The sequence below is a fragment of the Kribbella sp. NPDC050820 genome, assembly GCF_040653975.1.
GTDB lineage: Bacteria > Actinomycetota > Actinomycetes > Propionibacteriales > Kribbellaceae > Kribbella.
Genome location: NZ_JBFAHB010000032.1, coordinates 1 through 95,648 on the forward strand (window position 1 = coordinate 1; position 95,648 = coordinate 95,648).

Annotated in this window: 88 protein-coding genes, 1 tRNA gene and 1 pseudogene; 44 read left to right on the forward strand and 46 right to left on the reverse strand. The window is 68.5% G+C overall.

Features of this window, described 5'->3' with window-relative positions:
- Positions 1–235: 235 nt before the first annotated feature.
- The 3 genes and pseudogenes from AB0H36_RS25275 to AB0H36_RS25285 form a co-directional block, all read right to left on the reverse strand.
- Positions 236–2,310 (reverse strand): annotated as a pseudogene (locus AB0H36_RS25275) (NPCBM/NEW2 domain-containing protein).
- 32 nt (positions 2,311–2,342) lie between these two features.
- Positions 2,343–4,325 (reverse strand): alpha-galactosidase, encoded by a 1,983-nt coding sequence (locus AB0H36_RS25280; protein WP_360528075.1) that lies wholly within the window; start codon positions 4,323–4,325, stop codon positions 2,343–2,345.
- Entirely contained in the window at positions 4,322–5,143 is an 822-nt protein-coding gene (locus tag AB0H36_RS25285) for a carbohydrate ABC transporter permease (protein ID WP_360528078.1), read from the reverse strand. Before AB0H36_RS25285 ends, AB0H36_RS25280 begins: the two co-directional genes overlap by 4 nt.
- Before the next feature lie 119 nt (positions 5,144–5,262).
- Here AB0H36_RS25285 and AB0H36_RS25290 point away from each other — a divergent pair, with 119 nt between their 5' ends.
- Positions 5,263–6,444, forward strand: coding sequence for a transposase (locus tag AB0H36_RS25290; protein ID WP_360528335.1), 1,182 nt, complete (start codon positions 5,263–5,265; stop codon positions 6,442–6,444).
- 36 nt (positions 6,445–6,480) lie between these two features.
- On the opposite strand, the gene AB0H36_RS25295 is transcribed toward AB0H36_RS25290, so the two are convergent.
- Entirely contained in the window at positions 6,481–7,431 is a 951-nt protein-coding gene (locus tag AB0H36_RS25295) for a sugar ABC transporter permease (RefSeq protein ID WP_360528081.1), read from the reverse strand.
- Positions 7,428–8,711 (reverse strand): extracellular solute-binding protein, encoded by a 1,284-nt coding sequence (locus AB0H36_RS25300; protein ID WP_360528084.1) that lies wholly within the window; start codon positions 8,709–8,711, stop codon positions 7,428–7,430. The genes AB0H36_RS25295 and AB0H36_RS25300 overlap by 4 nt, the downstream gene beginning before the upstream one ends.
- A gap of 215 nt (positions 8,712–8,926) precedes the next feature.
- Here AB0H36_RS25300 and AB0H36_RS25305 point away from each other — a divergent pair, with 215 nt between their 5' ends.
- From AB0H36_RS25305 to AB0H36_RS25320, 4 genes are read left to right on the forward strand one after another with little or no spacing between them, the layout of a single operon-like run.
- Complete coding sequence (locus AB0H36_RS25305; protein WP_360528088.1) at positions 8,927–9,637, forward strand: SDR family NAD(P)-dependent oxidoreductase; 711 nt, start codon at positions 8,927–8,929, stop codon at positions 9,635–9,637.
- Positions 9,634–10,383: a FadR/GntR family transcriptional regulator gene (locus AB0H36_RS25310; RefSeq protein WP_360528091.1), complete on the forward strand. Its 750-nt coding sequence runs from the start codon at positions 9,634–9,636 to the stop codon at positions 10,381–10,383. The genes AB0H36_RS25305 and AB0H36_RS25310 overlap by 4 nt, the downstream gene beginning before the upstream one ends.
- Entirely contained in the window at positions 10,380–11,525 is a 1,146-nt protein-coding gene (gene dgoD / locus AB0H36_RS25315; protein WP_360528094.1) for a galactonate dehydratase, read from the forward strand. Before AB0H36_RS25310 ends, dgoD begins: the two co-directional genes overlap by 4 nt.
- A complete protein-coding gene (locus AB0H36_RS25320; RefSeq protein ID WP_360528097.1) occupies positions 11,519–12,298 on the forward strand; it encodes a hypothetical protein in 780 nt (259 codons plus the stop codon). Before dgoD ends, AB0H36_RS25320 begins: the two co-directional genes overlap by 7 nt.
- A 5-nt stretch (positions 12,299–12,303) precedes the next feature.
- On the opposite strand, the gene AB0H36_RS25325 is transcribed toward AB0H36_RS25320, so the two are convergent.
- Positions 12,304–14,145 (reverse strand): sialidase family protein, encoded by a 1,842-nt coding sequence (locus AB0H36_RS25325; RefSeq protein WP_360528100.1) that lies wholly within the window; start codon positions 14,143–14,145, stop codon positions 12,304–12,306.
- Positions 14,146–14,287: 142 nt separating this feature from the next.
- On the opposite strand from AB0H36_RS25325, the gene AB0H36_RS25330 reads away from it, so the two are divergent.
- The 3 genes from AB0H36_RS25330 (at position 14,288) to AB0H36_RS25340 (ending at position 17,037) form a co-directional block, all read left to right on the forward strand.
- A complete protein-coding gene (locus AB0H36_RS25330; RefSeq protein ID WP_360528103.1) occupies positions 14,288–14,917 on the forward strand; it encodes a bifunctional 4-hydroxy-2-oxoglutarate aldolase/2-dehydro-3-deoxy-phosphogluconate aldolase in 630 nt (209 codons plus the stop codon).
- 328 nt (positions 14,918–15,245) lie between these two features.
- Entirely contained in the window at positions 15,246–16,181 is a 936-nt protein-coding gene (locus tag AB0H36_RS25335; protein WP_360528106.1) for a sugar kinase, read from the forward strand.
- A 46-nt stretch (positions 16,182–16,227) separates the two neighbouring features.
- Positions 16,228–17,037 (forward strand): MerR family transcriptional regulator, encoded by an 810-nt coding sequence (locus AB0H36_RS25340; RefSeq protein ID WP_360528109.1) that lies wholly within the window; start codon positions 16,228–16,230, stop codon positions 17,035–17,037.
- 23 nt (positions 17,038–17,060) lie between these two features.
- On the opposite strand, the gene AB0H36_RS25345 is transcribed toward AB0H36_RS25340, so the two are convergent.
- Positions 17,061–17,423 carry an antibiotic biosynthesis monooxygenase gene (locus AB0H36_RS25345; RefSeq protein WP_360528112.1) on the reverse strand — a complete coding sequence of 121 codons (363 nt, stop codon included), beginning with the start codon at positions 17,421–17,423 and terminating at the stop codon, positions 17,061–17,063.
- Positions 17,424–17,574: 151 nt separating this feature from the next.
- On the opposite strand from AB0H36_RS25345, the gene AB0H36_RS25350 reads away from it, so the two are divergent.
- Positions 17,575–17,781 (forward strand): hypothetical protein, encoded by a 207-nt coding sequence (locus AB0H36_RS25350; RefSeq protein ID WP_360528115.1) that lies wholly within the window; start codon positions 17,575–17,577, stop codon positions 17,779–17,781.
- Between the two features lie 38 nt (positions 17,782–17,819).
- Here the strand turns inward: AB0H36_RS25350 and AB0H36_RS25355 are convergent, their stop codons facing one another.
- From AB0H36_RS25355 to AB0H36_RS25370, 4 genes are all read right to left on the reverse strand, one after another.
- Positions 17,820–18,002: a hypothetical protein gene (locus AB0H36_RS25355; protein ID WP_360528118.1), complete on the reverse strand. Its 183-nt coding sequence runs from the start codon at positions 18,000–18,002 to the stop codon at positions 17,820–17,822.
- Positions 18,003–18,200: 198 nt separating this feature from the next.
- Entirely contained in the window at positions 18,201–19,664 is a 1,464-nt protein-coding gene (locus AB0H36_RS25360) for an ATP-binding protein (protein WP_360528121.1), read from the reverse strand.
- Entirely contained in the window at positions 19,664–21,325 is a 1,662-nt protein-coding gene (locus AB0H36_RS25365) for an FAD-dependent oxidoreductase (protein ID WP_360528124.1), read from the reverse strand. The genes AB0H36_RS25360 and AB0H36_RS25365 overlap by 1 nt, the downstream gene beginning before the upstream one ends.
- A 94-nt stretch (positions 21,326–21,419) precedes the next feature.
- Positions 21,420–23,180, reverse strand: a complete 1,761-nt coding sequence (locus AB0H36_RS25370; RefSeq protein ID WP_360528127.1) for a glycosyl hydrolase family 18 protein — start codon at positions 23,178–23,180, stop codon at positions 21,420–21,422.
- A 708-nt stretch (positions 23,181–23,888) separates the two neighbouring features.
- Here AB0H36_RS25370 and AB0H36_RS25375 point away from each other — a divergent pair.
- The 3 genes from AB0H36_RS25375 to ligD are packed head-to-tail and all read left to right on the forward strand — an operon-like array spanning position 23,889 to position 27,210.
- A complete protein-coding gene (locus AB0H36_RS25375) occupies positions 23,889–25,070 on the forward strand; it encodes a helix-turn-helix transcriptional regulator (RefSeq protein ID WP_360528130.1) in 1,182 nt (393 codons plus the stop codon).
- A gap of 10 nt (positions 25,071–25,080) precedes the next feature.
- On the forward strand, positions 25,081–26,190 hold the full coding sequence (locus tag AB0H36_RS25380; RefSeq protein ID WP_360528134.1) for a branched-chain amino acid aminotransferase: 1,110 nt from the start codon (positions 25,081–25,083) through the stop codon (positions 26,188–26,190).
- A gap of 39 nt (positions 26,191–26,229) precedes the next feature.
- Complete coding sequence (gene ligD, locus AB0H36_RS25385; RefSeq protein ID WP_360528137.1) at positions 26,230–27,210, forward strand: non-homologous end-joining DNA ligase; 981 nt, start codon at positions 26,230–26,232, stop codon at positions 27,208–27,210.
- Here ligD and AB0H36_RS25390 read toward each other — a convergent pair.
- Positions 27,207–27,809, reverse strand: a complete 603-nt coding sequence (locus AB0H36_RS25390; protein ID WP_360528140.1) for a TetR/AcrR family transcriptional regulator — start codon at positions 27,807–27,809, stop codon at positions 27,207–27,209. The genes ligD and AB0H36_RS25390 overlap by 4 nt on opposite strands.
- An 85-nt stretch (positions 27,810–27,894) precedes the next feature.
- On the opposite strand from AB0H36_RS25390, the gene AB0H36_RS25395 reads away from it, so the two are divergent.
- Positions 27,895–29,235 carry an FAD-dependent monooxygenase gene (locus AB0H36_RS25395; protein ID WP_360528143.1) on the forward strand — a complete coding sequence of 447 codons (1,341 nt, stop codon included), beginning with the start codon at positions 27,895–27,897 and terminating at the stop codon, positions 29,233–29,235.
- 9 nt (positions 29,236–29,244) lie between these two features.
- Positions 29,245–29,877: a nucleoside/nucleotide kinase family protein gene (locus tag AB0H36_RS25400; protein WP_360528146.1), complete on the forward strand. Its 633-nt coding sequence runs from the start codon at positions 29,245–29,247 to the stop codon at positions 29,875–29,877.
- Here AB0H36_RS25400 and AB0H36_RS25405 read toward each other — a convergent pair.
- On the reverse strand, positions 29,865–30,605 hold the full coding sequence (locus AB0H36_RS25405; RefSeq protein ID WP_360528149.1) for a TetR/AcrR family transcriptional regulator: 741 nt from the start codon (positions 30,603–30,605) through the stop codon (positions 29,865–29,867). The two genes, AB0H36_RS25400 and AB0H36_RS25405, sit on opposite strands and share 13 nt — an antisense overlap.
- 87 nt (positions 30,606–30,692) lie before the next feature.
- Here AB0H36_RS25405 and AB0H36_RS25410 point away from each other — a divergent pair, with 87 nt between their 5' ends.
- Both AB0H36_RS25410 and AB0H36_RS25415 read left to right on the forward strand, forming a co-directional pair.
- The gene (locus AB0H36_RS25410; protein ID WP_360528152.1) at positions 30,693–31,637 is read left to right on the forward strand and encodes an ATP-binding cassette domain-containing protein; all 945 of its coding nucleotides are present in this window, start codon (positions 30,693–30,695) and stop codon (positions 31,635–31,637) included.
- Between the two features lie 12 nt (positions 31,638–31,649).
- On the forward strand, positions 31,650–32,423 hold the full coding sequence (locus AB0H36_RS25415) for an ABC transporter permease (RefSeq protein WP_360528156.1): 774 nt from the start codon (positions 31,650–31,652) through the stop codon (positions 32,421–32,423).
- A gap of 203 nt (positions 32,424–32,626) precedes the next feature.
- Here AB0H36_RS25415 and AB0H36_RS25420 read toward each other — a convergent pair whose 3' ends face one another.
- Positions 32,627–33,787, reverse strand: a complete 1,161-nt coding sequence (locus tag AB0H36_RS25420) for a cytochrome P450 (RefSeq protein ID WP_360528159.1) — start codon at positions 33,785–33,787, stop codon at positions 32,627–32,629.
- Positions 33,788–33,884: 97 nt separating this feature from the next.
- Between AB0H36_RS25420 and AB0H36_RS25425 the strand changes: the two genes are divergently transcribed.
- From AB0H36_RS25425 to AB0H36_RS25435, 3 genes are all read left to right on the forward strand, one after another.
- Complete coding sequence (locus AB0H36_RS25425) at positions 33,885–34,106, forward strand: hypothetical protein (protein WP_360528162.1); 222 nt, start codon at positions 33,885–33,887, stop codon at positions 34,104–34,106.
- A 221-nt stretch (positions 34,107–34,327) separates the two neighbouring features.
- Entirely contained in the window at positions 34,328–35,539 is a 1,212-nt protein-coding gene (locus tag AB0H36_RS25430) for a histidine kinase (protein ID WP_360528165.1), read from the forward strand.
- The gene (locus tag AB0H36_RS25435) at positions 35,524–36,171 is read left to right on the forward strand and encodes a response regulator transcription factor (RefSeq protein ID WP_360528168.1); all 648 of its coding nucleotides are present in this window, start codon (positions 35,524–35,526) and stop codon (positions 36,169–36,171) included. Before AB0H36_RS25430 ends, AB0H36_RS25435 begins: the two co-directional genes overlap by 16 nt.
- On the opposite strand, the gene AB0H36_RS25440 is transcribed toward AB0H36_RS25435, so the two are convergent.
- Genes AB0H36_RS25440 through AB0H36_RS25470 form a run of 7 tightly spaced genes read right to left on the reverse strand, consistent with a single transcriptional unit; the run spans position 36,158 to position 43,109 of the window.
- The gene (locus tag AB0H36_RS25440) at positions 36,158–36,970 is read right to left on the reverse strand and encodes a PHB depolymerase family esterase (RefSeq protein ID WP_360528171.1); all 813 of its coding nucleotides are present in this window, start codon (positions 36,968–36,970) and stop codon (positions 36,158–36,160) included. The genes AB0H36_RS25435 and AB0H36_RS25440 overlap by 14 nt on opposite strands.
- Positions 36,967–37,794 carry an ABC transporter ATP-binding protein gene (locus AB0H36_RS25445; RefSeq protein WP_360528174.1) on the reverse strand — a complete coding sequence of 276 codons (828 nt, stop codon included), beginning with the start codon at positions 37,792–37,794 and terminating at the stop codon, positions 36,967–36,969. The genes AB0H36_RS25440 and AB0H36_RS25445 overlap by 4 nt, the downstream gene beginning before the upstream one ends.
- Positions 37,791–38,582: an ABC transporter ATP-binding protein gene (locus AB0H36_RS25450; RefSeq protein ID WP_360528177.1), complete on the reverse strand. Its 792-nt coding sequence runs from the start codon at positions 38,580–38,582 to the stop codon at positions 37,791–37,793. Before AB0H36_RS25450 ends, AB0H36_RS25445 begins: the two co-directional genes overlap by 4 nt.
- Positions 38,579–39,427 (reverse strand): ABC transporter permease, encoded by an 849-nt coding sequence (locus AB0H36_RS25455; RefSeq protein ID WP_360528180.1) that lies wholly within the window; start codon positions 39,425–39,427, stop codon positions 38,579–38,581. Before AB0H36_RS25455 ends, AB0H36_RS25450 begins: the two co-directional genes overlap by 4 nt.
- Positions 39,424–40,377, reverse strand: coding sequence for an ABC transporter permease (locus AB0H36_RS25460; RefSeq protein WP_360528183.1), 954 nt, complete (start codon positions 40,375–40,377; stop codon positions 39,424–39,426). Before AB0H36_RS25460 ends, AB0H36_RS25455 begins: the two co-directional genes overlap by 4 nt.
- 12 nt (positions 40,378–40,389) lie before the next feature.
- Positions 40,390–42,012, reverse strand: coding sequence for an ABC transporter substrate-binding protein (locus AB0H36_RS25465; protein ID WP_360528186.1), 1,623 nt, complete (start codon positions 42,010–42,012; stop codon positions 40,390–40,392).
- An 8-nt stretch (positions 42,013–42,020) separates the two neighbouring features.
- Positions 42,021–43,109 (reverse strand): C45 family peptidase, encoded by a 1,089-nt coding sequence (locus tag AB0H36_RS25470; protein WP_360528189.1) that lies wholly within the window; start codon positions 43,107–43,109, stop codon positions 42,021–42,023.
- Between the two features lie 82 nt (positions 43,110–43,191).
- On the opposite strand from AB0H36_RS25470, the gene AB0H36_RS25475 reads away from it, so the two are divergent.
- From AB0H36_RS25475 to AB0H36_RS25485, 3 genes are read left to right on the forward strand one after another with little or no spacing between them, the layout of a single operon-like run.
- Positions 43,192–44,082: a MurR/RpiR family transcriptional regulator gene (locus AB0H36_RS25475; RefSeq protein WP_360528193.1), complete on the forward strand. Its 891-nt coding sequence runs from the start codon at positions 43,192–43,194 to the stop codon at positions 44,080–44,082.
- Positions 44,082–45,068, forward strand: a complete 987-nt coding sequence (locus AB0H36_RS25480) for a proline racemase family protein (protein WP_360528196.1) — start codon at positions 44,082–44,084, stop codon at positions 45,066–45,068. The genes AB0H36_RS25475 and AB0H36_RS25480 overlap by 1 nt, the downstream gene beginning before the upstream one ends.
- A 17-nt stretch (positions 45,069–45,085) precedes the next feature.
- Positions 45,086–45,409 (forward strand): putative quinol monooxygenase, encoded by a 324-nt coding sequence (locus tag AB0H36_RS25485; RefSeq protein WP_360528199.1) that lies wholly within the window; start codon positions 45,086–45,088, stop codon positions 45,407–45,409.
- Here AB0H36_RS25485 and AB0H36_RS25490 read toward each other — a convergent pair.
- The 4 genes from AB0H36_RS25490 to AB0H36_RS25505 all read right to left on the reverse strand — a co-directional run bounded on the left by AB0H36_RS25490 (position 45,402) and on the right by AB0H36_RS25505 (position 48,875).
- Positions 45,402–45,824, reverse strand: coding sequence for an SgcJ/EcaC family oxidoreductase (locus tag AB0H36_RS25490; protein ID WP_360528202.1), 423 nt, complete (start codon positions 45,822–45,824; stop codon positions 45,402–45,404). The genes AB0H36_RS25485 and AB0H36_RS25490 overlap by 8 nt on opposite strands.
- Positions 45,825–45,841: 17 nt before the next feature.
- Positions 45,842–46,921 carry an NAD(P)-binding domain-containing protein gene (locus AB0H36_RS25495; protein ID WP_360528205.1) on the reverse strand — a complete coding sequence of 360 codons (1,080 nt, stop codon included), beginning with the start codon at positions 46,919–46,921 and terminating at the stop codon, positions 45,842–45,844.
- Positions 46,922–47,011: 90 nt separating this feature from the next.
- A complete protein-coding gene (locus AB0H36_RS25500; protein WP_360528208.1) occupies positions 47,012–48,574 on the reverse strand; it encodes a response regulator transcription factor in 1,563 nt (520 codons plus the stop codon).
- Positions 48,575–48,584: 10 nt separating this feature from the next.
- Complete coding sequence (locus AB0H36_RS25505) at positions 48,585–48,875, reverse strand: hypothetical protein (RefSeq protein ID WP_360528211.1); 291 nt, start codon at positions 48,873–48,875, stop codon at positions 48,585–48,587.
- Between the two features lie 88 nt (positions 48,876–48,963).
- Here AB0H36_RS25505 and AB0H36_RS25510 point away from each other — a divergent pair, with 88 nt between their 5' ends.
- The 5 genes from AB0H36_RS25510 to AB0H36_RS25530 all read left to right on the forward strand — a co-directional run bounded on the left by AB0H36_RS25510 (position 48,964) and on the right by AB0H36_RS25530 (position 56,338).
- Positions 48,964–49,683: an endonuclease/exonuclease/phosphatase family protein gene (locus AB0H36_RS25510; RefSeq protein ID WP_360528214.1), complete on the forward strand. Its 720-nt coding sequence runs from the start codon at positions 48,964–48,966 to the stop codon at positions 49,681–49,683.
- Positions 49,684–49,790: 107 nt separating this feature from the next.
- Positions 49,791–51,218 (forward strand): DUF3375 domain-containing protein, encoded by a 1,428-nt coding sequence (locus AB0H36_RS25515; RefSeq protein ID WP_360528217.1) that lies wholly within the window; start codon positions 49,791–49,793, stop codon positions 51,216–51,218.
- Positions 51,215–51,805, forward strand: a complete 591-nt coding sequence (locus AB0H36_RS25520; protein ID WP_360528220.1) for a DUF4194 domain-containing protein — start codon at positions 51,215–51,217, stop codon at positions 51,803–51,805. The genes AB0H36_RS25515 and AB0H36_RS25520 overlap by 4 nt, the downstream gene beginning before the upstream one ends.
- Complete coding sequence (locus AB0H36_RS25525) at positions 51,798–55,196, forward strand: ATP-binding protein (RefSeq protein ID WP_360528223.1); 3,399 nt, start codon at positions 51,798–51,800, stop codon at positions 55,194–55,196. The genes AB0H36_RS25520 and AB0H36_RS25525 overlap by 8 nt, the downstream gene beginning before the upstream one ends.
- Positions 55,193–56,338, forward strand: a complete 1,146-nt coding sequence (locus tag AB0H36_RS25530) for a Wadjet anti-phage system protein JetD domain-containing protein (RefSeq protein ID WP_360528226.1) — start codon at positions 55,193–55,195, stop codon at positions 56,336–56,338. Before AB0H36_RS25525 ends, AB0H36_RS25530 begins: the two co-directional genes overlap by 4 nt.
- Before the next feature lie 138 nt (positions 56,339–56,476).
- On the opposite strand, the gene AB0H36_RS25535 is transcribed toward AB0H36_RS25530, so the two are convergent.
- Positions 56,477–56,550, reverse strand: a tRNA-Met gene (locus AB0H36_RS25535).
- Between the two features lie 115 nt (positions 56,551–56,665).
- Here AB0H36_RS25535 and AB0H36_RS25540 point away from each other — a divergent pair.
- Both AB0H36_RS25540 and AB0H36_RS25545 read left to right on the forward strand, forming a co-directional pair.
- Entirely contained in the window at positions 56,666–57,628 is a 963-nt protein-coding gene (locus tag AB0H36_RS25540) for a GNAT family N-acetyltransferase (RefSeq protein ID WP_360528229.1), read from the forward strand.
- Positions 57,629–57,745: 117 nt separating this feature from the next.
- Complete coding sequence (locus AB0H36_RS25545; RefSeq protein ID WP_360528232.1) at positions 57,746–58,318, forward strand: hypothetical protein; 573 nt, start codon at positions 57,746–57,748, stop codon at positions 58,316–58,318.
- A 100-nt stretch (positions 58,319–58,418) separates the two neighbouring features.
- Here AB0H36_RS25545 and AB0H36_RS25550 read toward each other — a convergent pair whose 3' ends face one another.
- From AB0H36_RS25550 to AB0H36_RS25570, 5 genes are read right to left on the reverse strand one after another with little or no spacing between them, the layout of a single operon-like run.
- The gene (locus AB0H36_RS25550) at positions 58,419–61,406 is read right to left on the reverse strand and encodes a UPF0182 family protein (RefSeq protein ID WP_360528235.1); all 2,988 of its coding nucleotides are present in this window, start codon (positions 61,404–61,406) and stop codon (positions 58,419–58,421) included.
- Positions 61,403–62,020: a PPA1309 family protein gene (locus AB0H36_RS25555; protein WP_360528238.1), complete on the reverse strand. Its 618-nt coding sequence runs from the start codon at positions 62,018–62,020 to the stop codon at positions 61,403–61,405. Before AB0H36_RS25555 ends, AB0H36_RS25550 begins: the two co-directional genes overlap by 4 nt.
- Before the next feature lie 43 nt (positions 62,021–62,063).
- Positions 62,064–63,101 (reverse strand): PDZ domain-containing protein, encoded by a 1,038-nt coding sequence (locus AB0H36_RS25560; RefSeq protein WP_360528241.1) that lies wholly within the window; start codon positions 63,099–63,101, stop codon positions 62,064–62,066.
- Entirely contained in the window at positions 63,098–63,478 is a 381-nt protein-coding gene (locus AB0H36_RS25565; protein WP_360528244.1) for a hypothetical protein, read from the reverse strand. The genes AB0H36_RS25560 and AB0H36_RS25565 overlap by 4 nt, the downstream gene beginning before the upstream one ends.
- A gap of 30 nt (positions 63,479–63,508) precedes the next feature.
- Positions 63,509–63,934 (reverse strand): molybdenum cofactor biosynthesis protein MoaE, encoded by a 426-nt coding sequence (locus tag AB0H36_RS25570; protein ID WP_360528247.1) that lies wholly within the window; start codon positions 63,932–63,934, stop codon positions 63,509–63,511.
- A gap of 247 nt (positions 63,935–64,181) precedes the next feature.
- Here AB0H36_RS25570 and AB0H36_RS25575 point away from each other — a divergent pair, with 247 nt between their 5' ends.
- Complete coding sequence (locus AB0H36_RS25575; RefSeq protein WP_360528250.1) at positions 64,182–65,462, forward strand: zinc-dependent metalloprotease; 1,281 nt, start codon at positions 64,182–64,184, stop codon at positions 65,460–65,462.
- A gap of 372 nt (positions 65,463–65,834) precedes the next feature.
- Positions 65,835–66,377 carry an NUDIX domain-containing protein gene (locus AB0H36_RS25580; RefSeq protein ID WP_360528253.1) on the forward strand — a complete coding sequence of 181 codons (543 nt, stop codon included), beginning with the start codon at positions 65,835–65,837 and terminating at the stop codon, positions 66,375–66,377.
- 1,429 nt (positions 66,378–67,806) lie between these two features.
- On the opposite strand, the gene AB0H36_RS25585 is transcribed toward AB0H36_RS25580, so the two are convergent.
- The 5 genes from AB0H36_RS25585 to AB0H36_RS25605 all read right to left on the reverse strand — a co-directional run bounded on the left by AB0H36_RS25585 (position 67,807) and on the right by AB0H36_RS25605 (position 70,954).
- Complete coding sequence (locus AB0H36_RS25585; RefSeq protein WP_360528256.1) at positions 67,807–68,484, reverse strand: hypothetical protein; 678 nt, start codon at positions 68,482–68,484, stop codon at positions 67,807–67,809.
- Positions 68,481–68,855 (reverse strand): helix-turn-helix domain-containing protein, encoded by a 375-nt coding sequence (locus tag AB0H36_RS25590; RefSeq protein WP_360528258.1) that lies wholly within the window; start codon positions 68,853–68,855, stop codon positions 68,481–68,483. The genes AB0H36_RS25585 and AB0H36_RS25590 overlap by 4 nt, the downstream gene beginning before the upstream one ends.
- Positions 68,856–68,942: 87 nt before the next feature.
- Positions 68,943–69,608: a response regulator transcription factor gene (locus tag AB0H36_RS25595; protein ID WP_360528260.1), complete on the reverse strand. Its 666-nt coding sequence runs from the start codon at positions 69,606–69,608 to the stop codon at positions 68,943–68,945.
- 163 nt (positions 69,609–69,771) lie between these two features.
- On the reverse strand, positions 69,772–70,191 hold the full coding sequence (locus AB0H36_RS25600) for a response regulator transcription factor (RefSeq protein WP_360528263.1): 420 nt from the start codon (positions 70,189–70,191) through the stop codon (positions 69,772–69,774).
- 64 nt (positions 70,192–70,255) lie between these two features.
- Complete coding sequence (locus AB0H36_RS25605) at positions 70,256–70,954, reverse strand: A24 family peptidase (RefSeq protein ID WP_360528266.1); 699 nt, start codon at positions 70,952–70,954, stop codon at positions 70,256–70,258.
- A gap of 272 nt (positions 70,955–71,226) precedes the next feature.
- Here AB0H36_RS25605 and AB0H36_RS25610 point away from each other — a divergent pair, with 272 nt between their 5' ends.
- The 9 genes from AB0H36_RS25610 to AB0H36_RS25650 all read left to right on the forward strand — a co-directional run bounded on the left by AB0H36_RS25610 (position 71,227) and on the right by AB0H36_RS25650 (position 79,405).
- Positions 71,227–71,412, forward strand: a complete 186-nt coding sequence (locus tag AB0H36_RS25610; protein ID WP_360528269.1) for a Flp family type IVb pilin — start codon at positions 71,227–71,229, stop codon at positions 71,410–71,412.
- An 80-nt stretch (positions 71,413–71,492) separates the two neighbouring features.
- The gene (locus AB0H36_RS25615) at positions 71,493–71,663 is read left to right on the forward strand and encodes a hypothetical protein (protein ID WP_360528272.1); all 171 of its coding nucleotides are present in this window, start codon (positions 71,493–71,495) and stop codon (positions 71,661–71,663) included.
- Between the two features lie 17 nt (positions 71,664–71,680).
- Entirely contained in the window at positions 71,681–72,085 is a 405-nt protein-coding gene (locus AB0H36_RS25620; RefSeq protein WP_360528275.1) for a TadE family protein, read from the forward strand.
- Complete coding sequence (locus AB0H36_RS25625; protein WP_360528278.1) at positions 72,073–73,185, forward strand: pilus assembly protein TadG-related protein; 1,113 nt, start codon at positions 72,073–72,075, stop codon at positions 73,183–73,185. Before AB0H36_RS25620 ends, AB0H36_RS25625 begins: the two co-directional genes overlap by 13 nt.
- A 25-nt stretch (positions 73,186–73,210) precedes the next feature.
- On the forward strand, positions 73,211–74,023 hold the full coding sequence (gene cpaB, locus AB0H36_RS25630) for a Flp pilus assembly protein CpaB (protein WP_360528281.1): 813 nt from the start codon (positions 73,211–73,213) through the stop codon (positions 74,021–74,023).
- Positions 74,024–74,033: 10 nt separating this feature from the next.
- Complete coding sequence (locus AB0H36_RS25635) at positions 74,034–75,176, forward strand: P-loop NTPase (protein ID WP_360528284.1); 1,143 nt, start codon at positions 74,034–74,036, stop codon at positions 75,174–75,176.
- Entirely contained in the window at positions 75,176–76,552 is a 1,377-nt protein-coding gene (locus tag AB0H36_RS25640; protein ID WP_360528287.1) for a CpaF family protein, read from the forward strand. The genes AB0H36_RS25635 and AB0H36_RS25640 overlap by 1 nt, the downstream gene beginning before the upstream one ends.
- A complete protein-coding gene (locus tag AB0H36_RS25645) occupies positions 76,549–78,489 on the forward strand; it encodes a VWA domain-containing protein (protein WP_360528290.1) in 1,941 nt (646 codons plus the stop codon). Before AB0H36_RS25640 ends, AB0H36_RS25645 begins: the two co-directional genes overlap by 4 nt.
- A 1-nt stretch (position 78,490) precedes the next feature.
- Entirely contained in the window at positions 78,491–79,405 is a 915-nt protein-coding gene (locus tag AB0H36_RS25650) for a type II secretion system F family protein (protein ID WP_360528293.1), read from the forward strand.
- A gap of 3 nt (positions 79,406–79,408) precedes the next feature.
- On the opposite strand, the gene AB0H36_RS25655 is transcribed toward AB0H36_RS25650, so the two are convergent.
- The 4 genes from AB0H36_RS25655 to AB0H36_RS25670 form a co-directional block, all read right to left on the reverse strand.
- Positions 79,409–81,175, reverse strand: a complete 1,767-nt coding sequence (locus AB0H36_RS25655; RefSeq protein ID WP_360528296.1) for a helix-turn-helix domain-containing protein — start codon at positions 81,173–81,175, stop codon at positions 79,409–79,411.
- A gap of 17 nt (positions 81,176–81,192) precedes the next feature.
- On the reverse strand, positions 81,193–82,494 hold the full coding sequence (locus tag AB0H36_RS25660) for an MFS transporter (protein ID WP_360528299.1): 1,302 nt from the start codon (positions 82,492–82,494) through the stop codon (positions 81,193–81,195).
- A 16-nt stretch (positions 82,495–82,510) separates the two neighbouring features.
- Positions 82,511–83,242: a 3-hydroxybutyrate dehydrogenase gene (locus AB0H36_RS25665; protein ID WP_360528302.1), complete on the reverse strand. Its 732-nt coding sequence runs from the start codon at positions 83,240–83,242 to the stop codon at positions 82,511–82,513.
- A gap of 73 nt (positions 83,243–83,315) precedes the next feature.
- The gene (locus tag AB0H36_RS25670; protein WP_360528305.1) at positions 83,316–83,789 is read right to left on the reverse strand and encodes a hypothetical protein; all 474 of its coding nucleotides are present in this window, start codon (positions 83,787–83,789) and stop codon (positions 83,316–83,318) included.
- Between the two features lie 162 nt (positions 83,790–83,951).
- On the opposite strand from AB0H36_RS25670, the gene AB0H36_RS25675 reads away from it, so the two are divergent.
- Complete coding sequence (locus AB0H36_RS25675; RefSeq protein ID WP_360528308.1) at positions 83,952–86,213, forward strand: FdhF/YdeP family oxidoreductase; 2,262 nt, start codon at positions 83,952–83,954, stop codon at positions 86,211–86,213.
- Here the strand turns inward: AB0H36_RS25675 and AB0H36_RS25680 are convergent.
- Entirely contained in the window at positions 86,188–87,351 is a 1,164-nt protein-coding gene (locus tag AB0H36_RS25680; RefSeq protein ID WP_360528311.1) for an MFS transporter, read from the reverse strand. The genes AB0H36_RS25675 and AB0H36_RS25680 overlap by 26 nt on opposite strands.
- 113 nt (positions 87,352–87,464) lie before the next feature.
- Here AB0H36_RS25680 and AB0H36_RS25685 point away from each other — a divergent pair, with 113 nt between their 5' ends.
- Entirely contained in the window at positions 87,465–88,004 is a 540-nt protein-coding gene (locus tag AB0H36_RS25685) for a CGNR zinc finger domain-containing protein (RefSeq protein WP_360528314.1), read from the forward strand.
- Here AB0H36_RS25685 and AB0H36_RS25690 read toward each other — a convergent pair.
- The 3 genes from AB0H36_RS25690 to AB0H36_RS25700 all read right to left on the reverse strand — a co-directional run bounded on the left by AB0H36_RS25690 (position 87,967) and on the right by AB0H36_RS25700 (position 91,679).
- The gene (locus AB0H36_RS25690; RefSeq protein ID WP_360528317.1) at positions 87,967–88,653 is read right to left on the reverse strand and encodes a uridine kinase; all 687 of its coding nucleotides are present in this window, start codon (positions 88,651–88,653) and stop codon (positions 87,967–87,969) included. The two genes, AB0H36_RS25685 and AB0H36_RS25690, sit on opposite strands and share 38 nt — an antisense overlap.
- Before the next feature lie 70 nt (positions 88,654–88,723).
- Positions 88,724–90,913, reverse strand: a complete 2,190-nt coding sequence (locus AB0H36_RS25695; protein ID WP_360528320.1) for an MMPL family transporter — start codon at positions 90,911–90,913, stop codon at positions 88,724–88,726.
- A gap of 229 nt (positions 90,914–91,142) precedes the next feature.
- The gene (locus AB0H36_RS25700) at positions 91,143–91,679 is read right to left on the reverse strand and encodes a YgjP-like metallopeptidase domain-containing protein (RefSeq protein WP_360528323.1); all 537 of its coding nucleotides are present in this window, start codon (positions 91,677–91,679) and stop codon (positions 91,143–91,145) included.
- A 523-nt stretch (positions 91,680–92,202) separates the two neighbouring features.
- Here AB0H36_RS25700 and AB0H36_RS25705 point away from each other — a divergent pair.
- Together AB0H36_RS25705 and AB0H36_RS25710 are read left to right on the forward strand one after the other, a co-directional pair.
- The gene (locus AB0H36_RS25705; RefSeq protein WP_012922897.1) at positions 92,203–92,361 is read left to right on the forward strand and encodes a DUF5679 domain-containing protein; all 159 of its coding nucleotides are present in this window, start codon (positions 92,203–92,205) and stop codon (positions 92,359–92,361) included.
- Positions 92,362–92,491: 130 nt separating this feature from the next.
- Positions 92,492–93,805, forward strand: coding sequence for an AarF/ABC1/UbiB kinase family protein (locus tag AB0H36_RS25710; protein WP_360528326.1), 1,314 nt, complete (start codon positions 92,492–92,494; stop codon positions 93,803–93,805).
- Here the strand turns inward: AB0H36_RS25710 and AB0H36_RS25715 are convergent.
- Together AB0H36_RS25715 and AB0H36_RS25720 are read right to left on the reverse strand one after the other, a co-directional pair.
- Positions 93,802–95,256, reverse strand: coding sequence for an MFS transporter (locus tag AB0H36_RS25715; RefSeq protein WP_360528329.1), 1,455 nt, complete (start codon positions 95,254–95,256; stop codon positions 93,802–93,804). The genes AB0H36_RS25710 and AB0H36_RS25715 overlap by 4 nt on opposite strands.
- A gap of 86 nt (positions 95,257–95,342) precedes the next feature.
- A complete protein-coding gene (locus AB0H36_RS25720) occupies positions 95,343–95,510 on the reverse strand; it encodes a hypothetical protein (protein ID WP_360528332.1) in 168 nt (55 codons plus the stop codon).
- Between the last annotated feature and the right edge of the window lie 138 nt (positions 95,511–95,648).

Sequence of the window (95,648 nt, forward strand, 5' to 3'; positions counted from 1 at the left end):
GCCGACCCGACGGCGCTCAACCGCACCACCGTCGACCCGGCACTACCTGTCGAAATGCATGCCCTCCCGTCTCGCCGCCACCGCAGACTCACCCACGGCCCAGCCAGACCAGCACACCCGCCATACCAACCACACATCAGTCACAAGAGCCGGATAACCCCTCGCGTTGTCCCATCTCCCCTCGTATACGGAGGGAGAAGGGACAAGCTCAGGGGTTATCCCCTCGAATGCGGGCCTAGCAGGTTGCCGTTGGGTCGGCCCAGTCGGCTCGGTCGTTGTAGCCGCCGTCGCCGGCGTCGCCGACGAAGAGGTCGAGGACGCGTACGCCGGTCAGGTCGACGTCGATCGACTTCGGTTGTCGCGGTCCACGACCCCGCTGTCGTACAGCACCTTCCCGTCACCGATCACCTGGAACGTCGCCGTACCACCCTCCGGCCCGACGTTGCGTACGGCGTCGTCGATCCCGACCACTCCGGTCAGCCGCGTGCACGCCTTGCCCAGGTAGTACCGCACGGTCGACGGCGACGCCACCCCGATCCCGGTCGCGTACGTCGTGCCGACCAGCTTGATCGGGTTGCCACCACCGACACTCTCGTCGATCGTCGGCGACATCCAGCCGCTGGTCGCGCTGATCCAGTCGTGGTGCGAGAGCGCGACCGTACCGTCCGGCGGTTCCGGCGCGACGATCACCGGCGACACGGTTGTCTGCCGCTGGACGCCGTACCCGAGGGTCTCGTACGACGTCGTCGCTGTGAGACTCGCGGACCCGGCCGGGGCGCCGGCGGGAAGCTTCACAGTGAAGGCGAACGTCGCCTGCTGACCGCTGGCGAGCAGGCCCGGGGACTTGGTCAACGCCTTCACCGTCCACCCGGTGCCACCGGCAACCTTCACGGCCGGCTTGAACACTGGCAGCACGCCGTCGTTGCGGACGGCAACCTGAACTGTCAGCTCGTCGCCACCGGCAACCACCGGCGCAACTCCCTCGGGCTGTGCGTCGGTCCCGACCTTGGTCACCTGCGGAATCCCGGCGGTCACGTGCGGGATGGCCGGCAGACCCGTGGCGGGCTGCACGCGGAAGAGCGCCGTACCGTGGGCCGGAACCGCCGCGCTGATCGTGCCCGCGCTCTCGGTCACCGCGTTGGTCCACGCGTTCTTCAGCGTGAACCGGTCCCCGCTCAGGCCGACCGCGCCTGCCGTCGTGGTGATCGTCTTCGCGGAGTCGCCACGGTTCAGCAGCACGACCGCCCGGCTGCCGTCCGCGAGTCGCTTGACCCACGTCTCCGTCGTACCCGCGGCACCGACACGGACCGCCTGAACCGCGGCCTTGTCCTGGTTGATCGCGATCACGTCGGGGTCGGTCAGGGTGGCGATCGAGGTCGCACTCAGCTTGCGTACGTCGCTGCCGATGACGAGCGGCGCCGCGGCCACGGCCCACAGCGTGAACTGACTGCGGAACTCCTCGTCCGTCATGCCGAGCTCAGGTCCGAGGTAGTCGGGGTCGCTGAACGCACCCGGCCTGACCACCTCGGGGTGCCGCGCGTTGGCGTCGTAGTTGCGCAGCACGTCCTTGAACTTGATGTCACCGAGGAACCCGACGTCGGTGTACGTCCGCCACGACTGCGCGATCCCGGGCGCGTACGTCCACGAGTTGATCGACTGCTGGGACTCCGGGTAGTTGCCCCAGTCCGGCGACGTCACCGGGTTGCACAGGTTGAAGATCATCGGCCGGTTGCTGGCGTTGTTCCGCAACGCCTGGGCGAACTCGGTGAACACCGTCTTCGGGTCCAGGTCGGCCGCGATCCCGCAAAGGTAGTCGACCTTCACCGCGTCGAACCCCCAGGCCGCGAACTGGTCCGCGTCGCGCTGGTAGTAACCACCGCTGCCGAGACCACACTTGCCCGGGATGTACGGACCGGCGTCGGTGTAGATACCGGCCTTGAGTCCCAAGCTGTGGATGTAGTCGACGAGCGGCTCGAGCCCGTTCGGGAACTTGGCCGGGTTCGGCTGCAGGTCGCCGGCCGCACTCCGCGGTACGTCGGCCTGCCAGCCCCCGTCCAGCCAGACGATGTCGTAGCCGGCCTTCGCGAGCCCTCGGCTCACCATCGAGTCGGCCACCGACTTGACCGAGTCCTCGGTGAAGTCGCCGGCGAGACCGTAGTACGTGTTCCAGCCCATGTACGGCGTGGGGCTGGGCACGTCGGCCTGGGGCTGCGCCGCGGTCACGCCGGTCGCACTGGCCGAGGTTGTCGTGGTGGTGACGAGCGAGGCGCTCACCAGGGCCGCCGCAAGCAATGCGGATAGTCGCTTCATCTGTTGTCCTTTGCTGCCGTTGAGCGGAACGGTCAGTCGAGTGCTTCGACGACCAGGCAGTTCGAGTCGGCCGAGCCGTCCCAGCGGACGCCGGCCTGCAGCAGGTAGCTGCCCGGGTGGACCTCGTCTCCCACCCGGTAGTTCGTCGCGGGGTCCAGCTGGACGAGCGGCACGCGGCGCGGCCTGGTCGGCAACGTCCCGCGCACGTTGCCGTCACCCGTCTCCCACAGAAACACCACCGACCGGTCGGCGCCGACGTACTGCAGGCCGGCGCCGAGCTGATAAACGGTGCCGTTGGCAACCACGTCGCGGATCGACTTGTACTGCGCGATGTGGTGCCGTGCCGTCTCGAGCTGGTCGTCGTTCCACCGGGACAGGTCAGCGCCGATCCCTAGCACGCCGGACATCGCCACGTGGAACCGGAAGTCCAGCGACCGCTCGCGGCCGTCATGGGTGCCGACGGCATCGGTCACCCACGAGCTCATCAGGTGCGGCGCGTACCCGGTGAGGAATCCCCGCTGGATCCTGAGCCGATCCAGCGGGGCGGTGTTGTCACTCGGCCAGAGCGTATCGACCCGGGCGGCCATCCCGAGGTCGACGCGGGCGCCGCCACCGGCGCAGCCCTCGACGTACACCTGCGGATGCTCGGCGCGGAGCCGGTCGAGGATCGCGTACAGGTTGGCGACGACGCGGCCATCGAGGTCGCGACGCTGGTCGCCGGCGTCGAGACGCGGGCGGTTCGCGTCCCACTTCAGGTAGCTGATGTCGTACGTCGACAACAGGTGGTGCAGCGTGCCCGAGATGAACTCGCGAACGTCGTCCCGGCTCAGGTCGAGCAGGAGCTGGTTGCGGACCTGGAGTGGCTCGCGGCCCTCGGTGCGCAGGATCCACTCCGGATGTTCGGCGGCCAGCTGCGATCCCGGGCTGACCGACTCCGGCTCGATCCACAGTCCGAAGTCGAGTCCGAGGTCCTTCAGCTGTGTGATGAACGCGTCGAGCCCATCAGGGAACTTGGCCGGATCGACCTCCCAGCCGCCGAGCCCATGCTTGTCGTCGGTCCGCCCGGTGAACCAGCCGTCGTCGACGACGAACGTCTCCACACCGATCGCGGCCGCCCGTCGCGCCAGTTCGAGCTGGTGCTCCGCGCGGACGTCGAACTCGGTGGCGAACCACGAGTTGTAGAGGACCTTCGGCGTACGGCGACGGGAGAAGGAGCGCTGGTAGTCGTGAAAGACGCGGGCGAGGCCGTCTGGTCCTTCGGAGCTGTACGCCCCGACGGCCTTCGGCGACTCCCACGACTCCCCAGGGCCGAGCCTCAGCCCGAGCGTGGAGGGTGCACGACCAGCCCGGATCCGGGTCTGCCCCGTGGTGTCCACCTCGGCCGACATCTCCCACGACCCGGTCCACGCGAGCTGCACGCCGTACCCGTCGACCGACAGAAACGGCGAGTAGGAGTGCCCGGTGATCCCCTGCTGACTCCCGATGCTGAACCGCCCGCGGTCGAGGTCGACCTCAGCCTGCTGGAACTCGCTGTTCCACTCTCCCCACAAGTACCTGACGGGCCCCCGCGCAGGAATCACAAACCCGGCCGACCCATGCCGGTACAACGTGAGCCCGTCCGCACCATCGTTGTGCACCGAAACCCACCGCTCCACCACATCCCCCACCATCCGGTAGTGCAGCACCAGCCACACCGACCGAACCTCATCCTTGAACTCCAGTTGCAATTCCCCGCCTTCACGCACACCGGCGAAGGTTGGGCGGAGCTCGTCGGAGCCGTCGGGGCCGGCGACGATCAGGTCTACGGGGGCGCCGTAGCGGACTCCGCGGGTGGCGTACTCGAGGGGTTGGATGTCGGCTCGGGGGAGGAAGTGCTCGGTGCCTTCGGGGGCGAGAGTGGAGGGGCCTTCGGCAACGGCGTGCGGGCCCCAGGCAACCAGTTCGGCCCACCCGTCGTGGTCGGGGACGCCGACGACGTACGACGTGCTCGGGCCGCGCAGCGTCCAGGTCCTCACTTGACGGCTCCGATCGCGAGGCCGCCGACGAAGTGCTTCTGGAAGCGGAGGAAGACCGCGACCGTCGGGATCGCGGCGATCACGGTGCCGGCCGCGATCACGTTCCAGGACGAGACGAACAAGCCCTGCAGACCGAGCAACGCCGGCGTGACCGGCATCTTCTCGCCGGACCGGATCACCGTGATCGACCAGAGCAGGTCGTTGAAGATCCAGGTGAACGACAGCGCGCCGAGCGCCGCCAGCGCCGGCCGGGTCAGCGGCAGGATCACGCTCGAGTAGATCTTCCCCGGCCCGGCCCCGTCGATCGTCGCCGCCTCCTGGATCTCCCGCGGCAGGTCCCGCATGAACCCGTGCAGCACGAACGTGTAGAACCCGAGCCCGAACCCGACATGGACGGCGATCAGCGCGATCAGCGTGTCGTAGTACCCGATCAGCTCCACGAACCGCGAGATCGGGATCAGCAGGATCTGCGGCGGCAGCAGGTTGCCCATCAGCATCAGCAGCAGCACCGTCCGCCGGAACGGGATGCTGTACCGCGCCAGCCCGTACGCCGCGATCGACGCCAGCCCCAGGCTCAGGAGCACCGCCGGGATCGTGACCAGCAGGCTGTTGATCAGGGCCCGGAACTCGTCCGCGTCCTCCCACGCCGACTTGTACGTCGAGAACGTGAACGAGTGCGGCAGCGAGCCCAGCCCGTTCGCGGCGACGTCGTCGAAGCTGCGGAACGAGATAACGATCACCCACAGGATCGGCGCAACCCACAGGAACGAGATCAACCCCATCGCCAGGTGGTACCCGGACGTCTTGAGGCGGTTCACCTGAGGTGCCGCGGGGATGCTCCGTGATGCAGAACCGAAACCGCCCGCGACTCCCTCCCTTCGTGCATCGGGGACTGTCGGTCCCGGCTGATTGAGTGGGTGGCATGTCCAGGTTCCGCATGTACCCATCTGGCGCGCAGGAGCCTGCGCTGCTGCGGCAGTGCAGGCATGCCCGATACATGTGGAACTTGGCGCTCGAGCAATGGTCGATGTGGACCCCCGACAAGGCGCCGGCGGCGAGGTTTGTGGAGCAGGCACGGCAACTGACCGAGGCGAGGGCCGAGTTCGGTTGGCTGCGGGCCGGGTCGCAGACCGTGCAACAGCAGGCGTTGCGGGACTTCGCGCAGGCCGTCAAGAACTTCTATGCCAGGACCCATCGGCGTCCGACCTGGCGCAAAGCCGGGCTGCACGAAGGGTTTCGCATCGTCGGTTCCCAGGCCGCCCGGATCGAGAAGCTGAGCCGGAAGTGGGCGCGGGTGCTGGTGCCCAAGGTCGGCTGGGTGCGGTTCCGCCTGTCCCGCGCGATCCCCGACGCGAAGTCGTACCGGGTCACCCGCGACCGGGCCGGCCGCTGGCACCTCGCCTTCGCTGTCGTGCCGGCGCCGATCCCGGCGCCCGGCACGGGTGAGGTCGTCGGCGTGGACCGCGGCATCACCGTCTCGGCCGCGCTGTCGACCGGCGACCGCCTGACCTGTCCGAGCCTGTCGGACCGCGAGCGCGAACGGCTCAGACACCTGCAGCAACGCCTGGCCCGGTGCCGCCGCGGCTCCAACCGGCGCCTCCGGGTGAGGGCCGCGATCGCGAGGCTGTACTCCCGTGCCCGCGACCGCCGCAAGGACTGGGTCGAGAAGATCAGCACCGACCTCGCCCGTCGCTTCGACGTCATCCGGGTTGAGGACTTGCGGATCGCGCAGATGACACACCGTCCAAGGCCGAAACCCGACCCAGACCGGCGAGGCGGCTACCTGCCGAATCGCCGGCGCGCCAAGGCCGGACTCAACCGGGGCATCCTGGCCAACGGCTGGGGACTGCTCGTCCAGCGGCTGGAGCACAAAGCAGCGGGACGGGTCGAGAAGATCAACCCTGCGTACACGTCGCGGACCTGCAGCGTCTGCGGGCACTGCGCACCGGAGAACCGCGAGAGCCAAGCGGTGTTCCGGTGCGTGGCCTGCGGGCATCGGGCCAACGCGGACGTGAACGCGGCAGTCAACATCGCGGCCGGACGGGCCGTCAGCGCACGCCGAGAGACGCCCGTACGGGTCTCGCCGAAGCGTGAACCTCAACACGCTACCTCCGTGTAGTAGTTGGAATCCTCGATCAGCAGGTCGAGGAGGACGTCAGGACTCCTCCCGGAAGGCGCGGATCAGGTAGCCGAGGATGACGGCGAGGGCGAGCAGGAAGATGACCACGGCCAGCGCGGACGCGTAGCCGAGCTGGGTGGACTGGAACGCAGTCGAGTACATGTAGGTGCTGAGCAGCTCCGACGAGTGGTACGGACCGCCCCTCGTCATCGACCAGACGATGTCGAAGGATCGCAGCGAGTCGATCACGATCACCGACAGGACGACGGAGTTCACGCCCTTCAACTGCGGGATCGTCACGTAGCGGGTCCGCTGCCAGGCCGAGGCGCCGTCGACCTTCGCGGCTTCGTAGAGCGCGGGGTCGACCGCCTTGAGGCCGGCCAGGTACAGCACCATCACGTAGCCGATCTGGCGCCAGAGCGCCGGCACGATGACGGCGTACAGAGCGGTGTCGGGGTCGGCGAGCCACGGGCGGATGAAGTCACCGAGCCCGATCGTGCGCAGGATCGTGTCGACGAGCCCGTCGGGCTGGTAAAAGACGCGCCAGATCAGCGCGGTGACGACGAGCGAGAAGACGACCGGGGTGAACAGCGCGGCCCGGTAGATGCCGACACCGCGTCGCTCCCGCTGCAGCAGCAACGCCATCCCGAACCCGCCGACCACGCTCAGCCCGCCGAACAGCACGAGCCAGATCGCGGTGTTCTTCAACGCCGTCCGGAAGATCGGGTCCGACGGCATGTCGGCGAAGTTCCCGAACCCCACGAACGTCGGCGCCGACAACCCATCCCAGCTCGTCAGCGCCAGCCAGAACCCTTGCAGCGCGGGCCAGAACACCCACACCGCCTCGACCGCAAACGGCACGAACACGAACACCAGGATCAACGGCGACACCCGCCGCGGCCCGGAGCGTTTGGTACGGCGGGACGCGCCCCCGCCGGCCCGTGGTGCGGACCGGCCGGGAGCCGTCTCGGTCAGAGTGGAAGTCACGCCTGGAAGACCTTCTGGGCGGCGGCTTGCCAGTCCTTCAGGATCTGGTCGATCTGGTCGGGCTTGTCGAGGAACTTGGTGAGGGCGGCGTCGGCGGTCGGCTGCAGCGCGTCGCTGGAGTCGCGGTTGAAGAACTGCGTCAGCTCGGCGGCGCTCTCGATCATCGCCTTGCCCTTCGCCACCAGCGGCGTGTCGGCGGCCTTCCCGTCCGGGTTCGCCGGGATCGCCGTACCGGAGGAGTTCTGCACGTAGATCTCCTGCGCCTCGGCCGTCGCCAGCCACGTCATGAACTTCTTCACGCCCTCGGGGTCCTTCGCCTTCTTCGACGCGAAGTACCCGTCCGTCGGCGCTTCCTCGGCGACCGGTACGGCGGGATCGATGATCGGGAACTGGAAGAAGTCGATGTCGTCCAGCGCGTCCTTCGGCGCCGAGTCGGCGAAGAACGTGCCGATCAGGAACATCCCGGTCTTGCCGGCCAGCAGCGCCGACGTCGCCTCCTGGAACGGGAACGACTTGCCCTTCGGGTCGAAGTACGGCAGCGCCTCGCGCCACTTGGTGAAGACCGCCTTCACCTTCGGGTCGTCGAACCGCTCCTGCCCGGCCAGCAGCTGGCGGTGGAACGGCGCCCCGTTGATCCGGATGTTCAGGTAGTCGAACCAGGCCGACGCGACCCACGGCGTGTCCCCGAGCCCGATGCCGATCGGCGGGACGCCCTTGCCCTGGATCGTCTTGCAGACCTGCAGGAACTCCTCCCAGGTCTTCGGCGGCGTCACGCCCCACTTGGCGAAGTTCGACTTCCGGTAGAACATGCCCCACCAGTAGTAGCTGGTCGGCACGAAGATCTTCTGCCCGTTGCTGCTGGTGGACAGCGTCTGCATCGACTTCGGGTAGTTCTGCAGGCCGTCCCACACGCTGGTGACGTCGAGCAGCAGGTCCTTCTTCGCGTACGAGTCCGCGACCGAACCGGCGTACCAGGTGTAGACGTCCGGCGGGCTCGCCGAGGTCAGGTACGTCGGCAGCTGGGTCCGGAAGATCTCCGACGCGACCGTGTTCAGCTTGACCTGGGACCCGCCGGATTTGTTGTACGCAGCAACGAGCTTCTCCATCGCGGCCTTCGCCTGCTCGCTGGAGAGGTTCGACTGCAGCGAGAGCTCACCAGTGGCCGCGCTGCCGCTGCCCGGACTGCTCGTCGAGGTCGCGCACCCGGGCACCAGGGCAGCCGCCCCGAGCAGTCCGAGTCCCTTGAGGAAAGTCCGCCGATCTGCTGCCAGACCCGTCATGCCAACTCCTGGAATCGTCCCGACGGCCATCTGAGCGATGTGCCAGTCGAGTGAGTGGTGTGTTGCGGACGATCTTGCGGCGAGCGCCCCCGGGTGTCAATATTAATTCGTAAATTACGAGCAAATCGCTTGACGGGACAGCGGCGTCACGGTCAACTGGTGCCTCGTTCATCGTTGGAGGCCTGGCGGGATCGCCGGCTGTTGAGGAGGCGCGGGTGCGGTTGACGGGGCGGGTGATCGTGGTGACCGGGGCCGCGTCCGGGATCGGCGCGGCCTGTGTCGAGCGGCTGCTGGCCGACGGCGCGTCGGTCGTGCAGGTCGACGTGCAGCCGTGCAAGGAGGTGCCGGGCCGCGCGATCGCCGTACTGGGTGATGTGTCGTCGCCGGACACGTGGGCCGAGGTTCGGTCCCGTGGCCGCGACGAGCTCGGGCCGATCGACGGACTCGTCAGCAACGCGGTCTTCGTCGACGTTCGCCCGGCGCACGAGCTCACTGCCGAGTCCTGGCAACGACAGCTGGACGTGAACCTCACCGCCGCGTTCCTCGGCTTCCGCACCCTGTACGACGACCTGACCTCCGTCGTGCTGGTGTCGTCGGTGCACGCGCTGGTCGGCCTGCCGGGACACCCTGCCTACGCGGCAAGCAAGGGCGCCCTGGTTGCGCTCGGACGCCAGCTCGCGGTCGAGTACGGCGGCTCCATCCGGGTGAACACTGTGCTGCCCGGCCCGATCGAGACAGCGATGTGGGACCGCGTCGATGCCGAGGGCCGCGAGCAGAGCGCGAAGGCCACGGCGGTCGGCCGGCTCGGGCAGCCGGACGAGGTGGCACAGGTCGTGGCGTTCCTGTTGTCGGAGGAAGCGTCGTACGTGACGGCTGCCAGCCTGGTGGTCGACGGTGGTTGGTCCGCGGTGAAGGACTCGGCATGAGGGAGAGCGGTGTGACGGGGATTCAGCGCGGCGTGACGCGGGGACTGCACGGGCAGATCGTGGAGGTGATGGCGCAGCGCATCCTGTCCGGGCAGATCCCGGAGGGCGCGACCATCAACGTGCCCGAGCTGCAGGCCGACCTCGGCGTCAGCTTGACCGCGGTCCGCGAGGCGTTGAAGGTGCTGACCGCCAAGGGGCTGGTCGACGCGCGGCAGAAGCGCGGCACGTTCGTCCGCCCGCGGTCGGACTGGAACCTGCTGGACGCGGACATGATCCGCTGGCACTTCGACGACGACGTCCGGCCGGAGCTCCTCGAGGAGCTGCACGAGGTGCGCGGCATCGTCGAGCCGGCCGCCGCCCGGCTGGCCGCGCTGCGTGCGGAGTCGACGCACCTGGAGGCGTTGGACGCGGCGCTCGAGGAGATGGCCTCGGCGAAGGACGACCTCGCGGCGGTCGCGGCGGACCTCAAGTTCCACCGGGCGTTGCTGGCGGCGACGGGGAACGAGCTGCTGACCAAGATGGAAGTGATCATGGAGACAGGGCTCGCCGATCGCGACCGGCTCGTGCACAAGGTGAAGCCGTCGGATGATCCGCTGCCCAGTCACCAGCGCGTGGTGGACGCCGTCCGCTCCGGCGACCCTGGTGCCGCGGAGGCAGCCATGCGCGAACTGCTGGCGAAGGCGGCGGAGGACTTGACCGAGGTCCGTGGATCGTCGTCGGCCCGGGGCCGGGGACGCCGCTCGTGAAGATCGAGAGGATCGAGACCTTCCTGGTCCCGCCGCGGTGGTTGTTCTGCCGGATCGAGACGAGCGACGGCGTCGTCGGCTGGGGTGAACCCGTGGTCGAGGGCCGCGCCGAGGTCGTCCGGACCGCGATCGAGACGCTGTCGGAGTACCTGATCGGCCAGGACCCGTTGCAGATCGAGCGGCACTGGCAGGTGCTGTCGAAGGGCGGCTTCTACCGCGGCGGCCCCGTCCTGAGCAGCGCGGTCGCCGGGCTCGACCACGCGCTCTGGGACATCGCCGGCAAGGTGTACGGCGCTCCTGTCGCCGCACTGCTCGGTGGACGGGTGCGGGACCGGGTCCGCGTCTACGCCTGGGTCGGCGGGGACGAGCCGGCCGCCGTGGCCGACCAGGTCGCGGAACAGGTCGAGGCGGGGATGACCGCGGTCAAGATGAACGGCAGCGGCCTGATCCAGCCGTCGCCTTCTGTTGCCGAGATCAAGGACATCGTGGCTCGGTTGAGTGCGGCCCGGGAAGCTCTCGGCGACACGCGCGACGTGGCCATCGACCTGCACGGCCGGGTCGGCGTGGCCGGTGCGCGGCGGATCCTGCACGCTGTCGAGGACCTGCAGCCGTTCTTCGTCGAGGAGCCGGTGCTGCCTGAGCACATGGTGCATCTGTCCGAAGTGGTCAGTGCGTCGACCGTGCCACTCGCGTTGGGTGAACGGCTCTACCACCGCTCCGACTTCGTGGCACCGCTCAACGCGGGCGTCGCCGTGGTTCAACCCGACGTGTCACATGCCGGCGGGATCTCGGAGCTGCGCCGCATCGCGGTGCTGGCCGACACGCATGGCGCGATGCTGGCGCCGCATTGCCCGCTCGGCCCGATCTCGCTGGCCGCGAGTCTGCAGGTCGCGTTCGCGACGCCGAACTTCCTCATCCAGGAGCAGAGCCGGGGCATCCACTACAACCTCGCGAGCGACCTCACGTCGTACGTGACGGACCCGACGCCGTACACCTGGGTCAACGGGCACGCCGAGTGGAATCCCCTGCCTGGCTTGGGAATCACGGTCGACGAGGCCGCGGTCCGAGCCGCCGACCAGACCGGTCACGCTTGGCGCAACCCCGTCTGGACGCACCCCGACGGCTCGTTCGCCGAATGGTAGTCATCGATGCGGAGGACGGCGGCCGCTGGAAGTCACTGCAGCTGGCAGGCCGGGAATGGCTCTGGCAGGGTCCCGGCCTCCTGAGCGGACCCCGCACGAACCACACCGCCTTCACCGACGCGGGCGGGCTCGACGAGTGCTTCCCCACTGTCCGCGGCACCCCGGACCACGGCGGTCTCTGGAACCAACCCTGGGACTTCGAGGTCACGTTTGGCGATGCCACCCTGACCCGGACCTTCGCGTCCGACACCGACTCAGTGACCGCTGATTACCACCTGCAGGCACCGCCGGGCTACCGCTTCACGTGGGCGGCACACGCACTCCTGGACTGCGCAGTCGGCGCATCGGTGCAGGCGCCCGGCGGCACGCCCTGCAGGCTCTACCCCGAAGCCGCTCCCTATCTCCCGACGCCCTGGCCCGCGGACGCGCCCTGGCTCGACACGACCTGGCCGACGCCGCTCGATCTCAACACCTACGGCCCGTCCGACGGGACCGCGGTCGGCGCGATCCTCGTCGACTGTCCCACGGTCTCCGTCCTCGATCGTGGCGCCCTCCTGCAGCTCGAGTTGAGTTGCCCCGGGGAACCAGTGTCGACGGCGTTGTGGCGTAACCAGGCCGGATTCCCCGACGAGGCGCCGTACCGGAGCCTGGGTGTGGAACCGATGCTCGGGCGGGTGTTCGACCTTGCGGAGGCCGGTCCGGAGGACGCGGCCGTCGTACCGCCGAGTGGCAAGCTGGCCTGGCGGTTGACGGTCTCCGCCAGGCCAGTGTGATGGCGCTACCCGAGCGGCAGATCGAGTACGACGTTTGCGACCGCGGTGCTGTTCGTCATGCGGATGCTGTTGATCTCTGTCGCGGTCAGTGCCCGCTTGTAGATCCGGACCTCGTCCATCGAGCCGTCGAAGTGATGCGCTCCGTCGAGCCGTTGGCCGACGTACATCTTGAACGGCCGCGCCGGGCTGACCGAGCCGGCCGGCGCCGTAACGCTGGCGGCTTGTACTCCGTCGACCCAGATCGACAGCGTGCCCACCTTGCGCTGCAGGGCGACGTGGTGCCAGGCGTTGTTGTTGTAGGCGCTGGTCGTGGCGACGGACGCGGTGTTGCCGTTGGTGGTGATCAGTCCGCGGATGCGGCTGTCCGCGGGCTCGGCCCGCAGCCAGAACTGCGAGAACTCGTTGATGCCGTAAGCCCAGAAGATGGCCTGGTTCGCCGTACTCGCGCCGTACTTGATCCACGCCATCGCGGTGAAGTCACCGCCGCCGACCGCGAGCGACTCCGCGAACGGCAACTGGATCGCGTCGTCGACGCCGTCGAGGTCGCGCGCCTGCCCGAACTTGCCGGTGACCGAGATCGTCCCGCCGCGCAGGTAGCTGTGGTTGCCGAGCCCGGAGACGTCCGGTGTCGTCGTGCCGAGGGGCGCGTCCGGGTGGCCGATGTCGTTCTCGGTGAACCGGGCGAACCGGACCTGGTCGCGCGCGTCGACCGTGCCGCCTTCATACAGCAGCCCGATCTCACCGGTGTCCAGGATCGCCATGTCGGAGTACCCGGACCAGTCGCTGGTGATCCTGGTGCCTTCGGCCACGGACTGCCAGGTCTTGCCTTCGTCGAAGCTGGACCGGATCGTCATGTACCGCCGCCGCTCCGGATCGGCCGGCCCGGCGAACAGGATGCGGTTGTACTTGTCACCGCGATCCACGGCCCGCAACCGCTGCAGCGACGTCTGCACCACTGGAGTGGTCAGGCCGGCGATAGTCGCGTACGGCGCGACGTACGTCTGCCCGCCGTCGTTGCTCACCGCAGACATCCGGCTGGCCCCGGCAGCACCGGCGTTGTTGCGGGCAATTGCGTAGACGCCACCGTCCACCTTCTCGACGACGCTGATCTCCTGCGGTACGGCGCCATCGGACCGCAGGTCGGTCGCCCCCTTGTGCCAGGTCTCGCCACTGTCGTCGCTGTACACCAACTGCCCGGCCGCACGACCGCTGCCGTTGTCGTAGTTGGTCCCGGCCACCAACCGCCCGGCATGCGCACCACGCGTCAGTTGGATGCCGTGCACCGGCCCGGTGGCGTACCAGCCCCAGGCCGGGTCGTCGATCTGGTCGCCGATGTTGCGGGCCGTGCTCCAGGTCCGGCCGTCGTCATCACTGGTCTGCACGTACGGCGTCCGCGGCCGGCTCGTCGTACCGGGGTCCATCGTGCTCAGCAGGACGATCCGGCCGGTCTCGTAGTCGACGATCGGCGCCGGGTTGCCGCGGGTCGCCACCGCGTTCGGGTCGGAGTCAGTGCCGGAGAGCACGGTCTGCGTCGCCGACCAGGTCCGGCCGTCGTCGTCGGACCGGCGCATCACCAGGTCGATCTCCTGCGAGTCCGCACACCAGGCTCGCCGGGCCTCGGCGAAGGCGAGCAGCGTGCCGGCTTTGGTCTTCACGATCGCGGGGATCCGGTAGCAGCCGTACCCCGCGTCTCCCTTGTTGAAGAGGACGGTCTGGGTGATTGCCATCGTGCCTTGGGCGATCGCCGTCAGGGCTTGGGTGGTCTCGTCGGGCGGTGGGCTCGCGGCTGCCGGAAGCGCGGGGACCAGCAGGGCGAGCGCGGCGAGGAGTGGAAGTCGGGTGGGCATGGGCGGATGCCTCCAAAACTGAAAGTAAACAACGGGGCGGTTGTTCACCTCGTAATTTATCCACTTCCGCGCGTCCAAAACCGATGACATGGGACGTCCTATGTCTGGACCGATCCAATAGCGTGGACCCCGAGGAGGAACCATGGATCTGCTTGCCGAGCTCCGGCGCCGCAAGGTGCTGGCCATCATCCGCACCGACGACCCCGACCGCGCCCTGGAGTGCATCCACACCCTGGTCGAGGCGGGGATCACCGCCCTCGAGGTATCCCTGACCACACCCGGCGGGGTCGAGGCGATCGCTAAGGCGCGCTCGACGTACGACCCGTCGATCCTGATCGGCGCGGGCACCGTCATCACACCCTCCCAGGCCGACGAGGTCGCCGCCGCCGGCGCCGGGTTCGCGGTCACGCCCGCGATCACCCGCGGCGCGCACCGCAGCGTCGAACTCGGTCTTCCCCTGCTCTGCGGCGCCCTCACCCCCACCGAGGTCGTCGCCGCCCTCGACCTCGGCGCCACCGCGGTCAAGATCTTCCCCGCCAAGGTCTACGGCCCCAGCTACTTCCGCGAGCTGCGCGCCCCACTCCCCGACGCCCCGCTGATCGCAGTCGGCGGCGTCGACGCCGAATCCGCCCCCGAGTACCTGGCCGCCGGGGCCCTGGCAGTCGGCGTAGCCTCCCCCCTCCTAGGCAACGCCGCCACCGGCGGCCCCCAATCCGAACTAGCCACCCGAGCCAAATCCTTCCTAACCGCCGTAACCCCACCCACCCCTTAAACCCACCGACCCACCACCCGCACCCCGCGCAACCCCCAACCCGCACAGGCAACCCCCAATCCGCCCGGACAACCCCCAGCCCGCCCGGACAACCCCCAACCCGAAGGGTTAACCCCGCGAACCGGGGGTTGCCACAGCAAAATCCCAGGGGGCAACCCCCAAACCGTATAGGCAACCCCCACCCCGCCCCGACAACCCCCAACCCGAAGGGTTAACCCCGCGAACCGGGGGTTGCCACGGCAAAATCCCAGGGGGCAACCCCCGGGTTCGGTGGGCAACCTCCGCGCCGATCGCTTTCTATGCCGACCGCTTTCTCTGGAGTAGACCGATGACTGATCTCCTGACCATCGGCGAGACGATGGTTTCGTTGCGGACTGCTCGTCCGATGCGGCTCGGCGGTGATGCGCACCTGTCGATCGCCGGGTCGGAGAGCAACGTCGCGATCGGGTTGTCGCGGCTCGGGCACCAGGCCGCCTGGCTGGGTGCCGTGGGCAACGACGAGCCCGGTCGGCTGATCCAGCGCACACTGCGGGCCGAGGGTGTGGACACGCGGTGGCTCCGGTTCTCGGACGAGTCTTTCACCGGGTTCATCGCGTTCGACCAGCCGTCGCACGACATCACCCGGGTCAGCTACCACCGCCGCGGCTCGGCCGGTTCCACGCTGACCATTACGGAGTGCGTCGCCGCGTTGGAAGCGTCCACGCCTCGGCTCCTGCATGTCACCGGCATCACGCCTGCCCTGTCCGAGGCCACGCGGGCTGCGACGCTGGACGTCGTACGTGCTGCTGCGGAGTCCGACGTACGCGTGTCGCTGGACGTCAACTACCGCGCTCGCCTGTGGTCACGCACCGACGCGGCGACTGCGCTGCGTGAGCTACTTCCCTTCGTACACACGGTTTTCGCGTCCGACGACGAGCTCGACATCCTCACCGACGCCGCCGAACCAGTTCGCGCCCTGCTGGACACCGGCATCACCGAGATTGTCGTGACCGCCGGTGGCAAGGGCGCCTGGACGCACACCGCCGACAGCACGATCCACCGTGCGGCCCTCCCTGTCACCGTCGTCGACAGCATCGGCGCCGGCGACGCGTTCGTCTCCGGCTACCTCTCCGGAACCCTCGACAGCCTCTCCCCCGAACACCGCCTCGACCGCGCCACCACGTCCGGCGCCTTCTGCGTCACCGCGACCGGCGACTGGGAGTCCCTCCCCACTCGCGACGACCTGAGCCTGCTCTCGCACACCCAAGGCACCGCACTCCGCTGACCTTGCAGTTGACACTGTGTCAAGGCAGAGAGTCGGGGGTGTCATGGTGAACATCGGAGAATTCGCTCGCCTCGGCGGAGTATCGACGCGCATGCTGCGGCACTACGACGCCATCGGCGTACTCAAGCCTGCGTACGTCGATCCGCACAGCGGCCGACGCTCGTACGACGTCGCGCAGCTGGCGACCCTGAATCGTCTGGTCGCCCTCAAAGGGCTCGGGTTCAGCCTCGACGAGGTCGGCCGGCTGCTCGGTGAAGGCGTGGACCCCGCGGAGATGAAGGGGATGCTGCGGCTACGGCAGGCCGAGTTCGAACGCCGGATGCGGCACGACCGGCACGTCCTCGACCGAGTGACAGCGAGACTCCGACTGATCGAGCAGGAGAACCGCATGAACGCGACGATCGAAATCAAACAAGCCGACGCACTGACGATCGCGTCCCTCTCCGCGACCGCAGCCGATGCAAGCCCACAGAGCACCGGCCACGTACTGCGGGATCTGTTCGGCCAGGTGATCGAGCGGATGGAGGCCGTGTATGCCGACCGGACCACGCCCGTGGCTCGTTTCGTCTCGACGGACGGCGGCCCAACGGTCGAGGTCATCGCCGGGTACGCCGTACCCGCTGACTCGGTTCCCGGCCTCGAGACCCGCTCACTGCCGGCCGTCGAGGTGGCCTCAACCATCCACGAGGGCCCGATATCCGGAATCGCCACCGCCTACCAGGCTCTAGCCCACTGGGCCGAGTCCAACGACCACCACAACCTCCTCCAATCCCCCCGCTGGCGCCACCACTTCCTCGAAGCCAACGGCGAAGACGAATCCCACTGGCTAACCGAACTCCAACTAGAACTTCCCTAACCAACCAACTGCATGCTGTGCGGTCAGCGCTCGTCGATGATCTGGGCGTTGGTGGCGGTGGGTGGGGCGGAGACCAGGGACCAGGCGGCTATTGCTTCCGGTGACTGGGCCAGTGGGAAGGCGGCTGCCATCGCCGGGAACGACTCCCACCGCCATGTGTCGGTGTAGGTCCCGTCCTCGAGCCGGACAAGCTGCGTCGAGGTCAGCCCGGGGTGCGCGTCCCGGATCACCCCGATCACCTTCGCTCGTCGCTCGAGAAACTCATCCAGCTTGTCGGGATCAACCGCGTACGTGTGGATCCGCACAACTCCCACACCCGCCTCTGCGTCTGGGGTGGCGGGTGCGGCGGTGGTTTGCGGGGCGGCTGGGTGTTGTGTCGTGTGCATGGTGTTCTCCTGGTGATCTCGGTGTATGTCGGGTTGACGGATCGCGGTGGGGAGATGTGACAGGGGGCTGTCCGCGGGTGCGGGGGCTGAGTGGATGTGTCTGTTGCTGGGCACTGGGAGTTGGACAGCAGTCAGGAATGGAGAGACAGCTATGACCAGTCCCAGTGGGCCCTACGAGGGGTTGACTCCGGTGACGCATGAGGATCCGGCTGAGGTCACTGATACCGAGGTGAACGAGGCTCTCGAGCGTGGTGACGTCGACGTACGTGGGCAGGAGATCCGCCACGACGATGGCGCGCAGCCGGACTCCGACCGCAACGACACTCCTCAACCCCCGACCGAGGAAAGCCAAGCCTGACGAGCATCCGCAGGTCGCGCTCGATCAACTGGTGCCGATCAGGTGTCGTCCGGGTCCTCGACCGGGAAGAGGATGGGGCTGAGCAGGTAAGCGGGAGCGTTCCGGTGTGCTTGCGCCGGGATGAGCTGGAGCAGCTGATCGAGCGCATGCGTCAAGCGATCCTGCTGGTGCTGGCGAACGACGCGGGACACCGCATCGGGTGGGTGGACGGTTCCTGGCACGCTGAGTCTTCCGCGGTACGACGGCTCGTCGCCAGGTGAACGTCGTGCTCCGGTCCGGTCGTGCTGCTCGGGTGGAGGTGGTTCGCTTGCTCGAGGCGGGACGAGTGGACCGTGATGGCGGGCTTCACGCTGTACGACGAGTACGTGCCACACGCCGTCGACGCCGGACGGATTCTAGAGGAGCGAAGAACCGCCGGGCTAGGTGAGGAGGTCGGGGTCGGTTTCTAGCTCTTTTTCGGGATCCAGGGGGAGGACGATCTTGAAGCGGGTGTTGCCGGGCTGGGACTCGACGCGGAGGTCGCCGTGGTGTTTCTTGACCACGATGCGCCAGGAGATGTCGAGGCCTAGGCCGGTGCCTTCGCCGATCGGCTTGGTGGTGAAGAACGGCTCGAAGATGCGGTTGCGGATCTCCCGCGGGATGCCCGGGCCGGTGTCGCCGATCTCGACGACCGCGTAGGCGCCGTCCCTCTTCGTCCGGATCGTCAGGGTGCCCGACCCGCCCATCGCGCTGACCGCGTTGTCGATGATGTTGGTCCACACCTGGTTGAGCTCGGCGGCGTACGCCGGGATCGGCGGCAGCTCCGGATCGAAGTCCTTCACCACCTCGTACCCCTGCAGCTTCCCCGACATCATCACCAGCGTCGACTTCAGCAACTCACGCAGGTCGACGATCTGGTACGGCGCTCTGTCGATCTGCGAGTACTGCTTCGCGGCGCCAACGAGGGTCGAGATCCTGGTGACGGAGTCGTCGATCTCGTTCATCAGCGACTCGGTGTCGATCGTGTACATCAGCCACCGCACGGCACCCTCGAGGTACTTCGGCCCGACCGCGGCCAGCACCTCCTCCATCCACGGCACGTCGAGACCCGCCGCGGCCAGCACCGGCGCGACATCCCAGCTGGCCTGAACGTCGTGGTCGTCCAGCCAGTCGGTCAGCGAGTCCTCGGCGTCGGACAGCTCCATCGGGGAGATGTCCTTGTCCTTGGTCTTGTCCAGCCGCTCGACCGCCGCCTCCTGCAGCTCGACGATCTGGTGCAGCTTGGTCGCATCCAAGGTGCCGTCGGCAAGCATCGCCAGCTTGGACCGCATGCCGGCGACCCGCTGCCGCAGCGTCGCCGCGGCCCGGACCGCCGCCGCGGCCGGGTTGTTGAGCTCGTGCGTGAGGCCGGCCGACAACGAGCCGAGGGCGAGCAGCCGCTCGCGCTCCCCCAGCGTCTCGTTGGTCCGGCGCATGCCCATGATGAAGCCCTCGATCAGGTGCACCGCCATCGGGAACCAGGTGTTCATCATCGTCGCCATGGTCTCGGCGCCGATCACGTAGAACTCCGACGGCTCGGTCACCCGCATCGTCGCCGTGTAGGTCTTGTGGTCGGTGGCGCCGAAGAAGGCATTGAAGGCACCGGCGTAGACCCCGCGCTGGCGGGTCCGGTTGATCTCGACCTCTTCACCGTGGGACAGCTTGCAGAGCCGCAGCTCACCGGACAGCAGCACGTAGCAGCAGGTGGCCGGGTCTCCCTCGCTGAACACGATCCCGTCCTGCACCGACTCGACGTACCCGGCGTCGGAGAGCCACTGCAACTGCTCGTCGGTCAGCGACTCGAACAGGAAGAGCGTGCGCAACTCGTCCGGGGTCAGCCGGCGCGGCTCGGTCTCGACAGTCATCAGAGCATCTCCAGGTATCGGTGCACCAGTGTCACGGCCATCGCTCCGTCGCCGACCGCGGAGGCGACCCGCTTCACCGACTCGGCCCGCACATCCCCGGCGGCGAACACGCCCGGCATGCTCGTCTCCAGGTGGTACGGCTCCCGCTCCAGCGCCCAGCCCGGCGGCTTGCCGTGCAGGTCCGGCCCGGTGAGCACGAAACCGCGCTCGTCGCGGAGCAGGTCACCCGGCAGCCAGTCCGTCCGTGGGGCCGCGCCGATGAACACGAACATCCACTCCGTGTCCACTTCGCGCGACTCACCGGTCACACTGTTCCGCAGGGTTGCCCGTTCGAGGTGGTCGGAGCCCTTGCAGTCGACCACCTGCGTACAGGTGTGGACCTCGATGTTGTCGATCTCGTCGATCTGATTGATCAGGTACGACGACATCGTCGCCGTCAGCGATGGTCCTCTCACCAGCATATGCACGCGTTTGGCGTGTTTCGAGAAGTACACCGCGGCCTGGCCGGCGGAGTTCGCCCCGCCGATGATGTAGACCTCCTGGCCGGCGCAGCTGGGACCCTCGGTCGTCGCGGAGCCGTAGTAGATGCCCCGGCCGCACAGGTCGTCCACGCCGGGGGCGTCCAGCGTCCGGTACGAGACGCCGGTCGCCAGGATCACCGAGTGCGACGAGATCTCGCTGCCGTCCGAGAACCTCAGCTTGCGCGCGGACCCGAGGGTCTCCAGGCCGACCACCTGCCGTGCCGTCAGTAGCTCGGCGCCGAACCGCACCGCCTGACGACGGGCCCGGTCGGTCAACTGTGCACCCGAAACACCGTCGGGAAAGCCCAGGTAGTTCTCGATCCGGCTCGACTGACCCGCCTGGCCGCCGGTCGCCAACTGCTCGACCAGCACCGTCCGCAGCCCCTCGCTGGCGCCGTACACGGCCGCGCCGAGACCCGCCGGACCGCCACCGACGACGACGAGGTCGTAGAACTCCGAGGCCGGCGCGGTCGACAGCCCCACCTTGGTGGCCAGGTCGGACTCGCTCGGCGCCACCATGACCGTGCCGTCCGGCGTGATGATCACCGGGAGCGTCGATCCGTCCACCCCGGCTGCCTCCAGCAGCCGCTTGCTCTCGTCCTCGTCCACGCCGTACCACCGGTACGGCACGGCGTTGCGGGCGAGGAAGTCGCGGGCCGCGAACGACGGCGCCGACCAGCGGTGGCCGATCACCCGGGTCTCGTCGGTGGACGGCTCCGGGGTCGACTTCCACAGGTCGAGCATCGCGTCGACCACCGGGTAGAGCTTCTCCTCCGGCGGGTTCCACGGTTTCAGCAGGTAGTGGTCGAGGTCGACCACGTTGATCGCCTGGATGGCCGCGTCGGTGTCGGCGTACGCAGTGAGCAGCACGCGGCGCGCGAGCGGAAACAGATCCATCGCGGCCTCGAGGAACTCGATCCCGGACATCTGCGGCATCCGGTAGTCGGCCAGCAGCAGCGCCACCGGCTCGCCCCGGAGCTTGAGCTCGCGCAGGGCGTCCAGCGCCTGCCCGGGGTTCTCCGCCCGCACGATGCGGTGGTCCTCGCCGTACCGACGGCGGAGGTCACGGGCGATCGACCGGGAAACGCCGGGGTCGTCGTCCACGGTGAGGATCACCGGGCGGGTCGTTGACGCTGTCATGCCTCCTTCATACCAGCGCCGGACCAACAAGCGGGAAGGGTAATTCCCGCACACCTTTGCTGAGGTTTCCCACAGTCCGGGCCTGCGGGAAACCTCAGGGCAGCGCGGCGAGGTACGGCGCGTGACTGTTCTTGAACTCCCAGCCGTAGTACCGGTCCCAGTTGATCGACCACGTCATCAGCCCGCGGAAGGCCGGCGAGGCCCCGCCACGGAGGCTGTAGCCGCCGCAGTTCTGGCCCTTGACCAGGCAGTCGAGCGCTTGGTGCACGGCTGCCGGGGCGGTGTAGCCGTTGCCTGCGCTGACCGCTGCCGGCAGTCCGAAGGCGATCTGGTCCTGCCGGAGTCCTGGGAACGTCTGACCGGTGTTCGCGACCGGGAAACCGGCCTTGATCATGTCGGTCATTGCGATGTGGAAGTCCGCGCCGCCCATGGTGTGGTACTGGTTGTCCAGCCCCATCACAGGACCGGAGTTGTAGTCCTGGACGTGCAGCACGGTCAGCGCGTCGCGCAGCGCATGGATGACCGGCAGGTAGGACCCGGTCCGGTTGTCGCCGCCGCCCGCACCGCCGTAGAACTGGTACCCGACCTGCACGAAGAACGTCTCCGGCGCCATCGTCAGCACGAAGTTCGCGCTGTACTTCGCCTTGAGCGACTTCAGCGCCGAAATCAGGTTGACGATCACCGGTGTGGTCGGGTTGCGGAAGTCGGTGTCGCCCGCGTTCAGGTACAGCGAGTGTCCTTCGAAGTCGATGTCCAGCCCGTCGAGGCCGTAGCGGTCGATGATCGCGCTGACCGAACTGACGAACGCATCCCGGGCCGCAGCCGTGGTCAGCTGCACCTGCCCGTTGGCGCCGCCGATCGAGATCAGCACCTTCTTCCCGGCCGCCTGCTTGGCCCGGATCGCGCTGACGAACTCCGCCTCGCTCTCCACGTTCGGGCACTCCGCGACCGGGCAGCGGTTGAACCGGATGTCTCCGGACGTCACCGACGTCGGCTCACCGAAGGCCAGGTTGATGATGTTCCACTCCGCCGGCACGTCGGCCATCCGCACGTACCCCGACCCGTTGGCGAAGCTCGCGTGCAGGTAACCGATCAGCGCGTGCTTGGGCAACCCCGTGCTCGTGCAGCCTCCCGTCGTACCTGTCACTGCTGCGGACTTGGCCGACTCACCAGTGCCGTTGTACGCCGCAACCGAGTAGGTGTGACTCGTGCACGTCCCGAGTCCGCTGACGGTCGCCGTCGTACCAGTGACGGTCTGGACGACGTTGGAGCCTTCGTACACCCGGTAGCCCGTGACGGTGCCACTGGAAGCGCCCCAACTCAGCGAGATGCTGCTGTTCGTCGTACCGGTGACGGAAGGCGACCCGGGAACGCCAGGACCGGACGGGTTGCCACCAGGACCATCGAGGCTGATGTCATCCGCCTGGTACGCCGGTTGCCCGTACCAGCCATGCACATACACCTGCACCGACGTCTGACTTGCCCCAGTCGTGAACGAAACGCTCAGCTGCGTGTAGCTCGAAGCAGCCGGCGTCCAGGTCGACGCGCCGCCTGTGACGCCCAGATAGACGTACGACCCACGCACCCAGCCCGACAACGTGTACGCCGTACTGGGCTGCAATGACACGGTCTGGCTGCACTGTGCGTAGTCCGAACTCGACACCGCCCCGTTGAGCGCATAGCCGCCGCTTCGCACCGGGCTGCTGACGACAGACCCGCCAGAGCACGTCCACCCGCTCAGTGACCCGGTCTCGAAGCCCGGATTGGTCAGGACGTTCGCCGCCTGCGCAGTCTGTGTCCCACCGACGAGCAGCAGAACCAGACCGAGCACGACAGCAAGGCACCGTGAACGCATGAGCGGACCTCCCGGGGCGGTTGGAGTTCATTAAGTAGAGACGCTCCTTAACTTCCAGGTCAATGCGCCACCGCTGTCGGCTTCCCGACGCTGTCGGGACCCGCACACTGAACCGAGTTAGCGGAGGCCGGGCAGCGATCAGCTTTCACGGACACAGTCCAGGGCACGGCCACGGCTGGCCGCAGCGAGCGCAGCAGCCGTCTGGTGTAGGGGCCGGCAGCCAGAGTGGGCTGACCTGTACGGCGCTCGGCGTCGGACGACTGGCGACAGGCCCGGCCCGGCTGGGCACCGGCTGTGGGGTGCTCGGGAACCAATGGACCTGGGTGCGGCCGCCGTTGCCGTGGGCGGCCAGGAGGGCTTCGATGCCGCCGTCCCAGGTGGAGGTGTTGGGCCAGCGGCCGCGCCATCTCAGGGCCACGGTTCCGTCGGACCACTGGACGCCTTCGGCGAGGGTGCCTGTGGCGCGGATGCCGGAGGCGTGGACGTGGCGGACCAGTCGGAAGAGGCGAGGGGGCCGCTGCGTCGTGTTCACTCCTGCACTCTTGCCCAGCGGCTGCTGTTCACAACAGGTGTGGGCTGTGGGCTGTGTGAACAGCCCACAGCCCACATGTCCTTGCCTACAAGGGTTCTGGCAGCTTTTTGTCGGCGTGGGCTTGTACTGTCTTGGCACGCACCACATGAGCTCGAAGTGCAAACGGGGGTGGTCCTGTGGCTGAGGCAGCGTTCGGCGCGCAGTTGAGGCAGTGCAGGCAGGCAGTCGGCTTGAGTCTGCGCCAACTGGCCGGCCGGGTCGGCTACGACCACAGCTACCTGTCGCAGGTGGAGCGCGGACAGCGCCCCGGCTCTGCCGACTTGGCACGGCTCTGTGATCGCGAGCTCGGCACTGGGAGCCGGCTGATCGCTGCGTTCGAGCAGGGCCGGGCCCGGCCGCAGCCGGCCGAGTCGCTGGTGGCAGCGGATCCGCTGCAGGCGGCTTGGCACGAGCTCGTGCTGTCCTTCGGCATCGTTGATCCGGCTGCCGAGGCCGGGGACTTCCGCGGTGTTCCGCCTGGATGTCTGCTGCCGGAGTTGATCATGGATCTCCGCGCGCTGCCGGCGAGCATGCCGACCCAGGTCGCGCGACTGACTGCGCTCATCGCGCTGACGCTGACCGGGCTCGGGCAGACACACGCGGCCAAGCGCTGGTGGCTGACAGCCCGAGCCGCTGCGGACAGCTATGCCGAGCCATCCGTCCGCAGTTCGGTGCGTGCGCTGGAGGCAGTCAGCGGGCTCGCGGAGCGGCGACCACTGCCTCAACTGCTCGACCTCGCCGAAGAGGCCCTGACTCTCGGGCGGCAGACACCGGGCTGCGTCTTGCAGGCGCATGCGGCGCGAGCGCAGGTGCTCGCCGAGCTGGGGCGCGGCGCCGAGGCACACCGCGCTCTTCAGGAGCTCCTGAGTGTTGCGGACGTGGTGCCGGCGACCGGGGCGACGGACGCTTGGCCGGCTGACTGGGCGTCATACCAAGTGCGTTGGGCCGAGGGGCGGATCTGCGCCCGCCTCGGGTATGGCGGCGCCGGTTGTGTGCTGCTGGGACGAGCATTGGAGGAGTGCCCGGAAACGTGGCTCGGCGAACGTGCCGGAGTGGAGCTCGGGCTGGCCGAGTGTCTTGCTGTGGACGGCGAGGTCGCCGCGAGTGTGGCGCTGGCGCTGCGGGTGTTGGTGGAGTTGCCGGACGAGTGGCACACCTATTACTTGTACGACACTGCTCAGCGCGTGCTGGACGTCGTACGCGAGCAGGAGCCCGGGCTGGCGGCGGCGTGGGATCTGCAGGAGGTGCTGAGGCGGCAGGTGTACCTCGATGGCCGCAGAGTGGGCACTGGGTCGAGCGCACTCCAGTGGCAGGGGTAACGTGCCGGAGGTGAGTGAGACCTGGGACTTTGCGGTTGAGGTGCGACACGATCCGGCCAGCGCGGACGCACGCACTGCAGTGCTGGCAAAGCCGGCGTTCGGGCAGACGTTCACGGACCACATGGTGGTGGCCAACTGGACGGTCGACCGTGGCTGGCATGACCAGAAGGTGACCGCGTACGCACCGCTCACCGTGAGCCCGGCTGCCGCCGTACTGCACTACTCGCAGGAGATCTTCGAAGGGCTCAAGGCCTATCGGCACCCGGACGGATCGGTGTGGGCGTTCCGGCCGGACCGCAACGCCGCTCGGTTCACTACGAGCGCAGCGCGGCTGGCGCTGCCGCAGGTGCCAGAGGACGAGTTCGTCTCGGCGCTGCGGGCGCTGGTGACCGTCGACGAGCCGTGGGTTCCCGCGGCCGACAGCGGCGAGACCAGTCTGTACCTGCGGCCCTACATGATCGCCACCGAGGCGGCGCTGAGCGTGCGACCGGCCCGTGAGGTGCTGTTCGGCGTCATCGCCTCGCCGGCCGGCCCGTACTTCGACACCGGCCCCAAGCCGGTGTCGATCTGGCTGACGACCTCCACGATCCGTGCGACGCCAGGCGGCACCGGCGCCGCCAAGTGCGGCGGGAACTACGCCGCCAGCCTGGCCGGGCTGGCCGAAGCGGTCGCGAACAACTGCGAGCAGGTCGCCTTCGTCGATGCCGTCGAGCACAAGTGGCTCGAGGAGATCGGCAGCATGAACATGTTCTTCGTCTACGCCGACGGCCGCATCGTGACGCCCGAGTTGTCCGGCTCGATCCTCGAAGGCGTCACCCGGGCCTCGGTGCTCGAGCTCGCCGCCGACCTCGGGCACAAGGTCGAGGAGCGCCAGGTGTCCGCGGACGAGTGGAAGGACGGCGTCCGCAGCGGCGAGATCACCGAGGTCTTTGCCTCCGGCACCGCTGCCGTGATCACCCCGATCGGCCGGCTGGCCTGGCCCGACGGCGATCTCACCATCGGCGACCACTCGGTGGATCACGGCGTCGGCCCGGTCACCCGGTCGATCCGCTCCGCCCTGCTCGACCTCCAGTACGGCCGAGTCCCCGACGAGCGTGGCTGGCTGACCCGGCTGGCGTAGTTGCTGCCGGTTGTCCCCCGCGGCGGTTAGGTTGGCCACATGGCTGAGTCCAAGGCGGGGAAGTCGAAGACTCCGGCGGTCGAGCTGGAGGTGGGCGAGCGCATGGTGCGGATCTCCAATCCGGACCGGGTGTACTTCCCGGCGCGCGGGGAGACGAAGCTGGATCTGGTCAAGTACTACCTGTCCGTCGGCGACGGGATCGTGCGGGCGCTGAAGGAGCGGCCGTGCATGCTGCACCGGTTCCCTGAGGGCGTATCCGGCGAGAAGGTGCACCAGAAGCGCTTGCCGCACGGGGCGCCGCCGTGGATGGAGACCGTGCGGGTGAAATTCCCGCGCTACAACCGTACGGCGGACGAGCTGTGCGTCACCGAGGTCGCGCACGTGGCGTGGGCGGTGCAGATGTCGACGGTCGAGTTCCACCCGTGGAACTCCCGTCGCGCCGACACCGAGAAGCCGGACGAGTGGCGGATCGACCTCGACCCGATGCCGGAGTGCCCGTTCGACCGGGTCCGCCAGGTGGCGCACGTCGTACACGAGGTTCTGGACGACCTCGGGGTCGTGGGTTATCCGAAGACATCTGGTGGATCCGGCATCCACATCTACGTTCGGGTGACGCCGGAGCACGGGTTCTCCGACGTACGGCGGGCCGCGTTGGCGTTCGCGCGGGAGGTCGAGCGGCGGGCGCCGGACGACGTGACGACGACGTGGTGGCGGAAGGATCGCGATCCGAAGAAGCTCTTCGTCGACTACAACCAGAACGCACGGGACCACACGATCGCGAGTGCGTACTCGGTCCGCGGGAACCCGGAAGGGACCGTGTCGACGCCGATCCGGTGGGACGAGATCGACGACGTGGACCCGAAGGCGTTCACGATCGAGACGGTGCCGGCCCGGTTCGCCGAGCTCGGCGACCTGCACGAGACGATCGACGACACCGCCTACTCCCTCGACACACTCCTGCAATGGGCGGACCGCGACGAGCGCGAAGGGGCCGAAGAGCCACCCCCGCCCGAGGACTAACCAGTCAGTCCGTGGTGCAGCAGGTTGGTCAGAGTGTCGATGGCGGCCTCGTCGGAGATCGTCCGGCCGTCCGACGGATTCACGACGAGCCAGGTGTAGGCGAAGCCTTCCATCAGGGCGTTCATTGCCGAGATCGCGACCAGGGGATCGGCCGGCGGGTTGGGCAGGTGGGAGAAGTGCTCGATCATGTGCTGGTCGTCGTCGGCCATGATCCGCTGTAGCCGACGGCCCAGCTCCGGGTCGACCATCGAGGCCTGTTTCACCGCGACCATCTCCGGCAGGTGAGCGCGGTAGAACCGCCAGAACGCCGCGACGTGCCAGCGGATCGACGAGATCTTGCTGAAGTCCGGATCGTGATCGGAGTCGTCGAGGACGGCGTCATCAGCCGAAGCGAGCATGTCCTTCAGGAGTGCCTCGAGAAGCTCTTCCTTGCCGGCGAAGTGGTTGTAGAAGGATCCCGTCGCCCGGCCTGCGGCCGCGGTGATGTCGGTGATCTTCGTGTTCAGGTACCCGCGCTCGGCGAACACCTCCCGGGCCGCCTGCTTCAGCGCCGCCTCGGTCCCGGCCGCCCGTTCGCGGCGGTTCACCGTGTCCGTCACCAGAACCTCCTTGACACCGAACCCTAGCCAAGTTCATAGTGAATCTGGATTCACTGAATCATGATTCACCCAAAGGAGACAAGAGATGACTGTTCTGGTGGCAGGCGCCGGCCCGACCGGGCTCACCCTGGCGATCGACCTGGCCCGGCGCGGGATCGCCGTACGCCTGATCGACAAGGCGACGGAGTACTTCAACGGCTCGCGGGGCGACGGGCTCCAGCCACGGACCCTGGAGGTCTTCGACGACCTCGGCGTCATCGACGAGGTACTGAGCCAAGGCCGGTCGCTACCGCTGATGCGCGTGTACCTCGACGGGACACTGGCCGATGAGCGCCGGATGGCCCCGATCCTCGAGCCGACCCCGGACGTCCCGTACCCGAACGCGTGGATGCTCGGCCAGTCCCGCACCGAGCAGATCCTCCGCGACAAACTCCAGGAGTACGGCGTCCACGTCGAGCTCGGCACCGCGATCGTCGGGTTCACCCAGTACGACGACAGCGTGCGAGCCGAACTGTCGACCGGCGAGACGGTCAACACGCAGTACCTGGTCGGCGCGGACGGCGGCCGGAGCTTCGTCCGCAAGCACCTCGGGATCGCGTTCGAGGGGACGACGGACGAGTCGATCCGGATGCTGCTCGGCGACGTCGCCGCGGACGGGCTCGACCACCAGTTCGGCTACTGGTTCGCGAAGCGGGACAATCCGATGGCCGGGATCGCGCTGACCCCGCTGGCCGGCGGCGACCAGTTCCAGTTCGGCGCACCGCTGGACCACGACGAGGCCGACCCGACGATCGAGACGCTGCAGCAACGAGTCGACGAGTACGCCGGTCCGGGCGTGGCGAAGCTCCGCGACCTGACGTGGTCGACGGTGTGGCGACCGAACGTTCGGCTGGCCGCGAGGTTCCGGGTCGGACGCGTATTCATCGCCGGCGACGCCGCCCACGTCCACCCGCCGACCGGCGGCCAGGGCCTGAACACGGGCGTCCAGGACGCGTACAACCTCGGCTGGAAGCTGGCCGACGGACGGGAAGAGGTGCTGGCGTCGTACGAGAACGAACGGCGTCGCAACGCGCTGCGAGTGCTCGGGATCAGCGAGGAGCTGCTACAGAAGCACGTCGACGGTGACGAGAGCGCGATGGAACGCGGCGAGAACACCCGCCAGCTCGACGTCTCCTACCGCGACCCGGCCGACACCCGCCCGATCGCCCCCGGCGACCGCGCTCCCGACGCACCTCTGGTGGATGCCCAGGGCAACAAGCTCCGCCTCTTCGACCTCTTCCGGGGCCCACACGAAACCCGGCTCCGCTTCACCTCCACCGGTGTCCAGGTCGGAGCAGCAAGCTACACATCACCCGAAGCGTTCGCCCACTACCACGCCAAGGACGGCGACGAGTTCCTGATCCGCCCGGACGGCTACCTCGCCTAGGATCGTCGGGTGCAGACTCTCGACCCGGCCGCCGCGTATGAGCGCGCTGTCGGTCTGGCCACGCAGGGGCAGCGGGCGATTCTTGGGATCACCGGGGCGCCGGCGGCCGGGAAGTCGACGTACGCCGAGCAGCTGACGGCGAAGCTGGTCGCCGACGGGCACAAGGTCGCGCTCGTGCCCATGGACGGGTATCACTTGGCGCAGTCCGTGCTGGAGGAGCTCGGGCTCGCCGAGGTGAAGGGCGCGCCGCACACCTTCGACGGGGCCGGGTTCGTCGCCATGCTCACCAGACTGAAGCAGTCCCCGGACGAGCAGCTCTGGGCGCCGCGGTTCGACCGTGGAATCGAGGACTCGATCGCCGCGAGCATCGGTGTCGCGCCGGAGGTCACGTTGGTCGTGACGGAAGGCAACTACCTGCTGCTCGACGAGATGCCGTGGGCAACCATCCGGACGCTGCTCGACCAGTGCTGGTACGTCGAGGTGCCTGAGCAACTGCGGCACGACCGGCTCGAAGCCCGCCACCGCGCGTTCGGCCGCTCCCCCGAAGAAGCCCACGCCCGCACCTACGGAACCGACGAGCGCAACGCCCGCCGGATCGCGGCCACCGCGCACTCCGCGGATGCGATCGTTCAGCTGCCCTGACAGACCCGCTCGATGAAGCGCTCCACGCCGTCCAGGTAGAGCTGCAGACCGAAGTCGAAGTCCTCGTCCGACTCTTCGTCGAAGGCGCCTACGGTGTCGAAGACGCCGGCGTCCAGGACCCGGGCCAGTGCTGGTAGCTGGCGGGAATCGACGACCCGAGCCAGGACCGCGCCGTACGTGCTGAAGGCGGACGGGTTGTCGGCGAACCCGGCGGCCAGGTCGAGAGACAACCGGATCTCGCCGTGCACGTAGGTCATCAGGCCCATCACGACGCCGACCTTGGCCTCTTCGGGCAGGCCGGTGTCCTGGAGCGCGCCGAGCGCGGCGTCGAACCAGGCGAGGTTGTTCGGCCCGGCGGGCGGGCCGGAGATCGGCAGCTTCGAGTACCACCGGTGCTTGCGGATCGCGACCATCACGCCTTCCGCCCAGAACGTCAGAGCGGTCCGCCAGTCGATCCCTTCCGGCATTGGCTCGGGGCGTTCGAGCGCGGCGTCCGACATCAGCACCAGGAGCTCGTCCTTGCTCTTCACGTGCCGATAGAGCGCCATCGTCGAGTTGCCGAGCCGCTCGGCGACCCGCGCCATCGAGACCGCGGCCAGCCCCTCGGCGTCGGCGAGCTCGATCGCCGACCGGGTGATGTCCTCGACGGTCAGGGACGGCTTCGGCCCCCGCCGACTGCCCTCCCGCAACCGCCACATCAGGGCCACGTCGGACGGCAACTCACTCATTTCCACCGCCTCAGTCTAGGGGTTGCGCGGGCATATAGCGTACCTGCTACGCTATTTAGCGTACTCGATACGCAGTAGGAGGGGACGATGATCGTCGAGGCAACCGGGCTCCGGAAGTCGTACGGCGCGACCGAGGTGCTGACCGGGGTCGACCTGCACGTCCGGGAGGGATCGGTGCTCGCCCTGCTCGGGCCGAACGGCGCCGGCAAGACCACGACCGTGCGGATCCTGACCACGCTGACCAGGCCGGACGCCGGCCACGCCACCATCGCCGGGTACGACGTCCTGCGCGAGCCGGCCCAGGTCCGCGGCGTGATCAGCCTGACCGGGCAGTACGCCGCGGTCGACGAGAACCAGACCGGCCGGGAGAACCTGGTGATGGTCGGCCGGCTGATGCATCTCGGCCGGCCGGCCGCGCGACGCCGTACCGCGGAACTGCTCGAGCGGTTCGGGCTGACCGACGCGATGGACCGGCGGGTGAAGACGTACTCCGGCGGGATGCGGCGGCGACTCGACCTGGCGATGAGCCTGATCGCGCAGCCGCGGGTGATCTTCCTGGACGAGCCGACCACCGGGCTCGACCCGGCCAGCCGGTCGACGATGTGGGACGCGATCGGGGAGTTGGTCCGCGAGGGGACCACGATCCTGCTGACCACGCAGTACCTGGAGGAGGCGGACCGGCTGGCCGACCGGATCGTGCTGCTCGACAAGGGCCGGATCGTCGCCACCGGCACCGCCGACGCGCTCAAGGCGCAGCTCGGCGGCGAGCGGATCGAGCTCCGCTTCGCGGACGACGTGCAGTTGCTGAAGGCAACCGGGCTGCTCCGGGCCGAGGCGCCGGACGGCGCCGGTGACTGGAGTGGGACCGATGGCGTGCTGGTTGATCAGTTGGTGGTGAGCCTGCCGTCGGACGGTTCGGCGGCGCACCTGCACCACGTGCTGGACGTGTTGCGGGACAACGGGGTGCAGCCGGAGCGAGTGTCGTCGCACCGGCCGACGCTGGACGACGTGTTCCTGGCCCTGACGGCGTGAGGAGGGGTTGAGATGTCACATCAAGGAGCCGCGGCCGCGGTGTCCGACGTGGTCACGATGATCGACCGCTCGGTGCGGCTGATGCGGCGCAACGTGGACACGCTGTTCGTGTCGATCCTGCTGCCGATGCTGATGATGGCGCTGTTCGTCTACGTGTTCGGCGGCGCGATCAACACCGGCACGGAGTACATCAACTACGTGGTCCCGGGGATCCTGCTGCTGACCACCGGGTACGGCGCGTCCAACACGGCGATGGCGGTCGCCGACGACATGACCAGCGGGATGATCGACCGACTGCGGTCGCTACCTATCCGCAGCTTCGCCGTGCTGACCGGGCATGTGACTGCGAGTATCGCACGTAACTCCGTGTCAACGGCGATCGTCATCCTCGCCTCATTGGCTATGGGTTTCCGGCCGGTTGCCGGCCTCGGCGACTGGCTGGCCGCGATCGGGCTTCTGCTGCTGTACGTCCTCGCGCTCTCCTGGCTCGCGGCCGGTCTCGGCGTGATCGCGAAGTCGGTCGAGTCGGCCAGCACGCTGAGCTTCTTCATGCTGTTCCTGCCGTACCTGAGCAGTGCGTTCGTGCAGCCCGAGACGATGCCGTCGTGGCTGCGGCCGATCAGCGAGCACCAGCCGATCACGCCGGTGATCGAGACCGTGCGCGGCTTCCTGATCGGGACCCCGATGGGGAACAACGGCTGGATCGCACTGGCCTGGTGTACCGGTCTGCTCCTGTTCTCGGTAACACTCGCGACGTGGTTGTACAAGCGCCGCGTAGGCCGTTGACCGCAGGTTTCGGGCCGTTCGGCGAAATCGCCCGGTGCGACGTGCCGGTTTGGTTCGAACATGACCCCGCGACCGGGATACGGTTCAAGTCCCCCCCAACGTGTGGTGGTCCCACTCCCCCCGGGACCCACACGGACAAGCGCCCCGGTCACTGATCGGGGCGCTCTGTTTTCCCTGCAGGACAAGGGATTCCGGACTGGACCTCAACTGCAGGCGACGGGCAGAGCTCGGAGCCCGCGGGTGCGGATCGAGTCGCGCCACACCAGGTCCTCCGGCGCGGCGGCGAGGCTCAGGTCCGGGGTGTGATCGAGCAGCGCTTCGAGCGCGATCGTGGTTTCGAGCCGTGCGAGCGGAGCACCCAGGCAGTGGTGGATGCCGTGGCCCAGCGCGAGGTGGCCGCGAGTACTGCGGTCGAGGTCGACGTGGTCCGGGTCGGGGAAACGGTCCGGGTCGCGGTTGGCCGAGGAGAGACCGAGGAGGACGGTCTCGCCGGCCGGGATCACCACCCCGCCGATCTCCACGTCCTCGACCGGGAAGCGCCGGATCGCGAGGGGCGCCGGACCGTCGTAGCGCATCAGCTCGTCGACCGCTGCGGGCAGCAGCGAGCGATCCGACTGCAGCCGCTCCCACAACGGTCGATCCGTGAGCAGCGCGAGGGTCGCGTTGCCGATCAGGTGGACGACGTTCTCGTAGCCGGCGAACAGGATCAGGAAGACCAGTGACGTCAGTTCGTCGTCGCTGAGCCGGTCGCCGTGGTCCCGGGCCGCGATCAGGTCGGTGATCAGGTCGTCGCCGGGCACCGCTCGCTTGCCGGCGATCAGACCTGCGAAGAAGGTCAGCATCGCCCCGATCGCGTTCCGCGCGTCTTCCGGGCGCGGTGGCGCGAGCATGGCGTCGGTCCAGGCGCGGAAGTCGGTCCGGACGCCTTCCGGTACGCCGAGCAGCTCGCAGATCACGGTGATCGGCAGCGGAGCGGCGTACTCGGCGACCAGGTCGGCCTGTCCCCGGCGGACCACGGGCTCGAGCAGGGCGTCCGCCGTACGGCGGATCGGTTCGGCGAGCGCTTCGACGCGGCCCGGGGTGAAGGCCTTGGTGACCAGCGCGCGGATCCGGGTGTGGTCGGGCGGGTCCATGTTCAGGAGGTTGGCGTCTAGGGCGGGCGGGAGATTGAGGCCGCGGTAGTTGCCGGGCAGCGCGTGCCGCCGGTCCACGGACAGTCTCGGGTCCGCGAGCGCTTGGCGGACGTCGTCGTACCGGGTGACCAGCCAGGAAGGGCTGCCGTCCGGTCCGGCGATCCGGTGGACGGGCCCGCTGGAGCGGAGGGCGGAGTAGCCGGCGTACGGATCGCTGGGCGTGATCGTCACCGGCCCAAAAGTAGCCGAAAAAAGTTCTGGCGAGGTTGTCGAATCCGGCGGATCTGGTCCGACGTATCAGTGAGAGCGACCAAAGGAGAGGGTCAGAATGAACACCACCGCTACCGCCACCACCGACACCGCCACCACCAACCTGATCATCACCATGCTGGCCGAGGGCAGCCCGGTCTGGTTCGTCGCCGGAATGGTCAACATGCGCAGCCACGACGTCTACGTGATCGGCCGAGCCGCCGGCTATCCGGACAAGGCGAAACTGCGCCGGGCCGTCTGGGCGCAGAAGAACCGCACCCGCGAGCTGCAGGCCGCCTGACCTGCCCCCTCTTCTTCAGGCGCTCGAAGACACCGTCAGCCGCTGTTGCCCACCCGGGCACAGCGGCTGACGTCTGTCCGGAGTGTGGTTGGGCGTAGGGATGGTGGGGCTGGACCCACTCCTGGGCCGATTCGGCCGGATTCGCCGGCCGGGTGGTGCACAGTGAAATCACCAGTCGTGGCGAGAAGAGGTTTCCGATGTCGTGGGCAACGAGAGTCAGCGTGGGATTCGTCCGGGCGTGCGCCGTCACGGTCGTGACCATGCTGGTCCCGGTCGTGTGGGCGATCGCCGGGACGGTGGCCGTCTGGTGGGCGGGCAATCCCTGGTCCTGGATCCCGTTGTTCGTCGTCGCCGGCGTCGCCACGCTGGCCCTCGCCCGCCCGGTCTGCCGGATGGCACGTGCCCTCGTCGCGAGGTGGACGGGCACCGCGCTCCCGGGCGGCTACCTGGAAGTCGGACCGATCACGCAGCTGTCGACCGGGTTCTGGTGGAACGGCACGTCTTACTCGCGGACCAGCAAGGAGGCTCGTGAGGACCAGGAGCTGCGGCTGCGGTTCAAGGACCCGGCCAACTGGCGGGACCTGCGGTTCGTGGCGATCGCACCGTTCGCTGCCGGCCTGGTCGCTGCCATCCCACCCGCCGGCGTGGTGGTCGCCGTCCTCGGCTTCGTGGGATCGATGCCGGCGCTCGGGGTTGCCGGACTGGTCGTGGCGATCGCGACTTCGCCGTACGCGTGGCGTCCGTTCGCGCCGGTCGCCGTACGGTTTCTGCGTCCGTCGGCGTCGATGGCGCTGGCGCAGCGAGTCGACGAGTTGACTGCGCAGCGGGCGGACACGACGGTGGCGCAGGCGGCCGAGATCCGGCGGATCGAGCGGGACCTGCACGACGGAGCGCAGGCGCGCCTCGTCGCCCTCGGCCTCTCCCTGGCCACCGCGGAGAAGCTGATGGAGACGAACCCCGACCAGGCCAAGGCGCTGTTGCGGGAGGCGCGAGTCGGCGCCGCCACCTCGTTGTCCGAACTGCGCGAACTCGTCCGCGGGATCAACCCGCCGGTGCTGAACGAGCGCGGTCTGGTCGACGCAGTCCGCGCACTCGCGATGGACTGCCCACTCGAGACGACGGTCGATGCCGACGGGCCGCTGACCCTGGATCCGCCGATCGAGTCCGCGCTGTACTTCGGTATCGCCGAGCTGCTCACCAATGCGGTCAAGCACGCGCACGCGTCGCGGGCACAGATCTCCATCACGCGCGGCGAGACCGCGATCGTGGTCCGGGTCGAGGACGACGGCCAGGGCGGCGCGAGGGTCGACGCCGCGGGTGGACTGGACGGGTTGCGGCGGCGGCTCGCCGCGTTCGACGGCACCCTGGACCTGACCAGCCCGGCCGGCGGGCCGACCCGTGCGAGGATGACGGTGCCATGCGAATCGTTGTAGCCGAAGACCTCTACCTTCTGCGCGATGGGATGGTCCGTCTCATCGAGGCGTACGGGCATGAGGTCGTGGCGACCGCGGCTACCGGTCCGGAGACGCTCGCCGCGCTGCTGAAATGGCGACCGGACGTCTCCGTCATCGACGTACGAATGCCGCCGACCCAGTCCGACGAGGGCCTGAAGGCTGCGCTGGCCGCGCGCCGCGAGGTGCCTGGGCTGCCGGTCCTGATCCTCTCGCAGCACGTCGAGCAGCTCTATGCCCGTGAGCTCCTCGCCGGCGGCGCTGCCGGTGTCGGGTACCTGCTCAAGGAGAGTGTGTTCGAGGCCGACCAGTTCGTCGACGCACTGGAACGGGTCGCCGCGGGCGGGACCGCGATGGATCCGGCGGTCATCACCAAACTGATGTCCAGCTCGAACCAGCCGACGGACAAGCTGACCGAACGCGAGAACGCGGTCCTCGCCCTGATGGCCGAGGGCCTGTCCAACCAGGCCATCGGCCGCCGGCTGTTCCTCAGCGAGAGCGCCATCAGCAAACACACGACCTCGCTGTTCGGCAAGCTCGGCATCCACGACGACGACAGCAGCAACCGCCGCGTCCTCGCCGTCCTCACCTACCTGGGACTCACCGGTTCTTGAGCTGCTCGGTGAAGAAGCGTTCCACCGTCGGGAGGATCTTGCGGCCGGAGTGGGCAGCGCCGGGTACGACGTCGAAGGTGACGTCGAGACCGTGCGAGCGGTAGTTCTTCTCCAGGGTGCGCAGCCGCTCGATCCGGGTGGTGCCGGTGAGCTCGGCGCCGTCCATCCAGTTGGACTCGCCGCGGTTCATGATCTCCCAGGTCTCGACATCCTCGGAGCCGACCACGAGCTGAATCGGCACCCGGCGCAACGCGCCCACGTCGATCGGCTGGCCGAACTTCTCCTCGAAGCCCTTCGTCCCCAGCCACCAGGGCAGGGTGTCGTCGAGCTGGGTGATCCGGCCCGGCGCGCCGATCGAGGCGGCGGCGAGCCGGTCCGGGTGCAGGTAGAGGAACCGGTGCGTGAACTGCCCGCCGCCGGAGAACCCGTGCAGGTAGAACTTCTCCGCGCCGACCGGGAACCGGTCCGCGACCTCGTCCACGATCGACAGCAGCATCCGGTCGAACCGGATCCCCTGGTACTCGATGAACTTGAAGTTGTGCAGGTCGGTCGGGTCGACCAGCCCGGCCGGGAAGATCGGGGTCAGGATGACCGCGCCCTGCTCCTCGGCGAAATCCTTCAGCTGAGTGCGGTAGTTGGCCGCCGATCGCGCCGTACCGTGCTGGACAACCACCAGCGGGGCGCGGTCGTCGTCGGCCAGCTGCTGCGGCACGTACAGGCAGTAGTGCAGCCGGGGGTCGGCCTGGGACGCGAAGATCGGCGTCGCCCCGCGCTGGTAGAAGGTCGAGGTGTGTGTCATGGACGTCCTTCGGTGAGTGCGAACGCGGCTCTCAGCTCGCCGACCCGCTCCGGCTGCCAGCCGGGTCCGGGGGCGGAGGAGAGCAGCATCTGGGTGTAGGGGTGCCGGGGCCGGCGCAGCAGTGCGCCGGTGTCGTCCTGCTCGACGTCCGCGCCGCGGTACATCACGACGATCCGGTCGGTGACCTCCCCGACCACGGCGAGATCGTGGCTGACGAAGACCAGCGCGATCCCGGAGGAGGCGCGGATCTCGTTGAGCAGGGCAAGGATCTTGGCCTGGACCGAGACGTCCAGGGCGGAGACCGCCTCGTCGAGGACGAGGACCTTCGGGCGTACGGCGAGCGCCCGGGCGATCGCGACTCGTTGCCGCTGGCCACCACTGAGCTCATGGGGTCTGGAGGCCAGCAGTCGTTGGTCGAGTCCCACCTGGTCGAGCAGCTGGTTGACCTCGTCGGTGGGCGCGTCCGGCCGGTGCCGGCGCAGGACGTCGCGAAGGCAGCCCTCGACGGTCAGCCGCCGGTCGAGTGATGTGTACGGGTCCTGGAAGACCATCTGGATCGCGCGGGCACGCTGCAACCGGGCGACCCGCCCGCGTCCGGACCGATGGATCTCGACACCGTCGATCGTGACGCTGCCGGAGTCCGGCGCGGTCAGGCCGACCAGCATCCGTGCGACCGTCGTCTTGCCGGAGCCGGACTCGCCGACCACTCCGAGCGATCCACCGGCCTCGACGCTGAAGCTGATGTCCTTGGCCGCGACGGTCGGGGCCGCTCCGCGACGCCCGCCGTACGTCTTGCCGAGGTTCTGCACCTGGAGCAGGCTCATGACGGCACCTCCGCACGCTCGGGCAGCTTCGGTACGGCGTCCGCCAGCGCCCGGGTGTAGTCGTTGGACGGGTTCTCGAAGATCGTCGCGCCGGGCTGGTGATCGACGATCAGGCCGTCCTTCATCACGTAGACGCGATCGCAGTACGCGCCGGCCAGGTGCAGGTCGTGGGTGATGAACAGCACCCCGAGATCCCGCTCCGCCCGCAGTCGCTTCAGCAGCGCCAGCACCTCGGCCTGCGTGGTCACATCCAGCGCACTCGTCGCCTCGTCGGCCAGCAGCAACCGCGGGTCGATGCTCAGCGCGGCCGCGATCACCACCCGCTGCAGCATGCCGCCGGACAACTGGTGCGGGTACAGCCGCAGCAGCCGCTCGGGGTCCCGCAAGCCGACCTCGCCGAACAGCTCGACGATCTTGCCGCGCGCAACGTTCTTGCGTACGCCGTGCACCTGGACGAGCCGTTCGGTCGCCGAGTCGCCGATCCGCCGGACCGGATTGAGGGCGGTGCGCGGCGCCTGGAAGATCATCGCGGCCTGATGTGCCCGGACCTGCTGGACCTCGGCCGGTGCGCACGACAGTACGTCGGTGTCGCCGACCATGACCGAACCGGAGGTGACGGCCCGGTCCGGGAAGAGCTTCAACGCCGCCCGGGCCGTGGTGGACTTGCCGGAGCCCGACTCCCCCACCAGCCCGACGGTTTCGCCGGCGTCGACGGACAGCGAGATGCCACGCAGGATCTCGGTCGTGCGGACGCCGACCTTCAGGTCATCGATCTGCAGGAGGCTCATCGGCGCACCGCCAGCTTGTCGGAGAGCCGGACGCCGACCACGTTGGTCGCGACGACCACGATCGCGATCGTCAGACCGGGGACCAGCGCCGGGCCGACGATGCCCTGGATGACTCCGGTCCGGCCTTCCTGGACCATCAGGCCCCACTCCGAGCTCGGCGGCTGGGAGCCGAAGCCGAGGAAGTTCAGCGACGCGAGACTCATCAGTCCCTCCCCGAACAGCACCACGAGGTACCCGACCAGCGTCGGCAACAGGTTCGGCAGCAGGTAGCGCAGGCACAGGAAGAACCCGCCGACCCCCTGCAGCCGGTACGCGTCGACGTACGGCCGGGCGATCTCCTCGAGCGCGATCGACCGGGTGAACTTGGCGATCGCCGGTGCGTAGGCGAGCGCCAAACCGAGCACCGAGGTCAGCTCACCGCGGTCGAACACCGCGATGCACAGCACGACGAACAGCAGGCCCGGGAACGCGAACATCACGTCCGTGATCCGGCTCAGCGCGGTGTCGACCCACCCACGTTTCCAGGCGGCTGTGACACCGATCAGCACGCCGAGCACGGTCGCCACGGCCAGCAGCGCGATCGCCCCGAGCAGGCTGGGCCGGGCGCCGTGGATGATCCGGGACAGCAGGTCCCGGCCGAGCTGGTCGGTCCCGAGCCAGTGCTCGGCACTGGCCGGCTGCCAGATCGCGCCGAAGTCGGTCTTCGCCGGGTCGTACGGCGCCACCCACGGAGCGAACGCGGCCGCGAGCACGGCGACCACGAGCACGCCGGCGCTCAGGTAGAACGGCCACTCGTGCTTGCGGCGTACGCCGGTCACATCGGTCAGTACGGCGGTGGCAGTCATGCGGCACTCCTGGCCAGAACGCGGGCGTCGAGCAACGGGTAGAGCAGGTCGACGATGACCGTGACCGCCATGTACGCGATCACCATGTAGAGCAGGATCGCCTGCACCACCGGGAAGTCGTGCGTGTTGATCGCCTCGACCAGCAGGCTGCCGATGCCGTTCAGGCCGAAGACGCCTTCGACCACGACGGTGCCGGCCAGCATGCCGGCCACGATCAGGCCGCACATCGTGACTATCGGGCCGAGCGAGTTCCGCAGTACGTGCCGGACCACTGTCCTGCGCTGGTCCAGGCCGTAGCTGCGGGCGGCCTCGACGTGGTCGAGGCTCTGCTGCTCGACCATCGTCTGCCGGGTGACGCGGCTGACCACCGCGACCGCGCCGAGGGACAGCGCGATCGCGGGCAGGGTCAGGTGGTGGATCCGGCCGAGGAACCCCTCGCCCGGACCCGACACCGCGAACCAGCGCAGCTTCACCGCGAACACCGAGATCAGCACCACCGCGACGACGAAGTTCGGGATCGAGGTGGCGAACGTCGTCACGCCGGTGATCAGCGCGTCCACGGCGGTCCCGCGGCGCAGCGCCGACCAGATCCCGAGCAGCACGCCGATCACGATGAACAGCACCGACGCGTACACGACCAGGGACAGCGTCACCGGCAACCGGCTGCCGAGCAGCGTCGTGACCGGTTGCTGGTAGACCATCGAGGTCCCGAAGTCGCCGTGCAGCAGGTCCTTCGCCCAGGTCAGGTACTGGGTGACGAACGGGTCGTCGAGGTGGTACTCGGCCCGCACCGCGGCGATCCGCTCCGGTGTCATGTTCTCCGGGTTCCCGATCAGGAACGACACCGGGTCCCCGGGCGCCGCGTACATGCCGGCGAAGATCACGAACGAGCTGATCACCAGGGTGAGCACCATCGCGCCGAAGCGCCGCAGTGCGATCATTGCAGGCATTCCGACCCCCACTCAGGCCCCCTTGGTCCCCAGGTCGGCGGCCCACGGGTAGTAGCGGTAGCAGCCGCTCGCCGGCACCCCGGTCACCTTGCTGGACAGCGCGACCGTGCTCGGGCTCTGCACCACCGGGATCCACGGCATCGCGTCGTTCCAGCGCTTGGCCAGGTCGATCGCGATCGTCGCCCGCTCCGCGTCCTCGAGCGCGGCGCGGCCCTTGCTGACCAGCTCGTCGTACGCCGGGTCGCGCAGCAGCCACTGCACCGAGGAGTTGGTGGCGCCGTTCTTGTAGAAGCCGACCGGGTCGTTCTTGGAGATGAAGTAGTCGTCGCTGAACAGGTCGGCGGTCTTGCGCACCGACTCGTCGGTCATGTCGTAGCCCTGGGTCGGGATCTGCGTGATCGTCGCCTGCAGCCCGATCTTCTGGGCGGCGTCGACGACGGCGTTCGCGATCACGTTGCGGACCGGGCTGCCGTCGCTGGCGACCACGATCGGCTGGGTCTGGCCGACGTCCTGCACCAGCTTCTTCGCCGCGTCCAGATCGGCCTGCTGCGGCGAGGCGGGCAGTCCGCCGAGGGCGTCGTACGCCGCCTGGAACTTGGCCTTCTCGTAGCCCCACGCGCCGGAGCCGACCGGTTCCTTCCAGGGCTGGCCGAGACCCGAGAGCGCCGCCTTGGAGACGCCTTCGCGGTCGATCGCCAGCGCGAGCGCCTTGCGGAGCCGGACGTCCTTCAGGGCGCCCTTCTCGGTGGCCATCAGGTTCCAGACCCGGGTGTCGGGGCCCTGGCTGACCGTGGTGACGCTGCCGGCGGCGAGCTGAGTCGCCGAGGACAGGTTCTCCAGGTACGAGCCGGTCGCGGCGCCGGTGACGAGCGAGTTGACGATCACGTCGTCACTGCCCCACTTGAAGGTGATCTTGTCCGTCTTGGCCGCCTTCTCCGGGTTCCAGTACGTCGCGGCCTTGGTCAGCGTGATCTGCTTGCCCGGCGACCACTCGCTGAGCTGGAACGGGCCGGTGCAGGCGTCCTTGCCGTCCGGGCCACCGAACCTCTTGCCCTGGGACTCGACCAGCTTGCGGCTCCAGACCACGCCCGCGTCACCCGCGATCGCCTCGACGAAGACGGCGTCCGGCTGCTTGAACTTGACGGTGATCTCGTTCGGCCCGGTCTTCGCGACACCGGTCACGTTGACGTACTCGTCGGACTCCGAGGCGCCTTCGGCCGAGTGCCGCTGCAGGCTCCACAGCACGTCGTCGGCGGTCATCGGGCTGCCGTCGTGGAACTTCACGCCCTGGCGGATCGTGAAGACCAGGCTGGTCTTGTCCTTCCACTCGTACTTCTCCGCCAGCCCGGGCTTGAGCGTCAGGTCGGGCTGGAGCTGCAGCAGGCGGTCGCAGACGTTCGCCATGATCAGGTCGCTCTGCGAGTTCGCCGCGTCCGCGTCGAGATCGAGCGACCGCGGTTCCTTGGTCATGAACCAGGTCGCCTGGTCGAGCTGACCGGCCGCGGCCGGCGTGCTGTCGACGAGCTTGACCTGGTCCTTGACGGGCGACTGTGCGGCGTTCTGGCCACCACCACACCCTGCGAGGAGGAGTACGGCGGAGGCACAGAGCACCGCACTCACTGGCTTGGCGGACATGGGGACTCCTAGTCGTAAAGATTGAAGGGGACGAGCTCGTATTCGTGCTCGCAGGGTGTTCCGGGCGTCACGTAGTACTCGCCGGTGGTCAGATCGACGCAGGTGGACAGCAACGTCGACCACTGGCGCAACGGGTGCAGCCGATCGTCCGGGTGGGCGCAGAGCGAGTCGGGGTGACCCAGGTGGTCGGACATGGCGGTGCGGATCGCCTTGCGGACGTCGGTCGACGTCTGGGCGTCGCGCAGACCCTGTTGGGCGCGCGGGACGCGGAGCAGCGAGTCCGGCGACATCGGGCGGTGGTCGGCCGCCAGCTGCGGCGGGACGAACGCCTGGTAGTGGTTGCCGTGCACCAGCAGCCCGTCGGTGGGGTATTCCCAGCCGTGGGCGCCGGGGGTGGTCTCGAGGTCGATGCTGTAACCGGATCGGTCGGTCAGCAGCGCGTTGCTCGCGATGTGCGCGCGAGTCTTGACCAGGACCTTGAGGGCGTCGGAGATCGAGGCCGAGTCGAGGACGAGCCGGCGGATGACGGTCTGCGGTACACCAACGGTGTCGTCGAACCGGCCGCCGAGCCCGTTGGCGTTCAGCGCGATTCCGCGGTCGTTCGCGCCGTGCCTGCCGATCTGGCCGGCCTCGACCTGCATGACCACGGTCGGTTTCGGCGGCTGGACGATCCGCAGGATGACGACGGTGTCGCGGACCGCGTGCCGCCAGTCCCAGTTCTGGCCGACGTAGACGTGCCCGTCGGTCGCCGTCAGCGAGTACGACGTGCAGCCGTCGGGGACCTCGTCCACCTCGGCCGGCAGCGGGGCGTCGTACACGATCTCGCCGCGGCAGTTCAGCACCACGATCTCCCGGGTGGAGACGCCGGCGCCGTCCGCGATGCCGCGGATCTCGTCGTACAGGTCGGGGAAGTCGCTGCTGATCAGGCGCTCCCAGGGGGCGGACTGCTCGAGGATCTGCGCCCAGGTCCGGCCGGTCTGCAGCTCGAACGCCTGGCCGTAGTACTCGATCGCCGCACCGATCAGGTCCGCTGCGGCGCGACCGTACTGCCGTCCGCGATCATGAGCGGAGGGACTGGACACTTCGATGATCCGCATCAGCTTCCTTAGACGATGTGTTACAGAACTGGGTGTGCTTGGATGAGTTGTTACAACTGCGATGGGACGGGATGATACACAGATGGCCGATGATGTAACAGGGGTTACGAGAAATCCGGCGATCGCCGAACTCCGGAGCCGGATCCGGGACCACTGGGACGAGTTCACCCCCGCGTCCCGGGCGGTCTGCCGGTCGCTCTCGGAGATCTCGCCGGAGCGGCTGCTCTACCTGTCCGCGGCCGAGCTCGGGCAGCTGAGCAAGACCAGCAACGCCACCGTCGTGCGCACCCTGCAGTCGCTCGGGTACGCCGGGTTGGCCGAGCTGAAGGACATGGTCGCGTCACCGTTCCAGCACCCGAGCCGGCGCGAGGAGCGGCTGCGGAGCCGGATGGAGGCGACCGGCGGCGACCCGAAGCACGTCTGGGACCGGGTGATCACCGAGGCGCTGGAGCGGATCGAGTTCCTCAACCAGCACATGTCGGTGGACGCCTTCCAGGAGGCGGTCCGGCTGCTGCTCGACGCGCGCGAGATCACGACGTACGGGTTCGGCGCCAACTACGTCGCGGCGGAGCACCTCACGCTGAAGCTGCGCCGGTTCGGCCGCCGCAGCCGGTGCATCCAGACCGCCGGGTTCCGGCTGGCCGACGACCTGCTGGCGATCGGGCCCGACGACGTGGTGATCGTGATCGCCCCCGGCCGCCTGGTCATCGACGCCGAGGTCGTGATCGACCGGGCCCGGGCGGTCGGCGCCGGCATCATCCTGCTCAGCGAGCAGCTCATCGCCGAGCGGCTGGCCGGCGACGTGACCGTGGCGATCCACGTCCCGAACACGGTCACCGGGATCACCGCGGAGGTGCTGACCACGATCGTCACCACCGACGCGCTGGCCCAGGCCGTCGCGGCCGCGGACACCGAGCTGACGCTGGAGTCGGCGCACACGCTCGAGTCGCTTCGGCAGCAGTTGGGGTTCTGATGCTCTCGGTGGATGTCGTCGACTACCACACCGGTGGCGAGCCGTTCCGGATCGTGTCATCGGTGGAGGTCCCCGGCGCCTCGGTGCTCTCCCGGCGAGAGTTTGCGCAGACCTCGGCGGACGTCGACAGGGTCCGGCAGTTGCTGGTCAACGAACCGCGCGGGCATGCGGACATGTACGGCGGCTTCGTGGTGCCGGGCGATGACTCCGCCGCGCACTTCGGCGTGCTGTTCTGGCACAAGGACGGGTACTCGACGGCGTGTGGGCACGGGACGATCGCGCTCGGCGCCTGGGCGGTGGAGACGGGCCTGGTGGCCGCCTCGCCGGACGGGGTGACGGATGTGGTCATCGACGTACCGTCCGGACGGGTGGTCGCGCGGGTCACGTGCTCTGGTGGCGTGGTGTCCAGCGTCGCCTTTCGCAACGTTCCGTCGTACGTCTTCGCTCGTGGTTTGGCGGTGTCGACCTCGCGTGGGGAGACGGTGGCCGACGTCAGCTTCGGGGGTGCGTTCTACGCCTCCGTCGCGGCGTCGTCAGTCGGGCTGTCGGTCACACCCGACTGCTACGCCGACCTGATCGCGGTCGGGCGGGAGATCAAATGGGCGCTGGACTCGCAGGCCGTGCACCCGACCGACCCGCGGTTGAGCGGGATGTACGGGACGATCTTCTACGACGACCTCGGCTCCTGGGACAGCGGACCGCGTCAGCGGAACGTGGCGATCTTCGCCGACGGTGAGGTGGACCGGTCGCCATGCGGCTCGGGTACGTCGGCCCGCCTGGCCCTCCTGTACGACGAGGGCCGGCTGGCGGACGGCCAGGTGCTGCGGCACGAGTCGATCGTCGGCAGCACGTTCCTCGGCCGGGTCGTCGCGGAGGCCGACGGCGGCGTGATCACGGAGGTCGAAGGTGCGGCGTACCGGACCGGCACCGCCACCTTCAGCCTCGACCCCCGCGACCCGCTCGGCACGGGTTTCACGCTGCGCTAAGCACTAGCATCGGGCGCATGATCTTCATCACCGCGAAGTTCCGTGTCCAGCCCGAGCACGCCTCGGACTGGCCCTCGATCACGGCTGAGTTCACCCAGGCGACCCGGTCCGAGCCGGGGTGCCTGTGGTTCGACTGGTCCCGCTCGATCGACGACACCGACGAGTACGTCCTGGTCGAGGCCTTCGCCGACGACGACGCGGCCAGCGCGCACGTCACCTCGGACCACTTCAAGGCGGCTCAGCAGCACCTCCCGCAGTACCTGGTCGAGACGCCGCGGATCGTCAACTTCAAGCTCCCCCAGAACGAGTGGTCCGAGTTGGGCGAGCTCGCGGTCAAGTAGTCACGACCACCGTGTTCTGCGCGGCCGCGATCTGCCACCTGCCCTCGTCCTTGGCCAGGAAGTAGACCGGGCTGCCGTGCTCCACCGGCAGTTCGCCGGTGGAGCCGTCGCGGCGCTGGTAGGTCTGGTTGACGTTGACGACCGCGATGTCCGGCCGGACGAACAGCAGGTGGTCCGGGACGTAGGTGGCGTACGAGTCCTTCGTCGCCCCGGGCAGCACCCGGCTGGTGAACTCGGCGATGGTGTCCCGCCCGTACAGCCGCTTGCCGTGCCCGGTCACCCACAGCGCGTCCTTGCGGAACAACGCGATGAACCCGTCCACATCCTCGGTGCTCTGAGCATCCTGTACGGCGTCGACCAGCGCCACGATCGCGTCGACGTCGGCCTGGCTCGGGATCTCTCCTTCGATCTTCATGACCCCGAGCGTGGTAGTTAAACCATGCTTGAGGTCAAGACGCTCCGGCCGGCGATCTGCCGGACGACGTACGCCGCGTCCTTGCCGACTCCGCCGACGGTGTGCGAGTTGAACATGTACTGGAACTCCTGCCCCAGCACGTACAGCCCCGGCTGTCCGACCACCGCGCCGCGCTGGTTCGCGAGCCGTCCGGACGAGTCCAGGCCGGGCAGGTCGATCCAGCCGAAGTCGGGCAGGAAGCCGGTGGCCCAGATGACGTTCGCGACGTCGAGCAGGTCGCCGTCCTCGGTCTGCGGCCGGCCGTCGACGACCGCGCCGATGCGCGCGACGCGTTCGATGCCGACGGCAAGGAGGTCCTTCTCCTTCTGCCGGATCAGGAACTCGCCGTGCCCCTCGAGCGCCTCGGCCTGCACCTTGCGGCCGGGCTTCTTGTCCTCGGTGAGGATGTGCTCCCAGACCCACCAGATCAGCGGGAACGCCACCCTTCCCTGCCAGCCGCGCACCTCGATCGGGATGTAGCCGACGTTCCGGCCGGCCAGCAGCACCTTGTGCGTCTTGCCGACCTCGACCCCGATCTCGGCGCCGGAGTTTCCCGCTCCGACGATCAGCACCGTGCCCGGCTGCAGCTGTCCGGGGTTGCGGTAGTCGGCCGAGTGCAGCTGGACGATGTCCGGCGACAGCTCACCGGCGAAGTCCGGGATCTTCGGCACCCGGTGCACGCCGGTCGCCAGGATCACGTTGTCGGTCTCGAACGACTCGGTGCCGGCGGTGACGCGGAAGCCGTCGCCCTCGCGGAACAAGCCGTCCACTCTCGTGCCGAGGCGGATCGGCAGCTGCTGCTGCTCGGCGTACCGCTGCAGATAGGCGGCCATCTCGTCCTTCGACGCGAAGCTGAAGCCGCCGCCGAACTTCTCGCCGGGCAGGTTGTTGCGGTTGGACGGAGTGAACAAGGCGAGCGAATCCCAGCGGTTCAGCCACGACCCGCCGACCCGGTCGGCCCCGTCCAGGATGACGAACGGCTTGCCGCGCTGCGCCAGGTGGTAGCCCGCCGACAGCCCGGCCTGCCCTGCTCCGATCACTACTGTCTCGTACCTCATGGTCCCTCCTTCGATGGTGTTTCGAAGGTAGGAATCCGGGCTGTGCCGGTGCGTCGGCGAAAGTACCCAACGGGTCGAATGGGTACCTGCTCAGACGAGTTTGTGTTCGAAGCCGTAGGCAGTGGCCGCCGACCGCGACGAGACGCCGAGCTTGATGAAGATGTTGCTCACGTGCCGGTCGACGGTCCGTTCGCTGAGCACGAGCTGTGCCGCGATCGCCCGGTTGGTGGCTCCGGTGGCGACCAGGCGTAGTACCTCGATCTCGCGCTGTGTCAGCTGACCGTCCTGGCGCTGCAAGTCGGTCTTCGCGCCGAGCTTCTCCAGCGTCGCGCGCGCCGTCACCGTCTCCCGGTCCGCCGACTCGCCGTCGCCGAGCGCTCGGCAGGCGTCCGCGATCAGCAACCGCGTGCGAGCCTCCTGGTACGGCGCTCGCAGTTCGACCCACCGCCGGAGCGCGGCACGGGCCGGGGTGAGCGCAGCCTCCGGGTGGTCGCCGGCGAGCTGGATCATCGCCTGGGCCTGGTCGCACAGTGCGCCGACCACTGCTGTACGGCACTTTTTAGCGAAGATGCTCAGGCCCTCGACCGCTGCCGCGGCTGTCTTGGCGTCCCCGGCCGCGAGGAGGATCTCGGTCGCGGCGAAGAGGACCTCGATGCGTTTCGCGTCGTCCTGCTCCTCGGACAGACAGCGGCGGATCATCGCCGCGGCTGCCTGCACACTGCCCTGCTGGAGCCGCAGCAGGGCCAGCCCGGGCTGCGGGTCGGTGCCGAGCCGGCTCGCCTCGGTGAAGCACTCCTCGGCATCCGTGAAGTGGCCCTGGAGCCGGTCGAGGTTCCCCCGGACGTACGCCGCGACCCCGACGGCCCACAGGTCGACCTGGTTCACACGGGCAAGGTCCTCGCGAGCATCGGTCCAGTCGCCGCGCAGTTGCTTGAGCTCGGCGCGTCGTACCTTGCACTCGCCGGTGAAGTTGCCCAGCTCGGGCTGGCTGTCGCACCAGCGAGTCATCGCGGCGGTCCACTGCTCTGCGCGACCCAGCTCGTACACCGTCCAGCAGCCGGTGATCGCACCGCAGTAGACGATGCCGGTCACCATCGGCGACAGCTCACCGGACGACAACTCGACCATGGCTTCGTCCAGCCTGGATAGGCCTTCACTCGAGCGGCCAGCCTGCAGCAGGAGCAGCCCTTGCTGGTGCAGCGCGAGCCCCACCAGGTCGCGGCTGCCGAGTCGGCGACCGGCTGCGACCGCCTCGCCGACAATCGCGATCGCTTGGTCGAGCTCGGTGACCTGGAAGGCCTGGCTCATCCCCAGCACAGCGGCCGGCACCGAGTCGGTGCCGTCCTCCTCGATCAGCCGGGCCGCTCGCGCCAGCCAGCCGCCGCCGGCCACGACGTCGCCCTCGACCATGCGCTGCATACCGGTCCAGAGCGCTGCGCCACCCGCCCCTAGCAAGTCGCCTTGGGCGAGCAGTTGCTCGTAGGCGCGCTCACGGATGGCGTGGTAGTCGTCCATCCGGCCCACCAGCATCGCTGCGACGGCGTAGCGATCCAGGTCGTCGGCGCTGAGGCCGTCCGCCGCGGCGAACAGCTCGTACGCGCGCGCCCAGCGGCGTACGTCGTACGCGCTCCGAGCCTCGGCAATAGCGTCCACGAGCCCAGTATCAGCCGCCGTGCTCGATCCGGTGCTGCTCTGCCAGCTCTTCGAAGTGGTCCGCCGGCGCCGGGCTCAGCACGACCTCGCTTGCACCGACGACTTCCTGCACTCGCTCGACCACCTCAGCCGCCTTCGCCGGCGACGCGTAGATCCCCAGCACCAGGTCGTCCTGCCCACTCACCGAGAACCCCCACGGCACCTCACACGGCCCGTCATGCCCCTCCACCGGACACAAGACGCGAGCCACCGGCTCCTGCAGACTGAGCTCCCCACCTCGGATCAACACCTCGAAAGTCATCACACCCCGCAAACTACTGATTCCCCACCGCACCCACATCGGGGTTTCCGCCGGGATCTACCCTGACCCGAGCTACGACTGGAGGCGTATGGGCAAGTTGTCGGTTGCAACTTTCAACACCCGGGGGATCCCGGTGCTGAGATCACGGCTGCGGGAACGGTACGGCGTGATCGGGCGCGAGTTCGAGGGGTCGGACCTGGAGGTCGTCAACGTCCAGGAGGTGTTGACGTACTACCACTTGAGGCAGCTGGTCCGGTGGATGCCGTCTTACCGATGGATCAGCTACCGACGCTCCCTGGTCGGACCGGCCGGCGGGTTGGCGACGTTCTCACGCCGACCGGTCGAAGCCACGGACTATGTCCGCTTCTCCTCGGGGTTCAAGGGCACTCTGGTCACGCGCCTGGCGTTCGGATACGTCGTCAACACACATCCGACCGCGAACGTCGACGGAGACTGGTCGGAGTCCAACCGCTTCTACGACACGCATCGCGCGCAGCTCGCCGTACTCGCCGATGTCGTCGACGCGCTGCCAGGGCCGGCGATCGTGTGCGGCGACTTCAACGTGCCACGCGACAGCGACCTCTTCCGTTCCTTCATCGCCAAGGCCTTCCTGGTAGACGCGTTCGCCGGCGCGTGTCCCCCGACCTTCCGCGCCGAGTACCTCCCGCCGGGCCGCACCTCGCAGTGCATCGACTTCGTGCTGGTCACCGGAGCCGTCAACGTCGAGTCCGCCGACCTGATGTTCACCGACCGCCCCGACATCTCCGACCACCTCGGGTTGTCCGTCAGGCTGAGCGTTTCCGGGTGAAGCGGAATGAGCACGCAGCAGCAGGGAGGGTGAGCTTCGCACGGCACGCGCTCTACCCAAAGTGTCGGCGGACCTATCTACGCTTGGTCGAGCCGAAAGGGGGCCATATGGAGTACGACGGTATCGAGCGGTTGCGCGACCGGCATCCCGCGTGGCGACTCCTGCGGGCAACGAACGCACCGCTCGTGCTGTCGTTCCTCGGCCGGTTCTTCGTGGAGGACAACCACGGACCGACCCCAGCGGCCGCCCTCGAAGCAGCACTTGACGACGTTCTCTACACGCTCAACTCAGGTGCATCTGAGGACCCCCGCTATCCCCGTCCCGCCCTCGACTATCTCGAGGACTGGGCAGCGGCGGAGGCGGGCTGGCTACGTCGCTTCTATCCGCTCGGCTCCGACGAGGTCCACTACGATGCCACACCAGCGTTCGAGAAGGCGTACGCGTGGGTAACCGGCCTTCAGACCAGGCCGTTCGTCGGTACCGAATCGCGGCTGCAGACGATCGTCGATCTGCTCCGTCAGATCGTCCACGGCACCGAGACCGATCCGGGCGTCCGGCTGACCGAGCTCCGGCGGCGACGCGCAGGTATCGACCAGGAGATCGCCGATGTCGAGGCCGGCATCGTGACGACACTCGAGCGGACCGCGCTACTCGACCGCTACCAGCAGTTCGCCGGCATCGCCCGGGAGTTACTGTCGGACTTCCGGGAAGTGGAGGACAACTTCCGCGCGCTGGACCGAGCCGCTCGCGAACAGATCGCAGCGTGGGACGGAAGCAAGGCCGATCTGCTCGCCGACCTGATTGGGAGCCGCTCGGACATCACCGGATCCGATCAGGGGCGCACCTTCCAAGCGTTCTACGACTTCCTGCTCTCCGAGTCACGCCAGGACGAGCTTGCCGGGCTCCTGGCACGGGTGCAGTCGCTCGACCAACTCGACGCCGACCTTCGTCTGCGGACGATTCACCACGACTGGTCGGAGGCGGCCGAACGCACCCAACGAACGGTCCGGCTGATCTCGGAGCAATTGCGACGGTTCTTGGACGACCAGATCTGGCTGGAGAACCGGCGAGTGCTCGATCTCGTCAGGTCGGTCGAGGCTGCGGCATTGGCCTGCCGGGAGCAACCGCCGGATGTCGGACTGCAGGTCGACGTACCGGGAATCGCGGTTGCTCTGCCGTTCGAGAGGCCCCTTTACGACGCCCGTCCGACAGCGCAGCTCGACAGCCTGCTGGGGCCTGCTGACGATGAGGTCGTGGATGTGGCTGCACTGCTCGGGCAATCGTTCGTCGATCCGGTTCGGCTGGCCGACAACATCCGATCCCTCGTCCCGGAGCGCAGCTCCGCCCTGCTCGAGGACATCATCGGCCTCTACCCACTCGAGCACGGTGCGGCCGAGATCATCGGCTATCTCGCCCTATCGGACGACGACATCGAGGTCACCATGGACGAGGACGACGAGACACTTGTCGAGTACGACCAGGGTGGCGTCTTACGGCGAGCACGGCTGCCGCGGGTCACGGTGACCCGACGATGAGAACGCCGGAGGAACATGCGGTTGCGACCGCGATCATCCGCCTGATGCGAGGCGTGGTCTATCGCGAGACTGACGAGGACACCTGGTCCGCGCTCGACCGCCATGCAGGCCCGGTACGCGATCACTTCGCTGCGATCGGGGTGGACCTGGTCGTGGACCACAGTGAGGGCTACGCCTACCTCAAGAGCCGCGACGAGGACGAAGGCGAGGAAGCGTTGCCGCGGCTGGTGAACCGCCGAAGCCTCACTTACAACCTCAGCTTGCTGCTTGTCCTGCTGCGAAAGCGCCTGGTGGAGTTCGAAACGACGGGCGGCGAAGGCAAGCTCGTGCTCACCCGTGACCAGACCGTCGAGATGCTCAGGCTGTTTCTCGCCGACTCGACGAATGAAGCCCGAGTGATCGACCAGGTGGACACGACCATCAGGAAGGCCGCAGAACTCGGCTTCCTGCGGCAACTCCGAGGCCAACCAGACCACTGGGAGGTTCGGCGCATCCTGAAGGCGTACGTCGATGCGCAGACCCTGTCCGACTTCGCAGGCAAACTGCAGGAGTACGCGAGGACGGCCGGAGGAGGCGACGATGCCTGACGGATTGTTCTCTTCGGTCGAACTCGAGCCGAGCAGCCACGCCGGCTACCGGCTACAACGACTCGAGGTCTTCAACTGGGGCACTTTCGACAAGCGCGTCTGGCGGTTGATCCCTGGTAGCGAGACTGCGCTGCTGACCGGCGACATCGGCAGCGGCAAGTCCACGCTCGTCGATGCGATGACAACATTGCTTCTCCCGGCCAACAAGATCTCCTACAACAAGGCCGCGGGCGCCGACGCCAAAGAACGAACACTGCGCAGTTACGTCGAGGGCCACTACAAGTCCGAGCGTATCGAGTCGTCCGGGACGTCGCGCGCGATCGGCCTGCGAAACCACACGTCGTACTCCGTGCTCCTGGGTGTCTTCGTCAACGAGGGGTACGGCGAGACGGTCAGCCTCGCACAGGTGTTCCATCAGAAAGACAAGGCCGGCCAGCCGGACCGGTTCTTCGTCACATCACCCAAAGAATTGTCGATCGAGAGCGACTTCACAGCATTCGGCACGGACCTGAACGATCTGCGCCGGCGGCTGCGCGCGTCCGGCGCCGATATTCACAAGGTGTTCCCCGACTACGGCCGCCGGGTGCGGCGGCTGCTCGGCATCAAGTCGGAGCAGGCGATGGAGCTTTTCCATCAGACCGTATCGATGAAGTCGGTGGGCAACCTCAACGAGTTCGTACGCAACCACATGCTCGAGCCGGTGGACGCAACAGAGAAGGTCAAGGGCATCGTCGCCCATTTCGAGGACCTGACGAAGGCGCACGACACCGTCACCCGAGCACGGGAGCAACTCGAGGCATTGCGCCCCCTGGTCGCTACCAGTGATCGCTACGACGAGGCCCTCGCACGTCGTGGCGACCTGGAACTGCAACGGGACGCCGCACGGATGTATTTCGCCGAGTTGCGGATCGGTCTGCTCAGCTCGGAGATCGAGGCCAACACACAGCTACGCGACGAGCGCGCGAACCAGATCAAGGTGAGGCGTGAGGTCACGGAGGGACTGGCGCGCGAACGCGAGGACTTGATCACAGCGCGAGCCGGCGCCGGCGGGAATCGGGTGGCCGAGTTGGAGCGGCTGGCAGCTGACGCGACTACGCAGGCGGCGCATCGAAGGGAACGCCGTTCGAGATTCGATTCGCGCGTGTCTGACGCCGGGCTCACCGCGGTGTCGGACAGCATCGGTTTCTCCGCCCTGGCGGCAGTCGTGCGAGAGCAGTCGACCATCGTCGCGGCAACGCAGGCCGGGCTGGACGAGAAGGTGGCTGAGCTGACCGGTCGGAGGCAGGAACGGCGTCGTCTCGGCGAGGAAACCCGCGCCGAACTTGCGAGCCTGGCGAGCCGCACGAGCAATCTGCCGAGCAGCCAACTCGCCGTACGACGGCAACTCTGTCACGACCTCGACCTGTCTGACGACGACGTGCCCTTCGCCGGCGAGCTTCTCGATGTGGCGGAAGAGTTCGGTGACTGGAGGGGAGCCGCCGAACGAGTCCTGCGCGGATTCGCTCTGTCGCTTCTTGTTCGACCCGCGCACTACGACAGGGTCGCCCGGTGGGTCAACGAGCATCGGCTGACCTACCGGCGCAACGACGGCCGCGTGACTGGAACCAAACTTGTCTACGAGCGAGTTCCGGCCCGCCGCGTACCGCTGCGGCCTCGCCGCACAGGTTCAGGTCTCCTGTTGGCCGATTGCATCGAAGTGCGGGACGGTGAGTTCCGCGATTACCTGGCTGACGAGCTCATCAAACGCGCGGATTACCGCTGCGTCGAGACGATTCAGGAGTTTCGGTCCGAGCATCGTGCGGTGACCCGCGAGGGGCAGATCCGGGCGGGCGAGCGGCATGAGAAGGACGATCGGTCGAGGGTCGATGATCCCCGTTCCTGGGTGCTCGGTTGGGTCAACGAGCGGAAGATCGATGCGCTCACTGAACACCTCAAGGAGCAGCAGGACTCGCTGCTCGCTGCCGAGGATCAGTTACGCGATGCGCAGACAGAGCGTGAGTCACTTTCGACGCGCGGGACCGCACTGGCACGGCTGGCGGAGTACACGTCTTGGATCGACGTCGATTGGGAGGACGCCGAGAGTCGTGCGGCCAGGGCCGAAGATGAGCGTGCCCGGCTGATCAGTGGATCGACGGAGCTGGCAGAGATCGAGCGGCGCCTGGCCGAAAACGCGGGGCAGGCGGAGCGACTCGCCGACGAGCTGTCTGGCCTGACCCGCGAGATCGGCAAGCTTGAGGACCGCATCGAACGCGATACCGCCGACCGTGGGACGGACGAAGCACTCGTCGCTGCACAGCAGGCCACGACCCTTGAGACCGCGCGCCTGTCGTACCCGGATCTGACCAGCCGGCTCGGCAAGGCCATGCCTCGCACAGCGGCCTCGTGCAGGCCTGTCGCGGAATCGCTGACCACAGAACTGCAGGCAGCGATCGACCGCATGGCAAAGGAGCTGGGCGGCTACACGCAGAGCATCCTGCAGTACATGAGCGACGTACGCCGCCGTTGGCCGGAGGCAACGACCGAGATGGATGCAAGCATCGAGGCGCGCAGCGAGTTCCGAGAGTTCCACGACCGGGTCACCAATGACGACCTGCCTCGTTTCGAAGAGGACTTCAAGCGCCAGCTGAACACCAACACGATCAGGGAGCTGGCGCAGTTCAACAACTGGCTGCGGCGTCAGTCGGAGGAGATCCGCAGCCGAGTGGACCGGATCAACGAGGCACTCGGCGCGATCGACTACAGTCCCGGACGCTACATCCGTCTGGACACCGAGCGCACAGTCAACCAGGAGATCCAGAACTTCCGCACCGATCTACGGGCCGCAACGGACGACACTTTGGCACCGGAGGACGATCACTACTCCGAGCAACGGTTTCTCGACGTCCAGCGCATCATCGAGCGGTTCAGGGGCCGGGAGGGACACAGCGACAGCGACAAGGCCTGGACCCGCAGGGTCACAGATGTGCGCAACTGGTTCACATTCTCCGCCTCCGAGCGCGAGCGGCTCACCGACGACGAGTGGGAGCATTACCGTGACTCCGACGGCAAGTCCGGCGGGCAGAAGGAGAAACTCGCCTACACGATCCTGGCGGCCTCGCTTGCCTATCAGTTCGGCCTCGAGTGGGGCGCAGCAAAGTCGCGTGACTTCCGGTTTGCCGTCATCGACGAGGCCTTCGGCCGAGGTTCGGACGCGTCGACCCGGTACGCACTCGAACTGTTCGCGAAGCTCGGGCTGCAACTGCTCATCGTCACCCCGCTACAGAAGGTGCACGTGATCGAGCCATATGTCCGGTCGATCGGGTTCGTCGACAACCCAGGCGGGAGCTACTCCCGCCTGCAGACCTTGACGATCGAGGAGTTCCGGGAACGCAGGGCAGGGCACCAGGCATGACGGGATGGACAACGGTTGCCGATATCCACGCGCGTATCAGGCGCCGCTGGGACGATGGCACGCTGCTGCGCGCGCTGTCAGCGGGCGATCCATTTCCTGTCATCGAGATACCGTTGAGCGGCCCGCGGCCCGCTCAGATCGGCGACGATCTCGCCGCAGTGCAGTCGTGGATCGCAGCCCTCGACTCCGGACGGCGCGATGACAGGCACTACTCGCTCGAGTTCGCGCCGGTCGGTGGCCGGGTGTTCGGCCGTAACCGCATCCCGAGTCGCGCCAAGGTGGCGACGTACGACCAAGTGTGGGCACTGCTCGGCGTCGGCCGCGAGGTGAGTCGATACCGCGAAATCCTGGCGCTGGCCGCCGCCGAACCCGCCGTCCGATCGTGGATCGCCAGCCAGCCGTTGCGAGCACTCGCACTCGACCCGGCCTGGCCTGCACTGCTCGCTGCGTACCGCTGGCTCAGCAACGAGCGCGACTCTGGGAAGTACCTTCGCGAGATCAGCGCTCCCGGTGTCGACACGAAGTTCGTGGAACAGCATCGAGCTGTGCTTTCCCGGTTACTCGGCGTCCCGGCATCGTCGACGAGCTTCATCGCCGCCCTCGGCCTGCGAGCAAAGCCAGAACTGATCCGCGTACGCTCCGATCCCGCACTCAGACTGGCTGGGCAGTTCAGCGACGCAACCGTCCGGGTCGAGGAGCTGGCCCAACTCGATCTTGAGGCCCGCCGTGCAGTCATCGTAGAGAACGAGATCACGTTCCTCAGCGTGCCTGTGCCCGCTGGTGGAGTCGCCATCTGGGGAAAGGGATTCGAAGTCAACCGGCCGGGATCGCTACCGTGGCTGCGAGGCACAGAGGTGCACTACTGGGGGGATCTTGACACGCACGGGTTCGCCATCCTCAGTCAGCTGAGAGCCTGGCTGCCGCAGACACGATCCTTCCTCATGGATCGGGAGACGCTGCTGGCCCATCGTGGGCGTTGGGTCCAGGAGAGCTCGCCAACGGCAGCTGCCCTCGAGCGCCTGACAACAGATGAGGCAGCCCTGTACTCCGATCTGGTGACCGACCGGCTGGGCCTGCGGGTCAGGCTCGAACAGGAGCGAATCGACTGGGTGTGGGCCGAGAAACGGCTCCCGTACGTATAGCTCTGCAACCGGCCGCAATCAGCACCCCTAGGGCCCAGACCTGCTCGTCGCAACGCGGTAGAAGGCCGACGTGAGAGCCCAACCACATGTCCCCCGGACAAACGAAGGCCCGGACCTGATGGTCCGGGCCTTCTTCCGTAGCGGGGGCAGGATTTGAACCTGCGACCTCTGGGTTATGAGCCCAGCGAGCTACCGAGCTGCTCCACCCCGCGTCGTTGTGGTTTTAGTTTAGTGGATCGGGGCTGAGCAACCAAATCGGCTCCCGGGGTGGCGGTGGGTGACTCAAACCCCGTGCCAGCTGCGGGTGGGACGGCGTACCTTCCGGGTATGTCCCGACACGTCATCCGCCCGTTCGAGGAGGCGGACCTGCCCGCGGCGGCCCGACTGCTCGCAGAGCGGCACAAAGAGCACCGGAAGCGGCACCCTCTGCTGCCGGCGGACTACGAGGACGAGCAGCTCGCAGTGGTCGAGGTCACAGCCCTCTGGGAGAGCGAGAGCGCCTCTGGCGCCGCGCTGACAGAGGGCGGCGAGCTGATCGGCTATGTGCTGGGGGTGCCGAAGGCCTCGTCCTGGGGCCCCAACGTCTGGGTCGAGGCCGCCGGCCACGCTGTACGTGAGCCAGAACACATCCGCGACCTGTACGCCGTTGCCGCCGCCAAGTGGGTGGACGAGGGCCGCATCGCGCACTATGCGCTGGTGCCCGACGACGCGGAGCTGGTGGACGCGTGGTTCCGCCTGGGGTTCGGCTCGCAGCACGCACACGCCATCCGGCCGGCGCCGACCACACCGCTGGTCGCACCACCTGATCTGACGGTACGGCGTGGCACGCGCGACGACATCGCCGTACTGGCTGAGCTGGACCTGATCCTGCCGCAGCACCAGGGACGGTCGCCGGTGTTCAACTCCGGGGAGATTCCCACACTCGAGGAGGCGCTGGCGGATTGGGAGGAGTCGATCGACGACCACGACTACGCGACCTTCGTCGCCGAGTACGACGGTCGCGTGATCGGCTCGTCGATCGGGTGCTCGCTGGAGAAATCGAGTGCGCACAACGGACTTGCCCGGCCGGACAACGCGGGGTTCCTGGGCTTCGCCGCCGTACTGCCGGAGGCGCGGGGTCACGGTGCCGGGCGTGCGCTGGGCGAGGCGGTGGTGCAGTGGGCGGCTGACACCGGCTACACGTCGGTGGTCACCGACTGGCGGGTGACGAACCTGTTGTCGTCACGGACGTGGCCACGGCTCGGTTTCCAGCAGACCTTCCACCGGCTGCACCGGTTGATCGGCTACTGACGAAGCTTTTCCACAGCTTCGAAATCGCCGTCCGGGTGGGGCTGCGATCGGTGCATCTTCCAAGGCAAGAAGACGCTCTGCAGCGGGTAGGGCGTCGACGTTGCTCAGGAGACAGCCATGACGCGTTCTTCCCTTGGTTCCCGAGTCGTACCGCAGGCCCGTCGTATCGTGATCGGGAGCGCGGTCGTCCTCGCCGCACTCGGCGCCTGGACGACCGCCCCGGCCGCCGCCGAGCCGCGTCCTGGGTACGTCGTGGCTCCCCCATCGACCGAGCAGAGGGCTGACAACTTGGACGGCTTCGTCATCGAGCACCTTCCGGCCGGCGTCGGCACGCCGACCGACTTCGAGTACGAGTGGGAGGACATCCGCTTCCACAGCCGGGTCTGGGAGACCGGACCGGATCCCGAGGGCGCCTACAAGGTCGACCTGACGATGAAGACGCTGCGCGGCGAGAAACTGACCGATCTCGAGGCGCTGAAGGCGTTCCTGATCGAGTACGAGGAGAAGGACCCGGACACCTGGGAGCTCCGCGCGGTCAAGATCGGTGCGTACGACGGCCTGATCGCGGACGGCGACGAGGTGTTCTACTTCGTCGCACCGGGAGTCGCGGCCGAGGTGTCGCTCGATCGCGGGCGCTTCTCCGAGCAGGATCTGCTCGACACGGCGACGGGCTTCCGCCCGGAGGACTGATCCCGGCCGGTGCCTGAGGCAACTGATGCTGCAGGCAACGGCACGGGGCGGTGACCCCGACTGGATGTCGGTGTCGCCGCCCCGGATGAGCAGCCTCGAATCAGCCTGTCGGCGACGACGGCGGAGTCGACGGAGCCGGAGTGGCTGACGGTGTCGCGGTCGGCGCACCACTCGGCGCCGGTGTGCCCGGCGTCGGTGTGGCTCCCGCCGCCACGGCACGGTCGAGCGCTGCCTTCATCAGTTCGACCTGCTTCTGGTACTCCCCGAGGTTGCCCTTCTGCAAGGCTGCCTGGGCCGCCGCGTAGGCCGCCTGGGCCTGGGCCAGCGCCTGCTTGACCGTCTGGTTCGTGGTCGGCGGGTTCTGGTTCGGGTTCTGGTTCGGTGGTTGCTCACCGGTGCTGATGTTGGTGTCGAACACCTTGTTCAGCGCCTCCTGCAGCGTGCTGCCGTAGGCGACGCGGTCACCGAAGGACACCAGCACGTACCGGAGCACCGGATAGCTACCAGGTCCGCTGGTCCGGACCGAGTAGACGGGCTGGACGTACAGCAGACCACCGCCGAGCGGAAGTGTCAGCAGGTTGCCGAACTGTGCTCTGGCACCGCTGGTCGGCTGGTTGATCGGGAGCAGCGCCGATCTGATCCCGTCATCGGTCTGGAACTTGTTGAACACCTGTCCAGGACCCGGGATCTGCACGTTCCCAGGTAGTCGGAGGATCCGGAACTTGCCGTAGTCCGGCGACGTCGCCTCGGCGTCGACGGCCATGAACGCGGTCAGGTTCTCGCGTTCCGCGTTCGGCACGTACACCGAGGTGAGCGAGAACTTCGGAGCGTCCTGATCGGGCATCCGCAGCGAGAGGTAGAACGGAGGCTGTTTCACTTGAGCAGACGAGTCCGCACCGGACGAGACCGCCGTCGGATCCGCCGGGACGCGCCACAGGTCGCTGTTCTGGTACCAGGTGGTCGAGTCCTGCACGTGGTACTTGGCCAGCAGGTCGCGCTGGACCTTGAACATGTCCTCCGGGTAGCGCAGGTGGGCCATCAACTGGGGCGAGATGTCCGAGCGCGGTTTGACCGTGTCCGGGAAGGCCTTCATCCAGGTCTTCAGGATCGGGTCTTCCTCGTCCCAGGCGTACAGCTCGACCGAACCGTCGTACGCGTTGACGACAGCCTTGACCGAGTTGCGGATGTAGTTGATCTCCTCACTCGGCTGCTGCGCGATGGTGCCGCGGCCGGTGGTGGTGTCCCGGGTGCTGTCGTCCAGGGCGACCTTCTCGGAGTACGGGTAGTTCGCCGACGTGGTGTAGCCGTCGACGATCCAGACGACCTGACCGTCCACGATGGCCGGGTACGGGTCGCCGTCCGGAGTCAGCCACGGCGCGGCCTTCTCGACGCGCTCGCGCGGATTGCGGTCGTAGAGGATCTTCGAGTCGGTGTTCACCCGGCTGGACAGCAGGACGTTCGCGTCCCGGAACTTCGTGGCGTAGAGCAACCGGTTGAAGAACGTTCCGACCGGCACGCCGCCCTTGCCGGCGTAGGTGTTCAGCGTCGGGTCGCCACCGTTCTTGCCCTCCGGCGTGTCGAGCTCGACCGCTTGCCCGCCCTTCGGGCCGCCGACGATCGAGTAGTCCGGGGACTGCTCGCCGAAGTAGATCCGCGGCTCGTAGTCACCGAGGTCACCTCTCGGCGGCAGGTCCCTCTCCGACCAGACCGGCGTACCGTCCGCGGCGCGCTGGTTGCCGTTCGCGGCGACGACGCCGTATCCGTGGGTGTAGACGGTGTGGTCGTTGTTCCAGTTGCGCTGACCGGCCGGCAACCGGTCGATCTGCACCTCGCGGACCGCGATCACGGTGTCCTTGACCTCGTTGCCGATCTTGTACCGGTCGACGTCGAGGTCCGTCGGGAACGAGTAGAAGCCGCGGACCTGCTGCAGCTGCTCGAAGGTCGGCCCGACCACGCTCGGGTCGATCAGCCGGATACCCGGCAGGACCTCGGCGTCACGCGCGAGCTCGGCCGGGGTCGCCGTCGTGTTGGCCTGGTAGTTGATCACCTGGCTGTCCTCCAGGCCGTATGCCTGACGCGTCGCCTGGATGTTCTTCGTGATGTACGGCGCCTCACGCACCGGCTCGCTCGGCCGCACCCGCAGCTGCTGCAGAGCCGCCGGCCACAAGGCACCGAGCAGGATCGCCGACAGGATCAGCACTACGGTCCCCACACCTGGCAGCAGCCAGGTCCGGCGGACCACGTTGGCAAAGAACAAGCCCGCGCACAGCACAGCAATGACCGCAAGGATCTCCTTGCTGGGCAAGACCGCATTGTCACCTGTGTAGGAGATACCGGTGAATAACCGGCTCTCCGACGTCGTCAGCCCGTAGCGGTCCAGCCAGTAGCTGAAGGCCTTGAGGAGGACCAGCAGGCCGAGCAGCACGGAGAACTGCACCTGCGCCGCACCGGAGGCCTTCTGTCCCTTCGCGGACGGGCGGAAGCCGCCGTACAGGTAGTGCGTGATGACGGCCGCGACCAGCGACAGCAGCACGATCGAGTAGCCGAAGCCGAGCAGCACGCGCAGCCACGGGTAGTCGAAGACGAAGAACGCGATGTCCTTGTTGAAGTGCTTGTCGGTGACGCCGAACGGGGTCCGGTTCCGCCAGGCCAGGAAGACCTTCCACTCCCCCGACGCGGCCGATCCGCCGAACACCAGCATCAGCGTCGCGATCACGCCGATGGCGATCTTGCCGCGCTGCTGCAGCAGGTCGCCGTACCGCTCGAACCCGGGGCTCGGCGACGGTGCGAGGGCGACCCGTGGCCGGGTGCGGTACGCGATGATGATGTTCGCGACCACGGCCGCCGCCATCAGCAGGCCGATCACCACGAACAGCAGCACCCGGGTCCCCAGCACGGTGCTGAAGACCGAGCCCAGGTCCACCGACCGGTACCACAGCCGCTGTGTCCAGACGTCGGTGAAGACGCTGAACAGGATGAGCAGGACGATCAGCGTCGCGATCGTCGGCAGCAGTGCCCGGGGCCGTCCGCCAGATGTTCGCCGCGTCCGCCGCGGCTCCTCCGGCATGTCATAGACGCCGTCGCTCATGGTCGGTTCTCCTCGTCGTCACTCATGCCGTCGACCCCAGGACCTTCGCCCGGCCGGCTGTCGGCCGAAGGTTCGAATGTCAAAGACAGTACTTCGCACAGCGTGGGGACCAAGTCGGTGCCGGTCAGCACCGCACTGTCCTCGTCATGTGAACGTAGCCGAACGGCCCCGAAGCGGGCGCCTTCGCGCAGCACCGCGGCGACCATCCGGACCTCGTGGCGGCGTGGGTCGCTGCCCGCCATCCGGGCGAGCTCCGCGTCGGACTCGACGCCGGACAGGCCGGCTTCGGCCGAGGCCGGCAGCACGACCCGCTCGATCGCGAGCGCGCAGCCGCTGACGCCGTCCGGCCACTCGATGCGGCCCAGCGCATCGGCCAGGTGTTCGTCCTCGAGGCCGCCGGGCAGCTCGCCCTGCGCGACCGGGGTCAGCGGCTGGGACGCGTCCTCGGCGCCGAGCTCGGCGGCCAGTTGCGGCTCGGCGCGCAGCAGTTCATCGGTCGGGACCAGGGCGAACAGTTGCGCGGGCTGGTCCCAGCCCGCGCTGCTCACGTGCTTCTCGATCTCGATCACCGCGCGGCTCAGCGCGTCGGGAGGCAGAGTGCCTACGGAATCCATGCCGCCTGATCTTCCCTTCGGCTGGCCGGTACGTTCTGGTGGCTCACGGCGTACATGTCGGGACCGATCCACTTCCGGTGGACAGCGCCTTGAGGGCGCCGATCGCCTCGTTCAGCGTGGTGATCTTCACCAGCTGGATGTCCTTCACGTCAGCGTGCAGCGCGGCCTCGCAGTTCGGGCCCGGGACCAGGAACACGGTCGCGCCGTCCTCCTTGGCGCCGGCGATCTTCTGCTGGATGCCGCCGATCGCCCCGACCTGGCCGAGGGCGTCGATGGTCCCGGTGCCGGCCACGTGCTTGCCGTCGAGCAGCGGGCCCGGGGTCAGCTTGTCGTAGATGGCGAGCGCGAACGCCGTACCGGCGCTGGGGCCGCCGATGTCCTGGCCGAGGTTGACCGTCACCTTCACCTGCGAGTCGATGCCGATCGTGATGCCGACCATCGGGCGGGTCGCCTCTCCTGGCGTGGCCGCGGTCTTCAGCAGCACGGTCTGCTCGGCGGTGCCGCGGCGGATCAGGAAGATCACGTCGTCGCCGACCTTGTGCTCGCGGACGAGCTCGCCCACCTGCGCGACCTGCGACACCGTCTTCCCGTCGACCGCGAGTACGACGTCGCCCGGCTTGAGCTTGCCGTCCGCCGGGGTGTCCTTGGCCACCGTGGAGACCTTCGGGTGGAACGGGACCCTCGCCGCCTGCAGAGCGGCCGCGATCGCGCTGTCCTGCGAGCCGGTCATCTCCGCGGTGTTCTGCTCCTCGACCTCGTCGGCGCTCTGCTCCGGCGGGTAGATGATGTCGCGCGGGAACAGGTCGTGGTGCGGGTCGAGCCAGTTGCGCATCGCCTGCGGCAGGGTGAGCTCGCGCTCGGGCGAGGTGACCGAGACCGTGGTCAGGTCGAGCCGGCCGGAGGTCGGGAACGTCTGGTGCCCGGTGATCTCGATCACCGGCTTGCCCTTGGACTCGCCGAGGGTGTCCTTCACCGGACCCGGGCTGAACGAGACGAACGGCACCGGAAAGGCGGTGACCAGCCCGAGCGAGATGACGAGCACGACGATCGAAGCGACCAGCGTGGCGGTACGACGTGTCACGAACCCTGCCCTGCGATCTTGGTGGAACCGAACGTCTCGGCCGAACCGAGCTTCCTGGTAACGGCAAGCGTCCCTGATGAGTCCAACGCTCCGGCCGGCCCAACCGTCCCGGCTCCACCGAAGCCGGTCACGACGGATCGCTGCACAGCCCCGCCGCCCGAGTCCTTGGAGGTACGGCGGAACGGGCCGCGACGACGCTCCGGAGTGGCTCGCGGGCCGGGCGCAGCGAGGGTCTCGTTGAACCGACGGAAGTCCTCGACCGATGCGAAGGCGCCGCCGGACCGGCGCGGACCACGGCTCCGCCCGCGCCACGCGGCCCAGCACATCGCCAGGAGCGTGGCGACCAGCGGGAACGCCAGCCACGCCAAAACCCTCATCCGGCCACCTTCATGCGCCCAGAGTACGTGTCAGTGAGCGCCGACCCACTCGCTGGCACCGTCGCTGAAGTGCTGGTGTTTCCAAATCGGGACCTCGGCCTTGAGATCGTCGATCAGCCGCCGGCAGGCGGCGAACGCGGCATCCCGGTGCGAGGCGGCCACAGCGACGATCACCGCGGCGTCCCCGATCTTCAGATCCCCGGTCCGGTGTACGGCGGCCAGCGCGGTCACCGCGGTGTCCTCACAAACACGCTCCGCAACCGTCTGCAGGTGCTTCAGCGCGTCCGGGTGCGCCTCGTAGCTCAGCCGGTCCACCGGCTTCTCCTGGTCGTGGTTGCGCACAGTGCCGATGAAGAGAACAGTGCCGCCGGCGGTCGGATCCGCGACAGCAGCCAGCACCTCATCGCTGGACAGCACCCCGTCCCGCACGTCCAGCAACCTGATCGCGCCGCCCATCCGTCCCTCCTCCCACCAGAGTCCCCACCCAACCACAATCCGCCCCCAACTCCCACAATTCTCCCCCACCGCGGTCTGCACGCAGTACGCCGGCCATGCCTCGACCTCGTCAGCCGGGGAGTCGGGGGAAAGTCAGGGGTCTGCCAGGGGCGAAGTAGAGGAGTAATGCGTTCGCCGGGGAGGAACCGGCGGGTGGAACCAGTACGTTGGAGTTGTACGCCCCACCCGCACAGGAAGGCCCACTCCGATGAGCGACGAACCGGACAACCCGTTCAAGGGAACTCCGTTCGAGGCCATGTTCCAGCAGTTCTCCGGTGCGGCCGGCGCGGGCGGCGCTCCCGACCTGAACGCGATCTTCGCGCAGGTCCAGCAGCTGCTCAGCGGCTCCGGCGACGGGAAGCCGGTGAACTGGGACCTGGCCAAGGACATCGCCCGCAAGACCGTCTCGGCAGGCGGGGATCGCTCGATCACGCCTACGGACTCGGACCGCGTGGCCGACGCCGTACGGCTGGCCGAGCACTGGCTGGACGAGGCGACCACGCTGCCAGAGGCGTCCACGACGACGGCTGCCTGGAGCCGGGCGGAGTGGGTCGAGAACACGCTGTCGGTCTGGCAGACGATCGTCGACCCGGTCGCCGAGCACGTGGCCGGTGCCATGGGCAACGCGCTGCCGGCCGAGGCTCAGCAGCTGGCCGGGCCGATGGCGGGAATGCTGCGGCAGCTGGGCGGCTCGATCTTCGGTGCGCAGGTTGGTCAGGCGCTCGGCGAGCTCGCCGGCGAGGTCGTGAGCTCGTCTGACATCGGACTGCCGCTCGGTCCGACCGGCCAGGCTGTTCTGCTGCCGGACAACGTCGCGAAGTTCGCGGAAGGCCTGGGGCTGGCCGACGAGGACGTCCGGCTGTACCTGGCGCTGCGTGAGGTCGCTCACCAGCGGCTGTACGCAGGCGTGCCGTGGCTGCGCCAGCACGTACTCGCGGCCGTAGCGGACTACGCCTCCGGGATCGAGGTCGACACCGGCAAGATCGAACGCGCGATGGCCGACATCGACCCGCAGAACCCGGAGGCCATGCAGGAGGCGCTCGCCGGCGGCCTGTTCGAGCCGGAGGACTCCGAGCAGCAGAAGGCGGCCCTGGTCCGCCTGGAGACCGCACTCGCCCTGGTCGAGGGCTGGGTGGACGACGTCGTACGGGAGTCGACCAAGGACCGGATGCCCGCCGCAGTGCAACTGGCGGAGACGGTACGCCGTCGCCGCGCGGCCGGCGGTCCGGCCGAGCAGACGTTCGCGACCCTGGTCGGACTCCAGCTCCGCCCGCGCCGCCTCCGCGACGCCGCCAACCTGTGGGCCGCCGTACGCGACGCCCGCGGAATCGAAGGCCGCGACGAGCTCTGGTCCCACCCCGACCTCCTCCCCAGCGCCTCCGACCTCGACGACCCCATCGGCTTCGCCCAACACGCCGGCGAACTAGCCGACATCGACATCACCGACTTCCTCCCCAACGAAGACGACAACCCCGACACCCCCAAGTAGTCGCCCCACTCAGACGGCGCCCGATCCACAGGACTCGGGCGCCGTACGACATCTCAACCCGATGCGAGCGTCCCGCGCAGTCCTGCGGCCGACGCCGGTGCGGCGCGATGTCCCGACGCATCCAGCGTCCGGCACCAGCGCGCTACCTCGACGCGGGCTGGTGATCCGACGCAGTGTGGTACGAGGCCTCGATGCCACCGCGATGTCTCGGCGCAGGCACGGCATCTCAGCGCGGCCAGTGCCCCGGCGCCCGGCTCGGGCGTGATGCGGCGGCGCAGGTGCGGTCTCGCCGTGGGGCCGGTGTCTGGCGCGGGTGTGGTGGGGAGTGGTGTGGGGATGGGGGAGACTGGCGGGGTGTTGCATGGGGATGCGATGGAGACGTTGGAGGGGTGGAGTGCGCCGGATGAGGAGCAGGGGGAGTTGCGGGCGCATTATCTGCGGCATCTGAGGGAGCGGGCGGATGGGATGTGGCGGAGTTGTCGGCCGGAGCACGTGACGTCCAGTGCGCTGGTTGTGGATGCGTCTGGCAGCCGGGTGCTGTTGACGCTGCACAAGACGGTTGGTCAGTGGCTGCAACTCGGCGGGCACTGCGAGGCTGGTGACACGACGCTCGCCGGCGCCGCCCTGCGGGAGGCGACTGAGGAGTCGGGGCTGTCGGGCCTGTCCATCGACCCGAGCCCGGTACAACTGTCTCGCCACCAACTGCTGGCTGGTGGATGCGCAGGCGCGTACCACCTGGATGTCCAGTTCCTCGTGACGGCGACCGCTGGTACTGACTACGTGATGAGCGAGGAGTCGCACGACCTCGCCTGGTTCCCGATGGACGCCCTGCCGGACGTAGACCACAGCGTCCAGGACCTAGTCACCAGAACCCGCCACCGCCTCGCCCTCACACCACGCACGCTTAGTAGCTAACAGCAACTACCTGCGCACCCCGCGAGACTGCATCGCAGCTGCGGGTCGGCCGGTTCAAGCCGACCCGCACGCCACCAGACAGGCACCCCCTCAGCACCCGCCGCTTACCTTCCCCCGCATCCCCGTTGCACCGCTATCCCCGCGGCACCGCTATCTCCGTGCCCCCGCAACCTTCGTTCCGCGCGTCCCCTCGAGATCCCGTACTGCGTTCTCCCGAGCCCCCGTGCTTTGCGGCTTCCTGCCTCACGCACTGCGTCCCCCGTGACACCCGTGCGTTGCGTTCCCCGTTCGTACTGCTTCCCGGTGACCCCCGTCGCGCTGCACTCCCCCGGATGCCCCTGTCGCACCTCCCGCGACGTACTGCGTTCCCCGTGATGCGTCCAACTGCAACCCCCGTGCCGCGCGCACTGAGTCCCCCGTGAACCCTGTGATGCTGCGCCTCCCCCGACCCCCGTCGCACCGCACTTCCCCCCGCGACCACTGTCGTACCGCGTCCCCCGACGTACTGGGTTCCCCGGCCCCCGCTCACCGAGTCCCTCGTGAACCGCGTCGTACTGCCTTCCCCCGGATGAGCCCGCCGTACTGCGCTCCCGTAGGAGCTCGTCATCCGGCGATGCCCATGTTTCCCGTGTGTGCTTGTCGATCCCCACGTCAACGCGCACGTTGCTGCTACCCCGTTGCCTGCGGTCCCCCGTGCCACTGGTACTGCGATCCCCCGTGATCCCCCCGCTGTACGGCGCTCCCCCGTAGGCACCTGTCGTACGGCGATTCCCCTGGCTCCCACGTGATCGTGCTGTGGTGCCCACATCCCCGTGCGTGTTGTCGGCCCCCGTGCCGACGCGCACGTTGTTGCTCCCCGTTGACCTGCTGTTCCCCGCGCCCCCTCTTACTGCGATCTCCCCGTGTTCCCCTTGTACTGCGCCCCGTGAGTCCCCTGAACTACTGCGCTTCCCGTGAGCGGCCTTCGTACCGCGATCCCAGTAGTGCTGTGGTGTCCATGTCCTCGTGCGTGCTTGTCGGCCCCCCGTGCCGACGCGCACGTTGCTGCTTCCCCCGCTGGCCTGCGGTTTCCCCGTCCCCCCGGGCACTGCGATTCCCCCGTGATCCCCCTTGTACTGCGGGCCCCCGTGTGTCCCCGCCGTACTGCGGTCCCCGTGAGCGGACTTCGTTATTCGATCCCCGTCGTGCTGGGGTGTTCGACTTCACCGTGGTGCTTGTCGGTCTCCGTGCCGACGTGGTGTTGCCCCCGTGCCTCTTGTACTGCGATCCCCGTCGTACTCCAGCTCCCACCGGGGGCGCGCGGTGCGGCTCCTGGTGGGAATCCCCCAGGTGTCGGGTACCGCCCCTGAACGGCATCGACACCTTGGCGGGGGCTTCCCCCAGAAGTCCCGCTGCCTGGTGAACGAGCGGGGAGGAGGAAGGTGACGGGTTACGGGTGACGAAGTATGGATCTTGTGGCGTCCCAGCCTTCGAGGCCGGGATCCAGTCGCGCTATGTCAGCAGGTGATTGCAGACGGTGCCAGCCGGGGCCGATGGCGACGGCGTGGCGGCGGGGTTTGCGGGACTCGAGGTCCGCGAGGGGGGTGTCGAAGGTGGGGGCGGCGGTGGTGACCCAGTCGGCGGTGGGGATGTTGACTCCGATGGCGGCGAGGGTGCCGTCCTCGGAGGGGGTGACCGCGATGTCGGCGGTGCTGAGGGCGCGGAAGAGCTTGCCGATGAGGAGGCCTGGGAGGTCGGGTACGTCGTGGCTGACGGCGACCACTGCTGCGGCCGGGCCGGCGAGGGCTACTGCGTCGAGGACGGTGTTCGCGGCGTAGACGGGTGTGCCCGGCCAGGTGAGGGCGGCCACCTCGGCCACCGCGGCGTCGCCGCCGCCCAGCACGGCTACTGCGACGTCGACGCGGTCGAGCGCGGCCAGTACCTCGTAGGTGTCCTCGGCGAGCGCGAGGCGCCACGCCTCCGGGTCGCGGCCAGGCGGCGCCCAGGTGCCTGCTGCCGGCACGACCAGCACAACCACCCGCCGATCGGCTGCGCGGTCCTGCGCGCCATCCTGAGCGCGGTCCCGCGCGCCGTCCTGCGCGCCGTCTTGAGGGCGTTGGTTGGTCATGCTGGGAGGTCCAGGTCGTGTTGGGTGCGGGCGGCGGCTACCTCGCGGAGGTGGGACTCGGACCAGGCTTTGGTGGCGGCGGCGAGGGGTAGCAGGGTCTGGCCGAGTGGGGTCAGCTCGTAGTCGACGCGGACCGGGATCGACGGGGTCACCGAGCGGGTCAGGAGGCCGTCGCGCTCGAGGGAGCGCAGGGTCTGGGTGAGCATCTTCTGGCTGACGCCGGCGATCCGGCGGGACAGGTCGGAGTACCGCTGCGGGCCGTCGGCCAGGGCGGTGATGATGAGGGTCACCCACTTGTCGTTGATCCGGTCGAGCAGTTGCCGGGCCGGGCAGGCGGCCAGGAAGGCGTCGTACTCCTGGCGCTGGGGCATGGCTCTCCTCACGGTGCGGTACGCACTCCGCAGTGCATACTTCCCCGCAGAGAGTAACTCTCCAGCGAGCAGGAGGCGCTGAGTGCCCTAGGCAACGGTCGAGGCCGTGAGCTCCGGTTTGATCAGGCCGAGGCGGAGGGCGGTCATGATCGCGTTGGCACGGTTCGTCGCGCCGAGTTTGTCGTAGACGCGGGACACGTAGGTCTTCGCCGTCGAGAGGCTGACGAACATCGTGGCCGCGATCGCCGGCACGGACAGTCCCGTGGCCAGCAGCGCGAGGACCTCGCACTCGCGTGGACTCAGCACGACCCCCGGCGCGGCGGCGACGTTCCCGCGGCGGGCGAGGGCGTGGGCGAGGCCGGTTGCGGTGAAAGAGGCGGCGGCTACGGCGGCGTGCCGGATCGCCCCGAGGACCTCGGTGTTCGGGGCGGTCTTGCCGACGAAGGCGGAGACGCCGGTCTCCAGGGCCCGGAAGAGCACGTCGTCCTCGGCCTGGGCCGTGAGTACGACGATGCCGAGCTCGGCATGCCGGTCGCGGAGCTCACGGGCCAACTGGAGCCCGTCTGCGTCCGGGAGCGCGACGTCGAGTACGACGACGTCCGGGCGTGTGGACTCGACCAGAACCGGCGCCTCGGCGGCGAGGGCGCACTCACCGACGATCGTGATGTCGGCGTCGGCGCCGACGAGCCGGATCAGCCCGTATCTCGTCAGCGTGTGGCCGTCGATGACGACGACCTTGATCGAGCTCTGCATGGTCGGTCCCCCATGAAATCTCTCCTCGGCCCCCAGCTGGAGAAGCTCTGTTTGTCACCTGCTGTAACTGTGATCGGGAGACACCTACAGCCCGTTACGGAATCCGCGCGGGTGCTTTCCACCCGGTTAGTTGAACACTTGGTTACCAAGTTCCTCGCGGACCTCAGGCCGGAGCCGGTAGATCCTGCCGGAGCAGGCCGAGCTGGAGGGCGGTCATCAGCGCCTGCGCACGGTTGGACGCGCCGAGCTTCTCGTACACTCGGGCGACGTACGTCTTGGCCGTCGAGTGGCTGACGTACATCGCGGCGACTGCCTCAGCCGCCGGAGCAGTCTTCGGGACGAACGCCGAGACCCCGATCTCGAGTGCCCGGAACAGCACGTCGTCCTCGCCGTTGGACGTCAGCAGCACGATGCCGAGCCCGGCGTACCGGTCCCGGAGCTCACGGGCGATGGTCAGCCCGTTCGCGTCCGGCAGCGCGGTGTCGAGGACGACGACATCGGCCTGGGTGTCCGCAACCATCGCGACAGCCTGCGAGCCCAGCCCCGTCTCCCCGACGACCAGCATGCCGGGCTGTGCGCTCACCAGTCCCAGCAGACCGAACCGCGTGAGGTCGGCTAGGGACTTTGGACCCTAGTCGGCGGGACTTTCAAGCACTCGTCAGTACGGCGACCAGCGCCCCGCCGAGCATGAACGGACCGAAGCTCAGAGCGTGCTGCAACGTGACCCGGCGAGCGGCCAGCAGCACCACGCTGACCACGCCCATCAGCACGAAGCCCAGGGCGGCTCCGGTGAGCAGGGTGGACCACCCCAGCCAGCCGAGCGCGATGCCGAGACCGCCGGCGAGCTTGATGTCGCCGCCGCCGAGCTGGCCGCGGCTCAACAGCCCGAGCACCAGGTAGCCGCCACCGAGCGCCACCCCTCCGAGCAGTGCACGGAGCAGCTGAGCCGGCTGACCGTTGATCAGCGCGGCGAGTCCGAAGAGTGCAACGAGACCTGGGTACAGCGGCAGTGTCAGTCGATCAGGCAGCCGCTGTACTGCGATGTCGACAGCCGCCAAAGCCACGCCGACCGCCCCGATGAAGGCGAAGGCGGCCGCATCGGGCAGTCCGGCGAACCGCGACAACAGCAACGCGAGCACGGCGGCCGTGACCAGCTCGAGCACGAGCGGTGCGCCGTACCAGCTGCGACAGCCTGTGCAGCGAGCACGTCCGCTGATGGGTACGCCGCAGCCGGCGCAGGCAGCGCGTTCGCCGACTGCCACGGACAGCCGGTAGACGGTGGCGCGCAGGCCCATGCCTGCGGCGAAGCCGAGCACAGCGCCGGCGACTGTCCAGGTGAGGTTCATACCGGCGAAGCTAACCGCGCGCATGCCGCCGCAGAACCAGCTGCCGGCAGAACTGGCCGACCGGCGACGTTGCCCGGCCGTCCGGCCGACGGTGTCGGCCGATCGGAGGACAGCCGCGTCGCCTGCTGTCGTCCCATCGTCCATCGCGTTCTGGCCGATCGCCCGATGCCGCGACGAGGCAACGATCCAGCACTGTTCCGGTAGCGAGCGGCACCGAGTCGCTCGACCAGACGGTGGGACTCAACGCCCGCCATTTCAAGGAGGAGTTCCACATGCGTCAGAACCTGGTCACCTTCGTGCAGACCTACACCAAGCAGCTCCGTCGCGACGACCGCGGCGCGTCCATGGTCGAGTACGGCCTGCTGGTCGCCCTGATCGCCGTCATCGTGGCCGCCGCCGCGGGCCCGCTGGGCACGGCCATCGCCCAGCTGTTCACGGACGTCACCAACAGCCTCTGAGCGGTCTGCCGATCCACTGTGGGTGGTGCGGCCCGGCCGAATCATCGGGCCGCAACCACCCCACCCAGCGAGGAGTTCCGATGCGCCAGCTCGTGCACTTCGGCAAGGACGTTGCCCGCGGCGACCGCGGCGCGGCCATGGTCGAGTACGGCCTGCTGCTGATGCTGATCGCGATCGTCGTCGTACCCGCGCTGATCATGTTCGGCCCGGCCATCGCCGACCTGTACACCGCCGTCATCGGCAGCTTCTGATCCAACCGGGAGAACTCATGAGGCCTACACGAGGGGACCGCGGCGCCACTGTCGTCGAGTTCGCGCTGCTGCTTCCCCTGCTGTTGCTGGTGGTGCTGGGCATCGTCGACTTCGGCAGGATGCTCAACGCACAGATCACTCTCACCCAGGCAGCCCGTGAGGGCGCCCGGCTCGTCGCACTCGGCCAGCCGAATGTGGCGAGCCGCACGCAAGCCGCCGCCACCGGGCTGAGCCCAGTGGGCGTGGCGATCCAATCGGCCTGTCCGGTCGGTGCCGGGCCTACGAGCAGCGGAAGTGTGCAGACCAGCTACAGCTTCTCGTTCACGCCCGGGTTCGGAAACATCGTCAGCCTTGTCGGCGGCAACGGCCTGAGCGGCCAGCTCACGTTGACCGCGAACGGAGTCATGCCATGCGAGACCTGATGGAACGGCTCATCCAGCCGATGAAGCGACTGCTCGGCGCCGAGGACCGAGGTGCGATCGGCATCGTGGTCAGCGTGCTGTTCGGGGGCGGCGTACTGCTCGGCATGGCCGCTCTCGTCATCGATGTCGGCATGGTCTACCACGAGCGCGCCGGCCTGCAGAACGGCGCCGACGCCGGCTCACTCGCCGTCGCGAAGAGCTGCATCGTCGAATCCGCGTGCGTACCTGGTACGGCAGCCACCTACGCGAACCTCAACGCCAAGGACGGCACCTCGGCCGTGACACTCGTCTGCGGCAACGACAGCGTCAACAACAGTCTGTCCGGCTGCCCAGGGTCTTCCGGCACCATCGTCGACTGCCCGACCGCACCAGCGGCAGGCACGAACTACGTCGACGTCCACACCGCCACCAGAACCACCGGCGGCTCGTCGCTGCTGCCACCGGTGTTCGCAAGGGCAATCACCGGCAACGCCGGCTACCAGGGCGACACGGTTCTGGCCTGTGCCCGCGCGAGCTGGGGACCCGCGATGGCGGCCTCGAAGTCGCTGGCGATGACGCTGTCACTGTGCGCCTGGACCCAGGCCACCGGCGGCACTCCGCCGACCTTCGGCACCGACGTGCGGATCTTCGTCCGCGACGCACCCAACGCGCCGACGTGTGACGGTCTGAGCCGGCCCGGTGAGTTCGGGTGGCTGGCCGACAATGGCGACTGTACGGCGGAGGTCGACCTCACGCAGAGCGGCTACGTCACCGGGAGCGACCCAGGCAAGAACATCTCCAAGGCGTGCCAGGACACGTTGACGTCGTACCTCGCGAGTGGCGCGCCGATCTTCATCCCGATCTTCGACACGACGACGGGATCCGGCAGCGGCGCGACGTACCACCTGGTCGGGCTCGCCGCGTTCGTGCTGACCGGCTACGCGAACATGAACCCGCTCACGGACGAGATCCCGTCGCCGTTCACGAAGGCCGACTGCCCGAACGGGAAGACCACACCGTCCTGCATCTTCGGGCACTTCACCCAGGCACTCGTGCCGATGTCCACGACCATCGGCGGCGGCACGTACTTCGGCGCCACCGCCATCAAGCTCGCCGGCTAGTACCGCCAGCAGAAGAGAGAAAGCTATGAAACGTCGGGTTTTGACCATCGTGATGGCGGTGGCGCTGGCCGTGCTCGGAACGCTCGCCGTCCTCGTCTACGTCAACAACGCAGACGCCCGCGCAGTGGCGGGACAGCAGGCGGTCACCGTTCTCGTTGCGGACAAGGCGATTCCGTCCGGGACCAAGGTGAGTGACGCGAAGCCGTCGCTGCGCAAGGAGACGCTGCCGGCGTCCTCGGTGTCCACCGAGGCCGTCGCCGAGATCACCGCCGCGCAGGAGGAGCTGGTCACCTCGACCGACCTCAACCCCGGTGAGGTGATCCTGAAGTCGATGCTGGTGTCCACCGCGCAGGCCCCGGGCGGGCTGGTGATCCCGGAAGGCAAGGTGGCGGTCACCATCACCCTCTGCACGCCGGAGCTCGTCGCCGGCAACGTCCGGGTCGGGTCCGACGTCGCGGTGTTCGGCACCGTGGTCACCGGTTCCACCGGCGAGGTCAGCGCGCAGCCGAACTGCACCGGCCCGCACAAGCAGCAGACCGGCAAGGGCGTCGGCAACACCCGCGTCGTGGTGCCCAAGGTGCGAGTGATCGCGATGGGTCCGGCGGCGTCGACGCAGCCGGACGACTCCAAGAACAGCAGCGTGTCGCAGCGATCTTCCGCAGCTGCTCAGAACGACCAGACGCTGGTGACGTTCGCCGTCAACCAGGACGACGCCGAGCGCCTGATCCTGCTGACCCAGACCTCGCTGCCGTACCTGGCGCTGCTCGGCCCGTCGGCCAAGGTCACGCCCGACGACCACGTCGTACCGCTGTTCCCGCCCGCGGCCAAGAAGAAGTGAGGCGATCGAGATGACCATTCTCTGCCAGCTGGCCACCTGGCCCGGCGAGACGACAGCAAGCACCGTCGACGATCTCGACACCGCGCTGCGCGCCCTGATCGACGACCCCGCCGAGGACCTGGTCGTGGTCGGCCCGGACACCGAGAAGGACGAGTCGCTCAGGTTCACCGCGCACCTGCGGATCGACCGCCCGGCGGTGGGCGTGATCCTGGTACGGCGGCACGTCGACGTCGACCTGCTCACCGAGGCGCTGCGAGCCGGCGTCCGTGAGGTCGTCACCGCCGGAGATGACGCCGCGTTGCTCGCGGCCTGCGACCGATCCCGGGCGCTGTCGGGTCATGTGCGTGCGGTCGACGAACCGATGCAAACGCCGCAGGGCAAGGTCGTCACCGTGTTCGCGGCCAAAGGCGGTTGCGGCAAGACGACCTTCGCGATCAACATCGCCGCTGCGTTGGCCGCCGCCGACCAGCGGGTGTGTGTGCTGGACCTCGATCTGGCGTTCGGCGATGTGGCGATCAATGTCCAGGTCGAGCCGCTGCGCACGATCAGCGATGCGTTGCCGATGGGCGGCCACCTCGACACGACCGGGGCCGCCTCGCTGCTGACGCCGTACCGGCCTGGGCTGGACATGCTGCTGGCGCCGGTCACGCCGGGCGATGCGGAGAAGGTCCCGGCCGCGCTGGTTGGCGAACTGCTCGCCGTACTGCGCGGGATGTTCGACTTCGTCGTGGTCGACACGCCGGCCCAGTTCAGCGAGCACGTGCTGACCGCGATGGACGCCTCCGACCACCATGTCTTGCTGACCACGCCGGACACACCGGCGCTGAAGAACATGCGGATCACGCTGGACATGCTCGATCTGCTGTCCTACTCACGCGACATCCGGTCGATCGTGTTCAACCGCTCTGACGCGAAGGTCGGGCTCTCCGCGGGCGACGTCGAACGCGTGGTGCGCAGCACGATCAGCGCGCAGGTGCCGTCGAGCCGCAACGTCCCGATCTCGATCAACAAGGGCACGCCGATCGTGATCGCGACGCCGGCCCATCCGGTCAGCCAGGCGATCACCCGGTTCGCTCGCGAGCGTCTGCTGAGCATGACTGCGCCGGCACGGCACAAGGCCTTCGCAGCGCGGCGTGGCGCGGGGAGGCGATGATGAACCTGTCCGAACGGCTGGCCCAGCGGCAGGGCCCCGCAGTCCGGCCTGTCCCTGCCCCAGCTCCTGAGGTGCCGCGTCGCGCTGCACGGAACGCGGACCCGTTCGCCGGCGTGAAGCGCAGCGTGCACCAGGGACTGCTCGAGACCCTGGGCCCCAAGTTGTACGACGCCCACCTCGATCAGCACGAGCTCGAGCAGAAGGTCACGCAGACCCTGCAGGCCGTGCTGCAACGCGACGACACCCCGATGACCGTTTCCGACCGCGCCCGGGTGGCGCAGGAGGTCGCCGACGAGATCCTCGGCCACGGCCCGCTCGAGCCCTACCTGCGCGATGCCGGGGTCTCCGAGATCATGGTCAACGGCCACGACCAGATCTACGTCGAGCGCGACGGGCGGCTGGTCCCGGTCGACGCTGCGTTCACGGACGAGAGCCATCTGCGCCGCACCATCGACAAGATCGTCGCCCGGATCGGCCGCCGCGTGGACGAGGCCAGTCCGATGGTGGACGCCCGACTGCCCGACGGCAGCCGGGTGAACGCCGTCGTACCGCCGATCGCGCTGGACGGTTCGCTGCTCACGATCCGGAAGTTCTCGAACGACCCGTTCACCGTCAACGACCTGATCTCGTTCGGCACGCTGACCGGTCCGGTCGCCGACCTGCTCGAGGCCTGCGTGCGGGGCCGGCTGAACATCCTGATCGGCGGCGGCACCGGCTCCGGGAAGACGACCACGCTGAACGTGCTGTCGTCGTTCCTGCCCGACGACGAGCGCATCGTCACGATCGAGGACGCTGCCGAGCTGCAACTGCGGCAGGACCACGTCCTGCGCCTGGAGTCCCGGCCGTCCAACGTGGAGGCCCGCGGTGAGATCGCGATCCGCGACCTGGTCCGCAACTCGCTGCGGATGCGCCCGGACCGCATCATCATCGGCGAGGTCCGCGACGGCGCCGCGCTGGACATGTTGCAGGCCATGAACACCGGTCACGACGGCTCCATCACCACCGTGCACTCCAACGCCCCGCGGGACTCGCTCTCCCGGCTGGAGACGATGGTGCTGATGGCGGGCGTCGACCTGCCGCAGCGCGCGATCCGCGAGCAGATGGCGTCCGCGATCGACCTCATCGTGCACCAGGCCCGGCTCAAGGACGGGTCGCGCCGGATCACCCACATCACCGAGGTGAACGGCATGGAAGGCGAGGTCGTCACGCTGCAGGACCTGTTCCTGTTCGACTTCCACGCCGGCGTCGACGAGCACGGCCGGTTCCGGGGCGCGCTGCGCGGCACCGGCCTGCGCCCGGGGTTCCTCGACCGGCTCGCCGACCAGGGCATCTACCTGCCACCGCGGCTGTTCGGCCTGGAAGAGGTCGCGCGATGACCAGAGCACTGCGTTCCTTGCTGGCGGTCGTGGTCGTCGGTCTCGCGGCCGTGCTGCCGGCCAGCGCACACGCGGACGGCGATCCGTCGGCTCGCATCGACTCCGTCCAGGTCAGCCCTGGCAAGGCCGGCTTCGTTCTCACCACCGCCAACGTCTCCGGACGGCTGGACTCGTCCACTGTCCGCGTCCACGCCGACCGCACCGCACTGCCGGTGCGCGTGACTCCGCTCAGCAGCACGAAGGCGGCCACGGCGCCGCCGCGCGCGGTGATGATCGTGCTGGACACCAGCGGCTCGATGGCCGGCACCGGACTAGTCGCAGCACGTCAGGCTGCACTGAGCTACCTCGCCAGCCTGCCGTCCGACGTACAGGCCGGCTTGCTGACGTTCTCCGACGAACCGCGGTTGGTCGTCCCGCCCACGACGAGCCGCAACTCGGTTCGGAACGCACTGGCGCGAGTCCAAGCCGTCGGGGACACCGCTCTGTACGACGCGGTCCGCGCAGGGATCGCTGCACTCGATGCCGCCCGGCTCGGCTCGTCGGCTCAGCGCCGGCTCGTCGTACTGTCCGACGGCGTGGACACGTCCAGCAAGGCGGCGCTGAACGAGGTCACCGGTCAGCTGCGGGCCAACCGCATCCCCGCTGATGTGGTCGCCTTCCGATACGGCAGTGGTGACGCGTCAGCTGCCCAGCAGATCGCTTCGGCCGCTGGTGGGCGCACCTTCACGGCTCAGAACGCCGGTGAGCTGACGGCCGCCTTCGCTGCCGTGGCGCGCAACTTCACCGCTCGCGCGAAGGTCGACTTCGACGTACCCAGTGAGCTCGCCGGTCGTCAGGTGATGCTGCGGGTCACCATCGGCTCGGTCAGCGCGAAGAGCTCAGTGACCTTTGCCGCCGTCACGCCGCCGCCCGCCAAGGCCACGCCCGCGCCGTCCACCGCTGCTCAGCCAGCTCCACGGATCGTCTGGTCCTGGCAGCGCCTGGCCCTGCTCGGCGGCGTCTTCCTCGTGGTGCTGCTCGCCGTGATCCTCCTGCGTTGGCAGGGCGCACGCGACGACACCGCGCGGCGCCTGGTCCAGCAGGTCAGTCACTACGGGCCGCGGCAGGATGCTCACCAACAGGACGCGTCCGAGGGCGCTGCCGCCCAGACTGCGATCGGAGTCGTCGGCCAGGCTCTGCGTTCCAGCGGAGCCGAGCAAGGACTCGCCAACCGGCTCGATCTCGCCGACGTGAAACGTACGCCGGCCGAGTGGGCAGTGCTGACCCTGTGCGGTAGCGCAGCATTGGCAGTCGCGGTCATGCTCGTCGGCCTGCACCCACTGCTGAGTGTGCCGATCGGGCTCGTCGCGGGCTGGCTCGCTCAGCACGTGTTTCTCAGTGTCCGCATCGCACGCCGCCGCGCCGCGTTCAGCGAACAGCTCCCCGACGTCCTGCAGCTGATCGTCGGATCGCTTCGCTCCGGGTTCTCGCTGGCGCAGGCCGTCGATGCCGTCGTCCGCGACGGCACGCAACCCGCCGCAGCCGAGTTCTCCCGGGCGCTGGCGGAGACCCGGATCGGGGTCGAGCTCGAGGACGGGCTCAACCGCGTCGCCGGGCGCATGCAGTGCGAGGACCTGCGCTGGGTGGTGATGGCGACCCGGATCCAGCGGGAGGTCGGCGGCAACCTGGCCGAGGTACTGCGGAACACGGTCGACACCATGCGCGAACGCGCACAGACCCGGCGCCACGTCCGCGCCCTGAGTGCCGAGGGCCGGTTGTCCGGCTACATCATCGTCTGCCTGCCGATCGTGCTCGGCGTCTGGATGACGATGACGAAGCCGCAGTACATGAGTCCGCTGTTCAACACACCGGTCGGACTGATGATGGTCGCCGGCGGTGCCGCACTGATCGTCGTCGGCGCCTTCTGGATCCGCGCACTGGTCAAGGTGGAGGCCTGAGATGACCACAACCGTCTTCCTGATCGGCGGACTCGCCGCCCTCGGCCTCGCCATCGTGCTGGCCGTGATCAGCATCGCCGCACGGCCCGCAGAGGGCGGTGTCGCCACCGCACTCGCCACGATCGACAACCACTACACACGGCATGCGCCGACCCAGGGCGAGGCGGTGCGCGATCCGTTCGCTTCGCTGCCGGGATGGCTCCGGGGCCTCGCAGTACGCCTGTCGCCGTCGGGGGTCGCCGCCAAGCTCCAGCGCCGGCTCGACCTCGCGGGCAACCCTTCCGGGTGGACACCAGACCGGATCCTGGCCGCGAAAGGCCTTGGTTTGTTCATCCTCGGCGGCCTCGGCGCCGTCTACGGGCTGCGCAGCGTCGGCATGCTCATCGTCGCAACCGCTGTCGGGGCAACCGCGGGGTTCTTCCTGCCCGACGTCCTGCTCTACAACGCCGGCCAGAAGCGCCAGCAGAAGATCCAGAAGGCGCTGCCGGATGCTCTGGACCTGCTGACGGTCTGCGTCGAGGCCGGGCTCGGCTTCGACGCGGCGATGTCGCAGGTCGCCCGCAACACCCGCGGTCCGCTGGCTGCTGAGTTCGCCAGGGTCCTGCAGGAGACCCAGATCGGCACGACGCGTCCGCAGGCCCTGCGCGCGATGACCAACCGCACGACCGTGCCCGAGCTGCGAGCCTTCGTGTCCGCGCTCATCCAGGCCGGCGAGCTGGGTATCACCATCGCGGACGTACTGCGCGAGCAGGCCAAGGAGATGCGGTTGCGGCGCAAGGCGCGGGCGGAGGAGAAGGCACAGAAGGTACCCGTCAAGATCCTCTTCCCGCTCGTGTTCTGCCTGTTCCCGTCGATGTTCATCGTCATCATCGGCCCGGGCGTGATCACCATCGCCGAGGTCCTGTTCGGCAAGTAGGCCTCAGCCGAGGGCAGTGCGGAGGCGGAGGGCTACCTGGAGGTCCAGGGCACGGTCCGGTTGTTGCCAACCGTCGCCCAGCAGGGCAGTGATCCGGTCGAGGCGTTGCTGGACGGTGTTGGGGTGGATGTGGAGTGCGGTGGCGGCTCTGGTTGGGCTTTGACCGGCGGCGAAGTACGCCCGGAGCGTCCCGACCAGGTCCGTCCCGCGCTGCTCGTCGTACTCGATCACTGCGCCGAGCACGTGCTGGACATGAGCGCGTACGTCGACCTCGGCGGCACCGATCAGACCGGCCACACCGAGGTCGTCCGGGGTCGCGGACTCGCCGGTGCGGCCGAGTCGCTGCATGGTGGTGACGAGGTGGACTGCCTGCCGGTGTGCCTCGACGACCGGGTCTCCCCACGCTGCCGGGCCGGCGACGCCGATCGTGACGCCGGTGCGCTTCGCGGCCTCGGCCAGCTCGCGTGCAGCGGTCGGAGCGTCGGTCCGAGCGACCAGGAGCACCAGGTCACCGCCGTACGGTCCGGATAGGACCAGCTTGTCCTCGAGCGGTGCGGACAGCCGAGCCCGTACGGCGGAGTGGTCGCCACGGCAGACCGCTACGACGAGGCGGTCGTGGCGACGGTTCGGGGCCAGCAAACGGAGGCGGTCGGTCAGTGTCCTGGGGTCGGCACTGCCACTCAGCACGTCGGCCAACAGGTCGGCCTGGGCACGTTGGGACTGCTCGGCGGCCTGGCGACGGAACAGCAGCACCAAGGCAGTCACCACGGCGGCGCGCTCGACGATCCGCCGGTCCGCGCCGGACAGGTCGTCGACACCGCCGATCACCAGTGCGCCGAGGCGCTCGCGCTTGGCAGTCGCGGCCACCACCCAGCAGTCACCGACGCGGGTCAACCGCCCGGACTCGGACTCCTGCCACGGTACGGCGGACCGGTCCGGCGTACCGGCGACCGCCAGTTCGTTGCCGACCGCATCGACCACGACGACCCACACATCGAGCAGCTCGGCCAGCGCGGCGGCGATCGCGTCGACGTCACCGCCGGACAGCACGATCTCGGCGAACCGGTCGTGTGCAGCGGCCGCGTGCTCGGTCCCAGCGTGCGCTTCGGACAGCTGGTCGAGCGCGGCCGCAGTCTCGGCCGCCGCTCGGACCTGAACGATCGTCACGGCCGCGAGGGCCGCGAGTGATCCGAGCAGCGACACCTCCTCGCGGCTGAATGGCCGGCGGGTCCGGTTGGACGCGAACAGCACGCCGACGAACGCTCCGTCGACGATGAGCGGCGTACCGAGGATGGCGACCAGGCCCTCCTCGCCGACCGCGTCGTCGATGTGCGTGGTGTGCCGGAAGCGCCGGTCGGAGGGGTAGTCCGCGGTCCAGTAGGGCTTGTAGGTCTCAGCGACCAGACCGCCGAGTCCGGCGCCCAGCGGGAGGCGGACCTGCTGGAAGGCCGCTGACACGGACCCGTCGGTTGCGCGCATGTACGTGTCGCCGCGCGCGTCGTCGTACAGGGTCAGGTAGGCCACGTCCGCGCCGAGCAGGGTGCGGGCTCGGTGGACGATGGTGTCGAGGACCCGGCCCGGGTCGCGGGTGGAGGCGAGCTCGCGCGCGACGTCGACCAGGGCGGACAGCTCGGCCTCGCGCTTCTTGCTGGCGTCGATGCCGGCCCGGATCCGCAGCGCGAGGTCCCGGGCGACGGAGTCCTCCCCCGCCGCCCGGGCCAGCTCGCTCCCTGGCGCATCCTCGGCCAGCAGCCGTAGAAGCTCCTCCACGTGGGCGATGATGCCACCTAGACGGTGGTCAGGTCCCGCTTGTGGGTTTCGGAGTACGACGTCACCGCGATGACCGAGATGACTGCGCAGACGGCGACGTACACGGCAATCGCGTAGCCGGAGTCGTACGCCTTGAGCAGGGCGACCGCGATGAACGGCGCCAGGCCACCCGCGATGATCGACGCGAGCTGGTAGCCGACCGAGACACCGGAGTACCGGACCCGGGTGCCGAACAGCTCGGTGAAGAACGATGCCTGCGGCCCGTACATGGCGCCGTGCAGCACCAGTCCGACCGTCACGGCCAGGGTGGCCAGGGCGAAGTTCTTCGTGTCCACGAGTGCGACGAAGATGAAGGCCCACACCCCCACACCGACCGCACCGATCAGGTAGACGGGCTTCCGGCCGATCCGGTCCGACAGCGCGCCCCACATCGGGATGGCGCAGAAGTGGATGGCCGCGCCGATCAGGACGGCGTTCAGCGCGAACGACTTGCCCAGACCGAGCTGTTCCTTCGCGTACGTCGCGATGACGATGGTGAAGATGTAGTAGCTGACGTTCTCCGCCATCCGCGCGCCCATCGCGGTCAGAATCTCCCGCGGGTAGCGGGTGATCACCTCGAGCAGCGGCAGCTTGTCGGTCGGCTGCTGCTTGGCCCGCGCCTCCTTGAACACCGGCGACTCCTCGATCCGCAGCCGCACCCACAGCCCGACCAGCACCAGTACGGCGGACAGCAGGAACGGGATGCGCCAGCCCCACGAGTCGAACGCCGCGTCCGACTGGAACGCAGCCAGCCCGGCCAGTACGCCGTTGGCGAGCAGCTGACCCGCAGGAGCGCCGGCCTGCGGCCAGGACGCCCAGAAGCCACGCCGTGCCGGATCACCATGCTCCGACACGATCAGTACGGCGCCACCCCACTCACCACCGAGTGCGAAGCCCTGGATGAGCCGCAGCACGGTCAGCAGGATCGGAGCGAGCGCGCCGACCTGCGCGTACGTCGGCAGCAGGCCGATGGCGAACGTCGCGACACCCATCATCAGCAGCGACAGCACCAGCAGGTTCTTACGGCCCAGCCGGTCACCGAAGTGGCCGAACACCACGCCACCGATCGGGCGGGCGAAGAACCCGACCGCGAAGGTGGCGAAGCTCAGCAGCGTCCCGGTGAGCTCCTCGCCCTTGGGGAAGAACAGGTCGCCGAACACGACCGACGCGGCCACGCCGTACAGGAAGAAGTCGTACCACTCGACGGTCGTGCCGACGAGACTCGCGCCGACCACCCGCACGATCGGCGTCCGGGTTCGGACCGGTTGTGTTGCTGTCATGACGGGCTCTCCTGAGCTAGTGGGCGGTCCAGCCGCCGTCGAGTACGAACGAGCTCCCCGTGATGGAGTCGGAGGCCGGGCCGCAGAGCATCGCGACCAGCTCCGCCACTTCGTCCGGCTCGATCAGCCGCTTCACCGCGACCGGTTCGAGCATGACCTTCTCCAGCACCTCGGTCTCGGTCAGGCCGTGCGTGGCGGCCTGGTCCGCGAGCTGGGCGGTGACCAGCGGCGTACGCACGTAGGCCGGGTTCACGCAGTTGCTGGTCACTCCATGGGCCGCCCCCTCCAGGGCGACCACCTTGCTGAGCCCTTCCAGCCCGTGCTTGGCCGCGACGTACGCCGCCTTGAACGGACTCGCTCTCAGCCCGTGCACCGAGCTGATGTTGACTACCCGGCCCCAGCCGGCACCGTACATGTGCGGCAGCGACTGACGGATCAGGCGGAACGGCGACTCGAGCATGAGCCGCACGATGTAGCTGAACCGCTCCGGTGGGAACTGCTCGATCGGTGCGACCTGCTGGACACCCACGTTGTTCACCAGGATGTCCACGTCCGCCGGCAGCTCCGGCAGCCGCTCCAGGTCGGCCAGGTCGGCTACGACCGTCTGCACGCCCTCGAGCGCCTCGAGTCCGGCAGCGTCGTAGTCCACTGCGACAACCTGTACGCCGTCAGCCGCCAGGCGCCGGGCGCACGCGGCCCCGATGCCGGACGCAGCTCCGGTGACAAGAGCACGACGTGGGGTAGCCATGCCGGAGACTTTAGGAATCCGGTGCTACCCCAGCCATGGGATGCGACCACATAAGTGCCGCATGTGATATGTGCTAGCGCACCAGCGGGACCTTCGACCAGTCGGTGTCCGAGGCCAGGTAGAAGCCCGGGTACGACGGCTGGTTGTACGCCGTGTTCTGCCGGGCGACCTCGACCCGGTACTGCGGGTCGTGCATCAGCGTGTACATCTTGCGGTCCGTGAGCTCGGTGCTCAGGTAGATGCGGATCGCGGTGCTGTCCGCCGTACGGACCAGCAGCTCCTCGCGCCAGTCGCCGAGGATGTCGGCGACCAGGGACGGATTGCCCTTGGTCCCGTTGTTCGTCAGCGTGCCGTCCGCAGTGAGGAGCGTGCCGCGTTGCCAGTCCTTGATCGTCGGGGTGACGGTCCCCGAGCCGTCGACGATCTGCGTCGTTCCGTCCGCGGCCCAACGGATGCTCTGGTTGGTGCCGGGCTGCGCCGTACCGAGTGCATCGCCGTCCGCGGAGCGCAGTCGCATCGCCCACGTCTCGAGGCCGCCGCGACTCACGTGACGATTACGGCAAACGCTTTCCGGATACCGTAGGACGGCCGGAACACACTGTCGAGGAATCTGTCCACAACCGGCCGCAGCGGGTGTCGCGACGACTGAGCTCACTGACGACATCTATCGAAACCGGCGCGGCTGATAGCTGGACCTTATGGTTGAAACATGGTCGATATCGAACAGCCGAAGAAGAAGGCCGCCGGCGTCCCCGCGGTGCTTTCGTCGTTCAAGTTCGGTTTCCGCGAGATGGGCCCGGTCCGGACCGGCAAGGTCTTCCTGAAGATGAACCAGGACGGCGGCTTCGACTGCCCGTCCTGCGCCTGGCCCGACCCGGACCACAAGCGCAAGCACGCTGCCGAGTTCTGCGAGAACGGAGCGAAGGCGGTCGCCTGGGAGGCCACCCGCAAACGGGTGCCACGGGACTTCTTCGCGAGCCACTCGGTCGACCAGCTGAACCAGATCTCCGAGTTCGAGCTCGGGAAGCTCGGCCGGATCACCGAACCGCTGCTGCTCCGGGCCGGCGCCACGCACTACGAGCCGGTCGGCTGGGACGAGGCGTTCCAGGTGGTCGCGCGGCACCTGAAGGGCCTCGACGACCCGAACGACGCCGTCTTCTACACCTCGGGCCGGACCAGCAACGAGGCCGCGTTCCTCTACCAGCTCTTCGTCCGCGCCTACGGCACGAACAACCTGCCGGACTGCTCGAACATGTGCCACGAGTCCTCCGGTACGGCGCTGACCCGGGTGATCGGCAGCGGCAAGGGCGCGGTGACGCTGGAGATGCTCGAGCAGGCCGAGCTGATCGTGGTCGTCGGCCAGAACCCGGGCACCAACGCGCCCCGGATGCTCAGCCACCTGGAGATCGCCAAGCGCAACGGCGCGGACATCGTCTCGGTCAACCCGCTGCCCGAGCCGGGCCTGATGAACTTCAAGAACCCGCAGCGCCCGGGCGGCTGGGTCGGCAAGGGCACCCCGCTGGCCGACCAGCACCTGCAGATCCGGATCGGCGGCGACCAGGCTCTGTTCCTTGCCGTCGGCCACCTTCTGCTCGAGGTCGAGGCTGAGAACCCGGGCACCGTGCTGGACAAGGCGTTCATCGACTCGCACACCAGTGGCTTCGAGCTCTACGCCAAGCACAACACGGAGCTCGACTGGGCCGCAGTCGAGCTGGCCACGGGGCTTCGCCGTACCGAGATCGAAGAGTTCGTGCAGCGGTTCATCGCGTCCAAGGCGACGGTGATCTGCTGGGCGATGGGCCTGACCCAGCACCGGGAGGCGGTCGCGACGATCAGCGAGATCGTCAACGTGCTGCTCCTGCAGGGCAACATCGGCAAGCCCGGCGCGGGCCCGTGCCCGGTGCGCGGGCATTCGAACGTTCAGGGCGACCGCAGCATGGGGATCTGGGAGAAGATGCCGGATGCCTTCCTGGACCGGCTCGACCGGGAGTTCACGTTCGCTTCGCCGCGCGAGCACGGCGTGGACGCAGCCGGCACGGTCAAGCGGCTGCGGGACGGGACGGTCCGGGTGTTCGTCGCGATGGGCGGGAACTTCGCCTCCGCGACGCCGGACACCGAGGTGGTGCACCGCGGGCTGCGGGAGTGTGACCTGACCGTGCACGTCGCGACCAAGCTGAACCGCTCGCACACCGTCACCGGCCGCGAGGCGTTGATCCTGCCGACGCTCGGACGGACCGACCACGACCACACGCCTGCCGGTCCGCAGTCGGTGACGGTCGAGGACTCCCAAGGCGCGGTCCACCTGTCCACCGGCAACCTGATCCCGCCGGCGCCGGAGATGAAGTCGGAGATCGGGATCATCTGCGGGCTCGCGCAGGCCGTCGTACCGGCCGTCGGCGAGATCCCGTGGGCGGACTTCGCCGACGACTACAGCCTGGTCCGGCAGCGGATCGGGCGGGTGGCCGACGGGTACGAGGACTTCGAGGACCGGCTGCGGGCGAACGAGGGCGGGTTCCTGCTGGCGCACGCGGCGCGGGACCGGCGCGAGTTCCGGACGTCCGACGCGAAGGCGCAGTTCACCGCGAACGACCTGAGCTGGCTGCCGACCGAGCCGGGCCGGCTGTTGCTGCAGACGATGCGCAGCCACGACCAGTTCAACACCACGATCTACGGGCTGGAGGATCGCTACCGCGGCGTGCACGGGACCCGCGAAGTGGTCTTCGTGAACCCGGACGACCTGGCCGAGCTGGGCTTGAAGGACGGTGCGTACGTCGACATCGTCAGCGAGTTCGAGGGTGTCGAGCGACGGGCCGCCGGGTTCCGGCTGGTCTCCTACCCGACCGCGCGCGGGTGCGTGGCGGCGTACTACCCGGAGACCAACGTCCTGATGTCCGCCGACGACCTGGCCAAGGGCAGCAACACCCCGGTCGCCAAGGGTCTGACGGTCAGGCTGGAGCCAGTCTCTTCCTGAACCACGGCTGCGTTGCGGCCAGCACGACGGCCGTCGCTGCGCTGACCAGCCATAGTCCTTCGGGGCCGAAGGACTCCAGCAGGCGCGTCACGGTGAGGGGCGCGATCGCGGTCGCGATACCCCAACTGAGCCCGAAGACGGCGAGGTACCGGCCGCGGGCGTGGTCCGGCGCGAGCCCGGAGGCCAGCGTGAGGTAGCGGGTCAGGAGGAACAGTTCGCCTAGGCTCCACAGCACCGTGGCCGCCAGGAAGACGGTCAGGCTGTGCGCGAACGCGCTGACCACCAGACCGATGGCGACCAGGGCGTAGCCGATCGTCAGCGCGCGGAAATCGTCCAGGTGCTGCACACGGAGCAGGCGTTGGGCAACGATCAGGGTGACTGCCGAGACGGCGAGGATGAAACCGGTGCCGGACTTCGGCAGGCCCTGTTCGAGCAGGGTGAGCGGGATCCCGATCACCAGTTGCATGTAGATGGTGGCGAACACCGTGCCGCCGGCGAGCAGGAGCAGCAACCGGCGATCGCGCCACACCGCCGTGACGGTCGCCCGCTCGCTGTCTCGTCGTACGTCGGCCGGCAGTGCGCGGGCGACGAGGATCGCGCAGGCTGCGCAGGTGGCGGCGTCGGCGACGAACAACCACCGCAGGTCCCAGTGACTCAAAGCCGCGGCGAGGAGACCGGCGAGTACTCCGGCGGCCGCCATCGCGGCGCTGAGCAAGCCGTACGCCGCCGGCCGGTCAGCAGGATCGGTGACGTCGGCGATCGTTGCCTGGCTGGGCGGTTCGTAGATCTCGAAGACCAGACCGAGCAGGAGAGTGGCGAGGATCGCGGACCAGAGCTGGTGGGAGACCGCGATCCAGGTCTGCGCGACGGCGCAGCCGGTCAGGCCGAGGACGATCGTACGGCGACGTCCCAGCCGGTCGGCCAGTTGGCCGCCGAGCAGCCGGGACGGGATCGTCGCCGCTCCGAACAGCGCCAGAATCAGCCCTGTCTCACTCAGCGAGGCGCCGAACTCGACCGTCAGCACCACTCCGAGGAACGGCAACGTGAACGCGCCGATCCGGTTCACGGCCCGGGCCACCACGAGCACCCACACCGCTCCCGGCAGCCGTGGACGAACCACTTGGGCTGCGATGCTCATGGGCGATCTCCTCCTGCGTGACTATCTAAAGCGGTATGGTTAGTCACGCGAGATCGACTGTACGGAGAATGCATGTGACCGGTCAAGTGTCTTTTGATAGTCACACGCGCAGCGTGCTGGCTGCTGCGGTGGAGTACGTGAACCGGTTGACGCCCGGCTATTCCGGCGGCTCGCCCTTCGCCGCGCCCACCGATGCAGCGCAGGCTGTCGGGGATGCGCTGACCGCGATCGGGTATCCGCGTCCCGACGTACCTCGGGCCGACGCGGAGCGACTCGTCGAGCTGGCCGGCCGGATGCGGATTGTCTTCGAGGCGGCGCAGTCAGACGACTTCGACCAGGCGGCCACGGAGGTCAACGCGCTGCTGCTCGACACCAACGCGCGCCCGCAGTTGGACCGCGGCCGGGAGCGGCCCTGGAGCCTGCACTTCCACGGACCGAACGACGAACTCGCCAACGGCTGGGCGGCCGGATGCGCGGCCGGTCTCGCGATCGCCATCGGCAGCGACCTCGGCGGCCGCCTCGGCGTCTGCGCGGCGCCTCAGTGCGACCGCGTCTTCGTCGACGTCTCGCGCAACGCCCAGCGCCGCTTCTGCTCCCCCCAATGCCAAAGCAGAGTCAAAGCCGCAACCCACCGAGCCCGCCGACAAACCTGACCTCGGCCGGATCCTGGTTGTCGAGCAAGATTTCGGCCCGGGCCTGAGGTTGCACCTGCGCAACGTAGAGCTTCTCGCCCGGAATGTACTTGGTGCGGTACCGATGCTCAGCCGCCTCGGCCGACGGCATCCAGGCCTGATCCCGGGCGATGCCGCGACGAAGCACTTCGTCGAACGTGACGTCCACGTAGATCCGCAGATCCCAATGAGCATCGAGCTCTGGCCGCTGCAGGAATGCTCCGTCGACCAGCAGCACGGCATCCTCGGCCGCGACCGCTGCCGGCCGGTCGAGCACGATCTGAGCGGAGGGGTCCATCAGGCCGGTCGTGTACCGGCGATCGCCCCGCGGCCCGAGCGGAGTCAGCAGCCGGTCGCGGATCGCCTCGTTGTCCCAGGTCTCGAGGTAGTACCCCTCCGGCGAGTCCACCGGGTACGACGTCCGCAGCTCGACCGCACGCTTGAAGTAGTCGATCCCCACGCGGATCACCTCGCGTTCGGTGCGATCCCGCAGTACCTCGGCCAACTCGTCGGCAAGGGTCGTCTTGCCCGCCGCCGAACACCCGTCGATCGCGACCCGCACCGGATGCGGACGCTCCACCGACAGCACCAGGTCCGCCAACTTCCCCAACGTCTCGGCCCGCTGCGTCACGCTGCCTCCTCGTCCGACAGGCGAGCGCCCCACCATAGTCTGGTGGGGCGCTCGCGTCGTAGCGGAATTGTCAGCCGACTGGGGTGAGCTCGCGCTCGTCCTCGGTCGGAGCCGCCGGGGCGGCGTGCTTGGGTTCGCGGCCGCGGAGCCACTTCGGAGCCCACCAGTTCGCGTTGCCCAGCAGGGTCATGATGCTCGGCAGGACGACCGCGCGGATGATCGTCGCGTCGATCAGGATCGCGACGGCCAGGCCGACGCCCAGCTGCTTCATGTCCAGCGTGCTCAGCGTCGCGAACACCGCGAAGACACCGATCATGACCGCCGCCGCGCTGGTGACCACACCCGCGGAGCTGGTGATGCCTTCGGCAACGGCCTGCCTGGTCGGCACCCCGCGCAGCACCGCCTCACGGATCCGGCTGACGACGAACACGTGGTAGTCCATCGACAGGCCGAACAGCACCACGAAGAGGAACAGTGGCAGCCACGAGACCACCGCGCCGTTCGAGCGGAAGTCGAGGATCCCTTCGGCCCAGGTGTTCTGGAACACCGCCGTCACTACCCCGTACGCCGCGCCCGCGCTCAGCACGTTCAGGAAGATCGCGGTCAGCGCGACCACCACCGACCGGAACGTCACCATCATCACGATCATCGTCAGCAGCAGCACGAACCCGATCACCAGCGGGAGCTTCGACTTCGTGTGCGCCGCGTAGTCGACGTCCGCGGCCACGAAGCCGCCGACGGCGTACTCGACACCCGGCACCTTGCCGACCGTCTCCGGCATCAGCTCCTTGCGCAGCTTGGTCAGCGAGTCGCGCGCCTCCTGGCTTCCACCCTCGTACGGCGTGGCGACCTCGACCACCGTGACCGTGCCGTCCTTGGAGACCCGCGGCTCCTCGAGCCCGTCCTGGGCGTAGAGCTTGTCGTTCTGCGTGCGCTTGCTCAGCTCGGCCAGCGCGGCCGCCACGGCCGGCTGCTGGTTGGCTGGAGCACGGACGGCGACCTCGTGGCTGGTGCCCGTGCTCGGGAAGGCCGCGGTCAGCCGGTCGTACGCCTTCATCACCGCGGTGTCGCGCGGCAGGTCCTCGGTGCCCGGGAACTTCAGCGTCATCCCCAGCGCCGGCGACGCAACCGCGAGCAGCGCGGTCACCGACACCAGTAGCGTGGCCACCGGGTGCTTCAGCGCCGGCTTCAGCACGGCCGGCCAGAACTTCGGCTTCCCCTTGCTCGCAGTCAGCCGCCACAGGAACGGGATCCGCGGCCGGTCCACCCAGCGACCGAGCTTCGCCAGCACGGCGGGGAGCACGGTCAGCGAACCGACGACGGCCACGGCGACGACCAGGATCGAGCCGACCGCGAAGGACGAGAACACCGCGTCACGGGCCAGGAACAACCCGGCCATCGAGATGATGACTGCCATGCCGGAGACCACGACTGCGTGCCCCGAGGTGGCTGCGGCGATCTCGACCGCGTCGACGTGACCCCTGCCCTTGGCGCGTTCCTCACGTTCGCGGCGTAGGTAGAAGAGCGAGTAGTCGACGCCGACCGCCATACCGATCAGCAGGATGACGCTGTTCACCGCGTCGACGGCTGGGACGAGTTGGGACGCAGCCGCGGAGAGACCGATCGCGGCAGCGACGGCGGACAGCGCGAGCACCAGCGGCACACTCGCCGCGATCAGCGCGCCGAACGCGACCAAGAGAATGGCCAGTGTCACCGGCAGGCTGAACATCTCCGCACGCTTGAAGTCCTTGCCGAGCGTCTCGTCCAGAGCCTTGCCGATGGACAGGCCGCCGACCTCCTCGATCCGGAGGTTCGGATACTGCTGCTGGACCTGGGCGGTGGTGTCGAGCAGCGGCTGCACACGGTTGTCATCGGTTCCGTCCTTCAGGGTGACCCTGACGATCAGGGCGTCCTTGTTCGGCGACGGCATCGGCTGAGCGACCTCCGCGACCCCACCGAGGGCGCGCATCCGCTGGATCACCACACCCGCCGCCTTGGCCGCCTCGGCCTGGTCGAGCGTCCCGGACGGCGAGGTGATCAGCACGCTCTCCACGTCCGGGTCGGCGAAGTTGCCGGACTTCACGATGTTGTCCGCGCGGGTCACCTCGCCGATGTCACCGTCGCCGTCGGACTCCTTGGTTCCGGTCACCGAGCCGACGGCGAAACAGGCGATCACCACGACCACCCACATCGCGATCGCCCGCCACGGATGGGTGGCACTCCAGCGCGCCATCCGCACCGTGATCTGTCCCCTGGCCATACATTCCCTGCCCCTCTGCGCCCCCTCCGGCGCCCCACTCAGCGCACCTGGCGTGGCGCTGGCTACAGGTCAAAAGCCTGGTCGCAGGAGGGTGGTCGCCACCATGCAGGAAGCCACCGAGTTCACCCTGAGGGAAACCCCACCCCTCCCCTGCGGGAAACCACACCGCCGTAGGGGGAGCGCCCTGCAGGAAACCACGCCGTGAGGAGCCGGGTGCGCAGGGTGGTGCTCAGAAGTCGTCGAGGTTCAGGGAGGAGGCGGCCGAGACGCCTTCCAGGTAGCCCTCGGCGCGCTCGGCCTTGGGGTAGCGGTGGACCAGCGCCCAGAAGGCGGCGTTGTGGGCCGGCTCGACCAGGTGGGCCAGCTCGTGGATCAGGACGTAGTCCACGACCCAGCCCGGCATCGCCTGCAGCCGGGTCGACAACCGGATCGACCGGTCCGCCGGAGTGCAGGAGCCCCACCGTCTGTTTTGGTTCGAAACCCACCTCACAGACGCAGGTTCGGGCACTTCCGGCAGATGACGACACGCGAGTTCGTGTGCTCTGGCCAACAATTTTTCGTCCGACACGCGGGATCGGCTGCGCTGCTTGTCCAGCCGCGCCAGCATGGTCTCGACCCAGCGCGCCTCCTCGGCGGCGGACAGCCGGTCGGGCATCAGCACGACCACCCGCTCCCCGTCCCGGTACGCGCTGACGGTCCGCTTGCGCCGCTTGCTGCGGCGGATATCCACGTACGGCGGGATCGGGCGCGGTGGAGAGTCGGCCATGGCTCAGAAATGTACCCCCCGAATCCGACAACTTTCTTGCGTCCACATCCTGTGAATCGACGTTTCCGCAGGTCAGACGCCAGATCTTGAGCCGGCCGATCCCGGTTGTTCACATCCTGTTCCCCTGCCCGTCCACAGTGCACGGCGGCGCGTCCCACAGGTTGCACACAGGGTTATCCACAGGGGTGGACAACCGGCCCTTGCCTGCGCCGCGCGCGCCTCCTAGCGTCAGGGTCAGCAGGCTCCCGGACCGCCTCCGGGGCCGTTCGGAGGGGAAGCCGAGCGGTTCCGAAGGCGACGCCCCGGGAGCCTGCTCTGCGCTGGCAGACAGCTCGGAAAGGGCTTCCCTAGGGTCATCCCAGCGGCGCTCGGACGGGGAGGTGCGCTTGAGCGTGCGCCTGGCTGCCGTAGGGTGAATCCCGACTGGGCCGAACGGCCTACGGCAGGACGGTCTGCCGTTAGCATCCACGACTGCCTGGGGTGAGAACCCCGGGCTGAAATTCAGAGCAAGGAGAGGGCCCTCATGGCAGAGACCTGGAGCGGCGAGTTCTACTGCGTCAAGTGCAAGGCCAAGCGCACCGCCGACGGCGAGGTCAAGGTCAACGACAAGGGCACGCGCATGGCCAAGGCCAAGTGCCCCGAGTGCGGTACGAACCTGAACCGGATCCTCGGCAAGGCCTGACGCACCAAGTCGTGGGGCGGTGCCCGGCACACCCGTGCCGGACGCCGCCCCTCGTCCTTCCCGGAGGGCCGTCGGACCCGCCGGGCCACCCGGCCGGGGCCGGGCTTGGGCGACCGGACAGAATGGGAGGGTGTCGGACCTCCCTCGTAAGGCGCTGAGCCGGACCGCGAAACTTGCCAGCCTGCCGCTCGGCGCCGCCGGGCGAGCCACGGTCGGGCTGGGCAAGCGGATCGGCGGTGCACCCGCCGAGACCGTGATCGCCGAGTTCCAGCGCCAGACCGCCGACCGGCTGTTCGCCGTCCTGGGCGAGCTCAAGGGCGGCGCGATGAAGTTCGGGCAGATGCTCAGCCTGATGGAGTCGGCGATGCCGGAGGAGCTCGCGGCGCCGTACCGGGCGACGCTGACCAAGCTGCAGGACTCCGCACCGCCGATGCCGGCGTCGACCGTTCACACGATCCTGTCGCGCGAGCTTGGCCGGCGCTGGCGGGACCGGTTCGAGGAGTTCGACGACCTGCCCGCCGCGGCCGCGTCGATCGGCCAGGTGCACCGCGGCACGCTGAAGGACGGCCGCGAGGTCGCGGTCAAGCTGCAGTACCCGGGCGCCGCCGAGGCGCTGCGCGCGGACCTGCGCCAGCTCGGCCGGTTCGCCCGGACGTTCGGCACGCTGGTCCCCGGGCTGGACATGAAGCCGCTGGTCGCCGAGCTCCAGGAGCGGATCGGCGAGGAGCTCGACTACGACCGCGAGGCGCAGGCCCAGCAGCAGTACGCCGACGCCTTCAAGGGCCACCCGGAGTTCGTCGTCCCCCGGGTCATCAAGCACTCCCCCAGCGTCATCGTGTCGGAGTGGATCGAGGGCCGGCCGCTGTCGTCGTACATCACCGACGGCACCAAGCAGGAGCGGGACGAGATCGGGCTGAAGTACGTCCGGTTCATGTTCAGCGGCCCGAGGCTGGCCGGCCTGCTGCACTCCGACCCGCATCCCGGGAACTTCCGGGTGATGCCGGACGGCCGCCTCGGCGTGGTCGACTTCGGGCTGTGCGCCCGGCTGCCGGACGGGCTGCCGCCGGCGATCGGGCGGCTGCTGAGCATCTCGCTGGCCGGTGACGGAACCGCGGTCCGCGACGGCCTGCGGGCCGAGGGGTTCATCAAGCCCCGGATGGAGATCGACCCGGACCAGCTGATGGACTACCTGCGGCCGTTCGCCGAGCCGGCCCGGACGGAGACGTTCCAGTTCAGCCGCGCCTGGATGCGCGAGCAGGCGAACCGGACCAGCGACTTCCGCAGCCCGAACGCGTCGCTGGCGCTCAAGCTCAACCTGCCGCCGTCGTACCTGCTGATCCACCGCGTGTGGATCGGCGGCGTCGCCGTACTGTCCCAGCTCGAGGCCGAGGCGCCGTTCCGCTCCGTCCTGGACGAGTTCCTCCCGGGCTTCACCCGCGACTAGGGCTGGTCAAGCGCAGGCACTGACCGGAGCGTGCGGGCCAGCAGGATGCTGACGACGGTCAGGGCGACCGCAGTGATCCCAGCCGCCGCGTGCAGACCGTCGGTGAAGGCCTCGCGAGCAGCATCCAGTACGGCGGTCGGCGCTTCGGCGAGCGAACTGCCGCCCTGCCCGTCCATCTGGCTGCGGTACGTCGCAGCGACCACGCTGCCCAGTACGGCGATTCCGAGCGAGTAGCCGAACTCGTTCGAGGTCTGGGTCAGCGCACCAGCCGCGCCGGCCTTCTCCGGCGGCACCGACCCGATCACCAGGTTGGTGCCCAGCGTCACCAGCGGCGCAGCGCCGATGCACTCCACGGCGAACGCGACGACCAGGACGGCAGTCGACTCCGCCTGGCTCATCACCGCCATCCCGACGACCGTGAACGCGATCCCGCCGGGGATCAGCACGCCCGGGCGGATCCGGCGGGCCAGCCGCGGCGCCAGCTGGAACGCCACCGTCGACGTCACCATGCCCGGCACCAGCGCGATCCCCGCGGCCAGCGGCGTCATCCCCTGCACCAGCTGGAAGTACTGCGCGACGAACACCATCACGCCGCCCGACAGCATCGAGTACGTCATCATGCTGCCCAACGTCACCGCGAACGTCCGGCGGGTGAACAGCCGCACGTCGACCAGCGGGTCAGCAAGCCGCCGCTGCCGCCGTACGAACAGCACACCGAACACCGCGCCCACGACCAGCCCGCCGACGGCCGTCGTACTCACGCCGTGCGAGGCCAGCTGCTTCAGCCCGTGCACGGCCGGCAGGATCGCAGCCAGCGACAGGACCACGCTCACCAGGTCCAGGCGGCCCGCCTGCTCGTCGCGGAACTCCGGCAGCAGGAACGGCCCGACCGCCAGCAGGACCGCCATCGCCGGGACGCCGATCAGGAACGCCGAACCCCACCAGAAGTGGTCGAGCAGCACCCCGCCCAGCACCGGGCCGACGATGGCGCCCACCGTGAAGCAGCCCGCCCAGACACCCAGCGCGGACGCCCGCTGCCGCGCGTCCGGGAACAGTGTCGAGATCAGCGACAGCGTGCACGGCGCGATCGCCGCACCTGCGATCCCGAGCACGGCCCGGGCACCGATCAGCATCTCCGGACTCGTCGAGTACGCCGCCACCACCGAAGCGACCCCGAACACCGCAGCGGCGGCCAGCAGCAGCCGGCGCCGGCCGATCCGGTCCCCCAGGTTGCCCATGGTGATCATCAGCCCGGCCACCATGAACCCGTAGACGTCCAGGATCCACAGCTGCTCGCTGCCGGTCGCGCCGAGCGCGGCGGTCACCGCGGGCACAGCCAGTAGCATCACGAACAGATCCAGTGACACCAGCAGCGTGGCGAGGCACAGCACGGCCAGCCCGATCCACTGCCGCCGGGTCGCCGTTCCGGCCGCGCTCTCGGTGACTGTCATTGATCCGGTCCTTTCGCAGGAGTTCTTGCTCTCACTCCTGCGTCGGACGGATCACCGCCGGATCGACACCCGGCCCGGAATTCGCCCTACCAGTAGACCGAGTCCAGCTTCCCCTCGATGTTGCGAACGTTCTCCCTGGTGCAGCGGTCGCAGTACACCAGCTTCCGGCCGTTCTCCACCGAGGTTCCCCAGGTCAGCGGCACCTCTTCGGTCTCTGCCTGCTGACCACACATCGAACACGTAGCTCTGATCACGCGCATCAGTGTGCACCTCCCCCACGCCGGTTCCCCCTCCGGCCTTCCCCCATCCACTATGAACTGGCCGAGGGGCGGCAGCCAGAGGGTGACGGCCCGCGGGGGGGGAGCTGGTGCAGCTGGGGTGCCAGCCCGGCG

What these genes read in the sequence shown, in the direction of transcription:
- AB0H36_RS25290 (WP_360528335.1), top strand. Translation starts at nt 5,263, where the DNA reads ATGTACCCATCTGGCGCGCAGGAGCCTGCGCTGCTGCGGCAGTGCAGG.
- AB0H36_RS25300 (WP_360528084.1), bottom strand. Translation starts at nt 8,711, where the DNA reads ATGACGGGTCTGGCAGCAGATCGGCGGACTTTCCTCAAGGGACTCGGA.
- AB0H36_RS25310 (WP_360528091.1), top strand. Translation starts at nt 9,634, where the DNA reads ATGAGGGAGAGCGGTGTGACGGGGATTCAGCGCGGCGTGACGCGGGGA.
- AB0H36_RS25320 (WP_360528097.1), top strand. Translation starts at nt 11,519, where the DNA reads ATGGTAGTCATCGATGCGGAGGACGGCGGCCGCTGGAAGTCACTGCAG.
- AB0H36_RS25325 (WP_360528100.1), bottom strand. Translation starts at nt 14,145, where the DNA reads ATGCCCACCCGACTTCCACTCCTCGCCGCGCTCGCCCTGCTGGTCCCC.
- AB0H36_RS25330 (WP_360528103.1), top strand. Translation starts at nt 14,288, where the DNA reads ATGGATCTGCTTGCCGAGCTCCGGCGCCGCAAGGTGCTGGCCATCATC.
- AB0H36_RS25335 (WP_360528106.1), top strand. Translation starts at nt 15,246, where the DNA reads ATGACTGATCTCCTGACCATCGGCGAGACGATGGTTTCGTTGCGGACT.
- AB0H36_RS25345 (WP_360528112.1), bottom strand. Translation starts at nt 17,423, where the DNA reads ATGCACACGACACAACACCCAGCCGCCCCGCAAACCACCGCCGCACCC.
- AB0H36_RS25350 (WP_360528115.1), top strand. Translation starts at nt 17,575, where the DNA reads ATGACCAGTCCCAGTGGGCCCTACGAGGGGTTGACTCCGGTGACGCAT.
- AB0H36_RS25360 (WP_360528121.1), bottom strand. Translation starts at nt 19,664, where the DNA reads ATGACTGTCGAGACCGAGCCGCGCCGGCTGACCCCGGACGAGTTGCGC.
- AB0H36_RS25365 (WP_360528124.1), bottom strand. Translation starts at nt 21,325, where the DNA reads ATGACAGCGTCAACGACCCGCCCGGTGATCCTCACCGTGGACGACGAC.
- AB0H36_RS25370 (WP_360528127.1), bottom strand. Translation starts at nt 23,180, where the DNA reads ATGCGTTCACGGTGCCTTGCTGTCGTGCTCGGTCTGGTTCTGCTGCTC.
- ligD (WP_360528137.1), top strand. Translation starts at nt 26,230, where the DNA reads ATGGCTGAGTCCAAGGCGGGGAAGTCGAAGACTCCGGCGGTCGAGCTG.
- AB0H36_RS25395 (WP_360528143.1), top strand. Translation starts at nt 27,895, where the DNA reads ATGACTGTTCTGGTGGCAGGCGCCGGCCCGACCGGGCTCACCCTGGCG.
- AB0H36_RS25405 (WP_360528149.1), bottom strand. Translation starts at nt 30,605, where the DNA reads ATGAGTGAGTTGCCGTCCGACGTGGCCCTGATGTGGCGGTTGCGGGAG.
- AB0H36_RS25410 (WP_360528152.1), top strand. Translation starts at nt 30,693, where the DNA reads ATGATCGTCGAGGCAACCGGGCTCCGGAAGTCGTACGGCGCGACCGAG.
- AB0H36_RS25415 (WP_360528156.1), top strand. Translation starts at nt 31,650, where the DNA reads ATGTCACATCAAGGAGCCGCGGCCGCGGTGTCCGACGTGGTCACGATG.
- AB0H36_RS25425 (WP_360528162.1), top strand. Translation starts at nt 33,885, where the DNA reads ATGAACACCACCGCTACCGCCACCACCGACACCGCCACCACCAACCTG.
- AB0H36_RS25435 (WP_360528168.1), top strand. Translation starts at nt 35,524, where the DNA reads ATGCGAATCGTTGTAGCCGAAGACCTCTACCTTCTGCGCGATGGGATG.
- AB0H36_RS25440 (WP_360528171.1), bottom strand. Translation starts at nt 36,970, where the DNA reads ATGACACACACCTCGACCTTCTACCAGCGCGGGGCGACGCCGATCTTC.
- AB0H36_RS25445 (WP_360528174.1), bottom strand. Translation starts at nt 37,794, where the DNA reads ATGAGCCTGCTCCAGGTGCAGAACCTCGGCAAGACGTACGGCGGGCGT.
- AB0H36_RS25450 (WP_360528177.1), bottom strand. Translation starts at nt 38,582, where the DNA reads ATGAGCCTCCTGCAGATCGATGACCTGAAGGTCGGCGTCCGCACGACC.
- AB0H36_RS25455 (WP_360528180.1), bottom strand. Translation starts at nt 39,427, where the DNA reads ATGACTGCCACCGCCGTACTGACCGATGTGACCGGCGTACGCCGCAAG.
- AB0H36_RS25460 (WP_360528183.1), bottom strand. Translation starts at nt 40,377, where the DNA reads ATGCCTGCAATGATCGCACTGCGGCGCTTCGGCGCGATGGTGCTCACC.
- AB0H36_RS25465 (WP_360528186.1), bottom strand. Translation starts at nt 42,012, where the DNA reads ATGTCCGCCAAGCCAGTGAGTGCGGTGCTCTGTGCCTCCGCCGTACTC.
- AB0H36_RS25470 (WP_360528189.1), bottom strand. Translation starts at nt 43,109, where the DNA reads ATGCGGATCATCGAAGTGTCCAGTCCCTCCGCTCATGATCGCGGACGG.
- AB0H36_RS25475 (WP_360528193.1), top strand. Translation starts at nt 43,192, where the DNA reads ATGGCCGATGATGTAACAGGGGTTACGAGAAATCCGGCGATCGCCGAA.
- AB0H36_RS25480 (WP_360528196.1), top strand. Translation starts at nt 44,082, where the DNA reads ATGCTCTCGGTGGATGTCGTCGACTACCACACCGGTGGCGAGCCGTTC.
- AB0H36_RS25485 (WP_360528199.1), top strand. Translation starts at nt 45,086, where the DNA reads ATGATCTTCATCACCGCGAAGTTCCGTGTCCAGCCCGAGCACGCCTCG.
- AB0H36_RS25490 (WP_360528202.1), bottom strand. Translation starts at nt 45,824, where the DNA reads ATGAAGATCGAAGGAGAGATCCCGAGCCAGGCCGACGTCGACGCGATC.
- AB0H36_RS25495 (WP_360528205.1), bottom strand. Translation starts at nt 46,921, where the DNA reads ATGAGGTACGAGACAGTAGTGATCGGAGCAGGGCAGGCCGGGCTGTCG.
- AB0H36_RS25505 (WP_360528211.1), bottom strand. Translation starts at nt 48,875, where the DNA reads ATGACTTTCGAGGTGTTGATCCGAGGTGGGGAGCTCAGTCTGCAGGAG.
- AB0H36_RS25510 (WP_360528214.1), top strand. Translation starts at nt 48,964, where the DNA reads ATGGGCAAGTTGTCGGTTGCAACTTTCAACACCCGGGGGATCCCGGTG.
- AB0H36_RS25515 (WP_360528217.1), top strand. Translation starts at nt 49,791, where the DNA reads ATGGAGTACGACGGTATCGAGCGGTTGCGCGACCGGCATCCCGCGTGG.
- AB0H36_RS25520 (WP_360528220.1), top strand. Translation starts at nt 51,215, where the DNA reads ATGAGAACGCCGGAGGAACATGCGGTTGCGACCGCGATCATCCGCCTG.
- AB0H36_RS25525 (WP_360528223.1), top strand. Translation starts at nt 51,798, where the DNA reads ATGCCTGACGGATTGTTCTCTTCGGTCGAACTCGAGCCGAGCAGCCAC.
- AB0H36_RS25530 (WP_360528226.1), top strand. Translation starts at nt 55,193, where the DNA reads ATGACGGGATGGACAACGGTTGCCGATATCCACGCGCGTATCAGGCGC.
- AB0H36_RS25540 (WP_360528229.1), top strand. Translation starts at nt 56,666, where the DNA reads ATGTCCCGACACGTCATCCGCCCGTTCGAGGAGGCGGACCTGCCCGCG.
- AB0H36_RS25545 (WP_360528232.1), top strand. Translation starts at nt 57,746, where the DNA reads ATGACGCGTTCTTCCCTTGGTTCCCGAGTCGTACCGCAGGCCCGTCGT.
- AB0H36_RS25550 (WP_360528235.1), bottom strand. Translation starts at nt 61,406, where the DNA reads ATGAGCGACGGCGTCTATGACATGCCGGAGGAGCCGCGGCGGACGCGG.
- AB0H36_RS25555 (WP_360528238.1), bottom strand. Translation starts at nt 62,020, where the DNA reads ATGGATTCCGTAGGCACTCTGCCTCCCGACGCGCTGAGCCGCGCGGTG.
- AB0H36_RS25565 (WP_360528244.1), bottom strand. Translation starts at nt 63,478, where the DNA reads ATGAGGGTTTTGGCGTGGCTGGCGTTCCCGCTGGTCGCCACGCTCCTG.
- AB0H36_RS25570 (WP_360528247.1), bottom strand. Translation starts at nt 63,934, where the DNA reads ATGGGCGGCGCGATCAGGTTGCTGGACGTGCGGGACGGGGTGCTGTCC.
- AB0H36_RS25575 (WP_360528250.1), top strand. Translation starts at nt 64,182, where the DNA reads ATGAGCGACGAACCGGACAACCCGTTCAAGGGAACTCCGTTCGAGGCC.
- AB0H36_RS25580 (WP_360528253.1), top strand. Translation starts at nt 65,835, where the DNA reads ATGGAGACGTTGGAGGGGTGGAGTGCGCCGGATGAGGAGCAGGGGGAG.
- AB0H36_RS25585 (WP_360528256.1), bottom strand. Translation starts at nt 68,484, where the DNA reads ATGACCAACCAACGCCCTCAAGACGGCGCGCAGGACGGCGCGCGGGAC.
- AB0H36_RS25590 (WP_360528258.1), bottom strand. Translation starts at nt 68,855, where the DNA reads ATGCCCCAGCGCCAGGAGTACGACGCCTTCCTGGCCGCCTGCCCGGCC.
- AB0H36_RS25595 (WP_360528260.1), bottom strand. Translation starts at nt 69,608, where the DNA reads ATGCAGAGCTCGATCAAGGTCGTCGTCATCGACGGCCACACGCTGACG.
- AB0H36_RS25605 (WP_360528266.1), bottom strand. Translation starts at nt 70,954, where the DNA reads ATGAACCTCACCTGGACAGTCGCCGGCGCTGTGCTCGGCTTCGCCGCA.
- AB0H36_RS25610 (WP_360528269.1), top strand. Translation starts at nt 71,227, where the DNA reads ATGCGTCAGAACCTGGTCACCTTCGTGCAGACCTACACCAAGCAGCTC.
- AB0H36_RS25615 (WP_360528272.1), top strand. Translation starts at nt 71,493, where the DNA reads ATGCGCCAGCTCGTGCACTTCGGCAAGGACGTTGCCCGCGGCGACCGC.
- AB0H36_RS25620 (WP_360528275.1), top strand. Translation starts at nt 71,681, where the DNA reads ATGAGGCCTACACGAGGGGACCGCGGCGCCACTGTCGTCGAGTTCGCG.
- AB0H36_RS25625 (WP_360528278.1), top strand. Translation starts at nt 72,073, where the DNA reads ATGCGAGACCTGATGGAACGGCTCATCCAGCCGATGAAGCGACTGCTC.
- cpaB (WP_360528281.1), top strand. Translation starts at nt 73,211, where the DNA reads ATGAAACGTCGGGTTTTGACCATCGTGATGGCGGTGGCGCTGGCCGTG.
- AB0H36_RS25635 (WP_360528284.1), top strand. Translation starts at nt 74,034, where the DNA reads ATGACCATTCTCTGCCAGCTGGCCACCTGGCCCGGCGAGACGACAGCA.
- AB0H36_RS25640 (WP_360528287.1), top strand. Translation starts at nt 75,176, where the DNA reads ATGAACCTGTCCGAACGGCTGGCCCAGCGGCAGGGCCCCGCAGTCCGG.
- AB0H36_RS25645 (WP_360528290.1), top strand. Translation starts at nt 76,549, where the DNA reads ATGACCAGAGCACTGCGTTCCTTGCTGGCGGTCGTGGTCGTCGGTCTC.
- AB0H36_RS25650 (WP_360528293.1), top strand. Translation starts at nt 78,491, where the DNA reads ATGACCACAACCGTCTTCCTGATCGGCGGACTCGCCGCCCTCGGCCTC.
- AB0H36_RS25660 (WP_360528299.1), bottom strand. Translation starts at nt 82,494, where the DNA reads ATGACAGCAACACAACCGGTCCGAACCCGGACGCCGATCGTGCGGGTG.
- AB0H36_RS25665 (WP_360528302.1), bottom strand. Translation starts at nt 83,242, where the DNA reads ATGGCTACCCCACGTCGTGCTCTTGTCACCGGAGCTGCGTCCGGCATC.
- AB0H36_RS25675 (WP_360528308.1), top strand. Translation starts at nt 83,952, where the DNA reads ATGGTCGATATCGAACAGCCGAAGAAGAAGGCCGCCGGCGTCCCCGCG.
- AB0H36_RS25680 (WP_360528311.1), bottom strand. Translation starts at nt 87,351, where the DNA reads ATGAGCATCGCAGCCCAAGTGGTTCGTCCACGGCTGCCGGGAGCGGTG.
- AB0H36_RS25695 (WP_360528320.1), bottom strand. Translation starts at nt 90,913, where the DNA reads ATGGCCAGGGGACAGATCACGGTGCGGATGGCGCGCTGGAGTGCCACC.
- AB0H36_RS25700 (WP_360528323.1), bottom strand. Translation starts at nt 91,679, where the DNA reads ATGGCCGACTCTCCACCGCGCCCGATCCCGCCGTACGTGGATATCCGC.
- AB0H36_RS25705 (WP_012922897.1), top strand. Translation starts at nt 92,203, where the DNA reads ATGGCAGAGACCTGGAGCGGCGAGTTCTACTGCGTCAAGTGCAAGGCC.
- AB0H36_RS25715 (WP_360528329.1), bottom strand. Translation starts at nt 95,256, where the DNA reads ATGACAGTCACCGAGAGCGCGGCCGGAACGGCGACCCGGCGGCAGTGG.